Annotated in this window: 129 protein-coding genes, 6 tRNA genes, 1 pseudogene and 1 riboswitch (2 of these 137 cut by a window edge); of the genes and pseudogenes, 47 read left to right on the top strand and 89 right to left on the bottom strand. The window is 62.5% G+C overall.

Going from position 1 to position 108,894, the window contains the following annotated elements:
* From pstA to OGM61_10860, 3 genes are all read right to left on the bottom strand, one after another.
* Positions 1-238, bottom strand: the start of a protein-coding gene (gene pstA / locus OGM61_10850) for a phosphate ABC transporter permease PstA (protein ID UYI84330.1). Its footprint begins 626 nt before the window's first position; the window shows 238 of its 864 coding nt (coding positions 1-238); it begins with the start codon at positions 236-238; the stop codon falls past the left edge of the window.
* Entirely contained in the window at positions 235-1,110 is an 876-nt protein-coding gene (pstC, locus tag OGM61_10855) for a phosphate ABC transporter permease subunit PstC (GenBank protein ID UYI84331.1), read from the bottom strand. Before pstC ends, pstA begins: the two co-directional genes overlap by 4 nt.
* Positions 1,111-1,174: 64 nt before the next feature.
* Entirely contained in the window at positions 1,175-2,005 is an 831-nt protein-coding gene (locus tag OGM61_10860; GenBank protein UYI84332.1) for a phosphate ABC transporter substrate-binding protein, read from the bottom strand.
* A gap of 330 nt (positions 2,006-2,335) precedes the next feature.
* Here OGM61_10860 and OGM61_10865 point away from each other — a divergent pair, with 330 nt between their 5' ends.
* From OGM61_10865 to OGM61_10880, 4 genes are read left to right on the top strand one after another with little or no spacing between them, the layout of a single operon-like run.
* The gene (locus OGM61_10865) at positions 2,336-3,427 is read left to right on the top strand and encodes an iron ABC transporter substrate-binding protein (GenBank protein UYI84333.1); all 1,092 of its coding nucleotides are present in this window, start codon (positions 2,336-2,338) and stop codon (positions 3,425-3,427) included.
* Positions 3,396-4,451: an iron ABC transporter permease gene (locus tag OGM61_10870; GenBank protein ID UYI84334.1), complete on the top strand. Its 1,056-nt coding sequence runs from the start codon at positions 3,396-3,398 to the stop codon at positions 4,449-4,451. The genes OGM61_10865 and OGM61_10870 overlap by 32 nt, the downstream gene beginning before the upstream one ends.
* Positions 4,448-5,224: an ABC transporter ATP-binding protein gene (locus OGM61_10875; protein UYI84335.1), complete on the top strand. Its 777-nt coding sequence runs from the start codon at positions 4,448-4,450 to the stop codon at positions 5,222-5,224. The genes OGM61_10870 and OGM61_10875 overlap by 4 nt, the downstream gene beginning before the upstream one ends.
* Positions 5,221-5,742, top strand: coding sequence for an FmdE family protein (locus OGM61_10880; protein ID UYI84336.1), 522 nt, complete (start codon positions 5,221-5,223; stop codon positions 5,740-5,742). The genes OGM61_10875 and OGM61_10880 overlap by 4 nt, the downstream gene beginning before the upstream one ends.
* 236 nt (positions 5,743-5,978) lie before the next feature.
* On the opposite strand, the gene OGM61_10885 is transcribed toward OGM61_10880, so the two are convergent.
* Complete coding sequence (locus tag OGM61_10885) at positions 5,979-6,800, bottom strand: RNA methyltransferase (protein ID UYI84337.1); 822 nt, start codon at positions 6,798-6,800, stop codon at positions 5,979-5,981.
* Between the two features lie 128 nt (positions 6,801-6,928).
* On the opposite strand from OGM61_10885, the gene OGM61_10890 reads away from it, so the two are divergent.
* Positions 6,929-7,381 (top strand): ferritin-like domain-containing protein, encoded by a 453-nt coding sequence (locus OGM61_10890; GenBank protein UYI84338.1) that lies wholly within the window; start codon positions 6,929-6,931, stop codon positions 7,379-7,381.
* Positions 7,382-7,442: 61 nt separating this feature from the next.
* Here the strand turns inward: OGM61_10890 and OGM61_10895 are convergent, their stop codons facing one another.
* From OGM61_10895 to OGM61_10935, 9 genes are all read right to left on the bottom strand, one after another.
* Positions 7,443-8,636, bottom strand: a complete 1,194-nt coding sequence (locus OGM61_10895; protein UYI84339.1) for a pyridoxal phosphate-dependent aminotransferase — start codon at positions 8,634-8,636, stop codon at positions 7,443-7,445.
* Entirely contained in the window at positions 8,633-9,076 is a 444-nt protein-coding gene (gene aroQ, locus OGM61_10900) for a type II 3-dehydroquinate dehydratase (GenBank protein ID UYI84340.1), read from the bottom strand. The genes OGM61_10895 and aroQ overlap by 4 nt, the downstream gene beginning before the upstream one ends.
* Positions 9,073-10,290 carry a shikimate kinase gene (locus OGM61_10905; protein UYI84341.1) on the bottom strand — a complete coding sequence of 406 codons (1,218 nt, stop codon included), beginning with the start codon at positions 10,288-10,290 and terminating at the stop codon, positions 9,073-9,075. Before OGM61_10905 ends, aroQ begins: the two co-directional genes overlap by 4 nt.
* A gap of 2 nt (positions 10,291-10,292) precedes the next feature.
* A complete protein-coding gene (locus OGM61_10910; GenBank protein UYI84342.1) occupies positions 10,293-11,435 on the bottom strand; it encodes a bifunctional chorismate mutase/prephenate dehydratase in 1,143 nt (380 codons plus the stop codon).
* An 11-nt stretch (positions 11,436-11,446) separates the two neighbouring features.
* On the bottom strand, positions 11,447-12,727 hold the full coding sequence (aroA, locus tag OGM61_10915) for a 3-phosphoshikimate 1-carboxyvinyltransferase (protein UYI84343.1): 1,281 nt from the start codon (positions 12,725-12,727) through the stop codon (positions 11,447-11,449).
* The gene (aroB, locus tag OGM61_10920; protein UYI84344.1) at positions 12,724-13,785 is read right to left on the bottom strand and encodes a 3-dehydroquinate synthase; all 1,062 of its coding nucleotides are present in this window, start codon (positions 13,783-13,785) and stop codon (positions 12,724-12,726) included. Before aroB ends, aroA begins: the two co-directional genes overlap by 4 nt.
* Entirely contained in the window at positions 13,782-14,615 is an 834-nt protein-coding gene (locus OGM61_10925; GenBank protein UYI84345.1) for a prephenate dehydrogenase, read from the bottom strand. The genes aroB and OGM61_10925 overlap by 4 nt, the downstream gene beginning before the upstream one ends.
* Positions 14,612-15,616, bottom strand: coding sequence for a 3-deoxy-7-phosphoheptulonate synthase (gene aroF, locus OGM61_10930; GenBank protein UYI84346.1), 1,005 nt, complete (start codon positions 15,614-15,616; stop codon positions 14,612-14,614). The genes OGM61_10925 and aroF overlap by 4 nt, the downstream gene beginning before the upstream one ends.
* Positions 15,617-16,018: 402 nt before the next feature.
* Complete coding sequence (locus OGM61_10935; protein ID UYI84347.1) at positions 16,019-18,784, bottom strand: S-layer homology domain-containing protein; 2,766 nt, start codon at positions 18,782-18,784, stop codon at positions 16,019-16,021.
* Positions 18,785-19,181: 397 nt separating this feature from the next.
* Positions 19,182-19,282, top strand: a riboswitch (TPP riboswitch).
* 79 nt (positions 19,283-19,361) lie between these two features.
* Between OGM61_10935 and thiM the strand changes: the two genes are divergently transcribed.
* The 6 genes from thiM (at position 19,362) to OGM61_10965 (ending at position 25,019) form a co-directional block, all read left to right on the top strand.
* Positions 19,362-20,183, top strand: a complete 822-nt coding sequence (gene thiM, locus OGM61_10940; GenBank protein ID UYI85593.1) for a hydroxyethylthiazole kinase — start codon at positions 19,362-19,364, stop codon at positions 20,181-20,183.
* Positions 20,170-20,811: a thiamine phosphate synthase gene (thiE, locus tag OGM61_10945; GenBank protein ID UYI84348.1), complete on the top strand. Its 642-nt coding sequence runs from the start codon at positions 20,170-20,172 to the stop codon at positions 20,809-20,811. The genes thiM and thiE overlap by 14 nt, the downstream gene beginning before the upstream one ends.
* Before the next feature lie 99 nt (positions 20,812-20,910).
* Complete coding sequence (thiD, locus tag OGM61_10950) at positions 20,911-21,714, top strand: bifunctional hydroxymethylpyrimidine kinase/phosphomethylpyrimidine kinase (GenBank protein ID UYI84349.1); 804 nt, start codon at positions 20,911-20,913, stop codon at positions 21,712-21,714.
* Entirely contained in the window at positions 21,711-22,889 is a 1,179-nt protein-coding gene (gene cytX / locus OGM61_10955; protein UYI85594.1) for a putative hydroxymethylpyrimidine transporter CytX, read from the top strand. Before thiD ends, cytX begins: the two co-directional genes overlap by 4 nt.
* A gap of 398 nt (positions 22,890-23,287) precedes the next feature.
* Positions 23,288-24,211, top strand: coding sequence for a carbon-nitrogen hydrolase family protein (locus OGM61_10960; GenBank protein UYI84350.1), 924 nt, complete (start codon positions 23,288-23,290; stop codon positions 24,209-24,211).
* A 13-nt stretch (positions 24,212-24,224) separates the two neighbouring features.
* The gene (locus OGM61_10965) at positions 24,225-25,019 is read left to right on the top strand and encodes a carbon-nitrogen hydrolase family protein (GenBank protein ID UYI84351.1); all 795 of its coding nucleotides are present in this window, start codon (positions 24,225-24,227) and stop codon (positions 25,017-25,019) included.
* A 44-nt stretch (positions 25,020-25,063) separates the two neighbouring features.
* Here the strand turns inward: OGM61_10965 and OGM61_10970 are convergent, their stop codons facing one another.
* Positions 25,064-25,816 carry an EFR1 family ferrodoxin gene (locus tag OGM61_10970; GenBank protein ID UYI84352.1) on the bottom strand — a complete coding sequence of 251 codons (753 nt, stop codon included), beginning with the start codon at positions 25,814-25,816 and terminating at the stop codon, positions 25,064-25,066.
* Between the two features lie 131 nt (positions 25,817-25,947).
* Here OGM61_10970 and OGM61_10975 point away from each other — a divergent pair, with 131 nt between their 5' ends.
* Entirely contained in the window at positions 25,948-26,865 is a 918-nt protein-coding gene (locus tag OGM61_10975) for a cobalt transporter (GenBank protein ID UYI84353.1), read from the top strand.
* A gap of 38 nt (positions 26,866-26,903) precedes the next feature.
* On the opposite strand, the gene OGM61_10980 is transcribed toward OGM61_10975, so the two are convergent.
* The 3 genes from OGM61_10980 to OGM61_10990 form a co-directional block, all read right to left on the bottom strand.
* Positions 26,904-27,308, bottom strand: a complete 405-nt coding sequence (locus tag OGM61_10980; protein ID UYI84354.1) for a hypothetical protein — start codon at positions 27,306-27,308, stop codon at positions 26,904-26,906.
* A 284-nt stretch (positions 27,309-27,592) separates the two neighbouring features.
* Positions 27,593-28,135, bottom strand: coding sequence for a GNAT family N-acetyltransferase (locus OGM61_10985; GenBank protein ID UYI84355.1), 543 nt, complete (start codon positions 28,133-28,135; stop codon positions 27,593-27,595).
* Entirely contained in the window at positions 28,132-29,013 is an 882-nt protein-coding gene (locus OGM61_10990; protein UYI84356.1) for a tRNA 2-thiocytidine biosynthesis protein TtcA, read from the bottom strand. The genes OGM61_10985 and OGM61_10990 overlap by 4 nt, the downstream gene beginning before the upstream one ends.
* Positions 29,014-29,162: 149 nt before the next feature.
* On the opposite strand from OGM61_10990, the gene OGM61_10995 reads away from it, so the two are divergent.
* Positions 29,163-29,735 carry a cysteine hydrolase gene (locus OGM61_10995; GenBank protein ID UYI84357.1) on the top strand — a complete coding sequence of 191 codons (573 nt, stop codon included), beginning with the start codon at positions 29,163-29,165 and terminating at the stop codon, positions 29,733-29,735.
* A gap of 59 nt (positions 29,736-29,794) precedes the next feature.
* Here the strand turns inward: OGM61_10995 and OGM61_11000 are convergent, their stop codons facing one another.
* The gene (locus OGM61_11000; GenBank protein ID UYI84358.1) at positions 29,795-30,349 is read right to left on the bottom strand and encodes a hypothetical protein; all 555 of its coding nucleotides are present in this window, start codon (positions 30,347-30,349) and stop codon (positions 29,795-29,797) included.
* Between the two features lie 34 nt (positions 30,350-30,383).
* On the bottom strand, positions 30,384-30,824 hold the full coding sequence (locus OGM61_11005; GenBank protein UYI84359.1) for a MerR family transcriptional regulator: 441 nt from the start codon (positions 30,822-30,824) through the stop codon (positions 30,384-30,386).
* Between the two features lie 60 nt (positions 30,825-30,884).
* Between OGM61_11005 and OGM61_11010 the strand changes: the two genes are divergently transcribed.
* The 7 genes from OGM61_11010 (at position 30,885) to OGM61_11040 (ending at position 36,766) form a co-directional block, all read left to right on the top strand.
* On the top strand, positions 30,885-31,154 hold the full coding sequence (locus OGM61_11010) for a hypothetical protein (protein ID UYI84360.1): 270 nt from the start codon (positions 30,885-30,887) through the stop codon (positions 31,152-31,154).
* A 24-nt stretch (positions 31,155-31,178) separates the two neighbouring features.
* Positions 31,179-32,153, top strand: a complete 975-nt coding sequence (locus OGM61_11015) for an alpha/beta hydrolase (GenBank protein UYI84361.1) — start codon at positions 31,179-31,181, stop codon at positions 32,151-32,153.
* 9 nt (positions 32,154-32,162) lie between these two features.
* On the top strand, positions 32,163-32,924 hold the full coding sequence (locus OGM61_11020; GenBank protein UYI85595.1) for a carboxymuconolactone decarboxylase family protein: 762 nt from the start codon (positions 32,163-32,165) through the stop codon (positions 32,922-32,924).
* Between the two features lie 281 nt (positions 32,925-33,205).
* Positions 33,206-35,119 (top strand): NAD(+) synthase, encoded by a 1,914-nt coding sequence (locus OGM61_11025; GenBank protein ID UYI84362.1) that lies wholly within the window; start codon positions 33,206-33,208, stop codon positions 35,117-35,119.
* Positions 35,120-35,275: 156 nt separating this feature from the next.
* A complete protein-coding gene (locus tag OGM61_11030) occupies positions 35,276-35,752 on the top strand; it encodes an NAD(P)H-dependent oxidoreductase (protein ID UYI84363.1) in 477 nt (158 codons plus the stop codon).
* A 12-nt stretch (positions 35,753-35,764) separates the two neighbouring features.
* Positions 35,765-36,358 (top strand): flavodoxin, encoded by a 594-nt coding sequence (locus tag OGM61_11035; GenBank protein ID UYI84364.1) that lies wholly within the window; start codon positions 35,765-35,767, stop codon positions 36,356-36,358.
* A 234-nt stretch (positions 36,359-36,592) separates the two neighbouring features.
* The gene (locus tag OGM61_11040) at positions 36,593-36,766 is read left to right on the top strand and encodes a hypothetical protein (protein ID UYI84365.1); all 174 of its coding nucleotides are present in this window, start codon (positions 36,593-36,595) and stop codon (positions 36,764-36,766) included.
* 52 nt (positions 36,767-36,818) lie between these two features.
* Here the strand turns inward: OGM61_11040 and OGM61_11045 are convergent, their stop codons facing one another.
* From OGM61_11045 to OGM61_11090, 10 genes are all read right to left on the bottom strand, one after another.
* Positions 36,819-37,166, bottom strand: coding sequence for a hypothetical protein (locus OGM61_11045; protein UYI84366.1), 348 nt, complete (start codon positions 37,164-37,166; stop codon positions 36,819-36,821).
* A gap of 378 nt (positions 37,167-37,544) precedes the next feature.
* Positions 37,545-37,620: transfer RNA gene (locus tag OGM61_11050), tRNA-Ala, on the bottom strand.
* Between the two features lie 132 nt (positions 37,621-37,752).
* A complete protein-coding gene (locus tag OGM61_11055; protein ID UYI84367.1) occupies positions 37,753-38,376 on the bottom strand; it encodes a GDSL-type esterase/lipase family protein in 624 nt (207 codons plus the stop codon).
* Positions 38,377-38,386: 10 nt separating this feature from the next.
* On the bottom strand, positions 38,387-39,304 hold the full coding sequence (locus OGM61_11060; GenBank protein ID UYI84368.1) for a SufD family Fe-S cluster assembly protein: 918 nt from the start codon (positions 39,302-39,304) through the stop codon (positions 38,387-38,389).
* A 14-nt stretch (positions 39,305-39,318) separates the two neighbouring features.
* Positions 39,319-40,041, bottom strand: a complete 723-nt coding sequence (locus tag OGM61_11065; protein UYI84369.1) for an ATP-binding cassette domain-containing protein — start codon at positions 40,039-40,041, stop codon at positions 39,319-39,321.
* Positions 40,042-40,067: 26 nt separating this feature from the next.
* On the bottom strand, positions 40,068-40,709 hold the full coding sequence (locus OGM61_11070) for a glycerol-3-phosphate acyltransferase (GenBank protein ID UYI84370.1): 642 nt from the start codon (positions 40,707-40,709) through the stop codon (positions 40,068-40,070).
* Positions 40,706-42,031 (bottom strand): ribosome biogenesis GTPase Der, encoded by a 1,326-nt coding sequence (gene der / locus OGM61_11075; protein UYI84371.1) that lies wholly within the window; start codon positions 42,029-42,031, stop codon positions 40,706-40,708. Before der ends, OGM61_11070 begins: the two co-directional genes overlap by 4 nt.
* A gap of 2 nt (positions 42,032-42,033) precedes the next feature.
* The gene (locus tag OGM61_11080; protein UYI84372.1) at positions 42,034-43,419 is read right to left on the bottom strand and encodes a DUF512 domain-containing protein; all 1,386 of its coding nucleotides are present in this window, start codon (positions 43,417-43,419) and stop codon (positions 42,034-42,036) included.
* Between the two features lie 99 nt (positions 43,420-43,518).
* Positions 43,519-43,701 carry a 50S ribosomal protein L32 gene (gene rpmF, locus OGM61_11085; protein UYI84373.1) on the bottom strand — a complete coding sequence of 61 codons (183 nt, stop codon included), beginning with the start codon at positions 43,699-43,701 and terminating at the stop codon, positions 43,519-43,521.
* 15 nt (positions 43,702-43,716) lie between these two features.
* Positions 43,717-44,247: a DUF177 domain-containing protein gene (locus OGM61_11090; GenBank protein ID UYI84374.1), complete on the bottom strand. Its 531-nt coding sequence runs from the start codon at positions 44,245-44,247 to the stop codon at positions 43,717-43,719.
* Between the two features lie 121 nt (positions 44,248-44,368).
* Here OGM61_11090 and OGM61_11095 point away from each other — a divergent pair, with 121 nt between their 5' ends.
* Positions 44,369-45,340, top strand: a complete 972-nt coding sequence (locus tag OGM61_11095) for an RluA family pseudouridine synthase (protein ID UYI84375.1) — start codon at positions 44,369-44,371, stop codon at positions 45,338-45,340.
* 51 nt (positions 45,341-45,391) lie between these two features.
* Here OGM61_11095 and OGM61_11100 read toward each other — a convergent pair whose 3' ends face one another.
* The 5 genes from OGM61_11100 to OGM61_11120 form a co-directional block, all read right to left on the bottom strand.
* Positions 45,392-46,681, bottom strand: coding sequence for a polysaccharide deacetylase family protein (locus OGM61_11100; GenBank protein ID UYI84376.1), 1,290 nt, complete (start codon positions 46,679-46,681; stop codon positions 45,392-45,394).
* The gene (locus OGM61_11105; protein ID UYI84377.1) at positions 46,665-47,405 is read right to left on the bottom strand and encodes a CehA/McbA family metallohydrolase; all 741 of its coding nucleotides are present in this window, start codon (positions 47,403-47,405) and stop codon (positions 46,665-46,667) included. The genes OGM61_11100 and OGM61_11105 overlap by 17 nt, the downstream gene beginning before the upstream one ends.
* A 27-nt stretch (positions 47,406-47,432) precedes the next feature.
* Positions 47,433-48,545, bottom strand: a complete 1,113-nt coding sequence (locus OGM61_11110) for an ATP-grasp domain-containing protein (protein UYI84378.1) — start codon at positions 48,543-48,545, stop codon at positions 47,433-47,435.
* Positions 48,546-48,687: 142 nt separating this feature from the next.
* The gene (locus tag OGM61_11115; GenBank protein ID UYI84379.1) at positions 48,688-49,107 is read right to left on the bottom strand and encodes a GtrA family protein; all 420 of its coding nucleotides are present in this window, start codon (positions 49,105-49,107) and stop codon (positions 48,688-48,690) included.
* 66 nt (positions 49,108-49,173) lie between these two features.
* The gene (locus OGM61_11120) at positions 49,174-49,851 is read right to left on the bottom strand and encodes a DUF421 domain-containing protein (protein UYI84380.1); all 678 of its coding nucleotides are present in this window, start codon (positions 49,849-49,851) and stop codon (positions 49,174-49,176) included.
* A gap of 219 nt (positions 49,852-50,070) precedes the next feature.
* On the opposite strand from OGM61_11120, the gene OGM61_11125 reads away from it, so the two are divergent.
* The gene (locus OGM61_11125) at positions 50,071-50,592 is read left to right on the top strand and encodes a DUF2798 domain-containing protein (protein ID UYI84381.1); all 522 of its coding nucleotides are present in this window, start codon (positions 50,071-50,073) and stop codon (positions 50,590-50,592) included.
* A gap of 18 nt (positions 50,593-50,610) precedes the next feature.
* Positions 50,611-51,114 carry a GreA/GreB family elongation factor gene (locus OGM61_11130; protein ID UYI84382.1) on the top strand — a complete coding sequence of 168 codons (504 nt, stop codon included), beginning with the start codon at positions 50,611-50,613 and terminating at the stop codon, positions 51,112-51,114.
* Here the strand turns inward: OGM61_11130 and OGM61_11135 are convergent.
* Positions 51,101-52,711: a hypothetical protein gene (locus tag OGM61_11135; protein UYI84383.1), complete on the bottom strand. Its 1,611-nt coding sequence runs from the start codon at positions 52,709-52,711 to the stop codon at positions 51,101-51,103. The two genes, OGM61_11130 and OGM61_11135, sit on opposite strands and share 14 nt — an antisense overlap.
* 143 nt (positions 52,712-52,854) lie before the next feature.
* Positions 52,855-53,841, bottom strand: a complete 987-nt coding sequence (locus OGM61_11140; protein UYI84384.1) for a biotin--[acetyl-CoA-carboxylase] ligase — start codon at positions 53,839-53,841, stop codon at positions 52,855-52,857.
* Between the two features lie 158 nt (positions 53,842-53,999).
* Here OGM61_11140 and OGM61_11145 point away from each other — a divergent pair, with 158 nt between their 5' ends.
* The gene (locus tag OGM61_11145; protein ID UYI84385.1) at positions 54,000-54,533 is read left to right on the top strand and encodes a biotin transporter BioY; all 534 of its coding nucleotides are present in this window, start codon (positions 54,000-54,002) and stop codon (positions 54,531-54,533) included.
* Positions 54,534-54,607: 74 nt separating this feature from the next.
* Here OGM61_11145 and OGM61_11150 read toward each other — a convergent pair whose 3' ends face one another.
* Positions 54,608-56,020, bottom strand: coding sequence for an alanine:cation symporter family protein (locus tag OGM61_11150; GenBank protein ID UYI84386.1), 1,413 nt, complete (start codon positions 56,018-56,020; stop codon positions 54,608-54,610).
* 218 nt (positions 56,021-56,238) lie between these two features.
* Between OGM61_11150 and OGM61_11155 the strand changes: the two genes are divergently transcribed.
* Positions 56,239-56,907, top strand: coding sequence for a DUF2461 domain-containing protein (locus tag OGM61_11155; protein UYI84387.1), 669 nt, complete (start codon positions 56,239-56,241; stop codon positions 56,905-56,907).
* Positions 56,907-57,824, top strand: coding sequence for a membrane dipeptidase (locus OGM61_11160; protein ID UYI84388.1), 918 nt, complete (start codon positions 56,907-56,909; stop codon positions 57,822-57,824). Before OGM61_11155 ends, OGM61_11160 begins: the two co-directional genes overlap by 1 nt.
* 62 nt (positions 57,825-57,886) lie before the next feature.
* Here OGM61_11160 and OGM61_11165 read toward each other — a convergent pair whose 3' ends face one another.
* The 4 genes and pseudogenes from OGM61_11165 to OGM61_11180 form a co-directional block, all read right to left on the bottom strand.
* Positions 57,887-58,531: a flavin reductase gene (locus OGM61_11165; protein UYI85596.1), complete on the bottom strand. Its 645-nt coding sequence runs from the start codon at positions 58,529-58,531 to the stop codon at positions 57,887-57,889.
* Between the two features lie 135 nt (positions 58,532-58,666).
* Positions 58,667-59,866 (bottom strand): annotated as a pseudogene (locus OGM61_11170) (FprA family A-type flavoprotein).
* A 37-nt stretch (positions 59,867-59,903) separates the two neighbouring features.
* A complete protein-coding gene (trxA, locus tag OGM61_11175) occupies positions 59,904-60,212 on the bottom strand; it encodes a thioredoxin (GenBank protein ID UYI85597.1) in 309 nt (102 codons plus the stop codon).
* A gap of 76 nt (positions 60,213-60,288) precedes the next feature.
* Positions 60,289-60,960: a Crp/Fnr family transcriptional regulator gene (locus OGM61_11180; protein ID UYI84389.1), complete on the bottom strand. Its 672-nt coding sequence runs from the start codon at positions 60,958-60,960 to the stop codon at positions 60,289-60,291.
* A 197-nt stretch (positions 60,961-61,157) separates the two neighbouring features.
* Between OGM61_11180 and OGM61_11185 the strand changes: the two genes are divergently transcribed.
* Positions 61,158-62,342, top strand: a complete 1,185-nt coding sequence (locus tag OGM61_11185; protein ID UYI84390.1) for a serine/threonine-protein phosphatase — start codon at positions 61,158-61,160, stop codon at positions 62,340-62,342.
* Between the two features lie 76 nt (positions 62,343-62,418).
* Positions 62,419-62,676: a hypothetical protein gene (locus tag OGM61_11190; GenBank protein UYI84391.1), complete on the top strand. Its 258-nt coding sequence runs from the start codon at positions 62,419-62,421 to the stop codon at positions 62,674-62,676.
* Between the two features lie 69 nt (positions 62,677-62,745).
* Here the strand turns inward: OGM61_11190 and OGM61_11195 are convergent, their stop codons facing one another.
* The 41 genes from OGM61_11195 to secA form a co-directional block, all read right to left on the bottom strand.
* Positions 62,746-64,497 (bottom strand): peptide ABC transporter substrate-binding protein, encoded by a 1,752-nt coding sequence (locus OGM61_11195; GenBank protein ID UYI84392.1) that lies wholly within the window; start codon positions 64,495-64,497, stop codon positions 62,746-62,748.
* 185 nt (positions 64,498-64,682) lie between these two features.
* Positions 64,683-65,906, bottom strand: a complete 1,224-nt coding sequence (locus OGM61_11200; GenBank protein ID UYI84393.1) for an aminopeptidase — start codon at positions 65,904-65,906, stop codon at positions 64,683-64,685.
* 1 nt (position 65,907) lies between these two features.
* Positions 65,908-67,281, bottom strand: coding sequence for a HAMP domain-containing histidine kinase (locus OGM61_11205; protein UYI84394.1), 1,374 nt, complete (start codon positions 67,279-67,281; stop codon positions 65,908-65,910).
* Entirely contained in the window at positions 67,278-67,952 is a 675-nt protein-coding gene (locus OGM61_11210; GenBank protein UYI84395.1) for a response regulator transcription factor, read from the bottom strand. Before OGM61_11210 ends, OGM61_11205 begins: the two co-directional genes overlap by 4 nt.
* 168 nt (positions 67,953-68,120) lie before the next feature.
* Entirely contained in the window at positions 68,121-68,462 is a 342-nt protein-coding gene (gene rplQ, locus OGM61_11215) for a 50S ribosomal protein L17 (GenBank protein ID UYI84396.1), read from the bottom strand.
* Between the two features lie 34 nt (positions 68,463-68,496).
* Positions 68,497-69,447 (bottom strand): DNA-directed RNA polymerase subunit alpha, encoded by a 951-nt coding sequence (locus OGM61_11220; protein ID UYI84397.1) that lies wholly within the window; start codon positions 69,445-69,447, stop codon positions 68,497-68,499.
* 80 nt (positions 69,448-69,527) lie between these two features.
* Positions 69,528-70,154: a 30S ribosomal protein S4 gene (gene rpsD, locus OGM61_11225; GenBank protein ID UYI84398.1), complete on the bottom strand. Its 627-nt coding sequence runs from the start codon at positions 70,152-70,154 to the stop codon at positions 69,528-69,530.
* Positions 70,155-70,174: 20 nt separating this feature from the next.
* The gene (gene rpsK / locus OGM61_11230) at positions 70,175-70,576 is read right to left on the bottom strand and encodes a 30S ribosomal protein S11 (protein ID UYI84399.1); all 402 of its coding nucleotides are present in this window, start codon (positions 70,574-70,576) and stop codon (positions 70,175-70,177) included.
* Positions 70,577-70,590: 14 nt separating this feature from the next.
* Positions 70,591-70,959: a 30S ribosomal protein S13 gene (rpsM, locus tag OGM61_11235; GenBank protein ID UYI84400.1), complete on the bottom strand. Its 369-nt coding sequence runs from the start codon at positions 70,957-70,959 to the stop codon at positions 70,591-70,593.
* A 116-nt stretch (positions 70,960-71,075) separates the two neighbouring features.
* Entirely contained in the window at positions 71,076-71,189 is a 114-nt protein-coding gene (rpmJ, locus tag OGM61_11240; GenBank protein ID UYI84401.1) for a 50S ribosomal protein L36, read from the bottom strand.
* A 13-nt stretch (positions 71,190-71,202) separates the two neighbouring features.
* Positions 71,203-71,421 carry a translation initiation factor IF-1 gene (gene infA, locus OGM61_11245; GenBank protein ID UYI84402.1) on the bottom strand — a complete coding sequence of 73 codons (219 nt, stop codon included), beginning with the start codon at positions 71,419-71,421 and terminating at the stop codon, positions 71,203-71,205.
* 38 nt (positions 71,422-71,459) lie between these two features.
* Positions 71,460-72,215 carry a type I methionyl aminopeptidase gene (gene map, locus OGM61_11250; GenBank protein ID UYI84403.1) on the bottom strand — a complete coding sequence of 252 codons (756 nt, stop codon included), beginning with the start codon at positions 72,213-72,215 and terminating at the stop codon, positions 71,460-71,462.
* Positions 72,212-72,847, bottom strand: a complete 636-nt coding sequence (locus tag OGM61_11255; protein UYI84404.1) for an adenylate kinase — start codon at positions 72,845-72,847, stop codon at positions 72,212-72,214. The genes map and OGM61_11255 overlap by 4 nt, the downstream gene beginning before the upstream one ends.
* Before the next feature lie 16 nt (positions 72,848-72,863).
* Entirely contained in the window at positions 72,864-74,162 is a 1,299-nt protein-coding gene (secY, locus tag OGM61_11260; GenBank protein ID UYI84405.1) for a preprotein translocase subunit SecY, read from the bottom strand.
* A gap of 1 nt (position 74,163) precedes the next feature.
* Positions 74,164-74,604: a 50S ribosomal protein L15 gene (rplO, locus tag OGM61_11265; GenBank protein UYI84406.1), complete on the bottom strand. Its 441-nt coding sequence runs from the start codon at positions 74,602-74,604 to the stop codon at positions 74,164-74,166.
* Positions 74,605-74,618: 14 nt separating this feature from the next.
* Positions 74,619-74,801 (bottom strand): 50S ribosomal protein L30, encoded by a 183-nt coding sequence (gene rpmD, locus OGM61_11270; protein UYI84407.1) that lies wholly within the window; start codon positions 74,799-74,801, stop codon positions 74,619-74,621.
* A 14-nt stretch (positions 74,802-74,815) separates the two neighbouring features.
* Positions 74,816-75,346, bottom strand: a complete 531-nt coding sequence (gene rpsE, locus OGM61_11275; GenBank protein UYI84408.1) for a 30S ribosomal protein S5 — start codon at positions 75,344-75,346, stop codon at positions 74,816-74,818.
* A gap of 17 nt (positions 75,347-75,363) precedes the next feature.
* Entirely contained in the window at positions 75,364-75,723 is a 360-nt protein-coding gene (gene rplR, locus OGM61_11280; protein UYI84409.1) for a 50S ribosomal protein L18, read from the bottom strand.
* Positions 75,724-75,739: 16 nt separating this feature from the next.
* Positions 75,740-76,279 carry a 50S ribosomal protein L6 gene (gene rplF / locus OGM61_11285; GenBank protein UYI84410.1) on the bottom strand — a complete coding sequence of 180 codons (540 nt, stop codon included), beginning with the start codon at positions 76,277-76,279 and terminating at the stop codon, positions 75,740-75,742.
* Positions 76,280-76,294: 15 nt separating this feature from the next.
* Positions 76,295-76,693 carry a 30S ribosomal protein S8 gene (gene rpsH / locus OGM61_11290; protein UYI84411.1) on the bottom strand — a complete coding sequence of 133 codons (399 nt, stop codon included), beginning with the start codon at positions 76,691-76,693 and terminating at the stop codon, positions 76,295-76,297.
* Between the two features lie 520 nt (positions 76,694-77,213).
* Positions 77,214-77,399: a type Z 30S ribosomal protein S14 gene (locus OGM61_11295; protein ID UYI84412.1), complete on the bottom strand. Its 186-nt coding sequence runs from the start codon at positions 77,397-77,399 to the stop codon at positions 77,214-77,216.
* Positions 77,400-77,414: 15 nt separating this feature from the next.
* Entirely contained in the window at positions 77,415-77,960 is a 546-nt protein-coding gene (gene rplE / locus OGM61_11300; GenBank protein UYI85598.1) for a 50S ribosomal protein L5, read from the bottom strand.
* Between the two features lie 27 nt (positions 77,961-77,987).
* Positions 77,988-78,293, bottom strand: coding sequence for a 50S ribosomal protein L24 (gene rplX / locus OGM61_11305; GenBank protein ID UYI84413.1), 306 nt, complete (start codon positions 78,291-78,293; stop codon positions 77,988-77,990).
* Positions 78,294-78,307: 14 nt separating this feature from the next.
* Complete coding sequence (gene rplN / locus OGM61_11310) at positions 78,308-78,679, bottom strand: 50S ribosomal protein L14 (protein UYI84414.1); 372 nt, start codon at positions 78,677-78,679, stop codon at positions 78,308-78,310.
* A 12-nt stretch (positions 78,680-78,691) separates the two neighbouring features.
* A complete protein-coding gene (gene rpsQ / locus OGM61_11315) occupies positions 78,692-78,946 on the bottom strand; it encodes a 30S ribosomal protein S17 (GenBank protein ID UYI85599.1) in 255 nt (84 codons plus the stop codon).
* A 23-nt stretch (positions 78,947-78,969) separates the two neighbouring features.
* On the bottom strand, positions 78,970-79,164 hold the full coding sequence (gene rpmC, locus OGM61_11320) for a 50S ribosomal protein L29 (GenBank protein ID UYI84415.1): 195 nt from the start codon (positions 79,162-79,164) through the stop codon (positions 78,970-78,972).
* Position 79,165: 1 nt separating this feature from the next.
* Entirely contained in the window at positions 79,166-79,594 is a 429-nt protein-coding gene (gene rplP, locus OGM61_11325; GenBank protein UYI84416.1) for a 50S ribosomal protein L16, read from the bottom strand.
* Positions 79,594-80,472 (bottom strand): 30S ribosomal protein S3, encoded by an 879-nt coding sequence (rpsC, locus tag OGM61_11330; protein UYI84417.1) that lies wholly within the window; start codon positions 80,470-80,472, stop codon positions 79,594-79,596. Before rpsC ends, rplP begins: the two co-directional genes overlap by 1 nt.
* A gap of 17 nt (positions 80,473-80,489) precedes the next feature.
* Complete coding sequence (gene rplV, locus OGM61_11335) at positions 80,490-80,837, bottom strand: 50S ribosomal protein L22 (GenBank protein ID UYI84418.1); 348 nt, start codon at positions 80,835-80,837, stop codon at positions 80,490-80,492.
* Positions 80,838-80,849: 12 nt separating this feature from the next.
* Complete coding sequence (gene rpsS / locus OGM61_11340) at positions 80,850-81,125, bottom strand: 30S ribosomal protein S19 (GenBank protein ID UYI84419.1); 276 nt, start codon at positions 81,123-81,125, stop codon at positions 80,850-80,852.
* A gap of 14 nt (positions 81,126-81,139) precedes the next feature.
* Complete coding sequence (gene rplB / locus OGM61_11345) at positions 81,140-81,976, bottom strand: 50S ribosomal protein L2 (protein ID UYI84420.1); 837 nt, start codon at positions 81,974-81,976, stop codon at positions 81,140-81,142.
* Positions 81,977-81,991: 15 nt separating this feature from the next.
* Positions 81,992-82,288, bottom strand: coding sequence for a 50S ribosomal protein L23 (gene rplW / locus OGM61_11350; GenBank protein ID UYI84421.1), 297 nt, complete (start codon positions 82,286-82,288; stop codon positions 81,992-81,994).
* Complete coding sequence (gene rplD, locus OGM61_11355; GenBank protein ID UYI84422.1) at positions 82,288-82,911, bottom strand: 50S ribosomal protein L4; 624 nt, start codon at positions 82,909-82,911, stop codon at positions 82,288-82,290. Before rplD ends, rplW begins: the two co-directional genes overlap by 1 nt.
* 18 nt (positions 82,912-82,929) lie before the next feature.
* On the bottom strand, positions 82,930-83,649 hold the full coding sequence (gene rplC, locus OGM61_11360) for a 50S ribosomal protein L3 (GenBank protein UYI84423.1): 720 nt from the start codon (positions 83,647-83,649) through the stop codon (positions 82,930-82,932).
* Between the two features lie 137 nt (positions 83,650-83,786).
* Positions 83,787-84,107: a 30S ribosomal protein S10 gene (gene rpsJ / locus OGM61_11365; protein ID UYI84424.1), complete on the bottom strand. Its 321-nt coding sequence runs from the start codon at positions 84,105-84,107 to the stop codon at positions 83,787-83,789.
* Positions 84,108-84,486: 379 nt separating this feature from the next.
* Positions 84,487-84,783, bottom strand: coding sequence for a LysR family transcriptional regulator (locus OGM61_11370; protein ID UYI84425.1), 297 nt, complete (start codon positions 84,781-84,783; stop codon positions 84,487-84,489).
* Between the two features lie 10 nt (positions 84,784-84,793).
* Positions 84,794-85,174: a cytidine deaminase gene (locus OGM61_11375; GenBank protein ID UYI84426.1), complete on the bottom strand. Its 381-nt coding sequence runs from the start codon at positions 85,172-85,174 to the stop codon at positions 84,794-84,796.
* A complete protein-coding gene (locus tag OGM61_11380) occupies positions 85,152-85,592 on the bottom strand; it encodes a GtrA family protein (protein ID UYI84427.1) in 441 nt (146 codons plus the stop codon). The genes OGM61_11375 and OGM61_11380 overlap by 23 nt, the downstream gene beginning before the upstream one ends.
* Positions 85,589-87,163 carry an ABC transporter substrate-binding protein gene (locus OGM61_11385; protein ID UYI84428.1) on the bottom strand — a complete coding sequence of 525 codons (1,575 nt, stop codon included), beginning with the start codon at positions 87,161-87,163 and terminating at the stop codon, positions 85,589-85,591. Before OGM61_11385 ends, OGM61_11380 begins: the two co-directional genes overlap by 4 nt.
* A 16-nt stretch (positions 87,164-87,179) precedes the next feature.
* Entirely contained in the window at positions 87,180-87,983 is an 804-nt protein-coding gene (gene pgeF / locus OGM61_11390; protein UYI84429.1) for a peptidoglycan editing factor PgeF, read from the bottom strand.
* Positions 87,976-90,744: a preprotein translocase subunit SecA gene (gene secA / locus OGM61_11395; GenBank protein UYI84430.1), complete on the bottom strand. Its 2,769-nt coding sequence runs from the start codon at positions 90,742-90,744 to the stop codon at positions 87,976-87,978. The genes pgeF and secA overlap by 8 nt, the downstream gene beginning before the upstream one ends.
* A 181-nt stretch (positions 90,745-90,925) precedes the next feature.
* On the opposite strand from secA, the gene OGM61_11400 reads away from it, so the two are divergent.
* The 6 genes from OGM61_11400 to OGM61_11425 all read left to right on the top strand — a co-directional run bounded on the left by OGM61_11400 (position 90,926) and on the right by OGM61_11425 (position 93,073).
* Entirely contained in the window at positions 90,926-92,410 is a 1,485-nt protein-coding gene (locus OGM61_11400; protein ID UYI84431.1) for a DUF1846 domain-containing protein, read from the top strand.
* A 125-nt stretch (positions 92,411-92,535) separates the two neighbouring features.
* Positions 92,536-92,609, top strand: a tRNA-Gly gene (locus OGM61_11405).
* Positions 92,610-92,642: 33 nt separating this feature from the next.
* A tRNA-Arg gene (locus tag OGM61_11410) sits at positions 92,643-92,719 on the top strand.
* A 13-nt stretch (positions 92,720-92,732) separates the two neighbouring features.
* Positions 92,733-92,808 (top strand) — tRNA-His (locus OGM61_11415).
* Between the two features lie 52 nt (positions 92,809-92,860).
* Positions 92,861-92,934: transfer RNA gene (locus tag OGM61_11420), tRNA-Gln, on the top strand.
* 63 nt (positions 92,935-92,997) lie between these two features.
* Positions 92,998-93,073: transfer RNA gene (locus OGM61_11425), tRNA-Lys, on the top strand.
* Between the two features lie 193 nt (positions 93,074-93,266).
* Here OGM61_11425 and OGM61_11430 read toward each other — a convergent pair.
* The 7 genes from OGM61_11430 to OGM61_11460 all read right to left on the bottom strand — a co-directional run bounded on the left by OGM61_11430 (position 93,267) and on the right by OGM61_11460 (position 96,325).
* Positions 93,267-93,590, bottom strand: a complete 324-nt coding sequence (locus OGM61_11430) for a hypothetical protein (GenBank protein ID UYI84432.1) — start codon at positions 93,588-93,590, stop codon at positions 93,267-93,269.
* Positions 93,587-94,330 carry a hypothetical protein gene (locus OGM61_11435; GenBank protein UYI84433.1) on the bottom strand — a complete coding sequence of 248 codons (744 nt, stop codon included), beginning with the start codon at positions 94,328-94,330 and terminating at the stop codon, positions 93,587-93,589. The genes OGM61_11430 and OGM61_11435 overlap by 4 nt, the downstream gene beginning before the upstream one ends.
* Before the next feature lie 62 nt (positions 94,331-94,392).
* On the bottom strand, positions 94,393-94,578 hold the full coding sequence (locus tag OGM61_11440; protein UYI84434.1) for a hypothetical protein: 186 nt from the start codon (positions 94,576-94,578) through the stop codon (positions 94,393-94,395).
* Between the two features lie 160 nt (positions 94,579-94,738).
* The gene (locus OGM61_11445) at positions 94,739-95,203 is read right to left on the bottom strand and encodes a hypothetical protein (GenBank protein UYI84435.1); all 465 of its coding nucleotides are present in this window, start codon (positions 95,201-95,203) and stop codon (positions 94,739-94,741) included.
* Complete coding sequence (locus OGM61_11450; GenBank protein UYI84436.1) at positions 95,200-95,442, bottom strand: hypothetical protein; 243 nt, start codon at positions 95,440-95,442, stop codon at positions 95,200-95,202. Before OGM61_11450 ends, OGM61_11445 begins: the two co-directional genes overlap by 4 nt.
* 74 nt (positions 95,443-95,516) lie before the next feature.
* Entirely contained in the window at positions 95,517-96,017 is a 501-nt protein-coding gene (locus OGM61_11455) for a DnaJ domain-containing protein (protein UYI84437.1), read from the bottom strand.
* A gap of 59 nt (positions 96,018-96,076) precedes the next feature.
* Positions 96,077-96,325, bottom strand: a complete 249-nt coding sequence (locus OGM61_11460) for a hypothetical protein (GenBank protein UYI84438.1) — start codon at positions 96,323-96,325, stop codon at positions 96,077-96,079.
* A gap of 955 nt (positions 96,326-97,280) precedes the next feature.
* Between OGM61_11460 and OGM61_11465 the strand changes: the two genes are divergently transcribed.
* The 13 genes from OGM61_11465 to OGM61_11525 form a co-directional block, all read left to right on the top strand.
* Positions 97,281-97,670, top strand: coding sequence for a DNA-packaging protein (locus OGM61_11465; protein ID UYI84439.1), 390 nt, complete (start codon positions 97,281-97,283; stop codon positions 97,668-97,670).
* A 514-nt stretch (positions 97,671-98,184) separates the two neighbouring features.
* Entirely contained in the window at positions 98,185-98,967 is a 783-nt protein-coding gene (locus OGM61_11470; GenBank protein UYI84440.1) for a metallophosphoesterase, read from the top strand.
* 9 nt (positions 98,968-98,976) lie between these two features.
* On the top strand, positions 98,977-99,120 hold the full coding sequence (locus tag OGM61_11475) for a hypothetical protein (protein ID UYI84441.1): 144 nt from the start codon (positions 98,977-98,979) through the stop codon (positions 99,118-99,120).
* A 90-nt stretch (positions 99,121-99,210) separates the two neighbouring features.
* Positions 99,211-100,620, top strand: a complete 1,410-nt coding sequence (locus OGM61_11480) for a phage terminase large subunit (protein UYI84442.1) — start codon at positions 99,211-99,213, stop codon at positions 100,618-100,620.
* A 9-nt stretch (positions 100,621-100,629) separates the two neighbouring features.
* The gene (locus tag OGM61_11485; GenBank protein UYI84443.1) at positions 100,630-100,974 is read left to right on the top strand and encodes a hypothetical protein; all 345 of its coding nucleotides are present in this window, start codon (positions 100,630-100,632) and stop codon (positions 100,972-100,974) included.
* Positions 100,967-102,676, top strand: a complete 1,710-nt coding sequence (locus tag OGM61_11490; GenBank protein ID UYI84444.1) for a hypothetical protein — start codon at positions 100,967-100,969, stop codon at positions 102,674-102,676. Before OGM61_11485 ends, OGM61_11490 begins: the two co-directional genes overlap by 8 nt.
* Before the next feature lie 111 nt (positions 102,677-102,787).
* Positions 102,788-103,687, top strand: a complete 900-nt coding sequence (locus OGM61_11495) for a hypothetical protein (protein ID UYI84445.1) — start codon at positions 102,788-102,790, stop codon at positions 103,685-103,687.
* A gap of 63 nt (positions 103,688-103,750) precedes the next feature.
* A complete protein-coding gene (locus tag OGM61_11500; protein ID UYI84446.1) occupies positions 103,751-104,803 on the top strand; it encodes a chitobiase/beta-hexosaminidase C-terminal domain-containing protein in 1,053 nt (350 codons plus the stop codon).
* A gap of 59 nt (positions 104,804-104,862) precedes the next feature.
* Complete coding sequence (locus tag OGM61_11505; protein UYI84447.1) at positions 104,863-105,291, top strand: hypothetical protein; 429 nt, start codon at positions 104,863-104,865, stop codon at positions 105,289-105,291.
* A 5-nt stretch (positions 105,292-105,296) separates the two neighbouring features.
* Positions 105,297-107,069, top strand: a complete 1,773-nt coding sequence (locus OGM61_11510) for a hypothetical protein (protein UYI84448.1) — start codon at positions 105,297-105,299, stop codon at positions 107,067-107,069.
* An 11-nt stretch (positions 107,070-107,080) separates the two neighbouring features.
* A complete protein-coding gene (locus tag OGM61_11515; protein UYI84449.1) occupies positions 107,081-108,145 on the top strand; it encodes a hypothetical protein in 1,065 nt (354 codons plus the stop codon).
* A gap of 31 nt (positions 108,146-108,176) precedes the next feature.
* On the top strand, positions 108,177-108,506 hold the full coding sequence (locus OGM61_11520; protein UYI84450.1) for a hypothetical protein: 330 nt from the start codon (positions 108,177-108,179) through the stop codon (positions 108,504-108,506).
* Positions 108,503-108,894 carry the start of a hypothetical protein gene (locus OGM61_11525; GenBank protein ID UYI84451.1) on the top strand. Its footprint extends 430 nt past the window's final position, so the window shows 392 of its 822 coding nt (coding positions 1-392); it begins with the start codon at positions 108,503-108,505; the stop codon falls past the right edge of the window. The genes OGM61_11520 and OGM61_11525 overlap by 4 nt, the downstream gene beginning before the upstream one ends.

The raw sequence follows: 108,894 nt of genomic DNA on the forward strand, positions 1-108,894 counted from the left end.
GCGTCGCGATGACGATATAGAGCGTGTTGAGGATGTCCGGCAGGATGCCGATGCGGTCGGACAGGTAGCTCGGCGCGGTGGACAGCAGCGCCCACGACACGTTCGGCAGGCCTTTGATGAGCACGTAGGCGATCAGAAACAGCACGAGCGCCGCCGTGATAATGGCCGCCGCACCCATGAGGATGCGCATGGTGAGAATATAGGCCCTGCGGCCACCGGAAACGGCTTTCTTTTTCATTTGTCCCCCTCCTTATTGCGCTTGAGGAAGAAGTTGAGCGTGGCGTTGATGAGCATGATGAACAAAAACAGCACCAGCGCGATGGAAAACAGCGCCTGCCGCTGCAGGCCGCTGGAGTAGGACATTTCGCTGGCGACGGCGGTGGTCAGAAAGCGCACGCTCTGAAACAGGCTCGGCATATTCGGCACATTGCCCGACACCATCATGACGGCCATGGCCTCGCCGATGGCGCGGCCGACGCCGAGCACGACGGCGGCGGCAATGCCGCTCTTCGCCGCCGGGACGGAAACCTTGAAATACGTCTCGATGGGCGTCGCGCCGAGCGCGAGCGATGCGTCCTCATACTCGGGTGGCACGGCCTCGAGCGCCGTGACGGACACCTTGATGATCGACGGCAGGATCATGATCGCCAGCACGACGATGGCGGCGAGCAGGCTCGCGCCGTCGGCCAGGTGAAACACCTTGCGGATGCCCGGCACGAGCACGAGCATACCCACAAGGCCGTAGACGACCGACGGGATGCCGGCCAGCAGGCTCACGGCCGATTCCAGCACGGTCTTGAGCCGCGGCGGGGCGACCTTCGCCAGATACACGGCCGTCAGGAAGCCCAGCGGCACGCCGAGCACGATGGCCCCGGCCGTGCCGTATACACTCGTCAGAATGAACGGTAAAATGCCGTACGACGGCTCTGCCGCCGTGGAGGCCCACGTCTTGCCGAACAGAAACGGGACGAGCCCGATCTTCTGGATGGCGGGGATTCCGGAGACGATCAGGTACACGCTGATGAGCAGCACACACCCGACGGTGATAAGGCCAAGGAGCAGAAACACGCCATGCACGACCGTCTCCAGAACTTGAGATCTCTTTTTCATATCCAGCACCTCTGTATATGCGAAAGGCGGCTGGTCTCCAGCCGCCTGTACGCTTGTCTGTGGCTCAGGCCACCGGGACTGCGCCCGCCGCGGAGATGATGGACGCGGCATCTGCAGAGGTCGCAAAGTCGAAGAACTTCTGCGCGGTCTCGCTCAGGGCCACGCCTTCCTTCGTCACGAGGACGAACGGACGCTGCACGAGGTAGGTGCCGTCCTTGACGGTCGCTTCCGTCGGGGCAACACCGTTGACGGTCAGGGCCTTGACGCTGTCCTTGATGGCAGCCAGAGAGGCATAGCCGATGGCGTTCGGGTTCTGGGACACGGTAGTGATGACATCGCCCGTGGAGGTCAGCTCCTGACGGTACTGGCAGGCATCCTTCGTGTCAGTGATGGACTCGAAGCCGTCGCGCGTGCCGCTGCCGGCCTCGCGGCCGATGAGGACGATCTCGGCGTCGTTGCCGCCGACATCCTTCCAGTTGGTGATCTCACCGGTGTAGATCTTGGCGATCTGCTCCAGGGTCAGGTCCTTGACGGGGTTCTGGGGGTTGACGATGATGGCGATGCCGTCGAGGGCGAGGGTGGTCTCCTTCAGGCCGGATGCCTTCTCGTCGTCCTTGAGCGCGCGGCTCGACAGGCCGATGTCGCAGCGGCCCTCGGAGACGGCCTGGATGCCGGAGCCGGAGCCGGTCGGGTTATAGGTGAAGGTCGTGCCCGAGTTTGCTTCCATGAAGGACTCGCCGAGCGCGCCGATGACTTTTTCCATCGAGGTGGAACCGTCGGTCGAGACCGTGCCGCCGGCAGCGGCCGTGTTGTTGTCATCCGCCTTCTGGCCGCAGCCCGCGAACAGCGAGAGCGCCATGACGGCAATGCACAAAATGGTAATGATCTTTTTCAAGATGAAGTGCTCCTTTCGAACTTCGATTTTGATTTTGGTTTTTTGTTCCCTACGCTTCACAGGATAAGCAGGGGATGTAAAAACGAAAAGAGCGCTTATGTAAAATGCGTGTAAAATTGTAAAACGCCACAGTTTGCAGCGCGTTTTTCACCAAATTTCGTATCTCGCGTTGATAAACAGACGTTTTCCGTGCGACTGTCAGCAAATATTTCATGAAAAATCTGCGCATATTTTCATCCCCTACGGGGGCTTACAGTTTCGGCCGCCGTCCGTTATACTAATGACAATGCTCCGAAACGGAGAAATACAGGAAGAGAGGATACACGCACTATGCGAAATCGAAGATGGATCTGCCTGCTGCTGGCAGTCTTGACGCTGCTGGCCTGCACGGCCTGCGGCGTAAAAACGAACGACGGCGCCTCCGGCGACGTGCGCACGCTCACCGACAGCAAAAACCGCACCGTGGAAGTCCCCAAACAGGTGGACCGCGTCGTGTGCGTCGGCGTCGGCGCGCTGCGCTACAGCTGCTATGTCGGCGCGGCTGACCGCGTGGTCGGCGTGGAGGACTACGAGACCAAGGCCGGCATGAGCCGCCTGTATAACTACGTAAACTTCGATAAATTCAAGGACCTGCCCGTCACCGGCACGAACGGCGAGCCGTATGTGGAGCAGATCATCGACGTCGCACCGCAGGTCATCGTCATGAGCGCCTACGCCTCGTGCGATGCGGACGAGCTGAGCGCGAAGACCGGCATCCCGGTCTTTGTCGTGCCCGGCAGCGACACCACGCTCGATGACGCCGCCTACGAGACCATCCGTCTGCTCGGCGAGCTCTACGGGCTGGAAACGCGCGCGCAAGAGCTGACCAAGTACCTCAAGGGCATCCAGACCGACCTCGACACGCGCACGGCCAAGATTGCAGACGATCAGAAGCCGTCCGTCTATGTTGGCGGCGTGTCCTTCAAGGGGCAGCACGGCTTTGAGGGCACGGAGGCAGGCTACGGCCCGTTTGCGCTCATCCACGCCAAAAACCTCGCCGACACGACCGGGCAGACCGGCGCGTTCAACATCGACACCGAGCAGGTGCTCGCCTGGGACCCGGACATGATCTTCCTGGACTTTAATGGTATGCCCCTGATCAACGAAGATTATCAGGCGAATCCTGCATTTTATAACAGCCTCACCGCCGTACGCAGCGGAAAGGTCTACTCGCAGATCTCGTTCCGCTCCTCGGCCTCCAATCTGGAGACGGCGCTGGCCGATGCCTATTATGCCGCCTGCGTGCTGTATCCGGAGCAGTTTGCCGACATTGACCCCGAGGCCAAGGCCGGCGAGATCTTTACGGAGCTGCTCGGCTCCAACCCCTATCCCGATCTGAAGGAGGCCGGGTATGCATTCCGTGCCATCACACTCGGCGAGTAAGCCGCACGATTCCGACTACAGCCGCAACCGCGCCAGAAGCATCCGCTTTCTGATCCTGCTGGCGGCCATTCTGGCGCTCGCGTTCTTTTTGTCGCTGCGCGCCGGGTCTTACAACACGCCCGCCGCCGAGCTCATCCGGGGCATCTTCGGCCGGGCGTCGGACGCGAAGATCAATCTCGTCATCCGCAATAACCGCCTGCCGCGCATCTGCACCGCCATGGTCGCCGGCGCGGGACTGGGGCTGGCCGGGTGCATCCTGCAGGCCGTGCTGCGCAATCCGCTCGCCTCGGCCTCTACGCTCGGCGTGTCGCAGGGTGCGACGTTCGGCGCAGCCGTCGCCATCATCGGTCTCGGCCTGAGCCAGGCCGGCAGCTGGGCTATTCCGCTGTGCTCGTTTCTCGGCTCGCTGCTTGTCGCGGCCGTGATTCTGGGGCTGAGCCAGTTCAAGCAGATCTCCTCGGAAGGCATCGTGCTCGCGGGCGTCGCCATCAGCTCCATGCTGACCGGCGCGACCACGCTGCTGCAATACTTTGCCGACGAGGTCGCGCTCTCGTCGCTCGTATTCTGGACGTTCGGCGACCTCGGCAGCACGGACTGGCAGTCCCTGCGCGGCATGGCGCTGGCCGTACTGCTGCTGATCGGCTACTGCTACCTGCACCGCTGGGACTATAACGCCCTGCTCTCCGGCGAGGAGACGGCGCTGAGTCTCGGCATCCATGTGCGGCGGCTGACACTCACGAACGTTGTGCTCACGTGCTTTGTCTGCTCGGTGATCGTGTCGCACGTCGGCCTCATCAACTTCATCGGTCTCGTTGCGCCGCACATCGTGCGCATGGTCGTCGGCAACAACTATATCTATCTCATCCCCGGCTCCGTGCTCGCCGGCGCGGCGCTGCTGCTGCTGAGTGATCTGGCCGCGCGCGTGGTCATCATGCCGGTCATTCTGCCGATCGGCGCGCTGACGGCGTTTCTCGGCGGCCCGCTGTTTTTGTACCTGCTGTTCAAGGGGAGGGGCCGGACATGATCTGTGTGGACCATCTCTGCTATCACTATAAGGGCGGGCGGCCGATCCTCCGCGATGTGAGCTTTGAACTGGAGAGCGGGCGCTTTCTGGCCGTGCTCGGCAACAACGGCGTCGGCAAGAGCACACTGCTCAAGTGCATGAACCGTATCCTCACGGCTGACAGCGGGCACTGCCGTATCGACGGGGAGGATCTGCTCACGCTCTCCCACCGGGAGATCGCAAAACGCGTAGCCTTCGTGGCACAGCACGTGCCCGACACACAGATGACCGTGCACGACATGGTCATGCTCGGACGGCGGCCCTACATGACCTGGGGCGTGACGGAGCACGACCACCATGTCGTGCACGAGGCCATGCGCTATCTGAATCTGGAGGACATGCGCGGCCGGTTCCTCAACCGGCTCTCCGGCGGCGAGCGGCAGAAGGTCATGCTCGCCCGCGCGCTGGCGCAGGAGCCGACGCTCCTGCTGCTGGACGAACCGACCAGCAATCTCGACATCCGCAATCAATATCAGGTGCTGCAGATCACGCGCGACCTGTGCCGCGAGCAGAATCTCACGGCGATGATCGTCATCCACGACCTGAACCTCGCGCTGCGGTTCTGCGACCGCTTTCTGCTGCTGCGCGAGGGCGAGGTGTACCGTTACGGCGGCGCAGAGATCTTCGACACCGACGCCCTGCGGGACGTCTACGGCGTGACGGGCAGCATCGTGGACGTGCAGGGGCACAGGCTCGTGCTCATTGATGACGAAGAAAAGGAGACAAGATCATGACCAACTGGGAAACCTGCGTACAATTTCACGGCCACGCCTGCGGCGGGCTGACGATCGGATATAAGGCCGCGTGCTACGCCGCCGAGCTGCTGGAGCTGTCCTTCTCCGGCGACGAGCAGGTCGTGTGCATCGCGGAAAACGACGCCTGCGGCGTGGACGCCATTCAGGCGCTGCTCGGGTGCAGCATCGGCAAGGGCAACCTGCTGTTTCATATGCGCGGCAAACAGGCGTTCTCGTTTTATAACCGCGCCACGGGCAAGTCCGTGCGCCTGGTGCTCCGGCCGCGGCCGGAGGGGATGACGCGCGAGGAATCCTTCGCCTACTATCAGGCGCAGAAACCGGCCGACCTGTTCGACGTCAAACCGGCGACCATCCCGCTGCCAGAGCCGGCCAAACTATTTGACTCCTACCCGTGCGCGTGCTGCGGCGAGGTGACGGGCGCCAACTGGATCCGCCTCGTCGGCGGGCAGAAGCTGTGCCTCGACTGCGCCGGGAACTACGACCGGTTCGACGTCTGAGAATAACAAAAAACTCCGGCTTCCAGAACGGAAGCCGGAGTTCAGTTTATCCAAAACCTCGTAGAGTTTCGCCGCCGGAGCGGCGAAAGAAAGTGAGATCATTTTCTTCGGCGACATGTGCGTCGGAGAAAATACTTCTCAGGCTGCAAGTGTGGAATTTGTGCGCCGTGGACGCACAAATTATGCGCGCAGCAGACTGCAGCCTCTTTGTCAAAAAGTAACACTTTTTGACAGTCTCAGCCGCGCAGCAGCGCGAGCTGGTAAAACGCGACGGCGCTCGCCGCGGCCACATTGAGCGAATCGACCCCATGCGTCATGGGGATGCGCACCGTGTAATCGCACGCGGCGATCGTGCGGGCGGCCAGCCCGTCCCCCTCCGTGCCGAGCACGATGGCAAGGCGCGGCACGGCGCGCAGGCGCTTGTCGTCGATGCGCAGCGAATCGTCCCGCAGCGCCATGGCCGCCGTTTGAAAGCCGAGGGCGTGCAGCGTCTGCTGCCAGTCGCCGTCCTCAGGCAGGTACGTCCACGGCACCTGAAAGACCGTGCCCATGCTCACGCGCACGGCGCGGCGGTAGAGCGGGTCGCTGCCCGCCGACGTGAGCAGCACGGCGTCCACGCCGAGCGCCGCCGCCGAGCGGAATATCGCGCCGATGTTCGTCGGGTTCATCACGTTTTCCAGCACGGCCACACGCGCAGCGTTGGCGCACAGGACGGCGACCTCCGGCAGTGCCGGGCGGCGCATGGCGCAGAGCATGCCGCGCGTGAGATGAAAACCTGTCAGCTGCGTGAGCACGTCGAGCTCGGCGGCATAGACCGGGATGTCCGCGGGGCAGCGCGCCAGGATCTCGCGCGCCTTGCCGTCCACGTGGCGGCGCTCCATCAAAAACGACACCGGCACGCACCCCGCGTCGAGCGCGCGGCCGATCACGAGCGGGCTCTCGGCGATGAAGAGGGCATTTGCCGGGTCGGCGCGGTTGACGAGCTGGTTTTCCGTCAGGCGGGCGTACACGTCCAGCTCCGGCGCGGAAAAGTCCGAAATATCAAAAATCTTTGCCATAGCTGCATCTCTCTTTTCCATAGGGTCAGCCCGATTATAACCGATTTTGCGCGCGGACGCCACCGGTTTTTTTCCGCCGGTGTATGTCCCGCCGCGCCGGTGGGCATACTGGCACTGAGGTGATATTTATGCAGTTGACCCCAAAAGAGGCCAGTTTACTCAAAGATCTCAAAGGGCAGGAGCAGCTGTGCGTGGACAAATATAACCGCCACGCCGCCAGCGCCAACGACCCGCAGCTGAAAAACCTGTTCGAGCAGATCGCGCAGGTCGAGCAGCAGCATCTCGACGCGATCACGCAGATGGAGGGCGGCACCGTCGCCCCACCGGCAGACTCCGCGACCGTGCCGACGACGTTCACGGCGACCTACAACAACACCGAGACCCCGCAAAAGCAAAACGACTGCTACCTGTGCACGGACGTGCTCGCAATGGAAAAGCACGCCTCGCACCTGTACGACACGTGCGTGTTCGAGTTTGGCGATGCCAACGCCCGCAGCGTGCTCAACGACATTCAAAAGCAGGAGCAGCACCACGGCAAGGTCATCTATGACTATATGAACACCAACGCCATGTACGCCTGACACCATCCGCGCAAAAACGGCGTCCCCGAGGGCTCGGGGACGCCGTTTTTGTCTGCGAAATTTATTTGGTCAGGCCGTAGCTCTCGGCCAGCTTCCGGAACGCCGGGAGCGAGCGCTCGAGCTGGCTGCGCGCCACGCAGTAGGCCAGGCGCGCATAGCCGGGGCAGCCGAAATCATCGCCCGGCACGAGCAGGATGTCATAGTCCATCGCGCGGCGGCAAAACGCCCGGGCGTCCGGCTCCGGCGACTTGAGGAAGAGATAAAACGCGCCGTCCGGCCGCGCGCACGCATAGCCCATGTCCGTGAGCGCGCCGTAGATCAGCTCGCGGTTGGCGGCATAGGCCGCGATGTCCGCCGTCTGGCCGAGGCACTCGGCCACGGCGAGCTGGAACAGCGACGACACGCACACATACCCCAGCGCGCGCCCCGCGCCGAGCACGGCCGCGTGCACGGCGGCGTAATCGTCTATGGCCGGGTGCAGGGCGAGAAAGCCCACGCGCTCGCCGGGCAGGGACAGCGTCTTGCTGTAGGAATAGCAGTAGATCGCGTTCGGATAGATCGCGGGCAGGAACGGCACCTCCACCCCGCCGTAGACCAGCTCGCGGTACGGCTCGTCGGCAATGATGTAGATCGGGTGGCCGTACCGGGCCTGTTTTTCGCGCAGGAACGCTGCTAGCGCCTCGAGCTCCGGGCGCGAGACGACGACACCGGAGGGGTTGTTCGGCGAGTTCAGGATGAGCAGCGCGGTCTTTTCCGTCACCGCGGCCGCGAGCGCATCGAGATCGAGCGCGAACGTGTCCGCCCGGCACGGCACAACGCGCACGCTGCCGCCCGCCGCCTCGGCATAGACGGCGTACTCCGGGAAGTACGGCGCGAACACGATGGCCTCATCCCCCGGACCCATGAGCGCGCGCGTGAGGATGGCCAGCGCGCTCGACGCGCCGTCGGTCATGTAAATGTCCTGCGCGCGGTACACCTCGCCGAAGGTGTCCGTCAGGTAAGCCGCGACCTTTTCGCGCACGGACGCCATGCCCGGCGCGGGCGCGTAGGCGTGCAGCTGCGTGGGCGGCACGGTGTGCAGCAGCCGCTCGACCGCCTCCTGCACGCAGTCCGGCGGGTCGATGCTCGGGTTGCCGATGGCGAAGTTATAGACGTTTTCCGGGCCGATCTCGGCCGCGCGGCGCTCGCCGTAGGCCGCGATCTCGCGGATGGAGCAGCCGCTCTCGCCCCAGGCGACCATTTGTTTCGAGATCATGCGTTTGCCTCCTCCAGATACTGTTTCAGGTACAAAATGGCCTGACGGTAGCCCTCGAAGCCGAGACCCATGTATGTTTTCACGCACGCCATGCCGGCATAGGAGATCTGGCGGAAAGGCTCCCGGGCGCTGACGTCCGACAGGTGCACCTCCACCGCCGGGAGGGCCACGGCCTTGAGCGCGTCGAGAATGGCGACACTCGTGTGCGTATAGGCAGCGGGGTTGATGACGATGCCGTCGGCCGTGCCGTAGGCCGCCTGAATGGCATCGACGATCGCGCCCTCGTGGTTGGACTGGAACAGGTCGACCTCTACGCCCGCATCGGCGGCGGATGCGCGGATGAAATCCTGCAGCGCGGCAAAGCTCCGGCTGCCGTAAATGGCCGGCTCACGCAGGCCGAGCAGGTTCAGGTTCGGGCCGTTGATGACGAGAAACTTCATGCCAGCACCTCCAGAATTTTGCGCACCGTCTCCTCCGGCGTGCCGTTGTTGTCAATGACCGCGTCGGCGAAGCGGGCGTACAGCGGCGCACGCTGCGCGTAGAGCGCGGCGAGGTCGCTGCGCTGGGAGATGGGGCGGCCGTCCTTCGGCAGCAGCGCGAGGTCGCGCTGAAGCCAGAAAATCGTGCCGTTCTGGTGCAGGAGCGGATAATTTTCCTCGCGGCAGATGCTGCCGCCGCCGGTTGCAAGCACCGCGCCCGAGCGCTTGCCGAGCTCGGCGAGTGCGGCCGTCTCCCGCGCGCGGAAGGCGTTCTCTCCACCGGCGGCAAAAATGTCCGGGATGGACATGCCCGCCGTCTCGACGACCTGCGCGTCGCTGTCGAGCACCGGGCGGTGCAGCCGCTCGGCAAGCAGCGCCGCGATGGTGCTCTTGCCGCTGCCGGGCATGCCGATGAGGACGATGTTTTCCATCTCCTGCCGCAGCAGGCGGTGGATGCGCAGGATCTCCGCGTCGTCGATCACCGTATCGGTAAACACCTCGCAGCTGCGCTTGGCCTGCGCCACGAGCATGTACAGTCCGCCCGCGCACGGGATGCCGAGGCTTTCCGCCTGCAGCAGCAGCGCCGTGCGCGCGGGGTTATAGACGATATCGAGCACGCCCGCGCACTGCGGGAACTGCCGCAGATCGACGGCGGCCCTGCCCGTGTTCGGATACATACCGACCGGCGTGGTGTTGACGATCACGCGCGCGTCGGCGTGGCGGTCGAGATTGTCGTAGTTATCCGGCCCGTGGCGGGAGATGACCGTCACGTGCGCGCCGAGCTGCTCGAGCACGGCCTGAATGGTCGCGGACGCGCCGCCGTTGCCGAGCACGAGCGCCTTTTGCCCCGCGACGTCGATGCCGCTGTGACGCACGAGGTACTCGAAGCCGAAGGCATCGGCATTATCGCCATAGAGCGTGCCGTCTGCCCGGCGGACGAGCACGTTCACGCTGCCGAGCTTTTGCGCGATCGGCGAGAGCTCGGCGCAGTACGGGATGACCGTCTTTTTATACGGGATGGTCACGTTGAGCGCGTCAAAATCGCCGCCGGTCAAAAACGCCGGCAGGTCCTCCGGCGCGACCTCATAGAGCCCGTAGGCATAGTCCGCGAGCTGCGCGTGGATGGCCGGCGAGTAGCTGTGGCCGAGCTTTTCGCCCAGAAGTCCGCACCGCATCATCACACCACCTCTCGGTAGCTGCCGAGGTAGGAGAATTCCTCACACAGGCCCGGCAACTCGCCCATGAGCTGCTGGAACTGCGGCGAATAGACCGACGTCTCGAGATCGAAGTAGAACATGAACTCAAAGTCGCGCTCCGGCAGCGGACGGCTCTCGAGCTTGTTGAGGTTGATGCCGAGCGCATAAAAGCGCGAGAGCACCTTGTACAGAGAGCCCGGCTTGTGCGGCAGCACCATCATGAGGCTCGTGCGGTCGGCGCCGGGATAGATCTCGAGATCCTTGGCGATGCAGATAAAGCGCGTGTAGTTGTTGCCCTGATCCTGCACGGAGGAGGCCAGGCTCTCGAGCCCGTAGAGTCCAACGCACGCGCGCGACGAGAGCGCCGCGACGTCCGTGCGGTCCGACTCGGCCACGCGCTTGGCAGCCACGGCAGTGTTCTCGCAGCGCACGACCGTCACGCCCGGCAGGCTCTGCAGGAAGCGGCCGCACTGGCTGATGGCCTGCTCGTGCGAGTAGATCTCCTTGATGTCCGAGAGCTTCGTGCCGGGCTTGGCCAGCAGGCAGTGGTCGATCTTCAGGCGCACGCTGCGCACGATGCGGAAGTTGTGCTGCATCATCAGGTCGTACACGGCGTTGACGGAGCCGGCCGTGCTGTTTTCCAGCGGGATGACGCCGTAGCGGCACAGGCCCTTTTCGATGGCGGCAAACACCGCCTCGAACGTGGCGCAGTAAAACACGTTCGGCATCGTGAACAGGCGGTCGCACGCGAGCTGGGAATACGCGCCCTCCACGCCCTGGCACGCGACGGCCGGGTGCTCCGGGAACAGTTGCGGTGTGCGCGCGATGGCCTGTTCGATCTCGGCAGTCAGCGGACTCGTGACACCGAGCAGCCGGTTCTGGCAGCTGCGGCTGAGCTCAAAGATGAGCGAGTAGAGCGACACGGCGTATTCGCGCAGGTCCTCCGGCGCGGCGTCCGCGATCTGCTGCAGCTTCGCGCGCTCGCGCCCGGCATCGAGCGCCGGGAGATTGTGCGCCTTCTTGTAGCCCGCGATCTGTGCCGCGACCTCCATGCGCTGGTAAAACAGAGCGAGCAGCTGACTGTCGATGCCGTCGATCTGCTGGCGATAATCACTAAGTTCCATGGTCAAGCTCCTTATTCAAGTTCTGTATTTTCCGCCGCGGGAACGGTTTTCAGCGCGGAAAGATCCGTCCAGAAGCGGGGGTAGGATTTGTCGGTACAGGCGCAGTCGCGCACCGTGACGGGCGCGGTGCAGCCGCTGGCGGCGGCCGCCGCCGCCATGGCGATGCGGTGGTCGTGCTGCGGGTCGACCGTGCCGCCGGTGAGCACCTTTCGGCCGGTGACGGTCAGGCCGCTGTCGTGCACCTCCACCTGCGCGCCGAGCGCGCGCAGCATGGCGGCCGTGCTCTCGAGCCGGTCGGACTCCTTGAGCCGCAGGCGGGCGGCGTTGACGACCTGCGTCTGGCCGTCCGCGAGCGCGGCGACGACGCTCAGCACCGGGATCAGATCCGGGATGGGCGCGGCGTCGATCGTGACGCCGCGCAGCGCGCAGCGCCTTACGGTGACGGCATCCTGCGTCTCGCGCACATCCGCGCCGAAGCGGCGCAGCACATCCAGCACCGCGCGGTCGCCCTGCGACGAGTCGGACGCAAGGCCCGTGACCGTGACGCCGGCGGGCGAGAGCGCGCCCATGCACAGGAAAAACGCGGCGTTCGACCAGTCGCCCTCCACATGGCACTGCGCCGGGAGGCGCGCCGTCTGGCCGCCGGAGATGGTGTACGTCCGCTCCCGCTTTTGCAGGCGGATGCCGGACAGGCGCAGCGCGTCCTCCGTCATAGCGATGTAGCCCGCGGACTCGAGCCGGCCCGTCACGGCGAGCGTGCTCTCCCCCGGCAGGCGCGGCAGCGCCATGAGCAGGCCGGAGATGTACTGCGAGGACACGTCGCCCGGCAGTTCGTAAGCACCAGGCCGCAGCCGGCCGCCGGCGTGCAGCAGCGCGCCGTCGCGCCGGATGGTCATGCCGTGCGCCGTGAGCACCGCGTCGAGGGGGGACAGCGGCCGCTTCGGCAGGCGCCCTTCCATGTGGAAGGTCACGTCCGCGCCGAGCGCGCCCACGACCGGCAGCAGAAAGCGCAGCGTCGAGCCGCTCTCGCCGCAGAAAAGATCTGCGTGCGCGGGCATTTCCCCGGCAATGGGGACGATGCGCAGCGTGCCCGCGCCATCGTCCGTGATGTCCGTGCCGAGGGCGGACAGGCAGCGCGCCGTGGCGGCGATGTCGGCCGAGACGCCGTCGCACCGCAGCGCCACGGGCTGCGCGCCGAGGGCGGCGCAGATGAGCAGGCGATGCGCCTGCGATTTCGAAGCCGGGATGCGCACGCTGCCCGTGCGCGGCCCGGGGGAAACGGTCTGATTCATGCAATGCCTCCGTCCGCGAGCCAGGCGGGGATATCCGCCGCCGGGATCGTCTCGATGCGGCAGCGGCCGATGCGCTCCGGCACGATGAGGTGCAGCTTGCCGTCGGCGATCTTTTTATCCGAGCGCGCGGCGTCCGTGAGCGCGTCACGGGTAAACGCCGTCTCCGTCGGCAGGCCGTACTGCCGCAGGAGCGCGAGGATCTGCGCGCAGGTATCGTCCGTGCAGATGCCGCGTTTGGCGGCCGCGCGCGCGATGATGGCCATGCCGATGGCCACGCCGCAGCCGTGCGGCACGGCGTAGTCGCTGCATTTTTCGACCGCGTGGCCGAACGAGTGGCCGAGGTTCAGCAGCTGGCGGCTGCCGCGGTCAAACTCATCGGCCGCGACGAGGTCACGCTTCATGCCGACACACGTTGCAATGACGTGCTCCACCTGTGCGCTGACCGGCTCTGCGCGCAGCGCGTCAAAAAACGGCTCGCTGCGCAGCACGGCGTATTTGATGACCTCGGCGCAGCCGTTGCGGTATTCCTCCGGCGGGAGGGTGCGCAGCGTGTCCGGGTCGCAGAGCACGAGGCTCGGCTGATAGAAGCAGCCGACCTGATTTTTGCCGCTTGCGAGGTTCACGGCCGTCTTGCCGCCGACGGAGGAGTCCACGGCGGCCAGCAGCGTCGTCGGCACCTGCACGAACGGGATGCCGCGCTGGTACGTCGCGGCGGCAAAGCCCGCGAGATCGCCGGTCACGCCGCCGCCGAGCGCGACGATGAGGTCGCTGCGGCTCAGGCGGTGCGCGGCCAGAAAGTCCAGCAGCGCCGCATAGGTGGCGAGCGTCTTGCAGTGCTCGCCGCCGGGATAGGTGAACGTCACGGCGCGAAAGCCCGCGCGCGTGAGCGACGCCGCGAGCCGCCCGGCATACAGGCCCGCCACGGTCTCGCCCGCGACGATGGCCGCCGTGCGGCCCGTGCCGAGCACGCGCGCGATCTGCGCGCCGGCGTCGTCGAGCAGGCCCGGCTGCACCAGCACGTCATAATCGCGCGAGGCAGTCACGTGGATGGTCGTCATCGGCCGTCTACCTCCTCCTTGCGCCGGCGGCCCTCATCGAGCAGGCGCGTGAGCGCGGGCAGGTCGTCGCGCGCCATCGCGTCGCGGTACTCGCCCAGGTGCGTCATGAACATGTCCAGCTCATGGAGCAGATTGTCCTTGTTTTCCAGAAAGAGCTCGGCCCACATCTCGGGGCTCAGCCACGCGACACGGGTCATGTCCTTGTAGCTGCCGGCGGAAAAGCCCTTGTGCTGCGACGCCGTGGGGCTCTTGATATATGCGTTCGAGACCACATGCGCCATCTGCGAGGTGAAGGCGATCATCTCGTCGTGCGCCTCCGCCGTCGTGAAGGAAAAGCGCGCAAAGCCCGCGGGCTGGAGCAGCTGCTTGACGTGGTCGAAGAGCAGCACATCGTCAAAGTCCGGCGGCACGATGACCATCGGCGCGCCGTGGTACATGGTCGCCTTCGCGTTCTTGAAGCCGGAATACTGCGTGCCGGCCATCGGGTGGCCGCCGAGGAACGTGACGCCGTGTTCCTTTGCGATCGGGAAGCACGCGGCGCAGATGGTGCGCTTCGTGCCGCCGCAGTCGAGCACGACGGGGTGCGCTCCGATGTGCGGGGCCATGCGGCGAAACCACTCGATGGTCGCCTCCGGGTAGAGCGCGATGAGCACAAGATCGCACGCGGCGATGTTGTCCTCCGTGAGCTCGGCGTCCACTGCGCCGCTCATTATGGCGAAATCGAGCACGCTGCGGCTGCGGTTCCAGGCGAGCACGGTCGCGCCCGCTTCCTGATATGCCTTGGCAAAAGAACCGCCGATCAGGCCCAGGCCAACGATGCCGACCGTCATTTCGCGATCACCTCACGGACGCTGCGCACCTTTTTGGCGAGGTCGTCGTAGACCTCCGGGCGCAGGGACTGCGCGCCGTCGCACAGAGCGTGCATGGGGTCGTTGTGCACCTCGATGATGAGGCCGTCCGCGCCGCAGGCCGTCGCGGCGAGCGCCATCGGCTCGACCAGGCGGGCGATGCCGGTCGCATGGCTCGGGTCAACAATGATGGGCAGGTGCGTCAGCTCCTTGAGCATGGGCACGGCCGCGAGGTCGAGCGTGTTGCGGGTGTAATCGTCGAACGTGCGGATGCCGCGCTCGCAGAGGATGACCTGCTCGTTGCCGCCGGCCATGATGTACTCGGCGCTCATGAGCAGCTCCTTGAGGGTGCTGGCAAGGCCGCGCTTGAGCAGGATGGGCTTGCGCAGCTTGCCAAGCTCACGCAGGAGGTCGAAGTTCTGCATGTTGCGCGCGCCGACCTGAATGATGTCCACATCCTCGAACAGGGGCAGGTGCTCCACGCCCATGATCTCCGTCACGATGGGCAGGCCGGTCTCCTGCCGCGCGATCTTGAGCAGCTCGAGGCCGGTGGCCTTCAGGCCCTGGAAATCGTAGGGCGAGGTGCGGGGCTTGAACGCGCCGCCGCGCAGGATGTTCGCGCCGGAGGCCTTGACGGCCTTCGCGACCGCGACGATCTGCTCCTCGGACTCGACGGAGCAGGGGCCGGCGATCATGACGAAGTTGCCGCCGCCGATCTTCACGCCATTCACGTCGATGACAGTGTCGTCCGGGTGGAACTTGCGGTTGCAGCACTTGAAGGGCTCGGTCACGCGCTTGACGCTGTCAACGATACCGAGGCTCGCGATCAGGTCCATGTCCACGCGGGTCGTGTCGCCGACGAGGCCGAGCACGGTCTGGTATTCGCCCTCGGAAATGTGGATGGTCAGGCCCTGACCCTTGAGCCAGTCGATGAGCTGCTCACGCTTTGCTGCTTCCACGCCATGTTTGAGTACGACGATCATGATGATTACCTCCGATGTATTTACCTGAATTTTTGTTTTTGTTTTTCAAAAGAAAAATGCGGCACAGGCTCAACCTGTGCCGCATGAAACATTCTCGGGATCCGAGCTATTTTTCGCATCACAAATCAGCCTTACTATATTGTCATAGTAAAGTAATAAGCGTATGCAAAAAAGTAGGTACGGTTCATGATATTTGCTCCGATTCTGATGAAAAATCCTGATGGTTCGAGTATAAAAACTTCGCGCGCAAATGTCAACCGCAAATTTTCACAAATTCCGCATTTTTTTGCGCCCCGGCGTGCAGCAGATGCCCAAGCGGCAGGCGCAAAAAGTGCGCGGGGGCGGCATATGCCGCCCCCGCCGGGAAATTGCTGTGCTGTGAGAGAAATATCAAAAAGAGGATCAGGCGTTGACCACGTGCTCGGCGTAGCTTCTGAGGATCTTGGCGACCTGCGCGCGAGAAGCGCTGCCCTGCGGGTCGAGGATCGTCCGTCCGCCGTACACCGTGCCGTTGATAAGGCCGGCTGCATTGGCCCACGAGAGCGCATCCTGCGCCCAGCCGGACACGCTGCCGGCGTCCGGGAACGCCGAGAGATCGGCGCGCGCGCCCACGTCATAGCCGCGGCTGTGTGCGTAGTTGAAGAGGATCACGGCCGTCTGCTCGCGCGTGACGTTGCTGTTGGGAGCAAAGCAGCCGCCGCCGATGCCGGAGACCACGCCGTTTTCCGCCGCCCAGGTGACGGCGTCCGTGTACCATGTGCCGCCCGGCACATCGGAAAACGTGTTGACGCCCTTCGGCGCGGGCGCGCCCGCGAGCCGCCACAGCACGGTCACGAGCATGGCGCGGGACATGACCGCGTTCGGGGCAAACGTCGTGGGAGACGTGCCGTCGAAGAGGCCGTTGTTGTAGGCATAGGCCGCCGCGCCGTAGTACCAGCTGCCGGCGGGCACATCCGTGAACGGGAAGCGCGCGATGGCCGTCACGCCGGAGACAACATCAAAGGTATAGGTCTGCTGCTGCGCATCCCACGCACCGCCGACGGCCGAGATGGCGCCGTCCTCGGCAAGGCTCCACGCGGTGAGCGCATCCGCTGCACGCACCGGAATGCTGGCGCGCACGCTGCCGGCGGGGTAGCTTTCCGCCGCGCCGTCAACGATGACGGAGGCATTGGCAAGCGTCGCCGTAGCGGCCTGCGTGCCGAGGGCACGCTGCTGCGCAGCGTTGAGCGACGCTCCCGTGAGCGAGACGGCCACGTCCTTGTGCAGGTCAAGCGCCGCGAGCGCGTCGCTATCCAGCGTAACGGTGCCGGCTGCGAGCTGCACCTGCAGGGCCGCAACACCCGCGCTGCGCGCATTGGCGATCGAGCGGCCGGCCAGGATGACCGTGTCGGCCACGGGATCTGTGGCGTTGACCGTCACGGTCGCGCCGGACTGCGCATTGGTGGCCGCACGGAGCTGGCGGCTGGTGAGGAACACCGTCGCGGTGCTGCCCTGTACGTACGCCTGCGTAACGGCGGCGCTGCTGCCGGTGACCGGCAGGAGACGCACCTGCGCACTGCTGCCCTCGAGCAGGATGGTCTTGTCATTGTCGTCGGGGCAGTTGTTGTCCACGCTCATGGAGACGACGATCTTCACGAGCAGGTCGTTGAGCTGGCTCTTGAGATAGCGGGTGAACAGGCCCTGGAACTTCGTGAAGAGCACGCTGCCGCGGCCGAACGCATCTCTGGCAACGATGTTGAGCACCTGATCGAGCAGCGCGCCGCTCTTGAGCTGGTCGACGCCGGACTGCACCCAAGCGGGATAATTGCCGTCGTCCTCACCGGCGAGGTTGCACTGATAGATCCAGTTGGCAAAGTCGAGCAGGTCCTTGCCGTCCGCGATCGGGACGGCGGCCACGTCGTCAATGATTTGGTCGATGTTCGCCACGATCTTCGTGACCGGCCAGGTGTCATTCGGCAGATACTTGCCGAAGAAGGACTTGACGAAGTCGCCCGCGACCGTCTTGAGCATATCGGTCGAGAAGCCGAATTCCCGGGCATACTCGGTCAGGTCATCGATCACATGCGCAGTACCCGTGGCGGGATCTGTGTAATGGATGGGGCCGGTATGCGTCTTGGTGCTCACGCTCATGTAGGTGCTCGTCTCACCGCCGACGGTACTGCGGCGCAGATCGACAAAGCGGACCGGGCACGGATACGTCAGCGCAGAGCCGGTCTCGATGTCATAGAAGGTGTTGCCGGCCTTCGTGGTCATGGCAGCGATGTCGACCGCGTGCATATGACCGGTGAAGACGACGCTCATGCCGGCATCGGCATACTCCTGCGCGATGCGCTCATAGCCGTTGACGAGGTACATGGGCAGGATGGTGGGCTCGACATCGAAGTGCGGCACCAGACCGTGGTGCTCCAGACCGATGACAAGGTCGCCGCGTGCCTTGGCGGCGGCAGTCTGCTCGATGACCCATTTTTCCAGATCGGCGCTGATAGCGCCGCTCGTCTCATGCTCATCCGTGCCGTTGGAGGTGTTCTCCTTGCTGTAGCGGCAGGTGTCCATGGCGATAATGGTCAGCCCCTCGACCGGTCGCGCAACATAGGACAGGCCGCCGGCCTCATTGCCCGCGGCCGGGGTGAAGGTCGCGATGACGGTCGGATCGGAGTAGACAAAATCGTAGATACGCTTGAAGTCCTCCGGGTGCGTGCGCGTGGCAGGCACGGCCTTACCGTCGGGGGTGTTGAAGTTCTTGGCATTGTAATTGCGGATGTCATGGTTGCCGTTGATGACATAGATCTTCAGCCCCGGAATATCCTGCTGCAGCTGCTGCAGCTGCTTTGCCAGCGCCGCGTGGCACTCCTGCTCGCCGTCCTTGGTCAGGTCGCCGGACACGAGAAGGATGTCGGGCTTGTCCGCGCGGACTTGCTCAAACTTTTCGTACAGGATTGCGGAGCTCTCCTTGAGCAGCTTGCGGTCGCTGTTGAGTGCATGCTCAAAGTCCGCCGTGTCTGCAATCATATCCGGCGAGAGATAATGCAGGTCGGACATGACGGCGATCCTCAGGTTCATGTCCTGCGGCTTGTCCGCCGCAAGAGCCGGAACCGTCAGTGTGAAGACAAGGACTACCGCCAGCAGCAGCGACAGCAGTCTGCTTCCATTGTGCATTCTGGTTTTCATTTCTTCCTCCTGTTTTTTAGATTCCTACAACATTGCACGGCCCCCTGCCGCACAACTGTATTCCTTCCTCACCGTGTAAAATCTGCAGCCGCCCTTGTGTAAAAGCAGTTATAACACGGCATTTTAACTGTATCATGCCGGAGGCCCGATTGCAACCAAAATACAGCAGCAAATGCGAAAAAGCGCGGGCGGCAGCAGGCGGGACCCGATGCGTTTGGAATGGTTCATCTCTTCCTCCTGTAACATTCAAGATTTTGGCTCTTACAAGCTCACGTTTCTGTTTTACACAGCGCGTGTAAAGTCTAAAACCGCAGCCATGTAAAGTTCCCGTGCCGCAAAGCGGTGAAGATTTTACATTCCTGCCTTGACAAGCCGGCGGTTTCGTCCTATCATGAAGTGAACAAACACGGGGAGCCGCTCGGCTGAGAGTAAGCATCCGCTTAGACCCGCATACCTGATTTGGACAATGCCAACGTAGGGATTCATACTGCCGGACCGCAACAGCAGCACTCTTTACGGGCGCCGCTGTTTTTTTCGTGCAGATCACCCGGGAAAGGAGTCATGATTTATGCAACAAGTGCTCAAGACCATGCTGGAAAACGTGCGCGCGAAAACGCCGCTCGTGCACAACATCACCAATTACGTCACCGTCAACGACGTGGCAAACGTTCTGCTGGCGGCCGGCGGCTCGCCGATCATGTCCGACGATGCCGACGATGTCGAGGACATCACGAGCATCTGCGGCGGGCTGAACATCAACATCGGCACGCTCAACAAAAACACCATCCCGTCGATGTTCCTCGCCGGGAAGAAGGCAAACGAGCTGGGCCACATCGTCCTGCTCGACCCCGTGGGCGCGGGCGCGAGCCGTCTGCGCACCGACACGGCCAACCGTCTCATGCAGGAGGTGCGCTTTGACGCCGTGCGCGGCAACATCTCCGAGATCAAGACCCTCTGCACCGGCAGCGGCAGCACCAAGGGCGTGGACGCTGACGCGGTCGACGCCGTGACGGAGGCGAATCTCGACGACGGCGTGCAGCTCGTCAAGACCTTCGCGCAGCGGGCCGGCTGCATCGTCGCCGTGACCGGCGCGATCGACCTCGTGAGCGACGGCGAGCGCTGCTGGTGCATCCGCAATGGCCGCGCGGAGATGAGCCGCATCACCGGCACGGGCTGCCAGCTCTCGGCGCTGATGACGGCGTTTCTGGTCGCCAATCCCGACCACAAGCTCGACGCCGCGGCGGCCGCCGTGTGCATGATGGGGCTCGCAGGCGAGATCGGCTGGGCCAACATGCAGCCCGGCGACGGCAACAGCACCTACCGCAACCGCATCATCGACGCGATTTTCAACATGACCGGCGACGCGCTGGAGAAGGGAGCCAAATATGAACTGCGATAACGCATCTCTGCTGCTCTACGCCGTGACCGACCGCTCGTGGCTGCACGGCCAGACGCTCTATGAACAGGCTGAGCAGGCGCTGCAGGGCGGCGCAACGTTTTTGCAGCTGCGCGAGAAGGAACTCGACGAGGCGCATTTTCAAGAGGAGGCCATCGCGCTCAAGGCGCTGTGCAAACAGTACGGCGTGCCGTTCGTGCTCGATGACAACGTGGCGCTCGCCGTGGCCACGGACGCCGACGGCGTGCACGTCGGCCAGAGCGACATGGCGGCCGGCAAGGTGCGCGAGCTCATCGGCCCGGACAAGATCCTCGGCGTGTCGGCCCAGACGGTGGAAGAAGCGCTGCTGGCCGAGCGCGAGGGCGCGGACTATCTCGGCGTGGGTGCCGTGTTCCCGACCGGGACGAAGGCCGACGCCAACGCCGTGAGCTATGATACCCTGCGCGAGATCTGTGCGGCCGTGTCCATCCCGGTCATCGCCATCGGCGGCATCACGAAGGACAATGTCGCCCGGCTCTCCGGCAGCGGCATTGTCGGCGTCGCCGTCGTGAGTGCGATCTTCGCGCAGCCGGACATTCCCGCCGCCACGCGCGCGCTCAAAGCCGCCGTGCGCACGGCGCTGGACCTGTAACTCCCTGCGCGCGGGCGCAGACAAACATACAAACAGCGGCAGATTGGGGGCACCACTTTCCGTCGCTCAATAAAATTGATGCTGAAAAGGAGACAGAATATGAAAACAGCATTAACGATCGCCGGAAGCGATTCCAGCGGAGGCGCCGGTATTCAGGCCGATCTGAAAGCCATGACCATGAATGGCGTATTTGCCATGAGTGCGATCACGGCGCTGACCGCCCAGAACACAACCGGCGTACAGGGTATTTTTGAAGTAAGCCCGGCATTTCTCGGCCAGCAGATCGACAGCGTCTTTACCGACATCCGGCCTGACGCGGTGAAGATCGGCATGGTCGCGTCCTCCGGCCTCATCGAGGTCATCGCCGAGCGGCTGCAGCACTACGCGGCGCAAAACATCGTCGTCGACCCCGTGATGGTCGCCACGAGCGGCGCGCGGCTCATCTCCGAGGACGCCATCGCCACGCTCGAGGCGCGGCTGCTGCCGCTTGCCACCGTGCTCACGCCCAATATCCCGGAGGCGGAGGTGCTCTCTGGCCTGACCATCGCCTCCCCCGACGACATGATCGCCGCCGGAAAAGCCATCAGCGAGCGCTACGGCTGCGCCGTCCTGTGCAAGGGCGGACACCGGCTCAACGACGCCAACGACCTCCTGTACCGCGGCGGCGGCTACGAGTGGTTCAACGGCAAGCGCATCGACAACCCCAACACCCACGGCACCGGCTGCACGCTCTCGAGCGCCATCGCGGCCAACCTTGCCAAGGGCTTTGATCTCGACACGGCCGTCCGCCGCGCGAAGGACTATCTCTCCGGCGCGCTGGCCGCCATGCTCGACCTCGGCGCGGGCTCCGGCCCGATGGACCATGCGTTCGACCTGAAGCCGGAATACCGGCAGGAGGCCTGAGCGTGAAAAAGACTTCCAGCTTCCAGAACAGCCTCATCTGGTTTGGCGCGGCCGTGTCCATCGCGGAGATCCTCACGGGCACGTACTTTGCGCCCCTCGGCTTCACGAAGGGCCTGCTCGCCATCCTCGTCGGCCATGTCATCGGCTGCGCGATGTTCTTCTTCGCGGGCCTCATCGGCGGCCGCACCGGCCGCAGCGCCATGGGCACGGTCGAGCTGAGCTTCGGCCGCATCGGCTGCCTGTTTTTCGCCGCGCTCAACGTGCTGCAGCTCGTCGGCTGGACGGCCATCATGATCTATGACGGCGCACTGGCCACGAACACCGTGCTCGGCATCGGCAAGTGGGTGTGGTGTCTCGTCATCGGCGGGCTCATCGTGGTGTGGATCGCCGTCGGCATCAAGAACCTCAGCTGGATCAACAAGATCGCCATGGCGGCGCTGTTCATCCTCTCGATCGTGTTGTGCGTGGTGGTGTTCCGCGGCGGCACGCCCGTCACCGCGCCGGACGATAGCCTGAGCTTCGGCGCAGCGGTCGAGCTGGCCGTGGCCATGCCGCTGTCGTGGCTGCCGCTCATCTCCGACTACACGCGCGAGGCCGAAAAGCCCTTCGCCGCCACGCTCTCGAGCACGCTCACCTACGGCGTCGTGAGCTGCTGGATGTACGTCATCGGCATGGGCGCCGCCATCTTCACCGGCGAGGGCGACATTGCGCTCATCATGGTCAAGGCCGGCCTCGGCGTGGCCGCGCTGCTCATCCTCATCCTCTCGACCGTCACGACGACGTTCCTCGATGCATACAGCGCCGGCATCTCCGCCGAGTCCCTGTCGAAGAAGATCAACGGCAAGTACGCCGCGCTCATCGTGACCGTCATCGGCACGGTCTGCGCCATCTGCTTCCCGATGGACGACATCACGAACTTCCTGTACCTGATTGGCTCGGTGTTCGCGCCGATGATCGCCATCCAGATCACGGACTTCTTCCTGCTCCGACGCGGCGGCGTGAGCGGCAGGCTCGATGTGTGCAACGCCGTCGTCTGGGTGCTGGGCTTCGTGCTCTACCGCGTGCTCATGACCGTGGACATCCCGGTCGGCAACACCCTGCCCGACATGGCCGGCACGATGCTCCTGTGCCTGATCGCGCACAAGATCGTCCCGGATAAGACCAGGGCTGCCTGAAGCCTTTTGCGAAAATTGCCAAGCCGAAAACGCCCGCACACCGTGCGGGCGTTTTTGCGTGTCAAACAGAGTTTTGACACGCTCAAACGAGACCCACTGCGTTGGGCTCTCGTTTGAAAAGATCGCGGCTCGCTGCAGCGCACGCGCCGTGCGCGCACGTTTGCGAGCCGAGCGGTATTTTCTCCGCCGCGCATGTCGCCGGAGAAAATGATCAGACTTTCTTTCGCCGCTGCGGCGGCGAAACTCTACGAGGTCTTTGAAAAGCTGCCGAAAACGCCCGCACGATGTGCGGGCGTTTTTGCGTACAGGCGCAAACGCTGCGAGACTTTTTGCGTCTTGAATTCCCAGCAAAGCCGTGTTATTTTAAGGGCAGAAAACACTTTCAGGGAGGCAGGCATATGAAAGATCTCAAACCGACGTGCCGCATCGCCGTGGTGCAGGCGGCGCCGGTGCTGTTTGACAAGACCGCGTGCACGGACAAGGCCGTGCGCCTGATCGCGGAGTGCGCGCAGCATGGCGCAGAGCTCATCGTGTTCCCGGAGCTGTTCATCCCCGGCTACCCGTACGGCATGACGTTCGGCTTCACGGTCGGCGCGCGCAATGAAGACGGCCGCAAGGACTGGCAGCTGTACTGCGGCAACTCCATTGTCGTACCCGGGCCGGAGACGGAGCGCCTCGCCGCGGCGGCAAAGGCCGCGGGCGCGTATGTGAGCATCGGCGTGTCGGAGCGCGACGGCGTGACGGGCACGCTCTATAACTCCAATCTCATCTTCTGCCCGGACGGCACGCTCGCCCCCGTGCACCGCAAGCTCAAGCCCACCGGGGCAGAGCGCGTGGTCTGGGGCGACGCCGACCGCGGGTATTTCCCGGTCGTGGACACGCCGTGGGGCCCGATGGGCAGCCTCATCTGCTGGGAGAGCTATATGCCGCTGGCGCGCACGGCGCTGTATGAAAAGGGCGTGACGCTCTACATCTCGCCGAACACGAACGACAACCCCGAGTGGCAGGCCACCGTGCAGCACATCGCGCTCGAGGGCCGGTGCTATTTCATCAACTGCGACATGGTCTTTCACCGCGCGGACTACCCCACCGGGCTGCACTGCCCGGATGAGATCGCGCGCCTGAACGACATTCCCTGCCGCGGCGGCAGCTGCATCGTCGACCCCTACGGGCACTATGTCGTGCAGCCGGTGTGGGACAGCGAGGACATTCTCTACGCCGATCTCGATATGCAGCGCGTGCCCGCGAGCCGCATGGAGCTCGACGTGTGCGGCCACTACGCGCGGCCGGACGTGCTGCGCCTGACCGTGCAGGACGCATAAAAGGAGCGCGCGTATGAAGCTTGCCATGGCGCAGATGTCCATGACCGGGAGCATGGACGAAAACCTGAAAAGATCCCTCGCCTTCTGCGACGCCGCCGCGGGCAGCGACCTGCTGTTTTTCCCCGAGGTGCAGCTCACGCCATTCTTCCCGCAGTATGCGGGCCGGAACGTGGACGCCTATGTCGTCCCGGCGGGCAGCCCGACGGTGCGGGCCTTCGCGGACAAGGCGCGCGCGCATGGGTTCTACCTCTCGCCGAATATGTACCTCGAGCAGGACGGCCGGCGCTATGACGCCTCCCTCTGGCTGACGCCGGAGGGGAACTGCGCGGGCGTGGCCAAGATGGTGCACATCATGCAGGCGGCGCAGTTTTACGAGCGCGACTACTACACGCCGTCCGAGGAGGGCTTTCTCGTGTTCGGCACGCCGTGGGGCCGCGTCGGCATCGTGATCTGCTTTGACCGGCACCTGCCGGAGAGCATCCGCACGTGCGCGCTCAAGGGGGCGGATCTCGTCATCATCCCGACGGCGAACACGAAGACCGAGCCCATGGAGCTCTTCGAGTGGGAGATCCGCGTGCAGGCGATGCAGAACCAGATCTTCGTCGCCATGTGCAACCGCGTGGGGCGCGAGGACGGGATGGACTTCGCCGGCGAGTCGCTCATCGTGCACCCGAGCGGCGACGTGATCTATAAGGCCGACGACCGCGAGCAGCTCATCGTGCAGGAGCTCGACCTCGCCGAGGCGCGGCTCTGGCGCGAGCAAAAGCGCCCGTACCTCAGGCAGCGGCGGCCGGAGTGCTATCTGTAAAAAGAACGATCCCTGCGTCGGAAGTCCGGCGCAGGGATCGTTTCTTATTTATATTCCGGGCACTGGTAGCGGGGCTTGCCCTGACTCTTATGCCCGTACTCGATGGCGGACACCGGGCAGCCGCAGATGCAGGCCATGCAGTGCGTGCACGCGCCATTCCAGTGCGGGCGGCGCTCAACGATGTCGATGCCGTTGACCGGGCAGCTCAGCGCGCACTTGCCGCAGCCGATGCACGCATCCGAGACCGTGAACGGCCCGGACTTGACAAACCACCGATAAAAGATCGTGTTCACCGGCCCGGTCTTGAACCGGTCGAGCAGGCCGACCCTCGGCGCCGGGAACGGCTCGCCGCGCTGCACGCAGGCGATGCCCCCGTCGATGGACGGCTGCGCCGCCGCGATGATCTGCGCCGACTCCTCCGCGCCGGGCACGTAAAACATGGCGACGTAATTTTCCGGCATGACGACCTGCAGCACGCCCTGGTAATCGAGCCCGATATCCGCGCACAGCGCCGCGATGCGGCTGCCGGCGTTGCCGATCTCGCTGCCGCAGGTCATGACAAAATACGCCTTCCGGCTGCCGGTAAAACGGCCGCGGCGGAGAAAGTCCGCAAAAATGTGCGGGATCTGCCAGCCGTACGTCGGTGAGACGAACACCCACGGCCGGTCAGAATGCAGGTCGGCGGGCGTGTCGTTTTTGATGTATTCATTCGCGGTGATGAGATCATCGCCGAGGGCGGCGGCGAAGCGCTGGGCAACATAGCGGCTGTTGCCGGTGCCGGTGTAATAGACGATCATGGTGCTTCCCCCAAAGTATGATTTTTGCCCAGTATAGCACACCCGCGCCCCGATTTCCAGCCGGACGTTGTGTCCGCGCGCCCGGTGTGCTACAATGGGGAAAACACCGCGACTTATGGGAGGGACCGCATTTGTATTGGTATACCATCGGGCAGACGCTCACGCAGCAGGAGCACGCGCCCGCGCCGGAGCAGCCCGCCGTCGTGCTGCTGACATCCGAAGAGCTGTCGCACCAGCCGGCGCTGCCCGGTCTGGAGCGGACGCTGCACCACACACCGCCGGCGCGCGACGCACGCGTGTGCAAGGCCGAGGTGCGCTCGGACTGTCTGGCAGGCACGCTCGTGCTGCCGCGCCAGGGCAAGGACGGCAAGCCGCTCGCCTGCGGCTATCTCGTCACGGGCACGCGCGTCGTGCTCGTGGACGACGAGAGCGCGCTGCAGGGGCTGCTGCGCCGCATCGCCCGGGAAAAGCGCTGGACCGACGGCAGCGTCGGCCGGTTTCTCTACGACTTTTTTGAGCAGCTCATCGCCCGCGACCTGCACCAGCTCGAAAAGATCGAGGACCGCATCGAGGCGCTCGAGGATCAGGTGCTGGCGCACGAGCTGGACGATTTCTCCGCGCCGATGACCGCGCTGCGCAAGGAGACCATGGCGTGGTTTCGCTATTACTCCCAGCTCGACGACGTGGCGTGCGAGCTGCACGAGAACGAAAACGGCTTTTTCACCGACAGCGAGCAGCTGCTGTTTCGCATGTTCGAGGACCGGGTCATCCGCCTGCGCGAGGAGTCGCAGCTGCTGCGCGAATCGTGCGCACAGCTGCAGAGCCTGTTTCAGGCCGAGATCGACACGCGGCAAAACCGCATCATGCAGATCCTGACGATCGTGACGACGATCTTCCTGCCGCTGACGCTGCTCGTCGGGTGGTACGGCATGAACTTTGTCGGCATGCCGGAGCTGACGTGGAAGTACGGCTACCCCGTCGTCATCATCGTGAGCATCGTGACCGTGGGCATCAGCCTGTGGGTGTGCAAGAAGAAAAAGTTCTGGTGACGAAAACGCCGGCTGAGGAAACCCTCAGCCGGTGCTTTTTATTTCCCCGCGCGCTCGGCAAAGTGCTCCGGGTTCTCGATCGACGTCAGCCGCAGCGGGAACGCCTGCTGCCCGAGGTCTGCGTAGGTGATGATCCACTCGCCGGAGTCGATCATCATCGCCATCGACAGCAGGTCGGAACAGTCGGCCGTGCCCTGCGCGCCCACCGGGAGCGCGCCGACGTTCACACCGTCTGCGTCGCCGAAATCGAGCACTTTCACTTCCAGCGTTTTCGCGTCCTTGTCGCGCGAGAGCACCTCCACGCGCAGGTAGGCATAGCCCCCGTCGAGCGGGAGGTCGCTCATGTCCGGGGCGGGCGTGGCCTCCGCCGCGCCGCCGGCGGCGCAGCCCGTGCACAGCAGCACGAGCGCGAGCAAAAGGGGTAGGATACGGATAGACTTCATGCGTTTTCTCCTTTCAAACCGTCGCGGTAGAGCTCTCCGGGAGCGACGATGTGACCATTACGGACGGCACGCTCGACATTTCAAAATGCTACGAGGGCATCGAGGGTCAGACCATCGACATTTCCGGCGGCACGATCGACATCGTCTCCAGCGGCGACGGGCTCAACGCCGCAGGCGGCGCAGACCAGAGCGGCTTCGGCGGCAGAGGGCCGGACAGCAGCGGCGGCAACATGGGCACGCCCCTGCCCCTTCCGTGCAGGGGCGTGCTGACTTTCTGTTTTCTGTTATACCATCGCTGCGGGCGTTTGCCCATATACGCGCGTGTGCACGAGCGTCTCGATCGCGCGCAGCTCGGCGGGCGTGCGCGCGCCGCCGGTCGTGAGCAGGTGCAGCGGGATTGGGCTGCCGCCCGGCGTGAGCGCCGGCTGGAAGTAAGGGTAATCCGCGTTGACCGTAAAGCCGTGCCGCTCGTAAAACCCGATGCGCCGCGCGGCCAGCTCCGTCTCTGGCAGCTCCGCCTCCAGGCAGGCGGGCTTATCAAAGCGCGCGAGCAGCGCGTCGAGCATCTGCCCGCCGATGCCGCCATTGCGGCAGGCGGGATCTACGGCAAAGTGCTCGAAAAAGGCAAAGCCGCCAAAGTCCCACGACGCCATCAGCGCCTGCACGCCGCCGGACGGCGCGCGCAGAATGTCGATCTGATAGGCGCTGTCCGCAAGCAGCGCGCGCTGCCCCGCCTTATCCCGCCGCTCCCCGGCCGGGAAGCTCCGGGCCAGCAAACGGAAAACCGCGTCAAAGTCCTCCGGGCGCATACGCTCGATGGGCATCATTCCGCGTCCTCCTTTTCCATCTCGGCCATCTCGCCGCGCTCGCGGTAGCAGTCGGCAAACGTGTGCTCCACACCGCCGGATTTGTAGCCGACCATGGTGTCAAGGCAGACGGAGTGAATGCTGTGGAAAATGCTCTTTTCAATGTCGGGATTCGTGCGCCGCAGCTCGCGCAGCAGCAGCTTGACCTCCTGCCGCTTGGAGCTGCTGCCGTCGCTGCCGTGCGCAGCCGCGCGCTCGGTAAAGCGGCAGGCGCACTGGATGAACTCCAGACCGTTATAGCGCTGCCAGGCGATGATGTCGTCCTCGTGGATGCAGTACATGGGGCGGATGAGCTCCATGCCCGGGAAATTGCGGCTGCGCAGCTTCGGCGGCATGGCCTGCAGCTGCGAGCCGTAGAACATGCCCATGACGGTCGTCTCGACCACGTCGCTGAAGTGGTGGCCAAGGGCGATCTTGTTGCAGCCGAGCTCGCGCGCCTTGCTGTAGAGATAGCCGCGGCGCATGCGCGCGCAGAGGTAGCACGGCGACTGCTCGATGCCGCTCGTGACATCGAAAATGTTTGTCTCAAAGATCGTGACCGGGATGTGCAGCAGCGCCGCGTTGCTCTCGATCTTCTGCCGGTTGACGGCGTTGTAGCCGGGGTCCATGACGAGATCAATGACCTCGAACGGCACGTCGCTGTGCCGCTGCAGCAGCTGCAGAAGCTTGGCCATGAGCATGGAGTCTTTGCCGCCGGAGATGCACACCGCGATCCGGTCGCCGGGGGCGATGAGTTCGTACTGCTTGATGGCGGTGATGAACGGCGTCCAGAGCACCTTGTGGAATTTTTTCTGGATGCTGCGCTCGATCAGCTGATAGGGTTCGAGTTGTCTGCTCATGTTGATCGCTCCCGCTTGTAAAGAGTGCCCCTCCCTTTTGGGGCTACCCGGTAGGATACCACATCGGGGCGCGGATGGCAAGCCGCGCTTGCCAAATCCGGCACGCAGCGCTATCATAGAGGCATCTACTTTGTCAGGAGGCAAGCGCCATGCCCAAACAGGCACTCATCATGATCGACATGCAACGGGGCTTTCTCGACAGCGCGTCCCCGCTGTGCATCCCGGCGGCGGAGGAGACCGTGCCCGCGTGCGCGGCGCTCATCGGCCGCTGCCACGAAGCGGGCGTTCCCGTCATCTACGCCGTGCGCCACTACCGGGCCGACGGCACGGACGTGGAAAAGCCGCGCGCGGCCGCGTGGGCTTCCGGCGGCAAGCCGCTCTCGGAGGACTGCGCCGCGCACCTGTCGGATGCGTTTCCGGACGCATTCACCGTCCTGCCGCAGGACTATGTGCTCGTAAAGCCCCGGTTCTCAGCGTTTTTCCACACAGGGCTCGACCTCATCTTGCGCCGGCTCGGCGTGCAGACCGTCCTGCTCGCGGGCACAACCACGCCCAACTGCATCCGCACAACGTGCTATGACGCCATCTCGCTCGACTATGACGCCGTCGTGCTCTCGGACTGCACATCGTCCGTCACCGATGCCGTGCAGGCAGGCAACCTCGCCGATATGCAGCGCGTGGGCGCCGTCGTCTGTGCAAGCACGGAGCTGACGCTCGCATAACCTCAGATAAACCAGCGGCCCCGGGTGCAGATCGCACCCGGGGTCGTTTTCGCAATTCGTCAGGGCGCAGTCGAGATGCGTGTGATGTTCAGGCCGCACTCGCCGACCTCCACACTGCCGTCCTTGAGCGAGATATACGGCGAAAAGTCCACCGTCTCGCCGCCCGACGTGATCGAGACCGTCACGTCCGGGAAAATGTCGCTGACGTTGCAGCCGATGACGAAGGCATCGCCGTTCGTCTGCTCATAAAAGAGCGTTTTGGAGTCGGTGACCATATCGTTTTTGTACAGGCGCACGGTCGCGTTCGGGTCGCGCGGGATGATGAGATAAAAGTCCCCGTCCGAGATGTGGTGCACCGGCAGCTCCCGGCCGCCGAAATACGTCTGCTGGAAGAAATCCAGATCCGTCGGCGCCTGATAGCCGAGGTAGGCCGCGGCATAGAGCTGGCCGTCCGTATACGGCAGGGTGCTCAGCGGGTCTGGCGTCGGCGTCGGCGTGGCCGCCGCCTCCTGCGCGGGGGTGGGCGTCGCGTCCGGGGTCTGCGCCGCAGTGCCGCAGCCGGCCAGCAGCAGCGCGCAGAACAGAAGGGTCGAGAGGATCGTTCGCTGTTTCATAGGTCGCCATCCTTTCTGAATCAAAATGGTATGATTACGTTTCGTGCGCGTGGTCATAAATTGGCTGGATATCCGGCGGCAGATGATCCGGCAGCATGGCGTGCACGCGGTCCTCACTGCCGTCGCGCATGGCCTGCTCATAGTACCAGCATTTGAAGCGGATCATGTCGAGCGATTTTTGCAGGCGCGCGATCTCCGCCTCCACCCGCTCGGCCTGCTGCACAAAGAGCGCGTGCCGCTGCGGGTACGTCTCGCTCCCCTGCGCACACCATTCCATAAACTGCTTGATCTCCTTAATTTCCAGCCCCGAGCGCTTGAGGCACTCGATCACGCGCAGCGCCTCGAGCTCCTGCTCGCCGAAGCGGCGGATGCCCGACGTGCGCGTGAGCGCCGGGAACAGCCCCTCCTTATCATAATACCGCAGCGTGGAGACCGGCAGATCAAACTGCTCCGACACCTGTCCGATCGTATACATGGGATCACCTCGAAAAAAATTCGCGAAAAAATGCTTGACCTGAAGTCAGCTTCAGGTTGTATGCTTAGGATATCAGATCACAGCGGCCGTGTCAACGCCCTTTTCCCGTCGGACTACGCATTCCGCGACATTTACCTGCTCGCCTCGGCGACCGAGGACGAGCCGGATACGGACGAGCGCGCCATCCACGGGCTCGAAGGCTGGATCGCGTGCTACGAAAAGTGCCGCCTCGCCGGGACGGTGTTCGCCGGCGGCGTGACCGAGCCGGGCGCGATCGCCGGCCACCCCGCACTTGAGCCCGCCCGCGCCATGGGCGCAGCCATCGCATAAAACCGATACAGGAGGTATATAACCATGAACAGCACCCTGACCCTCACCCGGGAATGGGACAAGACGTTCCCGCAAAACGCCGCCGTTGACCACTGCAAGGTCACGTTTCACAACCGCTTCGGCATCGAGCTCGCGGCCGATCTTTACAAGCCGAAAAACGCCGCCGGAAAGCGCGCCGCCGTGGCCGTGAGCGGCCCGTTCGGCGCGGTGAAGGAGCAGAGCTCCGGCCTGTACGCGCAGGAGCTCGCCGCGCGCGGATTTCTGGCCGTCGCCTTTGACCCGTCGTACACCGGCGAGAGCGGCGGCACGCCGCGCTATGTCGCCTCGCCCGACATCAACACCGAGGACTTTTCCGCCGCGGTCGACTTCCTGTCCGTGCGCGATGATGTCGACCCGGAGCGCATCGGCATCCTCGGCATCTGCGGCTGGGGCGGCATGGCGCTCAACGCCGCCGCCATCGACACGCGCATCAAGGCCACCGTCACGTCCACGATGTACGACATGACCCGTGTGACCGCCAACGGCTACTTTGACGCCGACGACAATCCGGACGCCCGTTATGCCCTGCGTCAGGCACTCAATGCGCAGCGCACCGCCGACTACAAGGCCGGCACGTATCAGCGCGCGGGCGGCGTGGTCGACCCCGTGCCGGACGACGCGCCGTTTTTCGTCAAGGACTACCACGACTACTACAAGACCCCGCGCGGCTACCACCCGCGCTCGCTCAACTCCACCGACGGCTGGAACGTCACGTCCCCGCTGCCGCTGCTCAACGCGAAGCTGCTCGCCTACGCCGATGAGATCCGCAGCGCCGTGCTCGTCATCCACGGCGACAAGGCGCACTCGTGCTACTTCAGCCGCGACGCCTTTGCCCGGCTGCAGGGCGGCAACAAGGAGCTGCTGCTCATCCCCGGCGCTGTGCACACCGATCTCTACGACCGAATGGACATCATCCCGTTCGACCGCATCGAAGCATTTTACCGTCAGTATCTGAAATAAGGAGGTATCATCATGGTCAAACAGACTGCGGGCAGAGACGCCCTGCATGATTTTGCACCCAAATTTGCCGAGCTCAATGACGACGTGCTCTTCGGCGAGGTCTGGTCGCGCGAGGGACAGCTGCCGCTCAAGCTGCGCTCGATCGTCACGATCACGGCGCTCATCAGCAAGGGCATCACGGACAGCTCCCTCACCTACCACCTCACGACCGCGAAGCAAAACGGCGTGACGAAGGCCGAAATGGCCGAGCTCCTCACGCACCTCGCCTTCTACGCCGGCTGGCCGAACGCCTGGGCCGCCTTCCGGCAGGCGAAGGAGGTCTACGCCGACGGCAGCGCGGACGCAAACGGCGGTCTCTTCGGCCTCGGCGAGCCGAACACGGCCTACGCGCAGTACTTCACCGGCGAGAGCTTCCTTAACCCGCTGACCGACCCGACGAAGACCGTTTTCCTCGCAAACGTCACCTTCTCCCCCGCCTGCCGCAACAACTGGCACATCCACCACGCGAAGTCCGGCGGCGGCCAGCTGCTGCTGTGCACGGACGGTCTGGGCTGGTATCAGGAGGCGGGAAAGCCCGCACAGGCCCTGCACCCCGGCGACGTCGTGACCATCCCGGCCGGGGTCAAGCACTGGCACGGCGCGCAGAAGGACTGCTGGTTCAGCCACATCGCCGTCGAGTGCCCCGGCGAGGAGACGAGCAACGAATGGTGCGAGCCCGTCACGGACGCGGAATACGCCGCACTCGACGCCGACTGTGCACAAAACCCGTGATTTTGGGCTTCCCGGCACACATTTTCTGCATACCGCCACTTGTTCTTCCCCCTACAACCGTGGTATGATATAGCATCCGCAAAACCCGGAGCGCTTTGCGCTCCGGGTTTTGCCGGTTCAGATCACAAAAAGGCATTTCCCGCTGTGCAGATTCCGGAGCAGCGGGGGAGCTCGAGGGGGCAAGGCCCGCCTCGATTCCGATCTGCGGCGCGGGCAAATTTGCCGCGCCGTCCGGAGCGCTTTGCGCTCCGGGTTTTGCTTTTTGAAAGGGTGATAACATCATGATCCACGGTTTTCTCAAAGCCTGCACGGTCTCGCCTGCGCTGCGCGTGGCCGACTGCGCGTTCAACACACAGCAGACCATCGCCGCCATGCAGCGCGCGGCGTTGGATGGCGCGCAGCTGGCGGTGTTCCCCGAACTGGGGCTGACCGGCTACACGTGCGGCGACCTGTTTTTCCAGCAGCCGCTCCAGCGCGCCGCGGCCAAAGGGCTCGCCGCCGTGCTGGAGGCGAGCGCTGGGCTCGACCTTGTCGCACTCGTGGGCCTGCCCGTCGCGGTGGACGGCAAGCTCTATAACTGCGCCGCCGTCGTCTGCCACGGGAAGCTGCTGGGTCTGGTGCCGAAAACGCACCTGCCGAACTACGGCGAGTTTTACGAAAAGCGGCAGTTCAACCCCGCACCCGCCGGCGTGCGCACGCTGCGCTTTGCCGGGCAGGAGGTGCCGTTCGGCACGCAGCTGCTGTTTCGCTGCGCGGAGATGCCGGAGTTTTGCCTCGCGGCCGAGGTGTGCGAGGATCTGTGGGCCCCGCTGCCGCCGAGCACGCACCACGCACTCGCGGGCGCGACCGTGATCGCAAACCTCTCGGCCAGCGACGAGACGATCGGCAAGGCCGACTACCGCCGCGCGCTCGTGTGCCAGCAGTCGGCGCGGCTGCTGTGCACGTATCTCTACGCCGACGCCGGCCACGGAGAATCCACGACCGACATGGTCTTTGCCGCGCACGACCTCATCTGCGAAAACGGCGCGCTGCTGGCAGAAGCGAAGCCCTTCGGCCCGGGCTGCGCCTGCACGGAGCTCGACCTCGGCCGCATGGTCAGCGAGCGCTGCCGCAGCACGACGTTCCAGCCCGAGAGCGCGGGATACGAGACGGTCGTGTTCCACCTGCCGCTGCGGGAGGTGCAGCTCACGCGGCCCGTCTCGCCGACGCCGTTCGTCCCGGCCGGCGATGCCGCCCGCGCCGAGCGCTGCGAGCTCATCCTCGCCATGCAGGCCGACGGGCTGGCCAAGCGCATTGCCCACGCGCACGCCAAGACCGCCGTCATCGGCATCTCCGGCGGGCTGGACAGCAGCCTTGCGCTGCTCGTGGCCGTGCGCGCGATGCAGCGGCTCGGCCGCCCGGCACAGGACGTGCTGGCCGTGACGATGCCGTGCTTCGGCACGACGCACCGCACGCGCTCGAACGCCGAGATCCTCTGCGAGGAGCTGGGCGTGACATTTCAGGAGATCCCGATCGCACGTACCGTCCACAGCCACTTTGCCGACATTGGGCAGGACGAAGCCGCGCTCGACGTGACGTATGAAAACTGTCAGGCGCGCGTGCGCACGCTCGAGCTCATGGACCTCGCCAACCGCACGGGCGGGCTCGTCGTCGGCACGGGCGATCTGAGCGAGCTGGCCCTCGGCTGGGCGACCTACAACGGCGACCACATGAGCATGTACGGCGTGAACGCCGACGTGCCGAAAACGCTCGTGCGCCACATCGTGCGCTATGCCGCCGACGCGGCGGAAAACGAGGCCCTGCGCGCCGTGCTGCTCGACATTCTCGACACGCCGGTCAGTCCCGAGCTGCTGCCGGCGAACAAAAACGGCGAGATTGCCCAGCAGACGGAGTCGCTCGTCGGCCCGTATGAGCTGCACGATTTTTACCTCTACTACGTGCTGCGCTTCGGCTTCGGCCCGGCGAAGATCTACCGGCTGGCGCGCCATGCGCTCGGCGACCGGTACCCGGACGATGTGCTGCTGCACTGGCTGAAAAATTTCTACCGCCGCTTCTTCGCGCAGCAGTTCAAGCGCAGCTGCCTGCCCGACGGGCCGAAGATCGGATCGGTCACACTCAGCCCCCGCGGCGACTGGCGCATGCCCAGCGACGCCTGCGCCGCCGTGTGGCAGGCAGAGCTCGACCAGCTGGGATAAAAATCACACAGCCCTGCACCATACCGGTGCGGGGCTTTTTACACTCTTTCGCCTTATTCAAGAAAAATTTACATTTCACCATCTTGACCTAAAGTCAGCTTCATGCTGTATGATGACGGTAACCTGAAAACAATATGCAATACGGAGGTAAGCAATATGAAATCTCTCATTCTTTATTATTCTTACCGCGGCAACACGCAGCGCATCGCCGAGCGCATCCACAGCGCCATCGGCGGCGACATCGCCCGCATCGACACCGTCGTACCCTACACCGGCTCATATGACGATGTGGTCGCGCAGGGCGAGCAGGAGGTCAAGCGCGGCTTCCTGCCGGAGCTCAAGGCGATGGACATCGACCTTGACCGCTACGATACGATCGTGCTCGGCACGCCCGTCTGGTGGTACACCTGCGCCCCGGCCACGCGCGCGTTCCTGACCGCGCACGACCTCGGTGGCAAGACCGTCTACCCCTTCGCCACGAACGGCGGCTGGCTTGGCCGCACGCTCAAGGACGTGGCGGCGCTGTGCCCGGGCGCGGACGTGAAACCGGGCCTCGACGTGCACTTCGACGACACGACCCTGCGCACGCCGGACAAGACCATTGACCGCTGGATCGCGGCCATCCACGACTGAGGAGGCATCGCCATGAAAAAGCTCATCCCCGTGCTGACCGGCGCGATCATGCTGCTGAGCCTCGCCGCCTGCGGCAGCAGGACCGCAGCGCCCGAGGCCACCACGGCCCCCGCCGCTGCCGACGGCAAGACGCTCGTCGTCTATTTCTCCGCGACCGGCAGCACGAAGACCGCGGCCGAGGCCATCGCCGCCGCGACGGGCGGCGATCTGCTGGAGCTCGAACCGGCCGAGCCGTACACGAGCGCCGACCTGGACTACAACAACGCCGACAGCCGCGTCTCGCGCGAGCATGACGACGAGACCCTGCGCGACGTGGCGCTCAAGACCACGACCGTGGCGAACTGGGCCGGCTATGACACCGTCTACATCGGCTACCCGATCTGGTGGGGCATCGCCGCGTGGCCTGTGGACACGTTCGTCAAGGCCAATGACTTCACCGGCAAGACGGTCATCCCCTTCTGCACCTCCGGCAGCAGCGACATCGGCGAGAGCGGCGCGCAGCTCGCGGCGCTCGCCGGCACCGGCGACTGGCAGGAGGGCCAGCGCTTCCCCTCCGCCGTCACGCAGCAGGAAGTCACCGACTGGGTCAAGTCCCTCGGCAAATGACCGCGGCGGCACAAAATCGCATCCCCGGCCGACGGAAAAATCGTCGGCCGGGGATTTTTGCAAATCTTTATCTCATCTATACAAGATTTTTTGTTATTTCCTTGCATTTTCGCCTGAAATATGCTATCTTTTCTCCTAGCTGCAGTGCCGGACTTCGGGACATTTCCTGCCGGCGCTGTACCGCCGCGGATCATGCGGCCAGGAAACTTTCAGAATCAGAAAGGATGACCCGATATGCAGCCCGAAATACTCGACGTCCTGTACCGGCTCGTTGGCGAGCACGGCTGGAACTGGGGTATGGCGCGCAATCTCATCAATCGCCAATTTGGCACCAACTACACGATCAAAGAACTGCAGCGGTTCTATCTCCGCCGTCCGCGGCCAAAACCTGACACGGTTTTCAAATAAATGTATAGTAAGGAATCCCCGGCGTCGGTATTCACCGCACGCCGGGGATTCCTTATTTCATTGTTTCGCCGGGGCGAAGTCTGCCGAGGCGCTCCAAACGCCGAACGATTGCGCCATTTGTGCGCTGAAACCGCGCCTGCATCTCCTCCATGGAACAGCCTACGTCAAACATCTGCATCAGGGCGGCTTCATCCGCCTCCGTCCACGGCTTGCCCGCATTGGGCAGTGGTGCAGACCGCTTCGGCCGGTCCGACACATACCGCAGCACGCAATGCAGCGCGCGGATGATCTCCGGCCGGTTGCAGACGCTGTCGGCCGGCAGGCACTCGCCCGTCAGCGGGTCGACGCCGTCGGCCAGCTCCGTCAGCAGTGCTTCTGCTTGCCTCAATTCCATCGTCATGCTCTAACGCCCCCACCATTCGTAGTCTGCAGGCAGCCGCCCATTGCGCTTACGCTCCGCCATCCATCTGCATTGATCGCAATAGTACTGCGCAGCAACAAACTCCAGATAGCTCTCACGAACCAGCCCAACAATAATATATATGAGCGATATATGAGCGCAAAAAACCACATATCATTTCTTCTTTCCCAAAGCCGGTTTTCCTCTGTACTTTCATACTATCAGAGCGCCAGTCCCATAAACAGGACTGTGCAGAGAGTGTGCAACGGAGTATGAAATAGAACAAATTTTTCGATTTATTTCACACCCTGTTGCATAGCGCCCACGAAAAATTGAAAACGAAAAAATCCTGTAATCTCAAAGATTACAGGATTTTCGTGGTGGAGATAAGCGGGATCGAACCGCTGACCTCTTGAATGCCATTCAAGCGCTCTCCCAGCTGAGCTATACCCCCACAGGCAAGGTGTATCATATCAGAAAACGACACGAATGTCAAGAACGTTTTTGCATTTCCGCGAAAAAATCTGCGCGGCGATTCGGGCGCCGCGCAGAGGGTTTCTTTCGCATTGTCTGTGCGCCCGCGCGCTCACGCCTCGCAGTCGCGGCGGACGATATCCGCGATGGCGGCGGCCAGCTTCTTGTGCCCGTCGGGGTCGAGATGCTCGCCGTCGAGCGCGCTCATCTGCGTGACCGTGCCGGCGTCCAGAAACCGCAGGCCATACGCCTCGGCGATCATCTGATACTGCGCCGCCACGCCCTGCGAGACGGCGAGCGACTGCGCGTCATACTCCGGGTCGCGCTGCGGCGCGGCCGGGCCGAGCGGCGGCGGGGCCACGAGCAGGATCTTCGTCCACGCGGGCAGCATGCCGATGACGAGCCGCACGAGCTTGTCCATGCCGGCGCCCACGTCCTCGGCGGAGCGGGTCTTGTCGATCTTGCAGTCGTTCGTGCCGAGCATGAGCACGATGTACTGCACCGGGCCGTGGCTCTCGATGCTCAGCGGCAGCGTCTCGAGCGCGGAGCGCCCGTCGCGGTTGCTGTCCGGAAAGGCCGCTGTGCGGCCGACCAGGCCGTCCTCCGCGACGTAATACCCGTCGCCGAGCAGGGTCTGCAGCACGCCGGGATAGCGAATGTCGCGCCCGTAGCGGTGCTTCCAGTCGGGCGTGAAGCCATAGGTGTTGCTGTCGCCGAAACAGAGGATCTCGATCACGCCGCGCACCTCACTTCAGGAAGCCGCTGATGATCTGCTCCTCGGCTTCCTTTTCGGTCAGGCCGAGGGTCATGAGCTTGTCGAGCTGCTCGCCGGCGATCTTGCCGATGGCGGCCTCGTGGATGAGGCTGGCCTCGACGCAGTTTGCCGTGATCTCCGGACGCGCGCCGACGGTGCCGCTGTCCATGATGATGGCGTCGCACTCCGAGTGACCAGCGCACTTGTTGTTGCCGCGGATGTTGGAGTTGAACATCTGGCTGGAGTGATCCTTGGCGACGGAGCGGGAGATGACGTTCGTGCTGGAATCATAGCCGTCGAGGTCAACGGAGAAGTTCGTCTCCGCGTGCTGATGGCCGTGCGTCATGATCTTTTCCTTGATGATGAGCGTGGCGCCGTCCGACAGGTGGGCCTGCGTGTCGCGGTATGTGGAGTCGATGCCCTTGATCTGGGTCGTCTCCATCTCCATGTAGGCGTTCTCGCCGAGGTCGACGATCGTCGTCGGGTTCATGACGTTCTCGCCGTTGCCGTCGCCCTCGCCGTAGTGCTTTTCGATGTAGCGCACCTTGGCGTTCTTGCCGACGAAGAAGCTGTGGATGCCGTCGTGGCGGGACTCCTGCGTGCCGCAGTTGTGGATGCCGCAGCCGGCGACGATGGTCACATCGCAGTCCTCGCCGATGTAAAAGTCATTGTAGACCATGTCCTTGAGGCCGGTCTGGGAAATGATGACCGGGATGTGCACGCTCTCGTTTTTCGTGCCGGGGGCGATGTAAATGTCGATGCCGGGCTTGTCTTCCTTCGTGACGATGTTGATGTGCGCGGTCGTGTTGCGGCCGGCGAGCTTGCCGTCGGCGCGGATGTTATAGGCACCCTCGGGGATGCCGTGGAGGTCGGCGACCTCTTCGAGCAGTTTTTTCTCAATTGCATCCATGGTGATTCCCTCCCTCAGACCTTGTCAGCCAGACGGCTGCACACGCTCGACGCCTGCATGAGCACGGGCATGATCTCATCCTTGCTGCCGATGGCGCGGATCTCGCCGTCGACGAGCACGACGATCTTGTCGGCCGTCTCGAGAATGCGCTCCTGGTGCGAAATGATGAGGATGCTGCCGTGGATCGCCTCGTGCATCTTCTCGAACACGCTGATGAGGTTCTGGAAGCTCCAGAGGTCGATGCCGGCCTCGGGCTCGTCGAAGATGGACATCTTCGTGCCGCGGGCGAGCATGGTCGCGATCTCGATGCGCTTGAGCTCGCCGCCGGAAAGGCTGGCGTTCACTTCGCGGTTGACATAATCCCGTGCGCACAGGCCGACCTCGGACAGATAGGTGCAGGCCTCGTTCGTCGAGAGCTTCTTGCCGGAGGCGATGCTGATGAGGTCAAAGACCGTGATGCCCTTGAAGCGCACCGGCTGCTGGAAAGCGAAGCTGATGCCGCGGCGGGCGCGCTCGGTGATGGACATGTGGGTGATGTCCTCCCCGTCGAGCAGGATCTGGCCGGAGGTCGGCTGCTCGATGCCGGCGATGAGTTTGGCCATGGTGGACTTGCCGCTGCCGTTCGGGCCGGTGATGACGACCATGCGTTCATCGACCGTGAGGCTCACGTCCTTGAGGATCTGGCGGACACCGGCGTCCGTTTCGGCCTCAAAGCAAAGGTGTTTGAGTTCAAGCATAGGTTTCATTCCCTCTTCTCTTTGTTTCAAAAATCTTCGTCGTCAAATTTATCTGACAGGTCTTTCTTAAAAGACAGTTTGGACTCTTTGTGCCGGATGAGGCGGCCGATGTTGCTGCGGTGCTTGACCACGAGCAGAATGACGCAAAACAGGCTCAGCAGTGCCGGCAGCTTGCCGCAGGCGGCGAGCACGCCGATGGGCGCGATGAGCGCGCCGCAGATGCTGCCGAGCGACACATAGCGCGTGGCCCAGACGATGCCGACAAAAATCAGCAGCGAGACAAGGCCGGTCGGAAAGCTCACGATCAGCAGCATCGTCTCGGCGCAGAGCACGCCCTTGCCGCCGCGAAAGCCGTAAAACACCGGGTAGATGTGGCCGAGCATGACGCAAAAGCCCGCGAACACCTGCCCCGTGGACGCCGCGCCCTGCGTGCCCATGATGAGCCCGCCGGCCACGACGGCGATGACGGTCTTGAGCACATCCGTGCCGATGACGATGGCGAGGCCGGGCGCGCCGAACGTGCGGAAGAAATTCGTCAGGCCGGCGTTGCCGCTGCCGTAATCGCGCACGTCACGGTGAAAGACGTATTTCGATGCGATGATCGCCCCGTTGAGCCCGCCGAGCAGGTAGGAGAAAACGGCGATGGCCGCGAGCAGGCCGGGGATCATTCCTGCTCCCCCTTCTGACGGATGACCATGCGGATGGGCGTGCCCTCCAGCCCGAACACGGCGCGGATCTGGTTTTCCAGATAGCGCTGGTAGGAAAAATGGAACAGCTCCCGGCTGTTGCAGAACACGACGAAGCACGGCGGCTTGACGCCCGTCTGCGTCATGTAATAGATCTTCAGGCGGCGGCCCTTGTCCGTCGGCGGCTGGACGCGCGCCTGCGCGTCGGCGAGGACGTTGTTGAGCATGCCGGTGGTGATGCGCATGGCGCTCTGGTCGTTGACAAAGTTGATGAGCTCGAACAGCCGCTCGGTGCGCTGGCCGGTCAGGGCCGAGATGAACAGCACCGGCGCGTAGGACATGAAGCTCAGGTCGCGCAGGACGTCCTTGCGCATTTTTTCCATGGTGCCGGTCTCTTTGTCAACCAGGTCCCACTTGTTCACGACGATGATGGACGCCTTGCCCGCCTCGTGCGCGAGGCCGGCAATCTTCGTGTCCTGCTCCGTGACGCCGTCGCGCGCGTCGATCATGATCAGGCACACATCCGCGCGCTCGATGGCGAGCTTGGCGCGCATGACGGAGAATTTCTCAATGCGGTCGTCCACGCGGGACTTGCGCCGGATGCCGGCGGTATCGACAAAGATATACTTGCCGTATTTGTTCTCAAAGCGGGTGTCGACGCTGTCGCGCGTCGTGCCGGCGACGTTGCTGACGATGACGCGCTTTTCGCCGAGGATGAGGTTCACGAGCGAGGACTTGCCGACGTTCGGCTTGCCGATGACGGCGACGCGGGTGTAGTCCGCGTCCGCATCGTCCGCATCCGCGGGCGGGAAATGCTCCAGGCAGGCGTCGAGCAGGTCGCCCGTGCCGTGGCCGTGCACGGCGGACACGGCGATCGGGTCGCCGAGGCCGAGGGAGTAAAACTCATAGATGCCGGGGTCGACCGCGCCGGTGGAGTCCATCTTGTTGACGGCCAGCACGACGGGCTTTTTCGAGCGCAGGAGCATATTGGCCACTTCCTGATCGGCGGCGGTGACGCCGGTGCCGATCTCGGTGACGAGCACGACGACGTCGGCCGCGTCGATGGCGAGCTGCGCCTGCTCGCGCATGAAGAGCAGGATCTCATTGTCGGTGCTCGGCTCGATGCCGCCGGTATCGACGATATCGAACGTGCGGCCGCACCACTCGCACTCGGCATAGAGCCGGTCGCGCGTGACGCCGGGCGTGTCCTCCACGATGGACAGGCGGCGGCCACAGAGCTTATTGAAGAGCATGGACTTGCCGACGTTCGGCCGGCCCACGATCGCAACCAGGGGTCTGGACATGATTATCCCTCCTTATGGGGATTGTATTTGTAGTATTCCGCGCCGTCGGTGCTGCCATTGCCCCGGTCGGGCAGGTGCACCTCCGGCAGGATGCCGAACATGGCGTCGCAGAGAGCGAAGCCGTCGGCGTCCACGGGGTAGATGGGCACGCCGAGCGCGGCGCTGGCCTGCTCGAGGGTAATGTCGTCGAGAAAGTCCAGCTCGTCGTGGCGCACCATGTTGTTCGAGATCAGCAGCCGCTCGCCGAGATCCTTCCCGCGCAGCTGCGCGATGAGGTCCTGCCCGGTGATGAGACCGGAGACATTGATGCTGCGGCCGAAGAAGTCATTTTCGATCGCGTAGACGTGTCCTTTTATTGTAGCATACTTTTCCTGCGCCGTACACAAAAGTTTTTCCAGAAACGGCGCCGCCGAAACACCCGCCGCCATGGAAAACGGCACGCCGTCCGGCGGATCGGACAGGCTCAGCGCCGAGCGAAACTCCGTCTGCTGCAGCCGCAGCATGCCGACGCCGTTTTCCAGCTGGGTGAATTCCTCGTAAAATTCCTCCGGCGGCAGCTCGCGCCCCGCTTTCAGATACAGCTCGTCGGCGCAGAAGAAGATGCGCGCGCCGAATTTTTTGACGCATTCGTCGCCGAAGGCGTTGACAAGGTCGAGCGTCTCGGCCGCGTGCTCGGGCGTGAACGGCGTGAGCGGGTAGAGCCCCTCGCGGAACTTCGTCAGCCCGACCGGCACGATCGACACGCTGTGCACCTTTGGATAGAGCGCCGCGAGGTCGTGCATCGTGCGCTGCAGCTGCGCGCCGTCGTTCAGGCCGGGGCAGCAGACGATCTGGCAGTTCATGGTGATGCCGCCGTCAGAAAAGCGCCGCATGATCTCGAGCGTTTTGCCCGCGCGGGGATTGCCGAGCAGGAACGAGCGCAGCTCCGGGTCCGTCGCGTGCACGGAGACATTGATGGGGCTGATGTGCAGGTGGATGATGCGCTGCACCTCGCGCTCGGACAGGTTCGTGAGCGTCATATAATTGCCCATGAGGAAGCTCAGGCGCGCGTCGTCGTCCTTGAAATACAGCGTCGGGCGCATACCCGGCGGCATCTGGTCGATGAAGCAGAACACGCAGTGGTTGGCGCACGAGTGGGCGTTGTCCATGAGGTAGGTCTCAAAGTCCAGCCCCAGCTCGCCGCCGAGGGGCTTCGACACGTGCACGGTGTGCTCCGTCCCGTCCGGGCGGCGCAGGCACACCGCCAGCTCCGGGTCATAGGCGTAATATTTATAGTCCAGCACATCGGTGATCGGGTTGCCGTTGATGGACACCAGCCGGTCGCCGGGATGGGCCGCGTGGCGCAGCGGGCTGTCGGGGTCGATGTGGCTGATCGTGCAGCGATGCATACGCCGCGCCTCCTTTGCTCGGGATTCCTTTGCTATGCGCCGGGAAACTCCGGCACATAGCAAAAGAAGAGGGGCAAGTGCTCCTCTTCTCAGCTTCTTTTAGTCGTCAACCTTGATGACGTCGCGTCCGTTGTACTTGCCGCAGGTCTTGCAGGCGTGATGGGGCATGACGAATGCGCCGCAGTTCGGGCACTTCACAATCGCGGGAGCGGTGAGCTTCCAGTGGGACGAACGACGCTTGTCACGTCTCTGTCGAGACACTTTTCCTTTCGGGACTGCCATGATGACACCTCCTCGTCAGTCGCTGTTATGAGCAGCTTCCTCTTCTTCGTCAGTTTTATTATCCAAAAGCTGCTCTAATACAGCCATTCTTGGATCGCGGGGTTTTTGACACCGGCACGGCCCGAGGTTCAGGTTCGCGCCGCAGCGGTCGCACAGTCCGGCACAGTCGGGCTTGCACAGGCACTTGGTATCCATGCTGAGGATGAAGCTGGTGGAGAGCACCTCGTCCACATCGAGCCAGTCTCCGTCGAGCGTAAACACCTCAGGATCGTCGTCCTGCGCATCCGCCGTGATGTCGGCGTGCAGGTCGAGGTCGACCGTGCGCGGAAACTCCGCGCCGCAGCGGTCGCACACACACAGCATCTGCGCGTGCAGTTTGCCCTGCAGCGTGAGGATGCCGGCCGTATTGACCACCTTGCCCTCGGCCGTGATCGGCGCGGTGTAGGCCCGGACGGAGGGAAAGTCGAGCAGGGCCGTGTCCAGCTCCTGCGCAAACGGAACACTGCCGCCGGGAATTTCTATGATTTCTCTCAGATTCAGCTTCATAGCGCACCTCGCACAATCGCTTTAGTATTATAGATGATATCCACCCCAATTGTCAACAGGAATTTGTGTTGACAATACGCTGAAAATCCGCGATAATCGTTGCGTGGAGATGGTGTGTGACATGAAAGAGATCCAGATACGCAAAAATGACGCCGGCCAGCGGCTCGACCGCTTCGTCGGCAAGGCCGTTCCCCTGCTGCCGGAATCGCTGCTGCAGAAATATATCCGCCTCAAGCGCATCAAGCGCAACGGCAAGGCCGCCAAGCGCGACGTGCGTCTGGTCGAGGGGGACGTGCTGCAATTATACATCAACGACGAGTTTTTTGAAAAGCCCACGGAGCACAACGCCTGGCTGAAGATCGCAACGCCGCGGCTCGACATCGTCTACGAGGACGAAAACATCCTGCTGGCGGACAAAAAGCCCGGCGTGCTGTGCCACAGCGCGGGCGAGTGGAGCTGGGACACGCTCATCTCGAACATCCAGGCCTACCTGCGCCAGACCGGCGAGTGGGACCCGAAGGCGGAAAACGCCTTCACCCCAGCGCTGTGCAACCGCATCGACCGCAACACCGGCGGCATCGTCATCGCGGCGAAAAACGCCGAGGCGCTGCGCATTTTGAACGACAAGATCCGCGGCCGCGAGATCGAAAAATCCTACCTCTGCGTCGTCTGCGGCCGGCCGAAGCCCGCCGAGGGCCGGCTGGAGGGGTATCTGTTCAAGGACGCGGTGAAAAACCAGGTCTACGTGACGAAAAAGCCGCAGCCCGGTGCCAAGACCGCCGTGACGGAATACCGCACGCTGTGCTCGGCCAGGGGGCTCTCGCTCGTCGAGTGCCGGCTGCTGACCGGCCGCACGCACCAGATCCGCGCGCAGATGGCCGCCGCCGGCTGCCCCCTGCTCGGCGACGGAAAGTACGGCCGCGAGCGCATCAACCGCACCTATGGCGAGACGGGGCAGATGCTCTACTCCTACAAGCTCACGTTCACGCTGCCGACGGACGCGGGCAGGCTCGAATACCTGCGCGGGCGGACGTTTCAGGTGCAGCGCGTGCCCTTCGCAGAAAAGTATTTCCCGGATTTCAAACTTTCATAAACGCACAGCGCCGGACGGGCTTCCGTCCGGCGCTGTTTGTTTTTGTATCGCTCAGAGCCGATCCATGCGGAACGCCGCATAGACATCCCGGCGGGTGAAGCTGTCCGTGGGAACGAACCACGCCTCCGGCAGCGCGGTCACGTGATCCGCCGGGTGCGCCGCCTCGGAGACGAGGCCGTTTTCCCGGCACCAGGCCATCGCGCCGTCGTAAGCGCCGGCGCGGCCGGTCCGGCGCAGCTGCGCGACGCGGCGCGTGATGGCCTCCGCCTTCGGCGCAAGCAGCATCGCCAGCTCGCCCACCGTCATGGGATTGTCGAGCCGCAGGCGGTTATCGGAAAAGACGATCGCCCGCTGCTGTGCGAGCGCCGTCAGGCGGTCAAACAGCGGCTCGTCGCGGCCGACGTCCGCAAAGGGGCTCTCCGCCAGCAGCTCGCCCACCGGCACGACCTGATAGCCGTATTCCTGCAGCAGCGCCAGCTGCTCGCCGAGGGCGAAGGCCACCGGCGTGCGCTTGGCCATGTTGTAGCCGTCCTTCTGGAAAATGATCTGGCCGCAGAAAAAGTCCGGGTCTTTTTCCAGCGCCTTGCGCATCGGCTCGACCATGGCGCGGATCTCCGCCTGCAGCGCCGCCTCCGGGTCCGATTCCGTGGACGGGAGCCAGCCCGCGCCGTCAAACGACGCCGCCATGTACTGATAGCCCATGTGGTCATAGACATCGTAGCTCGTGAATCCGCCGGTCATCTTGTCCACATAGTGCGGCGGGCGCGCGAGCGTCATCGTATAGCCGTAGCGCGTCTGCATGAGCGTGTGCAGGCGGGTGAGATCCTCCACCGCGGCGTCAAAGCCGGGGAGATATTCGCGCGCGCCGTACACGAACGGCTTCTTGCCGAAAATGATGTGCCGGTAGCCGTGGTTCGTGATCTGGTGGCCCTCGGCGAGCATGCGGCGGATGAGGCGGTCGTTGTGCTCCGCGCCGCCCTGCTCGTCGCAGTGAATGTCCGGGTAATGGTCAAAGCGCACGCCGCCCCACGCGGCGCTGCCGAGCTTGCCGGCCTCGTCGGGGTAGTTGGCGCTCGTGTCGCCGATGACGTCGAAGCTGCCGCGCGCGCCGTACTGCGCCAGCGTGTCGAGCAGCACGTCCGTGAGCGTCCGGCCGTCGAACCGGTCCGGCGACGCGGGCAGGCCCATCGGCCCGTCGTCAAACGTCATGGCGCAGATGCGCCGCGTCGTGTGCACGCGCTCGATGCGCCGGGTATAGCCGACATAGTGTTTTTCTGCGGGCGTAATGAGCTTCTTGACGATCTTTTTGCCCTGCTTTCCTACTTTAACGATCCAGGACATGATAGGTCTCCCCTTTCCAAGTGATATCCTGCAGGCAGCACTTTGCGGCAAAGAGCGCCCACTTGACATAGGCTGCCGCGCCGGCATGGGTGCGCCGGCGCTTGGTCAGCTGGCTCTCGGCGACATAGCGCGCCTTTCCGCGCCGCCCGTCCACGGCCGTCGCCCCGCGCAGCAGCGCCGCACGGACGGCCGGCAGCGTCAGCGCGTCGGCCTCCAGCGTCACGACGCCGTTGCCGATCTCCTCCGGCAGGTGCGCGTCGCTGCCGGCCGTGACCGGCTTTGCCGTGCGCTGCGCAAGCGCGCACGCCATGGCGTTGGCCTGCGGGTTTTTGCGGTCGGCCCGGCCGTTCCAGACCTCGATGCCGTCGAGCCGGTCGAGGTAGGCGTCGAGCCGCTGTGCATCGCTGCTGCGCTCGAACGGGTGCGCCATCACGGCGAGGCCGCCGCAGGCGTGCACGGCGTCGATCGCGGCGTCCAGCTCCCGTGCCTCGATCTGCTCGGTGACGAACAGGCCCAGCAGATGCCCCCGATCCGTCGAGAGCTCAATGCCGGGGATGAGCAGAAAATCCGGCGCGTCCAACGTCTCGGTCAGGGCGCGGTCATGATCGCACACGGCGACGCCCTGCAAGCCCCGTGCACGCGCGCACGCGACGATCTCGTCAAGGGCCATGCGCCCGTCCGGCGAGTGCTCGGAATGAATGTGCAGGTCGAGTTTGACCTCCATGGGCAGAAGCTCCTCTCTGCGCGGAAATCACCCGCGCGCAAACAGGCTGTTTTTCAGATAGACCCAGAACACGCGGTTGTCGCCCCGGCAGCGCAGGGCCTCCTTCGCCGTGAACAGGTCGGCAATGCTGCGCAGGAACACGCCGATGCGCCCGGCGCGCAGATAGTGCAGCGCGGCGAGCGTGTCATTGAGCAGAAAGCGCATACGCACGCCGGTCCGGTAATCCTGCGCGGCATAGGCCACCCGCTCCCCCGCCGCGGCGCGGGCATAGTGCGCCACAAGCGGGCTCTGGGCCGCCTCCGTCATTGGGAAGCTGCCCCAGACGCGGGGGTTGACCTCCAGCAGGCAGTCGCCCTTGAACTCCACCATGGCCATGCCCGTGAAGCCGAACGAATGCAGCAGCCGGTACGCGCGGTCGATGAGCGCGGCGTCATAAAAGCTCTCGCAACAGGTCGACGGGCCGCCGGTGATCGGGTACTCCCGAATGCGGCGGTGGCACAGCGCGCTGATCATACGGCCGTCCCGGTCCAGCAGCAGGCTCACGCCGATGCCCGGGCCGGCGATCTTGTCCTGCACGATGGGCGACGGATCGTAGCGCTGCATGCGCGCGAGGATCTGCGCATACGCCTCCGGCGTGTCGGCGACGGCATAGCGGTCGGCGGCCTTGAGGCCGAATTTCTCGCCGCAGTGCGGCTTGATGACAACGGGGTAGCGCTCCGGCGGCACGCCATCATACTGCCGCGGCACGGGAATGCCGAGGCTCTGCGCGCGCGCGTGCACCGTCTCCTTATCATTGAGCGCGTCGAGCACGGGCCGGGGCGCGATGAGAAAATCCGCGATCCGGGCAAACCGCTCCCGCTGTGCGGCGACCGTGTTGAGCGTGACCGCGCCGACGCAAAACAGCACCGGGTGGTCATACGTCTCCAGCAGCGCCGCGAGCCGGTCCGCGTAGCCGTCGTCGGCCGCAGCGCCGTCGATCCACCGGAAGGCGGCGCAGCAGCGCGAGGATGCGGCCGCCGGCACGGCGTGCACGTCGGCGCGCGTCTGCGTCACGATCACCTGATAGCCCGCGCGGTGCAGCGCGCGCACCGCCGCGATGGACGACCGGTATTTTCCGTCGGTCACGATGGCTGTTTTCATGTCCGCTCCCTCCCGCTCCTGACGCGGAGCTGTCGATCTCATGCCCCTTATGATACCAAACCTGCGCAGAAAATACAAGACGGCGCAGCGGGCGCTCTGCCGAAAAAGCAGAGCGCCCGCTGCGCCCGGAAAATGGATTCGATCAGGAATGGGTGTGCGCAAGTTTGTTCGTGTCCAGCGACTTGCGGTAGACCACGAAGCGCTGGTAGAGAAACTCCGTCACGAAATTCAGCACCATGTTCAAAAATGTCACGAGGTAGCCGTTCCACCCCTGCACGTCCGCGAGCCGGTGCTCGAGCAGCGTGGACAGCGGCGTGAACGCACAGTAGTACAAAAACACGAGCGTCATGGCCCGCACCACCTTCTCCGTCGAGCGGAAGGTGTAGCGCCGGTTGCACGTGAAGTTCCACAGCACTGACAGCACGAGCGCCGTCAGGTACGCGCCCCAGTACGGCCAGTGAAACACCTCGTTGAAGAGCGCAAAGCTGCCGAGCTCGATCAGCCCGGCCGAGCACGAGAAGAGCAGGAATTTCCCCGTGCGCCGAAGCTCCGTATGCTGCATAATGATCGCCTCTCACTTAAAAAGTTCAATAATTTGAAGCAATCATAGCGCGGTTTTTGGAATCTGTCAAGTGCTGACGGGGTAGACGGCCACCTGCTTGTTGGCATCGGCCACGGCGAGGAACACCTCGCGCGCGCTGTGGTAACCCTGCTGGCGCAGCTGCCTGAGCAGCCACGTCTCGTCCACGCCCATGCGGTGCAGGTTCTCGCCGAGGACGCGGCCGTCCATGATGAGCTCGGTGAAGATCTGCTCCTTTTCCGGGGCAATGCCAATGTCCTCCGGCGTGGCCGGGCGGCGGGCCGCCACGGGCAGGATGGTCAGGCGGCCGTCGGGCTCATAGACCGCCGTCTGGATGGCGCCGAGGTCGAAAAAGCCCTGCTGGCGGCACTGGATGAGAAATTCGCTCAGGTCGAGGCGGGCCTTTTTCATGTTGCGGCGGTAGAGCTTGCCGTTGTCAAAGATGATCGACGGCGCGCCGCTGATATATTTGCGCAGGCGCGGACACTTGCTCGTCAGCGCCTCGAGCAGCCACACCAGCAGCGCCCAGACCACCATGGCCACGAGCGGACGCAGCGGTTTTTCCAGCTCCGTGGCCATCTCGGCGGCGATCGAGCCGATGGTGATGCCGTTGACGTAGTCAAAGACGCTCAGTTCCGAGATCTGGCGGTGGCCCATGAGCTTGGAGAGCAGAAACAGCGCCACAAACGCACCCACGGACGTGACCGCCACTTGCAGCAGGTCCATCCGAACCACTCCTTTCAATATGGGCTAGTGTGCCCGGGGAGCGGAAAATCATGTGCCGGCGCTTGACTTTTCGGCCGGGATCTGCTAAAAAAGAAGCTGGCTCGTGTAGCACTGACACAACAGGAACGCAAAGCGTGCAGCATCCGGACACCGGACGCTGTGCGCTTTTTTGTTTGCCCGGCGCAAAGCAGCCGCACATCAAAAAAGGAGGTCTGCAATATGCCGCAGACAAAAACACAGGGTGCGGTCTTCGGACTGCTGATGTCGTATTTCATGGCGCTGGGGATGGAGGTCGCCAACGTCGCGCACAAGCTCGGCGCGATGTCCAACGCGGTCTTCCTGCCCGCGCTGAAGGAGACCGCGTTCATGGGCGCGATCGTCTTTGTCGTCTCCATGCTCTATGGCAGCCGCGCGGGGCAGCACATCGCGCACAAATTCGTCCGGCAGGGGCGCGACAACCCGCTGCTCGTGACGCTGGCCGTGTCCGGCTGCACGGTCATGGTCATGTGCCCGTCGATGAGCCTGATCGCAACGGCGCTGTTCACGGGCATTGACGCGGAGTTTTTCGCGCGCTTTCTCGCCACGCTCTACCGCAACCTGCCGTGGGCGCTGCTGTGGCAGATCTTTGCCGCCGGGCCGGCCACGCGCGGGGTGTTCCGCGCGATCTTTCGCAGGCAGCTCGTGGAAAACGACGGCAAAGCCTTTTCTTCCGACACGGAATGTGATAAGATGGACGCCTGAGAAATCGAGGTGTTTTTCATGTATGACGAACTGACGGAAGTCGACATTCAGAAGATGAAAGACGAGATCGACTACCGCACGCGGGAGCTGCGGCCGAAGCTGATCGAGGAGGTCAAGGTGGCGCGCGGCTTCGGCGACCTGAGCGAGAACTTTGAATACAAGGCCGCCAAGCGCGAGAAAAACCGCAACGACAGCCGCATCCGCTACCTGCAGCGGATGGTGGACACGGCGAAGGTCATCTCCGACCACTCGTCCGGTGACGTGGTGGGTCTGTTCGACAAGGTCGTCATCTATATCCCGGACGACGACGAGGAGCAGACGATCCGCCTCGTGACGACGCTGCGGCAAAACGCGCTCGAGGGCCTCATCAGCAAGGAGTCCCCCGTCGGCAAGGCCGTCATGGGCCACCGCGCGGGCGAGACCGTGCACGTGCAGGTCAACGAGAACGTCGGCTACGACATCGTCATCCGCTCCGTGGAAAAGGGGCAGGACGACGACTCGCTGCCCATCAGCGCGTACTGAAACCCGCGCAGAAAAGCAGTGGCTGCATCCAAGCGATGCAGCCGCTGCTTTTGTATTCAGTCCAGATAGCCGAACAGCCCGCGCCGGTGACGGTCTCGCGCACGTTGGCAGCGTCTCCGTCCACAGCATCGGAGAGCACATCGCGGTCTGTCCGTGTGTCGTCACGCTCAGAAAATCGGATGTCCGGGTCGCCGGTAGGCTCGCGGTTATCTACATTCTTAATTTGTTCTGGATAAAACGCGACCGTCTCCGTGTCGAGAATGAGTCCATCATAATCCGTCCCATTTACTTTATTGAACAGCTCGACCGATGCCACCATGTCTCCGACAGCCGTCTGGTCAACATCATATAGCATTGCAAAATCGCTGCGCCCGCTGGTATAGACCGACCGAAGAACGCTGCTCGGCGTAGAGCCATAGCCATAGTTTTCGAAGCTAAAATCATCTTCGTTTGCAGCAACAGCTTCGAGGAACTTTCGCATTTGACCTCTGGCGATCGTGGTTTCCGTGGTAGACACAGGGCTCGTAATGTTCAAATAGTACGCACGCGCGCTACCATATTGGATGGCATGAGACACACTGTCCGTGAAATAGAATCCGCGGCCGTAAAGATTGCTCCCTTTGGAATGTTTGCGGTCAAACACTGTGAAATCGCCATTACCGCCGCGATACATCACTTTCAAATTTCCGTTGCCATCGACAACTTTGCTGTTTGTGAAAAACTCACGCTGCTGCTGCGAAAGCTCGTTTCCTGCACTGTCGCGTTCAGAGAATTTCACCCGCCCAGAATAATCTCCATTCGGGTTCCTCGATTCTCTGAAATGCTGCAAAACATCGTCCGACAATACGCTCTGATGTGTGCTGTTGACAATACTCAAAAAGTCAGCTATACTTATTTTAGCAGCCTTGATAGGGTAAACACCCTGGGACTTTGTGTCCGCCTGGCTGCTATTTTTTTGCCTCCCGCTGACCGCATGAGTGACATCGTAAGATTCCAAACCGGAAATATTTCCACTTCTCTGCTCAACTGTAACAATGGCCACAAACTCTCGGTTTCGGCTGTCGTTCGCATAAGCCGCCATAGCGTATGTGCCCATCACGTCTTTTGCCTTGTTGTACAGCGCGTTCACAGGAACTGCATTTTGAACCACATCACCAATCACAGCACCAAGTCTGGCATTCGTTATCAAACGGTTTACCCCGCCGTTCAAACCATGCCGAATGCTGGACGTGTCAATGCGGAGTTGTCTACCTGTATACGCATTTTGGACATAGATTTTCCCATCGCGCTCGCCGCCAACGCTGCGAGCATTTTTCATGCCTTCAGTGATAACAACAGCGGAATTCACCTTCCCGCCTGTGTCTCTGATCATCGGTACTTCCGGAAGTCTCGTAATGCGCATATCCGGCAGCGAAGTCAGAAAACCATAATTATAGACTTCGCTATCCTCAGCCAAGTTTTTATTTTCATACGCTTGACGCGCCTGCTCCTGCACACTGCCATCCCCGGCGGTGTTTTCTTTTGCAGCCTTCGTCTTCGCCGCGTCCACCAGCGCATCGTCCCAAAGCTTCTGTAGCTCCACCATCCTGCCGAGCATGGCTCTGGCCTCGTCGTGCGTCGCGCGGTCTCCCTTGAACGCAGCGCACAGCAGACTGCAGGCATTTTGGCGAAAACCCAGCAGACTTTCCGCCAGTCAAAAGCAGCGGCTGCATCCAAGCGATGCAGCCACTGCTTTCGTATTCAATCCAGATAGCCAAACAGGCCGCGCACGGACACGTCGCCGCCGGTGACGGTCTCGCGCGTGCCGTCCGGCCAGCGGACGACAAGCGCGAAGTCGTCGTCCACCGCCTCGGCAAAGCCGGTGCGGACATCCTCGCCGCGCACGACGCGCACCGGCCGCCCGACCGTGACACAGCGCGCGCGGTAATCGTCGAGATACGCGCGCGGGTCGCGCTGCCAGTCGAGGTACATTTGGTCGAGCGCGCGCACCATTTCCGCTGCCAGCCGCGCGCGGGAGATCTCCAGCCCCGTCTCGGACCGGACCGAGCCCGCTATGGTGCGCAGCTCCGGCGGGAAATCCTCCGGCCGCTGGTGGACGTTCACGCCGATGCCGGCCACGATGGAATCGACCGTGCCGGTCTCGGCCTCGACGGTCAGCTCCGTGAGGATGCCGCAAAGCTTTTTCGTGCCGAGGACAAGGTCGTTCGTCCACTTGATGCCCGGCTGCACGCCGCACGCCTCGAGCGCGCGGCAGACGGCCACCGCGACGTGCGCCGTCATGGTCATGGCCGCCGTGGGCGCGCAATTCGGCCGCAGGAGCATGGACAGGTAGACCCCCTGCCCCGCGTCCGAGCGAAACGGCCGCCCGGCCCGGCCGCGCCCGGCCGTCTGCCGGTCGGCAATGGCGCACAGACCGTCCGGCGCGCCGCGCATGGCCTCGGCCTTGAGATAACTGTTCGTGGAGTCGATCTGCGCAAAGCACTGCACCGTCGCCCGCCGCGCCTCCGGCAGGTAGGACAGCACGTCCCCGGCCGTGAGCGTGTCCGGCCGCGCGCGCAGGCAGTAGCCCCGGTTCGTGACCGCGTCGATATCATAGCCGTCTGCGCGCAGCGCGCGCACCGCCTGGCTGACCGCCGCGCGCGACACGCCCAGCTTTTCGCGCATTTCCTCGCCGGAGAGATACCCCTCCGCCTCCGTGAGCAGGAGCAAAACATCGTCCCGCAGCATGAGATCACACTCCTTTGGATCTTTCTCTGGTGTCAGTTTAGCCGATGGCAGCGAAATTGTAAAGCATTTTTCAAAACCGGTTGACAATTTGGCGCGCGTGTGCTATCGTCCGATTGTCAAGTAGTTCTTTGTTTTACTTTACAATCGGAGGAGATCCTATGAAATTTTCGACCAGAGACCTGTGCTTCTGCGCGATCGGCGCGGCGCTCATCGCCGTGTGCGCGTGGATCAGCATCCCGGCGGACGTGCCGTTCACGCTGCAGACGTTTGCAATCTTCACCGTGTGCGGCCTGCTCGGCGGCAAGCGCGGCACGGTGAGCGTGCTGGTGTATCTGCTGCTGGGCGCGGTAGGCGCGCCGGTGTTCGCGGGCTTTCGCGGCGGGTTCGCGTCCCTGCTCGGCACGACGGGCGGCTACCTCGTCGGCTTTGTGCTGCTGACGCTCATCATCACCTTCGCGCAGGCGCACTGGGGGCAGGGCCAGTGGGTGTTCGTGCTCTCGGCGGCCGTGGGGCTGCTCGTGTGCTATGCGTTCGGAACGGCGTGGTTTCTCATCGTCTACACCCGCACGGGCGCCATCACGCTCGGCGTGGTGCTGGCCAAGTGCGTGCTGCCGTTTCTGCTTCCGGACGCGGTCAAGCTCGCACTGGCGACGCTGCTGCGTGCGCGGCTGTACCGGCGCATCCCCGCGTGACAAAGCGCCTGTACGGCGAAAAACACCGGCCGAAACGGCCGGTGTTTTTCTGTTCTGTTCTGTTTTCGGAAGGCTCAGTTCCAGTAGTCCGTACCGGTGATGCCGATGTCGGCGGCGTGGAACTCGGGGTTCTTGCCCTCCTTGCGCTGGCGCATGTAGTCCTTGAGCACGGCCAGACCCTTGTTGCTGAGGATGAGGATGACCGGGATGTTGATGATGACCATCGTGCCCTGGAGCATGTCGGCCGTATCCCACGCGAGGCCGGCGCTGACGATGGCGCCGACGAACACGAGCGCCGTCGCAGCCAGACGGAACACCGTCATGCCCGCCTTGCTCGGGTCGCGCCGAAGGATATACTTCAGGCAGCCCTCGCAGTAATAGTAGTTGCCGATGAGCGTCGTGAACGCGAACAGGCTCATGGACACGGCGATGAAGATGGGGCCGAAGCTGCCGAGCGCCTGCTGCATGGACGCCTGCACATAGGCCGCGCCGGCCGCTTCCTTGGTCGGCTCAACGCCGGAGCACAGGCACATGAACGCCGTGGCCGAGCAGATGAGCAGCGTGTCGATGAACACGGACAGCATCTGCACGAGGCCCTGCTTGGCCGGGTGCGAGACGTCGGCCGTGGCGGCCGCGTTCGGCGCCGAGCCCATGCCGGCCTCATTGGAGTACAGGCCGCGCTTGATGCCCCACATGATGCACGAACCAGCAAAGCCGCTGAACGCCGCCTTGAAATTGAACGCATCGCGGAAGATGTTGGCGATGACGCTCGGGAAGATCTTGATGTTCATGAAAATGACGACGAGCGACACGAGGATGTACAGCACGCCCATGACCGGCACGAGCACGCCCGTGATATTGGTCAGGCGCTTGCCGCCGCCGAGCACGCACGCGGCGAACAGCACCGCCAGGATCGCGCCGATGATGTACGGCGTGCGGCCCTTGGCGTAGAAGCCAAAGCCAGCGAAGGCGTCCTGCAGATTGTAGGACGCGAGCATGTTGTAGCCGACCACATAGGTCAGGATGAGCACGACGGCAAAAATGACGCCGAGCCAGCGCTGGTGCAGCGCCTGCTCCATGTAATACGACGGGCCGCCGACGCAGCCGCCCTTGCCGTCCTTTTTCTTATAGACCTGCGCAAGCGCGGACTCGATGAAGGCGCTCGCCCCGCCGAGCAGCGCCACGACCCACATCCAGAACACGGCGCCGAAGCCGCCGAGGCAGATGGCCGTGGACACGCCGACGATATTGCCGGTGCCGACGCGCGACGCCGTGGACACCATGAGCGCGCCGAACGAGGAAATGCTGCCCTTCTCCTTCGGCTTTTCCGCGACGACGTGGATGGACTCGCCAAACAGGCGGAACTGGATCAGACCGGTGCGGATCGTGAAATACAGGCCCGCGACGATCAGAAACAGCGGCACGATGTACGGCTGATATAAAAAGCCGCCGATCGCATTGACCACACTGTCAATTTTGTCAATCATGATTTGTCTCCTCTGCAATTTTTCATTTTCCCCGCGGCAAAGCAGCCGCGCGATAGATAGTATACAAAAGATTTGTCAAAAATGCAACCATAATTCAGCAATGTGACAAAAACCCTGAAAAATACAGGGTTTTCTCCACGGTGCAGCCTCTTGCGCGGGCGGATATTTCGGCGTAAGATAGGGATACTTTCCACGCGGAGACAAGGAGCGAAACACACATGTTCACAGGCTTTTCCGACGCAACGATCGACTTTCTCTGGGAGCTGCGCTTTCACAACGAGCGCCCGTGGTTTCTGGAGCACAAGCAGGTATTTCTCGACACGCTCGACCGGCCCATGAAGGCGCTGGCTGCGGACGTGACGGCGGCGCTCGAGCAGGCGTACCCCGACCGGAAGTGGTATCTGCACGTGGCGCGCATCTACCGCGACGCGCGGCGGCTGCACGGCAATGGGCCGTATAAGGAGAACCTCTGGTTCACGCTGCGGTGCGACAGCAGCCGCGGGCCGGAGATCCCGGCGTTTTATTTCGAGATCACGCCGCACAACTACAGCTACGGCATGGGCTTTTACTGGGCGAAGGCGAACACGATGGCGTGCTTCCGCCGCGCGATCGACGCCGATCCCCTGCCGCTGACGGCACTGGCCGAGCGCCTGAACGCGCAGGATACCTTCGTGCTCACCGGGCAGGACTACGCCCGCGCGAAGGGCGACCCCGGCGCGCTGCTGCGCCCGTGGTACAATAAGCGCGTGCTCGACCTCTCGTGCGTGCGCGAACACGACGACCTGCTCTTCTCCCCCGCGCTGACAGACGCGCTCGTGCGCGGGTTCGGCTTCCTGCTGCCGTACTACGACTATCTCGAGGCCGTGACGCGGCGGGAGGATGCGTGATGCGCTGCTTTGACGGCCACTGCGACACGCTCGCGCGCTGCATGACCACCGGCGAGAGGCTGCGGCAAAACGGCGGCCACGTCGATCTTGCGCGCTGCGCGGCCCTCGGGCAGCACGCGCAGATCTTCGCCGTGTTTGCCGACAGCAGCAAAACAAGTGCCCCGCTCTACACCGTCGCGCAGCAGCAGCACGCGCTGCTGGAGCGGGAATGCGCACGCAATGCCGATCTCGTGCGCCGCTGCCGCACGGCGCGGGACGTGCGCGCCGCCTGGGCCGCCGGGAAAACGGCCGCGCTGCTCGGCATCGAGGGCGCGGAGCTGCTGGAGTGCGACCCGCGGCGGCTGGACGACGCGGCGGCGTGGGAGTGCGTATACGTGACGCTGACGTGGAACCACGCAAACGCCCTCGCAGGCTCGCACTGCGACGCGCAGGCGCAGGGGCTCACGGCGCAGGGGCGCGACTTTGTGCGCGCGCTGTATGCGCATCGGATGCTGCCGGACGTGTCGCACCTGTCGGAGGCGGCGGCGTGGGACGTGGTGCGCCTCGGGCTCGGCCCGGTGATCGCCTCGCACGCAAACAGCCGCGCCGTGTGCGCGCACACGCGCAACCTCTCGGACGACCTCTTTCGCGCCATCCGCGACAGCGGCGGCGTGGTCGGGCTGAACCTCTACACGGACTTTCTCGGCGGCGAGGGCATGGACGCCGTCGTGCGCCATGTCGAGCACCTGCTCGACCTCGGCGGCGACAGGACGCTCGCGCTCGGCGGCGACCTCGACGGGTGCGACACGCTCGGCGGCGGCATCACCGGCGTGCAGGACTACCCAAAGCTCTATGCGGCCATCAAAGCCTGCGGCTATGACGCCGCGCTGCTGCAGGATCTCTTCGCCGACAACTGGCTGCGCGTGCTGCCGAAATAACGGAAACATACAATGCCCCGCCGCAGAAACCTGCGGCGGGGCATTTTCTCTATCAGGATATCTTACGCGAGCGGTTTGAAATCGGACTTCGGGTGGTGGCACAGCGGGCAGACAAAGTCGTCCGGCATATCCGCACCCTCATACACGTAGCCGCAGACGGTGCAGACGAAGCCGACGCGCTTTTCCGCAGGCTTGGCCTCGTGCTTGACGAAGTCGGACGCCGGGTGCTTGCACAGCGGGCAGATGAAATCGGCCGGGAGCGTCTCGCCCTCGTACACGTAGCCGCACACGGAGCAGACCCAGGTCGCCTTCTCGGCAGGGGCGAGCTTCGGCGGCGCGGGCTTGATGTGGCTGCGGTAATAGTCATAGGTCACGGTCTCGTCGTTGCTGAAGAGCTTGGACTCCGTGATCTCGGCGATGAAGAGCCGGTGGCTGCCCTGGTCGTAGCTCTCGACGACGCGGCAGGAGAACATGGCGTTCGTATAGCGGTTGATGTAATACAGGCCGTTGTCACTGCGGGCGCAGTCGGTCCAGTCTGCGAACTTGTCCACATCCGCGCCGGACTGGAAGCCGAAGTGCTGGAAGAAGGCAAACGGCACTTCCTTCGTCAGCAGCGAGAGGTTGAACACACCGGTGCGCTCGATCATGCCGCAGGTGTAGTTGGCCTTGATGACCGAGATGGAGATGCGCTCGGGCTTGTTGGCCATCTGGATGGCGGTGTTGATGACGCAGGCGTTGTCCTTGTCCCCTTCGCGGGCGGAGAGCGCGAACAGGCCGTACTGGAACTTGAAGAGCGCGGCGGGGTTCTGCTTGCCCTCGTTGACGATCGGGCGCGGCTTCGGCATGGAGGCCACGAGCGCGTCCGCGATCTCGGCGAGCGCGGCGAGCTGGTCGTCCTTGAGCGAAGATTTGATGGTGAGCGTCTCGTTGAGGATGTTCACGTTCTTGAGCTTGGAGAGGATGCCGCGCATGAGCTTGCCGGCCGTCGGCGCCCAGGAGCCGTTTTCGATCAGGGCAATGGTGCGGTTCTGGAGGTTGTGCGCAGCGATGTCGAGCAGCGCCGTCTCCATGTTGCAGAAGATGCCGGCGTTGTACGTCGTGGACGCGAACACGAGGTGGCTGCAGCGGAAGGCCTCGGCCACGACATAGCTCGGGTGCGTGACGGAGACGTCGTACATGGCGATGTTGCGCACGCCGCGCTCAGCGAGCATGGTGGCGAGCACCTGCGCCGCGTTTTCCGTGTGGCCGTAGACGGAGGAGTAAGCGATGAGCACGCTGCCCTCCTGCTCGGGCGTGTAGGAGCTCCACTTGCTGTACTTATCGACGAACCAGCCGATGTTCTTGCGCCAGACCGGGCCGTGCAGGGGGCAGATCATGCGGATGTCGAGCGTGGCGGTCTTCTTGAGCAGGGCCTGCACCTGCGTGCCGTACTTGCCGACGATGTTCGTATAGTAGCGGCGGGCATCGGGCAGCCAGTCGTGCTCGAAGTCGTACTCATCGGCATAGAGATTGCCATTGAGCGCGCCGAACGTGCCGAAGGCATCGGCGGAGAAGAGCGTGCCGGTCGTGGTGTCGAAGCTGACCATGACCTCCGGCCAGTGGACCATCGGCGCCATGACATAGGCAAACGTGTGCTTGCCGAAGCAGTAGGTATCGCCCTCGGCCACGAGGATGGCGCGGGCGTCAATGTCAAAGGTGAAGTAGTTGCGGATCATGTCGCGGATCTTCGCGTTGCAGATGATCTTCGCCTCGGGGTAGCGGCGCACGGTCTCCTCGAGCGTCTTGGCGTGGTCGGGCTCCATGTGGTGCACGACGATGTAGTCCAGCGGGCGGCCGCCAAGGACATGGGCGAGGTTTTCAAAGAATTGACCGGCGACGGACTGGTCCACCGTGTCGAGCAGGACGGTCTTTTCGTCGAGCAAGACGTAGGCGTTGTACGACACGCCGCGCGGGATGGGGTACACGCTCTCAAACAGGGCCAGACGGCGGTCGGATGCGCCGACCCAATACAGATCCTCGGTCATTTTCACAGTGCAATGCATATTGGTCTCCTCCTTCTTATCCACAATTCCCCCGGTCTCAGCCGAGGAGTTTGAGCAGTTCTTCCTTCGGCGTCACGCCGACCTTCACAGCCGCGGCCTGGCCGCCGCGGAACACCATCAGCGTCGGGATGCTCATGATGCGGAACTGGCCCGCGAGCTCCGGCTGCTCGTCCACGTTGACCTTGCCGAACTTGTATTCCGGGTGCTCGGCATCGAGCTCCTCGACCACGGGGGCCATCATGCGGCACGGGCCGCACCATGTCGCCCAGAAATCCACGAGCACGGGCTTGTCGGACTGCAGGACCTCCTGCGCAAAGTTTTCTTTCGTCAGTGTAATCATGATGATCTTCCTTTCTGGAATTGTCGTCTGTATTCGTATGTGCTGATTTTAACAGATTTTCCACCCGCGTTCTGTGGCAAAGTCACATTCCGGCGAGGCGGCGCAGTTTTTCGGCGTCCGCGACCGTGACCGTGCCGCGGCCGAGCGAGACGATGCCGTCGTCGGCGAAGTGGCGCAGCATGCGCGTGACGGTCTCGCGCACGGCGCCGGTGTCGCGCGCGATCTGCTCGTGCGTGGCGCGCACGGGCGCGCGGGCGTGGTCGGACTCGTCCCAGAGATACTGTGCGAGGCGCTTGTCAAAGCTCGTGAACAGCAGCTGCTGCATCGCCCACATGACATCGGAAAAGCGCTCGGTCGCAAGGCGGTACATGCAGCACTCGACATGGATGTTCTCCGCCGCAAGCTGCTGGAACACGTGCGCGCCGAGGATGAGCAGCTCCGTCGGCGCATCGGCCACGAGCTGCACCTCGAACGTGATCTGCCGGATGACGCACGCCGCCGCCAGCACGCAGGCGTCCCCGTCCGTGAGGCGGTAGAGCGTGATCTCGCGCCCGTCGTCCGAGAGCATGCATGCGCGCAAGCGGCCGCTCTGCACCCGGATCATGCCGAGGCACTGCCCGTCGCACCCGTGCACGAGCGCGCCGCGGTCATACTGCGCCAGGCGCGCGCCGCGCCGCGCAAGCTCGCGCTGCGGCTCGGTCAGGTTCGGCCAGAAGGGCAGCTGCTCGAGCGCCGCGGCCAATCGTTCGTTCATATCCGTTCCCCCATCGCCGCCGGACACACGGCGGCGCTCTTTTTGACCAGCATAGCACAAAACCGCCGCCGATGGAATCCCCACGGCGGCAGTTTTTGGCGAGATTTTTTCCGCATCCCGCCCGACAGCACGTTGACAAACCGGCCGCCGAACGGTACGATAGCAGCAGAAAACACGCAGCAAGGGAGGGACGCGCGATGCGGGCGCTGTGTTACGCGCAGACAAACATCGGCTCCGGCCGGGACAACAATGAGGATAACTACTACTGCAACGGCACGTTCAAGCGCGACCCCGCCATCCCCGTAGCCGAGGTGGCCGCCGAGCAGGAGAGCCAGCGGCTGATCTACGGCGTGTTCGACGGCATGGGCGGCGAGGCCAACGGCGAGCAGGCGGCGCTGCTGTGCGCGCAGACGCTGCACCAGTGCAGCAGCGACGAGCCGTTTGACGCGCTCGATTTCTTCCGCCGGGCAAATGTCGCCGTGTGCGACATGATCGCGGCCAGCGGCCAGATCGGCGGCTCGACCGCCGCGACCGTACACCTGACCGGCAACCGCGCCTACTGCTGCAATGTCGGCGACAGCCGCATCTACCTGCAGCGCGGCGGCGCGCTGCAGCGCATCTCGCGCGACCACACCAAGTATCAGGAGCAGCTCGACGCCGGCGCTGCCGCCGCCGACGCGGCCGACAACCCGGACAGGCACGTGCTCACGCAGTATCTGGGCATGCTGGGCGTGCGCCAGCGGCTCATGCCGTATTTCGCGGCCAGCGTGCCGCTCGCCGTGGGCGACCGGCTGCTGCTGTGCACCGACGGGCTGACCGGCAAGCTCAGCGACAGCCAGCTGCAGACAGCGCTCGGCGCCGACCTGCCGCTGCCGGAGCTGGGGCAGGCGCTCATGGTGCAGGCGCTCGCGGCCGGGCCAGGCGACAACATCACGCTCGTGCTCATCGAGATCACGGCGCTCGACGCGGAGACGGCCGTGCCCCTGCCCCAGCCGCCGGCCGAGGAACTGTCGCAGACGCGGCGGTTTGAAGTGCCGGCCGCACGGATCGCCGAGCAGGAGACCCAGCGCAAAAAGCACGCGCACGCGCGCCGGCGCGAGATTATCCTGACCGTGGCCGTCGTGCTGGCCGTGCTCGCCGCCGTGATCGCGGCGCTGTGGCTCGCGGTCGGCAGCATCCCGCGCAAGCACCCTGCCCCGGCGTCCACGCCGGTGCAGACCGTGGCCCCCACGCCGACGCCCGCGAGCGTGAACCCGCCGCAGATCATTCTGCCCCCGCCGCCGACGCCGGAGCCGGAACCCACCCCAGAGATCACGCCGGAGCCGTCGCCCGACACGACGCACGTGCCCGAGACCGCCGCACCGGAAAACTTACCCGGTTGACGCGCAGCGCCCGGATGCGTATAATAGCATTGTGAAAGATTCGACACCTTTTGAGGTGCATGAGGAGGAACATCGGATGCGCACACACCACGCCCTGCAGCCCCGCTCGCCGGAGCAGGCATCCTACAGCATCGGCCGCCGCGACGGCAAGCAGTTTCTGAAGCTCTACCGCAGCTACCTGCACGGCACGCTCGCCGGAACGCGCGAGCCGGTGTATGAGGGCACGGTCGTGGAGAGCGCAGATGACTGGCGGCTGACCGCCGTGCTCGCGCTCGCGCCGATGACGCTCGCGTTCGCGTACCTGATCGTGATGCTGTTTTTCGTGTTCCTGTGATATTTCATATTGCAACAGCCCCACCGCCGGAAACGGCGATGGGGCTGCTTTTTGCATTCACATTTCTATTCACTTTTCCACCTGCGCGCCCATCAGGTACTGCGCGCCGAGCGGGCCGGACAGCAGGCCCTGCACGTGCGTGTTGCACAGGTAGGTGTCCGTGTACCAGTAGAGCGGGCAGACAGCGCCCGTCTGCATGAGCAGCGTCTCGGCCTGGTGCATGAGCGAATAGCGCTCGGCCGTGTCGCCGCTGCTCTGGATGCGGTAGAGCAGCGCGTCATACGACTCGGCCCAGGTGCAGTTGTCGCGCGTGCGGCCGTCGAGCGTGACGCTGTAGCCCGCATAGTCCGCGTGCGCGCCGCGGCCGAGGGCGACGCAGTTGCTGCCCGCGCCGCTCGCCCAGAGGGAGAGAAACGGCATGGGATCGTCCACATCGGCGCTGAAGCTGCAGCGCGTGATCGAATAGCCTCCGGCGGCGCGGCTGGCGAGGAAGGTGTCCATGTCCTGCGCCGTGACCGCGAGCGAAATACCGTAGCGGCCGTAGAGCTCCGTGAGATAGTCCGCGATGGCGACGTGGCCTGCCGCGTCGGACGTCAGGTACGTCAGCTCCGGGAAGCCGGCGCACACGCCCTGCGTGCTGACCGTGAACCGGCCGGACGACTCCGCCGCCTGCCGCAGGAGCGCGATGGCCTGCTTGCAGTTGGCCTCGTGATCGCTGCCGTAATAACCGCCGCCCTTGCCGTCCGCGCCGTTGTGCGCGATGAAGGCGCTGCCGTCGGCGTCCGAGACGCCGGACGGGATGGGCGCGTTCGCGCTCTGCTGTGCGCCGGGCGTGATCTCGCTGCACAGATAGCTGCGGTCGATGAGCAGGGCGAGCGCAGTGCGGATCTGCGCGCGCTCCGTCTGCGAGAAGGCGCTCAGCGCCGGGTCGCTCATGGAAAAGCAGAGGCTGTACGTGCCGAGCTGGCTGACGGTGCGCAGCTCGGGCGCGTGATTTGCACGCAGGTCGTCGAGCGCGTCATCCGGTACGGGCCAGCTGAGCGCGTATTCGCGCGCGAGGAAGGCGGACGCCGCAGCGTTGGCGTCGCTCTGAAAGACGAAGCGCACCGTCTCGGCCGCGACGTTGTCCGCGTCCCAATAGGCGGTATTTTTCGTGTAGGTGAGGCCCTCGGTCGTCCACGCGGTGACCGTGTACGGCCCGCTGGTGACAAAGGCCGCGCCGTCTGCCGTCCAGCTCGTGGTGTCCGCCGCGCCGGAGGGCACGGGTGCATACGCCGGCTGGGCGCACAGCTGCAAAAACGTGGGCATGGCCTCCGCGAGCACAACGGTGAGCGTGCGCCCGTCGGCCGACGCCGTGACGTTCAGCCGCCCGGTGCCGTAGCCGTCGATGCAGGCGAAGAGATACGGCGCCGCCGCGTCACTGAGCGTGCTCGCCCGGGTCCACGCATAGACGAAGTCCGCCGCCGTGAGCGGCGTGCCGTCCGACCACGTGAGCCCGTCGCGCAGGGTGAACACATACTGCACGCGCCCGTCGGGCAGGGACTCCGGCTCGGGCAGGGCCGCGCACAGCTCGGGCGTGAGCTCGGCCTTGCCGTCGCCGCCGGCGCGGTAGCCGGTCAGGCCGGCAAAGAGATTGACGACATACGTCGCGCCGACGCCGTTTTCCGTGCGCGCGGGGTCGAGCGCTGCCGGCCCGGCACCGAGGCACAGCGTCAGCGGTGCGCCGGCATCCGGCGCGCGCACGGTGCTCTCCGATGCGCGCGTGCAGGCGCTGAGCAGCAGCGCCGCCGCGATCAGGGTGCACAAAAGGGCTCGCTTCATGCCGGTCACCTCCTGTCGGGTGCAAGTAAGCGGTAAGATTTTCCGTGCAGGCGTATCTTACCACACGCGCCGCGAAAATGCAACGGTTTCCTTCTCAAATTCCCCACTTTCAAAGAAAAATGGTGCGCTCCAGAATCGGAGCGCACCACATTTCGCGGTATTTCGACGAAAAAATGGGGTTTCGGTCAAAAAGCCCATGTCCCGTCCCGGAACACGGGGACGGTGCGGCCGTCGCGGCAGTGCGCCGTAATGGCCAGATCCGGCGTGCCGATCATGAAATCCTCGTGGATCATGGAGTCGTTCACGCCGAGCGCGCGCATCTCCTCGAGCGTGCGGTTCGGGTAGTCGCGGATGGTGTCGATGAAGCCCATGCCGAGCGCGAGGTGGCAGCAGGCGTTTTCATCAAACAGCGTATTGTAAAACAGGATGCCCGTCTGGTTGATGGGGCTGTCATACGGCACGAGCGCGCACTCGCCAAGGTAGGCAGAGCCTTCGTCCATGGCGATGAGCTTTTGCAGCAGGGCCTCGTTCGTGCGCGCGTGCGCCTCGACGGCGCGGCCGTGCTCGAAGCGGATGGAGAAATCCTCGATGAGCTGGCCCTGGTACGACAGCGGCTTCGACGAATAGACGATGCCCTCTGCCTCGCCGCGCTTGGGCGAGATGAAGCACTCCTCCGTGGGCAGGTTGGGGTTAAAATAGCTGCCGCCGATCGTGTACTCCCCGCCGCCGCAAAACTGCGCCTCGGGGATCATGCCGACGGTGAGGTTCGTGCCGTTGGATGCATGGTACTCCAGCGACGCGATGCCGAGGCTGTTGAGGTGGTCGCAGCGCGCTTGCAGGTCGGCATTGTGCGCGTTCCACGCGGCGATAGGGTCGTCGTCCACGCGGCAGGTGTGCAAAATTGCCTCCCAGAGCTTTTCGACGGCGCGGGCCTTCGTCTCGTTGGGGAACACCTTTTTCGCCCACGCCACGCCGGGCACGGCCGCGATGCACCACTGGTAGCGGCCCTCCATCTGGTCGCGGTAGGGCTTGATGACACCATAGCGCCCCTGTCGGGCGCGGGCCATCTTCGCGGGGCTGACACCGCGCAGGCCGTCCGGATCTTCGCTGAGCAGGTAGATACGGCACGGGAGCGTATCGACATAGTGCTGGAGCTTCGCGCGCTCCCAAGCCTCGACGGTCTGGAGCGTTTTGACACTCTCGCGCCGGATGGCGAGCTTTTCGAGCGCCTGGTGCTTCCACATGACCGTGACCTTGCGCGCCCCGGCGTGATAGCACGCATCGGCGACCATGGTCACGAACTCCGGCTGGTCGAGCTCGGCCTCGATGACGACGTCCTGCCCTTTCTGCACACGCGCGCCGACCTCCGCGATCAGGCGGGCATAGGCACGCAAAACGGTTTTTTTCATATCAGCTTTCCTCTTTTCCGTGGTGTTCGGGCAGCGTGACCGTGAACGTCGTGCCGTGGCCCGGCGCGCTCGTGACGGCGACCGTGCCGCCGTGGAGCGTGACGATCTGCTGCACCATCGACAGGCCCAGGCCCAGACCGGCGTTTTCCTGCCGGCTGGGGTCGGCCTGATAGAACCTCTGCCATATTTTATCCAGATTTTCCTGTGAGATACCGATGCCGTTGTCCTGCACGGTCAGCTCGGCCCCGGCAGCCGTGCGCCGGAGCGCGACATGGATCCAGCCGCCGTCCACGCCGAACTTGAAGGCGTTATCAAGCAGGTTCTGCACGACGCGCGAGATGAGAAAGACGTCCATGTCGATGAAGATGCCCGGCTCGGCCGCGCAGCTGATGCGGATGCCGCGGCGCGCGACCATGGCCTGCTCGTCGCAGATGACGGTGACGAGATCGGAGAGGTCGGCATACTCCCAGTTGACCTTCTGCGTGCCCTGATCGAGCCGCGTGATCTCGAGCATGCTGCGGATGAGCGCCGACATCTTGTGCGCCTGCCGGTCGATGACATCGAGCGCCGCCTGATAATCCGCGGGCGTCTGCGCATTTTTGCGTGCGTCCTCGCAGGCGGCGAGGATGACGGTCGTCGGCGTGCGCAGCTCGTGCGAGGCATCGGACGTGAAGCGCTGCTCGGCCTCGAACGAGCGCTCAAGCCGGTCGAACATGTTGTCAAACGACGCCGAGAGCTGATAGATCTCGTCGCTGCCGCTCGTGTGCGGCAGACCGATGCGCGCCTTGAGGTCCTGCCCGTCGGAGATGGCGTTGGCCGTGGCCGTGAGCTGGCGCACGGGGCGCAGGGCGCGGCTGGCGATGAAATAGCCGCCGATGACCGACAGCACGAGCAGCACCGGCAGCAGCGACCACGCCAGCGGCAGAATGACGCGCATGACGCCGCCGTTGGCATCCGCGTCGATGACGCCGCGCAGCCAGACGCTGCCGACCATCATGTCCACGTGCACATCATAGACGTAATATGCATTGTCCCCGCAGTCGACCAGGCGCACGCTCTCCCCGTCGAGCGGCAGCGGCTGCGCGGGCGTGAACTCCGCCGGGAACGTGCCCTGCAGGACGTTGCCGTCCGCGTCATAGAGCACGGTGTAAACGCCGCTGCGGTTATAATGGATGCGGCTGAAGCGGAACTGGCGGTTATTGTACTTGACGCGGTTGGCGTTGTGCTCGACCATGCGCACGAGGCGCGCCTCGGGGTCGTTCGTGGCGACCGTGCCGTTGACGGCGAGCAGGAACGCGAGCACCAGCGCCTCGATGACAAACATCATGAGCGCGAACCAGCCGGTGATGCGCAGCTTTAGTGACGGACGTTTCATGTTTCCTCCCGCAGGACCCAGCCAACGCCCCAGACGGTGTGGATGAGCTTGGTGGAATAGTCCGCGTCGATCTTCCGGCGCAGGTAGCTCATGTACACGTCCACAACGTTCGAGCCGCCGCTGTAGTCATAGTTCCAGAGATGGTTTTCGATCCGTTCGCGCGAGAGCACGACGCCGCGGTTGCGGATCATATATTCGAGCAGGGCAAACTCCTTGGCCGAGAGCGCGATCGTGCGGCCGCCGCGCGTGACATGGTGCGAGGCGGTGTCGACCGTGAGGTCGGCGACGGTAAAGACATTCGTGGCGCTGCCGCCGCGCTTGCGCATGACGACGCGCAGCCGGGCCAGCAGCTCATCGAACGAAAACGGCTTGACAAGATAGTCATCCGCCCCGGCGTCGAGCCCGCGCACGCGGTCGGGCACGCTGTCTTTCGCCGTGAGGAAAATGACCGGCGTCTCGTTGCCGCTCTCGCGCATCTGCGCCAGGAGCGAAAAGCCGTCCATGCGCGGCATCATCACATCGAGCACGATGGCATCGTACTCCGCGCCCTCCAGATAGTCCAGCGCCTCCACGCCGTCAAAGCAGGCGTCGACGCTGTAGCCCTCGGCAGTGAGTGTTTTGGCGAGAATGCGGTTGAGGTCCTGTTCATCTTCCACGACCAGAATGCGCATACACGTCCCTCCTTGTTGTCTGTCTGAAAGATGATTATACCACAGACAGTACCGGCCTGTAAAATACGAAAACGCACCGGCTGCAAACTCTGCGAGGCTTTTTGCAGCCTAAAAAAATGCACCGGCCGCAAAACGGTCGGTGCATGATAATTGGTGTTCGGATGCTCCTTACACGAGCTCGATGACAGCCATCTCGGCCGCATCGCCGCGGCGGGTGCCGATGCGGGTGATGCGGGTGTAGCCGCCGTTGCGGTCGGCATACTTCGGGGCAACTTCATCGAACACCTTCTTGGCAACATCCTCGCGGGTGATGAAGGCCAGCGCCTGACGGTAGGCGGTCATGTCCTTCTTCTTGCCAAGGGTGATCATTTTCTCGGCGAGCGGCGCGATCTCTTTTGCGCGGAAGACGGTCGTCTCCATGCGGCCCATGTCGAGCAGATCCGTGACCTGCTGACGGAGCATCGCCTTGCGCTGATCGGTGGTCTTACCGAGTTTCCTTGTTCCGGGCATATCGGTTTTCCTCCTTGATAAGAGTAACTGGTTATTACTGGTTGTCGTCGCTCGCCAGGCTCAGGCCCATCATAGCGAGCTTGTGCTCGACCTCTTCCAGGGATTTGCGGCCAAGGTTGCGCACCTTGATCATCTCTTCCTCAGTCTTGTTCGTGAGGTCTTCGACGGTGTTGATATTCGCGCGCTTCAGGCAGTTGAAGCTGCGCACGGAGAGATCCAGCTCCTCGATCGTCATCTTCATGACGGTGTCGGGGCGCTCCGGCTCTTTCTCCACCACCGTGCAGCTGTTGCCGATCGTGTCAGACAGATCGGTGAAGAGCGTGAAGTGATCGCACAGGATCTTGGCGCCGAGGCTCAGCGCGTCGCGCGCCGAGATGGTCTTGTCGGTCCAGACCTCGATGGTCAGCTTGTCGAAGTCCGTCTGGTTGCCCACACGGGTGTTCTCGACAGCGTAGTTGACCTTCAGGACCGGCGCATAGATGCTGTCCACCGGGATGGTGCCGATGACCTGCTGCGCACTCTTGTTCTTGTCCGCCGGGACGTAGCCTCTGCCGTGGGCGAGCGTGATCTCCATGGAGAGCGCGCCGTCCGGGCCGAGGCTGGCAATGTGCAGCTCGGGGTTGAGGATCTCGACCTCACCGTCTGCCTTGATGTCGCCGGCCGTGACTTCACACTCGCCTGCCGCTTCGATATAGACGGTCTTCGGGCCGTCGCAGTGCAGGCGCGCGATGATCCCCTTCACATTCAGCACGATCTCCGTGACGTCTTCCTTGACGCCGGGGATCGTCGAAAACTCGTGCTGCACGCCGGCGATCCGGATGGACGTCGGGGCAGTGCCGGGCAGTGAAGAGAGCAGCACTCTGCGCAGAGAGTTACCCAGGGTCGTGCCGTAGCCACGCTCCAAAGGCTCAACGACGAACTTGCCATACGAGATATCGTCCGGGGATTCCTGGCATTCGATGCGCGGCTTTTCAATTTCAATCATTTAGACTTAACCCTCCTTACTGTATTGTTGCGCCGCTGGGGCGCTGCGGATGTCAGCTTACCAATTTGAGGGTCTCTTTATTACTTGGAATACAGCTCGACGATGAGGTGTTCCTCGACAGGCAGGTCAATGTCGTCACGCGCGGGCATGGCCACGACCTTGCCGACCATGTTGTTGGCGTCGTAGTCCAGCCATTTCGGCGCGGGACGGGAAGCGTTCGCTTCGACGTTGGCCTTGATCTTGTCGAGACTCTTGCTGGAGTCCTTGAGTGTAATAACCATGCCCGGCTTGACCAGGAAGCTGGGGATGTTGACTTTGCGGCCATCCACAGTGAAGTGGCCGTGGGTCACGAGCTGGCGCGCCTCCGCACGGCTCATAGCAAAGCCGAGACGGTAGACGACGTTGTCCAGACGGGTTTCCAGGATGGCGAGCAGGTTCTCGCCCGTGATGCCCTGGCGCTTCTCCGCCATGGCGAAGTAGCTGCGGAACTGCTTTTCGAGCACGCCGTAGTAGCGGCGGACTTTCTGCTTCTCGCGCAGCTGGGAACCGTACTCAGAGGTCTTGCTGCGGCCCTGGCCGTGCTGGCCGGGGGCATAGCCTCTGCAGTCGATCGCGCACTTCTGGGTGTAGCATCTGTCGCCCTTGAGGAAGAGCTTCTGGCCCTCTCTGCGGCACTGGCGGCAGACAGCTTCGGTATATCTAGCCATAATTCATTTCCCTCCTTCAATCAGACGCGGCGGCGTTTCGGAGGACGGCAGCCATTGTGCGGAATGGGGGTGACGTCCTTGATCATAGTGACCTCGAGTCCTGCCGTCTGCAGGGCGCGGATCGCAGCCTCACGTCCGGAGCCGGGGCCCTTGACGAAGACTTCGACGGTCTTCAGGCCGTGCTCCATAGCCGCCTTGGCAGCCGTCTCAGCGGCGGTCTGTGCGGCGAAGGGGGTGGATTTCTTGCTTCCGCGGAAGCCCATGCCGCCTGCGGAGGCCCAGGAGAGCGCATTGCCCTGGGTGTCCGTGATGGTGACCATGGTGTTGTTGAACGAAGAGCTGATATGCACGGCTCCCTTTTCAATGTTCTTACGCTCTTTGCGGCGCGTGCGAACTTTCTTGCCTTTTGCTGCGTTTGCCATTACATATCCCTCCCTTACTTCTTCTTATTGGCGATCGTGCGTTTCGGGCCCTTGCGGGTACGCGCGTTGGTCTTGCTGCGCTGGCCGCGCACGGGCAGGCCGCGTCTGTGACGCTGGCCGCGGTAGCAGCCGATCTCGGTCAGGCGCTTGATGTCGAGCGCCACGCTGCGGCGCAGGTCGCCTTCCACGATGAAGTGGTGGTCGATGCACTCACGGATCTTTGCTTCTTCCTCATCGGTGAGGTCTTTCACGCGGGTGTCCGGATTGATGCCGGTCATGTCAAGAATCTTTTTTGCGCTGGTTCTGCCGATACCATAAACGTAGGTCAGGCCAATTTCAATTCGCTTGTCCTTGGGCAGGTCAACGCCGGCGATACGTGCCATCTTATTCGATCATTCCTTTCGAAATTTTTGTTCCGCGCGCAAAAAGGGAGGCGACTTACTCCCGCCGGAGGGAGCCGACCTTCTGGCGCGGATGTGTTAGGACTTACAGGGTCAGATCAGCCCTGTCTCTGTTTGTGCTTCGGGTTTTCGCAGATAACCATGACTTTGCCCTTGCGCTTGATGACCTTGCACTTTTCGCACATGGGCTTGACACTCGGTCTGACTTTCATTGTAGTTAACCTCCTACTTGCTTCTCCAGGTGATGCGGCCGCGCGTCAGATCATACGGAGACATCTGAACCGTGACCTTGTCACCGGGGAGGATTCTGATAAAGTTCATCCGGAGCTTTCCGGAGATGTGCGCCAGGATGATGTGGCCGTTGCCGATATCAACCCGGAACGTCGTGTTGGGCAGGGATTCGACGACCGTGCCCTCCAGTTCGATTACATCGTCTTTTGCCAAGGTATTTGAACCTCCTAAGGTTTTTCGGGACGCACCCGTCAAATGTCGTCTGCGAACGTCAGGATCTCCGGCTCGCCGTCGGTGACGAGCAGAGAGTTTTCGTAGTGCGCCGACAGGCTGCCGTCCGCCGTGACCACGGTCCAGCCGTTGTCCAGAACACGGACCTCGTACCCGCCGACGTTGACCATCGGCTCCACGGCGATCGTCATGTTCTTCTGCAGACGCGGGCCGTGGCCGGGCTTGCCGTAGTTCGGGATCTCGGGCGCCTCGTGCAGGCTGGCGCCGACACCATGGCCGACATACTCGCGCACGAGCGAATAGCCATAGCTCTCGGCGTACTCCTGAACGGCGTGGCCGATGTCGGAGATGCGGTAGCCGACGCGGGCAAATTGGATGCCCTCGAAAAAGCTCTGGCGCGTGATGCGGATCAGGCGCAGGGCCTCATCCGAGCACTTGCCGCACGGGAACGTGCCCGCGCAGTCGCCGTTGAAGCCGCGGTAGCGGGCGCCGACGTCGACGCTGACGATATCGCCCTCATGCAGGACGCGGTCGCCGGGGATGCCGTGGATGATCTCGTCATTGACGGAGATGCATGCCGCCGTCGGGAAGCCGCCGTCGGTCATGAAGCACGGCGACGCGCCGGACTTTGTGATGAACTTGTGCACTTCGCGGTTGATCTGGCGGGTGGTCACACCCGGCTCCACCATCTGACGCGCGACGGTACGCGCGCCAGCGGTGATCCGGCCGGCCTGCCGCATGAGATCCACTTCAGGATCGGATTTGATGATAATCATTCCAGACCCAGAGCTTTCTCGATCGCAGCGGTCGTGGCCTCGATGGTCGGCTGGTTATCGACCTTGACGAGCTTGCCGCGCTGGGCATAGAAGTCCTTGAGTGGCTCGGTCTCGGCATGGTAGACGTCCAGGCGCGCCTTCACGGTCTCGGGAGCGTCGTCCTTGCGGATGGTCAGCTCACCGCCGCAGAAGTCGCACTTGCCTTCCACCTTGGGAGGATTGGAGACGATGTGGAACGTGGCGCTGCAGTCCTTGCAGGTCCGGCGGCCGGACATACGCTCGATGATGGTCTCGTCCGCGATCTCGATCGAGAGGGCGGTGTCGACGTCGATGCCGTGCTGCTCCAGCGCTTCCGCCTGGGGGATCGTGCGCGGCATACCGTCGAGGATATAACCATTGGCGCAGTCGGGCTCAGCCAGACGCTCGCAGACGATGCCGATGATGACGTCGTCCGGAACGAGCTTGCCGCTTTCCACGTAGGATTTTGCTTTCAGACCCACGGGCGTGCCGTTTTTCATGGCCGCGCGCAGGATGTTGCCGGTGGAAATGGTGGGGATATTCAGCTTGCGGCTGAGGATCTCAGCCTGCGTACCCTTGCCCGCACCGGGGGCACCTAACAAAACAAGTTTCATTGTGTGCATCCTCCTATCAGTTCAGGAAGCCCTTGTAGTTGCGCATGAGCATCTGCGCCTCGAGTGCGCGGACGGTCTCAAGTGCAACACCGACAACGATGATGATGGACGTGCCGCCCAGGGAAATACCGGTGAGCTGCTCCGCCTTCGAGCACGCGCTGACGATCAGCGGCGTGATCGCGATGACGCTCAGGTAGATCGCGCCGAAGAGCGTGATCTTGTTGAGCACCTTCTGGATGAATTCGCTCGTCGGCTTGCCTGCACGGAAGCCCGGGATGAACCCACCGTTCTTCTTCAGGTTGTTGGCGACCTCGATCGGGTTGAACTGGATCGTGGAGTAGAAGTAGCTGAAGAAGATGATGAGCAGGAAGTAGATGACGATATACGGCCAGGTGGTCGTATCAAAGATGTGCTTCATGACCCAACCGTTCTGCCACTTCGGAACGAAGGCGCAGATGGTGGCCGGCAGCGACGCGATCGACTGGGCGAAGATGATCGGCAGGACGCCGCTCATGTTCACCTTCATCGGCAGGTGCGTGCTCTGGCCGCCGTACATCTTGCGGCCGACCACGCGCTTGGAATACTGCACCGGCAGACGGCGCTCGGCGTCGTTGACGAGCACGATGAGCACGATGAGCAGCAGGGCGCCGAGGTACATCAGCACCAGGACCCACCAGGCGAGGTCGCCATTGGCGACGTTGTTGATCTGGCGGATGATGGAGTTCGGGAAGCGGGCGACGATGCTCACGAACAGGATGATCGAGATACCGTTGCCGATGCCGAACTCGGTGATCTGCTCACCAAGCCACATGATGAGGGCGGAGCCGGACGTAAAGGTCAGGATGATGACGATGGCTGCCCAGACATTGCTGGCAAAGTCCGCGTTGATGAGGCTGTAGTTGCGCATCATCATATAATACGCAAAGCCCTGCAGCAGGCCGATGGCGACCGTGCTGTAGCGGGTGATGCTGGCGATCTTCTTCTTGCCTTCCTCGCCGCCTTCCTTCTGCAGACGCTCCAGAGCGGGGATCGCAATGCACAGGAGCTGAATGATGATGGAAGCGTTGATGTACGGCTGGATGGACAGTGCGAAGATCGTCGCCTGAGAGAACGCGCCGCCGGACATGACGTTGAACAGGCCCAGGATCGTGTTCTGCAGGCCACTAGCCTGGAAGTAGTCGGCCAGTGCTTTGGTGTCGACGAAAGGTACGGGTACGGCATTGCCGAGACGGTAAAGCAGGACAATCAGAAGCGTAAAGAGAATTTTCTTGCGCAGTTCCTCAATGCGCCATGCGTTACGAAATGTCTGGAGCACCTTACACCACCTCAGCCTTTCCTCCTGCTGCCTCGATCTTCGCTTTCGCGGATTCGGAGAACGCAGAAGCCTTCACAGTCAGCTTCTTGGTGATTTCGCCGTTGCCAAGGATCTTCACACCGTAGGTGCACTTGCTAAGGATGCCGGCATCGAGCAGGGCCTTTGCGTCGACGACAGCGCCGTCTTCAAACTTCTCCAGAGCGGAGACGTTCACGCTCTCGAGCGGTTTGGCAAAGATGTTGTGGAAGCCGCGCTTCGGGATGCGGCGGGCCAGAGGCATCTGGCCGCCTTCGAAGCCGATGCGGACGCCGCCGCCGCTGCGGGCCTTCTGGCCCTTATGACCGCGGCCTGCGGTCTTGCCGTTGCCGGTCGCGTGGCCGCGGCCCTTGCGCTTGCCGACATGGGTGGAGCCCACAACGGGAGAAAGTTCGTTGATATTCATTTTGGGGGCCCTCCTTATTCTTCTTCAGTGACGGCGACGAGATAGCCGATCTTGGCGATCTTGCCGCGGGTCTGCGGGTTATCGGGCTGCACGGTCTCGTTGCCGATCTTGTGCAGGCCGAGGGAGTTGGCGGTGGCAATGTGCTTGGCATTGCGGCCGCTGAGGCTCTTGACGAGCTTAATCTTCAGATTTGCCATGTCTCAGCCCCTCCTTAACCCAGAATCTCTTCGGCGGTCTTGCCTCTGTAAACAGCGACCTGCTGGGCGTTGCGCAGAGACTTCAGACCTTCCATCGTCGCGGCGACAACGTTCGCCGGGTTGTTCGAGCGCAGGCACTTGGTACGGATGTCCTTGATGCCGGCAGCCTCGACCACAGCACGCACGGCGCCGCCGGCGATCACGCCGGTGCCGGGTGCGGCGGGCTTGAGCAGCACGCGGCCGGCGCCGAACTCGCCGATGACCTCGTGCGGGATCGTCGTGCCCTGCAGGGTCACGGTGGTCAGGTTCTTCTTCGCGTCCTCCAGGCCCTTGCGGATCGCTTCGGAAACTTCGGCAGCTTTGCCGAGGCCGAAGCCCACGCGGCCCTTGCCGTCGCCGACGACGACCAGTGCGGAGAACTTTGCGACGCGGCCGCCCTTAACGGTCTTGGAAACGCGGTTGAGGGCAACGACTTTTTCGCTGAATTCCTGGGGCTCATCGCTGCGGTTGCGGCGGTTGTCCCGTCTGTCATTGTTATATGCCATTTCGTTTCCTCCTCCCGTTAGAACTTCAGGCCGCCCTCGCGGGCGCCTTCTGCCAGAGCCTTGACGCGGCCATGGTACACGTTGCCGCCGCGGTCGAACACGACCTCGGTGATGCCGGCCGCCACGGCGCGCTCGCCGATGAGCTTGCCGATCTTGGCTGCCGCTTCGCAGTTGCCACCATTGCCTTCAAAGCCCTTTTCCACGGTGGAGGCGCTGCAGAGCGTCTTACCGGCGACATCGTCGATGATCTGGGCATAAATGTTGTTTTCGCTGCGGAACACGCTCAGACGCGGTCTCTCGGCCGTGCCGGAGATCTTGCCGCGCACTCTCTGGTGACGGCGAACGCGCTGCGCTTTCGTATTCGGTCTCTTAATCATTCAGGCACACCTCCAATTACTTCGCGCCGGTCTTGCCTTCTTTGCGGCGGATATGCTCGTAATCGTACTTGATGCCCTTGCCCTTGTACGGCTCGGGCGGACGCTTCGCGCGCACTTCTGCTGCAAACTGGCCGACCTTTTCCTTGTCGATACCCTTGATAATGACCTGGTTCGGGTTCGGGACATCGATCTGGATGTCCGCGTTCTCGGACACGGTGACCGTGTGCGAGAAGCCCAGGTGCATAACCAGGTTCTGACCTTCCTTCACGGCTCTGTAGCCGACGCCGTTGATCTCGAGCGTCTTGCTGAAGCCCTCGGTCACGCCGATGACCATGTTGTGGATCAGCGTGCGGGTCAGGCCGTGCAGGGAGCGGTGCAATTTGTCATCGCTCGGGCGGGTGACATGGATGGTGTTGCCTTCGACCGTGACGGTCATGTCCGGGTGCACGTTGTGCGACAGGGTGCCCTTCGGGCCCTTGACGGTGACAACGTTGCCATTGCAGGTGACTTCAACGCCTGCGGGGATCTCAATGGGAGCTCTACCAATTCTAGACATTGTTCTGTACCTCCCTTACCACACGAACGCGAGGACTTCGCCGCCGACGTGCTGCGCACGCGCTTTCTTGTCGGTCATGATGCCCTTCGAGGTGGAGATGATCGCGATGCCGAGGCCGCGCAGGACCTGCGGCAGCTCGTCAGCGCCGGCGTAGACACGCAGGCCGGGCTTGGAGACTCTGCGGAGGCCCTGGATGGCCTTCTCTTTGCCGGGGAGATACTTCAGGGTGATGCGGATGACGCCCTGGGTGCCGTCATCAATGAGCTGGAAGCTCTTGATGTAGCCTTCCTCGAGAAGAATTTCGGCGATGGCCTTCTTCATCTTGGAATTCGGGACGTCCACGGTTTCGTGCCGAGCGCTGCCAGCGTTGCGGATGCGGGTCAGCATATCGGCGATGGGATCGGTGATCTGCATTTGTGTTTCCTCCTTAGTTAGAAGTTACCGATGATACGGTTTGGGCGGCGAGGTTCCGCATGAATGCTTGATTCCCTGCGGCCTTTCGTCATCCCTGCCCTTTCTGCGAAGGGGCAAAAGCTTGCTTTCGTGACGCGCGGTCCATTTTCATGTCGCCGCCGGAGGCGGCGGCACGGCCGCGGTGCCGGGCGGCACAAAAGCGGTGAGCCATGCATGCGCGCCGGGTCAAACGCACAGGCATGGGCGGGGCGCGGCACCGGAACTCAGATCATAAGGACCGGCACCGTATTTCAGTGCGCACCGGCAGCCGCAGATCCAGCTGCGGCTGCGCGGGGCGAACTTACAGAAGTTGGGGCTGAACGCGAGGGTTCAGCGCTGGGCGGAAATTTTTCGTCAGGCGGTGTGCACCGCGCAGCCGTTATCCCGCCCCGGGCGAAATTCTGTTGGTTGGCGAAGGGCGCTGTGCGCAGCTGTATCTGGTATACAGCAAGCACAGCTCACAATGCCAAACGGCAGAATTTTACCAGCTGGCTTTGCGGACGCCGGGGATCTGACCCTTGTACGCCAGCTCACGGAAGCAGATACGGCAGATGCCGTAGTTGCGCAGGTAAGCGTGGGGACGGCCGCAGATCTTGCAGCGGTTGTACTGACGGGTGGAGTACTTCGCGGGCGCCTGCTGCTTGAGGATCATAGATTTCTTAGCCATTGTGTCGCTCCTCCCTTATGCTTTGGTGACGAACGGGGCGCCCATGAGCTTGAGCAGCTCGCGTGCTTCCTCATCGGTCTTGGCGGTGGTGATGATGGCGATGTTCATGCCGCGGAGCTTCTCGATCTTATCGTACTCGATCTCGGGGAAGATGATCTGCTCCTTGAGGCCGAGGCTGTAGTTGCCGCGGCCGTCGAACGCATCGGCCGAGATGCCGCGGAAGTCGCGGACACGAGGCAGCGCGATGTTGAACAGGCGATCCAGGAACTCCCACATACGGTCCTGACGCAGCGTGACCTTCACGCCGACGTGCATACCCTCACGCAGCTTGAAGTTTGCGACGCTCTTCTTGGCGACGGTCGCAACCGCATGCTGGCCGGTGATCGCAGTGATGTCCTTGATGACGGCGTCGAGCGCCTTGGCGTTATCCTTGCAGTCGCCGCAGCCGACGCTGACGACGATCTTCTCGATCTTCGGGATCTGCATAACGCTCTCGTACTGGAACTTCGTCATCAGAGCGGGAGCGACTTCCTCCACATACTTCTTCTTCATAGAAGGCATATTTGCCATAGTTCGTTGCTCCCTCCTTTACAGTTCGGCGCCGCACTTCTTGCAGACGCGGACTTTCTTGCCGTCGGTGATCTTGTGCGCAATGCGGGTCGGCTTGCCGCACTTCGGGCAGACGACCATGACCTTGCAGGCATAGATCGGGGTTTCGGTCTTGATGATGCCGCCCTGATCCTGCTGATTTTTCGGCTTCTGGTGCTTCGTGGCGACGTTCACGCCCTCCACGATGAGCTTGCCGCCCTTCGGGTCAGCAGACAGGACTTTGCCTTCCTTGCCCTTGTCCTTGCCGGACAGGACAACGACTTTATCGTCTTTTTTGATGTTCATGTTCTGCGCCCTCCTCAAATAACTTCGGGAGCCAGAGACAGGATCTTCGTGAAGTCACTGTCGCGGAGCTCACGGGCGACGGGCCCAAAGATACGGGTGCCGCGGGGGTTCTTATCCTCGCCGTTGATCAGGACGGCGGCGTTCTCATCGAAACGCACATAGGTGCCGTCCGCGCGGCGGACCGGCTTCACGGTGCGGACAACAACAGCCTTGACGACGTCGCCCTTCTTGACCGAGCCGCCGGGGGCCGCCTTGCGCACGGAAGCAACGATCACGTCGCCGATGCTGGCGTATTTACGCTTGGATCCGCCGAGAACGCGGATGCACTTGATTTCCTTGGCGCCGGTATTGTCGGCAACCTTCAGATAACTTTCCTGCTGAATCATGTTGTTGCCTCCTTACTTCGCCTTTTCCACGATCTCGACCACGCGCCATCTCTTGTCCTTGGACAGGGGGCGGGTCTCCATCACGCGGACGATATCGCCAACATGGCACTCGTTGTTCTCGTCGTGTGCCTTCAGGCGGTAGGTCTTGCCGATGATCTTTTTATAGACTTTGTGCGCCACGTGGTCTTCCACGATGACAACGATCGTCTTGTCCATCTTGTCGGACACCACTTTGCCGACGCGGGTCTTGCGGGAAGTCGTTCTCATTTCGTTCATTCTCACTTACCTCCTCACTGCTCGAGCTGCTTTTCGCGGAGCACGGTTTTGACTCGGGCAATGTCGCGACGCACAGCGGAAATCTTAACGGGGTTGTCAAGATGATTGGTAGCGTGCTGCATACGGAGCATGAACAGGTCCTTCTTCAGTTCGACCAGCTTGCTTTCCAGCTCAGCGGCGGACATGGAGCGAATTTCACTAGCTTTCATCTTATTCACCACCAATCTCAGTGTCTTCCTTCTTGACGATCTTCGTCTTGCAGGGAAGCTTGTGGCTGGCCAGACGCAGCGCCTCACGGGCAGCCTCTTCCGGCACGCCAGCGATCTCAAACAGAACTCTGCCGGGCTTCACGACGGCGACCCAGTACTCAGGAGAACCTTTACCGGAACCCATGCGGGTCTCGGCCGGCTTCTGCGTGACCGGCTTGTCGGGGAAGATCTTGATCCAGACCTGACCGCCACGCTTGGTGTAACGGGTCATGGCGACACGGGCCGCCTCGATCTGGTTGGAGGTGATCCAGGCCGGCTCCTGCGCCTGCAGGCCGAACTCACCATAGGTCACCTTATTGCCGCGCAGGGCCTTGCCGGTCATACGACCGCGCTGCACTCTGCGGTACTTCACTCTTTTCGGCATCAGCATTAGTTGTTGCCTCCTTCCTTCGGAGCAGCGGGAGCTGCCGGACGCGGGCCGCGGTTGTAGCCGCCCTGCGGACGGTTGCCGCCCTGCGGACGTCCGCCGCCCTGGTAGCCCGGACGGCCGCCCTGGCGGTTGCCGTCACGACGGTCGCGGTTGTAGCCGCCGCGGCCTCTGCGATCGCCGTCACGGCGGTCACGGCGACGGTCGTCGCGCTTGTTCAGATCCATGGTGCGCGGGGTGGTGCGCAGGCTCTGGGAGAGGATCTCGCCTTTGTAGATCCAGACCTTGACGCCGACACGGCCGTAGGTCGTGGCAGCCTCAGCGAAGCCGTACTCGATGTCCGCGCGGATGGTCTGCAGCGGAATGGTGCCCTCGTGGTAGCACTCGGTGCGGGCGATCTCGGCGCCGCCCAGACGGCCGGAGCACATGATCTTGATGCCGCGGGCGCCCATTCTCATGGCGCGGCCCATGGCGTTTTTCATCGCGCGGCGGAAGCCGATGCGCTTCTCGAGCTGCGCGGCGATGTTCTCGGCGACGAGCTGTGCGTTCGTATCCGGCGTGCGGACCTCGACGATGGAGAGGGCGACCGGCTTGCCGATCATCTTCTCGACGGAGAGGCGGATGCGCTCGATCTCCGCGCCGCCCTTGCCGATGACAACGCCCGGACGAGAGCAGTGGATATAGATGCGGACCTTCGCGCTGTCGCGCTCGATCTCGATGTTCGGGATGCCTGCGGAATACAGGGTCTTCTTCAGGTACTGGCGGATCTTGTAGTCCTCAACGATCAGGTCGCCGACCTTCTCGTCACGGGCATACCAGCGGGAATCCCAATCTTTGATGACGCCGACACGCATGCCGTGCGGATTAACTTTCTGTCCCATATCTTCTGCCTCCTCCCTTATGCCTTCTCAGCCACGACGATGGTGATGTGGCTGGTGCGCTTGTTGATGCGGTACATACGGCCCTGAGCTCTCGGGCGGCCGCGCTTGAGGATCGGGCCGGCCGTGGCATAGGCCTCGGCAACGTAGAGGTTGTCCGGATCCATCTCGAAGTTGTTCTCCGCGTTGGCGCAGGCGCTCTTGAGGAGCTTGAGCATGAGCTCACAGCCGGCCTTCGGCGTGTTGGCCATATAGGCCTCGGCGACCTTGGTGTCCTTGCCGCGGATCATGTCGCAGACGATCTGGACCTTACGGGGAGCGATACGGGCGTGCACCAGCTGGGCACGTGCAGTTTTCAGTTCTTCCATGTTCTCTCCCCCTTACTTTCCAACAGTCTTGCTGCCGGCGTGGCCGCGGAACGTGCGCGTGGGCGCGAACTCGCCCAGCTTATGTCCGACCATGTCCTCGGTCACATAGACCGGAACGTGACGGCGGCCGTCATGGACAGCGATGGTGTGGCCGACAAAGGACGGGAAGATCGTGGAGGAACGGCTCCAGGTCTTGATGACCTTCTTCTCGCCGGCCTTGTTCATTTCATCGACCCGCTTCAGCAGCTCGGGAGCGGCAAACGGGCCTTTCTTAACACTTCTGCTCATTACCTATTCCCTCCTTACTTCGCGTTGCGGCGCTTGACAATGAACTTGTCGGTCGCATTCTTCTTCTTGCGGGTCTTGTAACCCATCGCCGGCTTGCCCCACGGGGTGACCGGGCCGGGACGGCCGACAGGCGCTTTGCCTTCGCCGCCGCCGTGCGGGTGGTCGCACGGGTTCATGACAGAACCGCGGACAGTCGGGCGGATGCCCATGTGGCGTTTGCGGCCGGCCTTGCCGACGGCGATGTTGGCATGGTCAACATTGCCGACCTGGCCGATGCAGGCGATGCAGTTGAGGCGGACCTTGCGGTACTCGCCGGAGGGGAGACGGACGGTAGCCATGCCGTTTTCCTTCGCCATGAGCTGCGCGGCGACGCCCGCGGAGCGGACCAGCTGCGCGCCCTTGCCGGGGTAGAGCTCGATGTTGTGGATAACGGTGCCGACCGGGATGTTGGCCAGCGGCAGGGCGTTGCCCGGCTTGATGTCCGCCGCGGCGGAGGACAGGACGGTGTCGCCCACGTTCAGGCCGACAGGGGCCAGAATGTAGCGGCGCTCGCCGTCGGTGTACTCGACCAGGGCGATATAAGCGCTGCGGTTCGGATCGTACTCCAGGCGCAGGACGGTAGCAGGCACGTCCATCTTGTCGCGCTTGAAGTCGATGACGCGGTACTTTTTGCGGTTGCCGCCGCCCTGATGGCGGACGGTGATGCGGCCGTAGCTGTTGCGGCCGGAGTGCTTCTTGAGGACCTCCACGAGCTCCTTCTGCGGCTTGGCGTGCTTATCGACACCGTCGAAGCCGGAAACGGACATATGTCTGCGGGAAGGCGTGGTGGGTTTATAGGTTTTAATCGACATTGTTCAATTCCTCCCTTACACCATGCCCTCGAAGATCTCGATGTTCTTCGAATCAGCGGACAGTTTCACAACGGCCTTCTTGCCGGTGGCGGTCATGCCGGAGGGATTGGCGCCGACGCGCTTCTCCTTGGCACGGATCGTCGCGGTGGTGACCTTGATGACCTTCACGTCAAAGATCTCCTCGATGGCCTTTTTGATCTCGATCTTGCCGGCGTCCTTGGCGACTTCGAACGTGTACTTTTTGATGTCGAGGTCTTCCATGGACTGCTCGGTGATGATGGGACGGATAATGACATCGTAAGCGGTTCTCATTATGCGTACACCTCCTCGATTTTCTGGAGCGCAGCCTTGTCAACGACCAGGACGCGGTGCGTCAGGATCATATAGGGGCTGAGGATGGTGGCGATGGTGCTGCTCACGCCGGGGATGTTGCGGGAGCTCTTGACGAGCTTCTCGTCGACCTGCTCGGTCACGAGCAGAGCCTTGCCGTCGGCGCCGATCTTGGTCAGGAACGCCTTGACGGGGGCGGTCTTGATCTCCTCGACGGCCATGCCGTCCACGACGAGGATCTCGCCGGCAGCGGCCTTGGCGCTCAGCGCGCTCTTGAGGGCCAGTCTCTTGACCTTCTTGTTGAGCGTGTAGCTGTAGTCGCGCGGCTTCGGCGCAAACGCGACGCCGCCGTGGGTCCACACCGGGCTGCCCTTGTAGCCGGCGCGTGCGCGGCCGGTGCCCTTCTGGCGCCAGGGCTTGGCGGTGGAGTAGGAAACCTCGCCCTTGGTCAGCGCGCTCTGCGTGCCCTGACGGCAGTTGGCCAGGTGGTTCTTCACGGAGTCGTGCAGGACGGACTCGTTGGGCTCAACACCGAAAACGGCTTCGGAGAGCGCCACTTCGCCGACCTGATCGCCGGCCATATTAAACAACTTAGCAGTAGGCATATTCGCTCTCTCCTTTCCTTACTTTCTTGCAGAAGCCTTCTGCGGGTTACGACCGGAGGCCTTCTGCGGGTTGGTGCTGATGCCGGCGTCGCCCTTCTTGACGACGGTCTTCTTGACGGTGCTCTTGATATAGACAATGCCGCCCTTCGGGCCGGGGATCGCGCCGCGCACAACGATCATGTTGAGCTCGGGATCGACCTTGACCACGTCGAGGTTCTGGACGGTGACCTGATCCACGCCCATGTGGCCGGCCTGCTTCTTACCCGGGAAGATACGGGAAGGATCGGTGCTCGAGCCCATGGAGCCGGCGTGACGGTGCACAGGGCCGCCGCCGTGGCTGGTCGGGGTACGGCCCTGGCCGAAGCGCTTGATGACGCCGGCGTAGCCGTGGCCCTTGCTGATGCCGGTGATGTCGACCTTGTCGCCTTCCTTGAAGGTGTCGGCCTTGACGACATCGCCCACATTGACAGAAGCGCAGTCCTCGAGACGGAACTCTTTGAGATGCTTCTTGTAGCCGACGCCCGCCTTATCCAGGTGGCCCTTCTCGGGCTTGGTCAGCTTCTTCTCGGCGACGTCCTCGTAGCCGAGCTGGACGGCTTCATAGCCTTCCTTTTCCTTGGTCATCTTGCCGGTGACCGTGCAGGGGCCTGCCTCGATCACGGTGACGGGGACGACCTTGCCTGCTTCATCGAAGATCTGCGTCATGCCGACCTTTTTACCGATGATGGCTGTTTTCATACATGTTCCTCCTTCAGGTTATTGGTCAGCTCGCTTAGCTCATGGCCAGAGGCTGCTGACTTGACCCGTCCGCACACGCAAGCTGCGGACTGCGGGTTTGTAAATATGCGCTCGCGCGCAGGGTTAACGGGGTGTGCTTACAGCTTGATGTCGATCTCGACACCGGCCGGCAGCTCCAGATTCATCAGAGCCTCGACCGTCTTCTGGGTCGGGTTCATGATGTCGATCAGGCGCTTGTGGGTGCGGCGCTCAAACTGCTCGCGGCTGTCCTTATACTTATGAACAGCGCGCAGGATGGTGACGATCTCGGTCTTCGTCGGCAGCGGAATGGGGCCGGAGACCTTCGCGTCGGTACGCTTTGCGGTTTCGACGATCTTCTCCGCCGCCTTGTCGATCAGCTGGTGATCGTAGGCCTTGAGGCGGATACGGATCATTTTCTTGTTGCTCGTGGTTGCCATGTTGTTTCCTCCGTTACGAATTTTTTTGGCGGCATTGGCTCCGCCTGGTTCGCACGGATGAGATCGCCATACACCGTTCCGTGCGTATCAAACCCTGCCCGAAAAACAAACCGGCTCTCGCCGGTATACAGCCGCGCAGGTGATATACGCAAGTGCTGGCTGACTCAACCGCCCGATCATCTGCCGTGCAAGGGCGCGGCAGCGGACATACTCCACGGAAGTTACCGGAGACGGGCTCCGCAATCTCCCGCTTCATCGCAGAATGCACCTGTTTCCGCACAGGCGCTTCATAAGAATAGCAAAAACCCTCCCGAATGTCAAGAGGGTTTTTCGCTCAAACGTAGAAATTTTGCAAAAAAGTTTGTGCAGTCCGCCAAAATTACGCCTCCGGCGGTTCGGGCGGCTCCGGGGCCGCCTCCGCCGCGGTGTGCACGGCGGCCGCAAGCGCATCGGCCTGCCGGAGCAGGTCCTCCGCCCCGGTCAGGAGCGTCTGCCCGGCGGGCGTGAGCGCGACGGTGTGCCGGTCGCGCACGAGCAGCGGCACGCCGAGCTCCCGCTCGAGGGCGGACACGGCGCGGCTGGTCGTCGAGTGGCTGACGAAGAGCTGACCGGCCGCGCGGGTAAAACTGCGGCAGGCGGCAACGGTGCAGAAAATGCGCAGCTGTTCCAGTTCCATAGCGGATCCCTTAATAATTAAAGGTATAGGGCATGAGCTCGCTCAGGCGGTTGCTGACATAGCGGCCGCCGCCCATGGCGGACAGCACCTCCATATCGGGCGCGAACTCGGCCAGAAACTGCCGGCACGCGCCGCAGGGGTAGCAATAGTGCTCGCCGTCGCCGTAGACGGCGATGCGCACAAAGTCGCGGCGGCCCTCGCTGACGGCCTTGCAGGCGGCGGTGCGCTCGGCGCAGATGGTGCTGCCGAGGGCGGCGTTTTCAATGTTGCAGCCGGTAAAGACCGTGCCGTCGCGGCACTCGAGCGCCGCGCCGACGGCGAAATGGGAATACGGCACATAGGCATTGCGGGAGGCCTGCTCGGCCAGATTAATCAGTTGACGATCTGTCATGATCCTGCTCTCCTTCCGTTTGTTTGGGGACTGCGAACACAATATATTTATAGCCGAAGTAGTTGAACAGCGCGACCTCGAGCGTGACGCCGACCTTGGCGATGTACGGGTTGAGGCCGAAGTGCGTCAGCAGGCCGATCATCACCTCGCTCACGCCGAGGGACACCACGTTCCACATCACAAAGCGCAGGCACTGCCGCCAGCGGGCGATGTGCCCGTCGCGGAAGGTGATGCGGCCGTTGAGAAAATAGCTGCAGACCGTGCCGACAAAGTAGCCGATGGCCTGGCAGATCACGGGCGTGAAGTGCAGCAGCTCATGTGCAGTTGTGAACGCCACCCAGTCCATGCCCGTGTCAAAGCAGCCGACGAGCGCATAGGTGGCAAAGCGCTTGGCGCGCGCAATCCACTCTTGTTTCATGCGTTATTGATCTTCCAATCCGTGATGTTGTGGAAAATGTTGTACTTCGTGGGAGAAAAGCCGCCGACGGCGCCGCGGTGCACGTACAGGCAGTGCTTTTCAAAGCAGACGGGCACGATGGGCGCAGTGTCCGAGATGGTCTGGAGCATGGTGCCGCAGGCCGCTGCGCGGTCGGAATCTGCGGCGGCGAGGTAGGCGTTGATGACATCGGCATACGTGCCGGTCGTGATGCCGCCGTAATTGAGCGAGCCACCGGCCTTGAGCAGCGCCGAGAGATCGAAGTCCGCCGGGAGGGCGACCTCGCCGTAGTACATATCAAACTTGCCGCCCTTGAGCGCATCCTGATAATTGTCCCAGCTGAGCTCCCGCACCTTCACAGGGATGCCGATGCTCGTGAGGTCGGCCGCAATCTTGTTGGCCATGCTGACCTTGGTCGTGCTGTCGGCATAGACGATCAGCGAGAGACTGATGTCGAGCGGGGACTGCCCGTCGGGCATGTACTCGCGCTCACCGTCGCCGTCATAATCGACGATCTTCAGGTCGTCAAACAGCTTCTTTGCCTTATCCAGGTCATAGGACAGCGACTCGTTGAGGGCATTGTCATAGAGCGTGCTCGCCGGATGGACGGGCAGCGCGGTGGCGACGGCGCAGTCGTGCAGCAGCGCGACGGCAAACGCGCGGTCGATGACGTAATTGAACGGCTGGCGGTAGCGCGCCGTCATGAAAAAGCTGCTGTTGGTGTTGAAGCCGACATACTGCAGGTTCGTCGTGGCGTACTGGCGCTGGTCGTTCAGGCTCGAAAAGCTCAGGTCCGTGCCGGAGCTGGGGTCACTGAGCGCGAGATCGAGCTGGCCGTTGTCAAACGCGGAGACGATCTCCTCGACCGACTTGCACTCCATGAGATAGACCGTGTCGACGGGCGCTTTGTCCGCGTCCGGGTGGCCGGAATAGACCGTGAGGCTCTGGTGATCGGACGCAAACTGATACAGCCCCGTGCCGCTGGGGTAGGTGCTGTCGGCCGCGTTGTTTTCGATGACCGGGATGTTCAGCAGCGCGGGAAACTGCGTGTTCGCGCGCGCGAGCGTGACCGTGACGGTGCCGTCGTCGCTGTCCTTGACGTCCTTGACGGCGTTCAGGCGGCCGGAATACAGATCCGACGCCATGGCGGTCTGAATGGAATAGGCCGCGTCCTGCGCCGTGAGCGCGTGGCCGTCGTGGAAGGTGCGGCCGGCCGCGACGGTGAAGGTCCAGGTCTCCCCGTCGTCGCTGCTCCACTCGGTGAACAGGCCGGGCTCGGCCTCGAAGGCATCGGTGAGCTCCGTGAGCGTCTCGTACACGAGGCCGCAGACGGCGAGGTTATCGGAATTTTGCGTCTTGTAGGGGTTCATGCCGGCGGACGCGCTGTAGTTGAGCGTGAACTTGCCGTCGAGCTCGACGGTGGTCTGCGTGTCCTTCTGGCCGACGGTGTCGCCGGTGTCGTCCGTGGTCTTCTTGCCGCAGGCCGTGCAGCCGAGCAGCAGCACAAGTGCGAGCGCGAACGCGAGCACGCGGGTCAGGTGCAAATGTTTCATGGTGTTCCCCCTTGGGTCACAGGGTGATGACGGCGGCCTGCACGCCGCGGCGGCCGTCCGTCGCGCGGTGCGACCAGAACACGTCCGGCCGGCACATGGTGCAGGCGTCCGACACGGCGATCTGCCCCGCCGGGACGCCGAGCTGCACAAGTCTCCGGGCGTTGACGCCCTTGAGATCGAGCAGGACCTTGCCGTCCGCGCGCGGGCGCGCGAGCGCGCCGAGCGGCGCATGCAGCAGCGCCTCGGCCGCAGAGACGACCTCTGGCCCGACCTCGAAGCAGCACGCGCCGATGCCGGGGCCGATGGCGGCGCGGATGTCCGCCGGGTGCGCGCCGAGGGCGCACATCTGCGCGACGGCAGCGCCGAGGATATCGGCCACCGAGCCGCGCCAGCCGCAGTGCACCGCGCCGATGACCCCGGCGATGGGGTCGTGCAGCAGCACAGGCAGGCAGTCGGCCATAAAGACCGCGAGCGGGACGCCCGGTTCGTTCGTGACAAAGCCGTCGCAGGTAAAGCGGGGCTCCAGCTCCGGCGGCTGCGCGTCGGCGGCGTGCGCGATGCGCACGTCCGCGCTGTGGATCTGCCGCGCATACACCGCGCGTGTGAGATCCAGCCCGGCGGCCGCGCCGAGCCGCCGCCAGTTTTCGCGCACGTTTTCCGGCGTGTCGCCGCGGCGGACACTGAGGTTCAGGCTCTCGAGCACGCCGGTGCTCACGCCGCCGAGGCGGGTGGAAAAGGCGTGGCACGCCGCGATGTTCGGCGCGGTCAGGTAAGCTGCGCCGCGCTCAGCGTGCAGCGGGAAAGCGACTTCGTTATGCATTCTTGCCGCAGCAGTCCTTATACTTCATGGGCAGGCCGTTCGGGCGCAGCTTGCCGCACGGGCACGGGTCGTTGCGGCCGGGCTTCTTGACGCGGCGGACGGGGCGCTTCTTCTCGCTGTCGTCCCCGCCGGCATTCGTCGCGGCGCTGCGGGCGACGGTCTTGCGCTCGAGCTTCTGCTCGCGGCGCACGCGCACCGTGAACAGGCGGCGCACCGTCTCGCTCTGGATGCCGTTGACCATTTCGTCGAACATGTCAAAGCCGGCGCGCTTGTATTCATCGACGGGCTTGACGTTGCCGTAGGCGCGCAGACCGATGCCCTGACGCAGGTCATCCATGGCCTCGAGGTGATCCATCCAGTATTCGTCGACCACGCGCAGCATGACCACGCGCTCGAGCTCGCGCATGAGCGGCGTGCCGTCCGGCTGCAGGCCGAAGGCTTCCTCGCGCGCGGCATAGGCCTTCATGGCGCAGTCATACACCGCGTCGGAGAGCGTGTCGGGCGTGAGCTTGTGCAGTTCCTCGGCCGTATAGCTCAGGTCGCACGGAAAGAGCTTTTCGAGCGGGGTGAGGATCTCGTGCAGATCCTTGTCGTTTTCGGGGTGGTGCTCGGCCATGCCGGCAGCAATGTCGCCGGTGATGACGGTGCGGATCATGTGCTGGACGTGCTCCTGCAGGTCCTCGCCGTCGAGCACCTTGCGGCGCTCTTCATAGATAACGTTGCGCTGCACGTTCATGACATCGTCGTATTCGAGCACGTTCTTACGGGCCTGGAAGTTGCGGCTCTCGACCGTGCGCTGGGCCTGCTCGATGGCGTTGGAGAGCATCTTGTGGTCGAGCGGCGTGTCCTCGTCGACGCGCAGCGTCTCCATCATGCTCTGCATACGCTCGGAGCCAAACAGGCGCATGACGTCGTCCGTGAGCGCGATGTAAAAGCGGCTCTCGCCGGGGTCGCCCTGACGGCCGGAGCGGCCGCGCAGCTGGTTGTCGATGCGGCGGGACTCGTGCCGCTCGGTGCCGATGATATACAGGCCGCCGGCCGCGCGCACGCGGTCCGCTTCCTCATCGATGCTCTTTTTGTGCTCGGCCATGCGCTCGGCAAACAGGACGCGGGCCTTGAGGATCTCTTCGTCCTCGGTCTCGGCATAGCCGGTGGCCTCGGCGATGACCTCCTCCGAGAAGCCGGCCTTGCGCAGGTCGGCCTTGGCCAGATACTCCGCGTTGCCGCCGAGCATGATGTCCGTGCCGCGGCCGGCCATGTTCGTTGCGATCGTGACAGCGCCGAACTTACCGGCCTGCGCGACGATCTCGGCCTCTTTCTCGTGGTGCTTGGCGTTGAGGACGTTGTGCGGGATGCCCGCCTTGCGCAGGAGCTTGGACAGGTGCTCGCTCTTTTCGATCGACACCGTGCCGACCAGCACCGGCTGGCCCTTTTCATGGCAGACGCGGATCTGCTCGATGATGGCGCGCAGCTTGCCGGCCTCGTTTTTATACACAACGTCGGGGTTGTCGATGCGGATGACGGGCTTGTTCGTCGGGATCTCGATGATGTCGAGGTTATAGATGGCCGCGAACTCCTCTTCCTCGGTCATGGCCGTGCCGGTCATGCCGGAGAGCTTGCCGTAGAGACGGAAGTAGTTCTGGAACGTGATGGTCGCCAGCGTCTTGTTCTCGCTCTGCACGCGCACGTGCTCCTTGGCCTCGATGGCCTGGTGCAGGCCGTCGCTGTAGCGGCGGCCGAGCATGAGACGGCCGGTGAACTCGTCGACGATGATGACCTCGCCGTCCTTGACGACGTAGTCAATGTCGCGCTTCATGATGCCGTGCGCGCGGATGGCCTGGTCGATGTGGTGCACGAGCGTGGCGTTTTCGATGTCCGCGAGATTTTCCAGGCCGAAGGCCGTCTCGGCCTTGGCGATGCCGCGGGCGGTGAGCGTCGCGGTGCGGGCCTTTTCGTCGACGACGTAGTCGGCGTCGAGGTCCTCGTCCTCCTCTTCCTTGTCGTCGATGGAGGCGTAGGACTTGCACGTCAGGCGGGCGGCAAAGTCCTCCGCCTGGCGGTAGAGGTCGGTGCTCTCGTCGCCCTGGCCGGAGATGATGAGCGGGGTGCGCGCCTCATCAATGAGGATGGAGTCCACCTCGTCGACGATGGCGAAAGCGTGGCCGCGCTGCACCATCTGGGATTTGTAGATGGCCATGTTGTCGCGCAGGTAGTCAAAGCCCATCTCGTTGTTCGTGCCGTAGGTGACGTCGGCCGCATAGGCCTGCTGGCGCTCGGCGCTCGACATGTCGTGCACAATCAGGCCGACGCTCAGGCCAAGGAAGCGGTAGACCTTGCCCATCCACTCGCTGTCACGGCGGGCGAGATAATCGTTGACGGTGACGATGTGCACGCCCTCGCCGGTGAGCGCGTTGAGGTACGCCGGCAGGACGGCGACGAGGGTCTTGCCTTCGCCGGTCTTCATCTCGGCGATGCGGCCCTGATGCAGCACGATGCCGCCGATGAGCTGCACGCGGAACGGCTTCATGCCCAGCACGCGCCATGCGGCCTCGCGCGCCGTGGCAAACGCCTCCGGCAGCAGGTCGTCGAGCGACTCGCCGTCGGCGTAGCGCTGCTTGAACTCGTCGGTCTTGGCGCGCAGCTGCTCGTCCGTGAGCGCGGCGTACTCGTCCGACATGGCTTCGATTTTATCAGCGATCGGGTAGAGCCGCTTGAGCTCATGGTCGCTGTGAGTACCAAATATTTTTTTGAGAAAGCCCATTTGTTGACACTCCTTGTCCAGTGTAATTTAGGATTATACCATACATTTATGAATAAAAAAAGAGTGAATCGGCCCTGCGATAAATTTTTACCGGATCGGGCATTTTCCCATTGCCGGAATGCGTCGAATGCTGTAGAATATATGTTTGTTTGATAGCTTGAAACAGAGGAGAGAAACATCTATGCAGGCGATCGGCTTTGACAACGACAAATACCTTCGGATGCAGTCGGAAAAGATCCGCGAGCGCATCGGCCAGTTCGGCGGCAAGCTGTATCTGGAGTTCGGCGGCAAACTCTTTGACGACTACCACGCATCGCGCGTGCTGCCGGGCTTTGCCCCCGACAGCAAGGTGCGCATGCTCATGGAGATGCGCGACGAGGCGGAGATCATCATCGCCATCTCGGCGGATGATATCGAGCGCAACAAGCGCCGCGGCGACCTCGGCATCACCTACGACGACGACACCCTGCGCCTGATCGACGCATTCCAGGGCTGCGGGCTGTACGTCGGCAGCGTCGTCATCACGCACCACCGCGGCCAGCCCGCGGCGGAAAAGTTCCAGCGCCGGCTCGAGACGCTCGGCATCCGCGTGTACCGGCACTACATCATCCCGGACTACCCGTCCGACGTCGCGCGCATCGTCAGCGACGACGGCTTCGGCCGCAACGACTACATCGAGACGACGCGCAGCCTCATCGTCGTGACCGCGCCCGGCCCCGGCAGCGGCAAGATGGCCACGTGCCTGAGCCAGCTCTATCATGAGCACAAGCGCGGCGTGTGCGCGGGCTACGCCAAGTTTGAGACGTTCCCGATCTGGAACCTGCCGCTGCGCCACCCCGTGAACCTCGCCTACGAGGCCGCGACCGTCGACCTCGACGACGTGAACATGATCGACCCCTTCCACCTCGAGGCCTACGGCGTGACGACCGTCAACTACAACCGCGACGTGGAGATCTTCCCCGTGCTCAACGCCATGTTCCAGCGCATCTACGGCAGCTCGCCGTACAAGAGCCCCACGGATATGGGCGTGAACATGGCGGGCTACTGCATCAGCGACGACGCCGTGTGCTGCGCCGCCGCCAGGCAGGAGATCCTCCGCCGCTACTACGCCACCGCCTGCGCGCAGCTGCGCGGCCTGTGCGCCCCGGTCGAGACGCAGCGGCAGGAGCTGCTGCTCAACCAGCTCGGCCTAACAGCGGCCGACCGCCCGGTCGTGGGCGCGGCGCTCCGGCGCGCCGAGGAGACCGGCGCCCCCGCCGTCGCCATCGAGATGCCCGACGGCACGATCATCACCGGCAAGACCTCTTCCCTGCTCGGCGCGAGCTCGGCCTGCCTGCTCAACGCGCTCAAATACCTCGGCGGCATCCCGAAGGACGTCACGCTCATCTCGCCCGAGATCATCGAGCCGATCCAGCACCTGAAGGTTGAGCATCTGGGCAACCACAACCCGCGCCTGCACACCGACGAGGTGCTCGTGGCGCTGAGCATCTGCGCCGTGAATGACCCGACCGCCGAGATCGCCATGCAGCAGCTCGAAAAGCTCGCGCACTGCGAGGCGCACTCGTCCGTCATCCTCTCGCACGTGGACGAAAACGTGTTCAAAAAGCTCGAGGTGAACATCACGTTCGAGCCGCGCTTCCAGACCAAGAAGCTCTTTCACCGCTGAAATATCCGCGGGGACGGCCTGCGCCGTCCCCCGGTTTGCGATTTTTTCGCATTTTGAACAGGTTTTGCTTGACAAACACCGCGCAGGGATGGTATATTCGTAAAGCTGAATGTGGGACGACCTCTGCGGGTGTAGTTCAATGGTAGAACACCAGCCTTCCAAGCTGGATACGTGGGTTCGATTCCCATCACCCGCTCCATACCTTCTGGGCGGGCAGCAAAATATTGTATGCGCGCCAATAGCTCAGTTGGATAGAGCAACTGCCTTCTAAGCAGTAGGCCGGGGGTTCGAATCCCTCTTGGCGTACCATTTCAGATCTATGGTGGGTATAGCTCAGCTGGGAGAGCACCGGATTGTGGTTCCGGGTGTCGAGGGTTCGAACCCCTTTACCCACCCCACGAAATCGGGGATTGGGAGTGATCCCGATCCCCGTTGTTTTTGCCCCGATATTGGGATGTAGTGTAATGGTAACACACCAGACTTTGACTCTGATATCGTGGGTTCGAATCCCGCCATCCCAGCCACAAATCGCTGCGCTGGATTCGCGTCTGATATTTTGGATAGCAGATAACTTTTCACACCGATATGCCCCAGTAGCTCAGTAGGCAGAGCACCTGCCTTTTAAGCAGGGTGTCCGGGGTTCGAATCCCCGCTGGAGCACCAAAATAGAGAAAACCAGCAATCCATTGTGATTGCTGGTTTTTCTTTGTTTATCAATGCTTTGTGATGCTTTCGGAAATCTTTGCAGTGCGAAAAACGTCGCGGATTTACGATTATTTTCCGCATAACGCAGACGCATTTCGTTAGCAAAATGCTAACAAAAATGCTAACCGCGCATTGGCTGTCTTGCCATCGTTTACAGGCCGCACAGCTTTGCCAGCATCAGGCGGGTGTACGGCGGGCACGTATTCGTGCCGCCGAGCCAGCTTTCCAGCGTGCGCAGCGGGATCACAAAGCGCTGCGCAAAGTTTGCCTGCGTCAGGCCAGTGTGCTGCACAATCTCACGCACGGTGATGTGCGCATAGCGCCAGACATGGCGTAGATCGTCCGCCAGCGCCGGGAGATCATCGCCCTCGACGGTCGGAAAGATGTCGGACAGCGCGACGTTGGACGCAAAAGCATCCGGATCGCTGTATTGCTGCGCAGCGCGAAAAGCGTGATAAAACTGCTTGTCAGTCATGGCGATGTCTCCTTTGCTGCTGTTGCTTCGCGCCAGGCCGCAAGAGCCTTGGCGTATCTTTTGAGTGCGTCGGCGTCATCGCCGCTGATCTGCACCTCAGCGTTGCCGACGTAGATACGGTAGCCATAAGCCGCCGCGCCGTAGACCTTGCCGTTCCAGCGGCCGGCCGGGTAGCATACCGGTTTGACCGGCTCCGTGATTCCGGATGCCTCAGCGGCCGCGACGCGCTCGCGCTTGGCGGCGGCTTGTTTTGCAAGATACTCCGTGTCTACAATGCTATCGTCGATCACAGCGCCGAGCGCCTTCACGCGCTCGATCTCGTCGTAGGCGTCCTCCTGCGGGACGACCTTGATCCATTTCCGCTCTCCGCGCTGGACGCTGTAGCCGTAGGTGATGTAGTCATCCGCAAAGACCCAGCGGTATCCGAGCGACTTGATATCATCCTTGTGCGATACGGTGTCTCCGCCAAAAAACAGGACGACCGGGGTGTTATGCCTGTCCGGGTATCCGGTCATGTGCAACGTCAGCGGCAGCTCAGCCTCCGCTACGGCGGCGGCCTCGCGCTCGGATGCCTTGCGCTCGGATGCCTTGCGCGCAGTGTAGCAAGCATCGCACTCATCAAAGTTTGCGGCTGCCCACGCCTCCCAGCCATCCGCCTCGCGGCGATTGCGGCAGATTTTGGTGCGGGTAAACGTTGTGCCGCAGGTGGCGCAAGTACAGGTTGCAGTTGCTTTTGCCACAATATTTCCCTTTCTCCGGCTGCACCGGTGCCGATGTTGATGTGATCCGCTGGCGCGGGAGGTCAGATGACCTCCACGCCCAGCTTCTCGGCGGCCGCGTAGATGACGCCCTCGAAGGTGTCGCCGTCGGCGGCGTCAAACGCCTCGGCCATGCCGGCCAGCGCGCACAGTTCACGGGCGAGGTCCATGTCCCAGGTGTCGGCGCTGCGCAGCGCCTCGGCGATCTTGTTGGCTTCAATGTTTTTCATGATGTGATCCTTTCCGGCCTTGCGGCCTATCGCGTTTTCCTTTTGATGGATCGAGTATACCGCGGAATCTGCGGTATGTCAACAGGTAAACCGCGGAATCTGCGGTTTTGTGTAGATGCACAAAAATTGGTTTGGAAGTTGTGCAGGATGCCGGGCACTATCATCGTTCCCAGCTCCTGCGGGCTACATCCTTAACGGATGCAATGCCGGGGTACTGCTTTTGCAGGGCGGCGAAGCGAGCAAACGCTTTCGCGCGATCCTGACCGTGGAACTGCTCGCACAGTTCGTCGGTCTCCGTGCCGTCAGACATCCGGCGCGTGATCGTCACCCAGTAGGTAATGCGGCCCTTATAGCTCGGGTCGCGCTTGAGCGTCAAAACGCGCGTGTAAGGCATCGTTTCCAGCTCGGCGTACCGCTGCGCCAGTGCTACGCGATAGTCGCGCAAATCGTCAATCAAGCGTTGCATGCGCTCGATCTGGCGCGCAATGTCGGCATCCTTGCGGGCGATGTCTTCCGGCGTCTTATACCGCTTCGGTTGCTGCACGTAGATATATACGCGCTGCTCGGCTTCGAGCTGCTCGCCGCCGTACATGGTAAGCAAATCGTGATAACTCGTTGTAATCACCCCCCATAGATAGCGCAGAGCTTCCCGCGCTTGTACTCGGTGCATCCGGGCGCATAGCGCACCATCATCGGCGCGCCCTTGAGCACATCGACGCGCTTGGTGCGCGTGCTGATAACCGCGACATACTCCCAATCTGGGCAGACGCAAGCACGGGCATACCGCACCGCGTCGGCCTTGCGCCCAAACTCACGGCCGGAATAAGCGCCGCAATCGCGGCAATACTTGATAATCTGATACATGATGCAACCTCCGTTTCGCTCTTGCTCATCAGCGCCGGACTTTTACCGGCGGACGGAGCGCGGCCGGGGACGGCTTACGCCGTCGCCCCAAGCCGGTTGTATGCGGTGCGCTCGCGGCCGTCTGCGTCAAAGACCTGGCTGCCGTACTTGCTGCGGATCTCGTTCATGCTGCGCTTGCCGCGGTAGTGTCCGCGCGCATCCTCCGGGTGCCGCCAGTACCACATCGTCTTGCTGCTGCTCCAGCGGCAACCGGCGGCTTTTAGCGCGTCCTTGTGTTGGCGCGTCTCGCCGCTGATCCAGAGCCACGAGCCGCAAAGCTCGACCGTAAGCCCGGGAAGCCCGAGCAACACGTCGAGGATCTCGCGGAATTCTTCGGCGGTCTCGGTGGTCTGGTGGTACTCGTCGGCGCTTGCGTTGTGCTGGCGCTTGAGCTGCTCAAACAGCGCGTCATGCTCGGCGTTGATCTCCTGCATGATCTCCGTGCTGCCGCCCATGTCGGGGTGATATTTCAGGGCCAAACGGCGATAGGCCGCTTTCAGCTCGTCGAGGGTGTGGATGTTGGTAAAGTATTTCATGGTTGCTCTCCTTTCATGTGTGGCATACTAGCGTTAGTATGTGTATTTTTAAGGGACGTTTAGCCCCTTAAAAAGTTTTCGATTGCTTCTAGTAAAACGCTCGCTTGTGATACGCCGCTATTATTGCATTTTGCTTTGAACGCTTCAACCGTTTCTTTGGGCAACTGCAAGTAGATACGGCCGTAAACCTTTTCGTTATACCGGCGTTTCACTTCCGTGCTGGTGGTGGTCTTTCTTGCCGCGAGGATCATCTCCTTTCGCTGCCGTTCCCCGGCTGCATTTACAAGATAGCATACTTGCGTTACCATGTCAAGCCCTTTTTGCAAAAATTTTTTTGTGCGGGCGCTCTCTCCCTCTATACTCTCCTTTTCTTTCCTTTGGTCGTTGAATGTCTCGCGGGTATGGAATAGATATTTAAATAGCTATGGCATAGCTGTGTAATAGCTATGACATAGCTGTGTAATAGCTATTACTTAGCTATGTAAATACCCCCCCTATAGTCCCCCCCTCTTTGCGCGGGGCGTTGTCCTGGCTGTGTGCCGGTGATGCTGCGCAATGATGCGATGATATGATGATGGTATGATGATGGTATGATGATGGTATGATCCCATTATCCCGTACAAAATTCGCGTTGTGGCATCGGATAAAAAAATTGTGGGGCTTGCTGTGGCTGGTTTTGTGGCGGCGATCTGGTGCATACTGATGCACTTTTCGTGACCGTTTTCGGTGCTGCATACTATGCATATTCATGCAGTTTCGCAAAAAGCTAGTATTTTCAATGGCTTCATCAATTTGTAAATTCGGCATAACCTACATTTTGCCGAATAACTCATAGATTTTACGGTGCTTCTGCATTGCTCGGCTGGTAGTTTATGCAGTTCATGCGCAGTGTATGCAGTGTCATGCAGCAATGCCAATCGGCGCCCTGGCGCGCGGCCAATCATCCACGGCGCGCGCTGGTGTGTGGGCGCTGTTTTGCTCAGCGTTTCCGGGTGTGCCCCCTCCCCCCCCTCCCCCCCCGGGGTGCCGGAAAAGCGGGACGGCTCTCAGGCGACAGCCCATGCGTTACGACACACAGCCTTTTGAGACTTCCCGCCAAACATTGCCCCATTCAACATTCAACCCGCTACGTTTCCCGCGTCTTTACAATCGTGCGCGCCAATCGAAGAAGAACCCCGTCAAGGTATTTCATACATTATCTGGTTGACGTGCATTTAGTTTTTTCGACGTTTGATGCTATACTATAAGCGATGGGGTGATTCTATGGCAAGACCGCGCAAAATCAAAACCGCCGAAGAGCTTGGCGTTCTGATCGACGAGTTTATCATGCAGTGCGAGGACGGGAAACAGTACATGGACGACTATGCACTGATGAAGTATCTCGGCATTGCGCCGCGTACACTCGCGCGATGGCGGGCAAACGAGGGCGGGGAATATGACGGATATGGAGAGCAGCTCGAGAAGCTGGTCGCATACCGGGAAGCGGTCTATGCGCGCATGGTGGCTGAAAACCCGAAGGGCAGCGGCGGGATCATCTTCCTGCTCAAGCAGCCGAAAAACGGCGGGTACATCGACAAGCCTGTAATCGACGTTCACGCGCAGGAGCTGACGATCAAGACAGACGGGATCGGCGGCGACAGTGCTTTCAAGTAACGCTTGCAAATGCACAACAAACACGCTTAATCCAACAAGCCGAATGCGGGCGCAGGATACGCGCTGCGGCTAAGTGCTTGCTGTTCGCGTTTGCGAACGATGCCCATCCGTGCCGGAAAAAGGGCGGCCTCCTGTGGCCGTTATTACCTTCCCAAAACCTATTACGGTACGGAGCAACTGTGAACCCGGCACTATCCGGGAATCAAGCGTCGGAAGCGACGGTAAACACTGCTGCGGCGGCGAGTGGCCTAAGCGTTTCATCTCCTTTCCGCTGAAATCCTGTGCAAGTCAGGATGCCGCAGCTTCCCTTTCTACGGCAGCTTTCCAAAAGGGACGCGCCCGGTGCAAGTCCGGGGGCTGCCGCCAAGACCAGACGACCGGATTGACCGGAGCGTGAAAAACCGGCAGAAAGCCGCTTTCCTGCTGCAGCGGGATGCGGGCGCGCTGAGCTGCTGCTCGGAATTGGTTTATAAGCGAGGCGCGCGACAACCGTGTAACGAATGAGGTGAAGCGTTTGCACGTTATCCGTGTGGAGCTGCCGAAGCAGCAAAACGAAATCGAAGTGCACGTCATTGCGGACGTACATCTTTCTGACCCGAACTGCGATATTCGCGGCGTGCAAAAGCGCGTGGCGGACATTGCGGCAAAGGATAACGCCTATGCAATTCTTGCGGGCGACCTGATCGACAATGCGACGCGAAGCAGCATCGGCGACATCTACAGCACGCAGTTGTCCCCAATGGAGCAGATCAAGCTTGCAAACAAGACGTTTGCTCCGCTCAAGGGGCGCATCCTGTGCGCTGTTCCCGGCAACCACGAAGAGCGGACATATCGTGCAGACGGCATCGACATTACATGGCTGATTGCAAACGAGCTGGGCGCTGGCGACAGATATGCACCGGACGCCGCGCTTGTGTTTGTTTCGCTGGGCGAAAACTCGCGGAGAAAGAGCGAGGGACGGCAGACAACGTACTCCATCTACGTCAACCACGGAAACGGCGGTGGGCGCAAGATCGGCGGCAAGATCAACCGGCTTGCGGACTATGCGCAGATCGTCGATGCAGACGTTTATGTTTGCGGGCACACGCACTCCCCCGCCGTGTTTAAGGATTGTTTCTTCCGGGCAAATGCTTCTACGAGGAGCGCGGAGCCGGTTGAACGATTGTTTGTTAACACTGCGGCTGCGCTGGACTACGGCGGCGGCTACGGTGTGCGGATGGGCTATCAACCGGCGAGCAAGGCCGCGCCTGTCATTTACCTTGATGGGTGGCGGAAAAATGCCGGGGCTGCAATGTGAAGGTACCCTATGCAGAAAAATGAAACTCTCCTCCTGGCGATTCTGGACATTATCGGCCGCGGGAATACCGCCGAGGTAAAGCAAACGAAAGACGGCGTGCTTGTGCTGGAAGTAAAGCGCAAGGTCGCCTTTCGGGAAACAGAAACAGAATAACGACGTGCCCGGAAACGGCCGGGCATAAGAGCTGAACGGAGCTGACTGCGGAATGCAGTTGGCTCCGTTTCTGCATTTACGGAGGATGCCATGCCGAAGCAGAAGCGAAGCACGCAGACAAATTTCACATGGGATCCGGGGCACGCAAACGAGAAGCAGCTTCTGTTTTATCAGAGCCGAACGATGTACACGGCCTACGGCGGCGCGCGAGGCGGCGGCAAGACGCACGCTGTGCGCATCAAGGCAGTAGGCGGCGCGTTTACATGGCCGGGCATCCGCATCCTCATCGTGCGAAAGACATACCCGGAGCTGCAGTCGAACCACATCGAACCGATTCTGAAGATGGTGCCGCAGGAGCTGACAAGCTACAACGGCACACTGCACACGCTGTACTTTCAAAACGGCTCGACCATCCATTTCGGCCATTGGAGCGGCATTACGTCCGAAAGCGAATACCAGGGTCAGGAATACGACTGGATCTTCATGGACGAGGCTACGCAGTTTACAGAGCGCGAATTTCGCTTTCTCGGCGGCTGCCTGCGTGGCGTCAACGAGATCCCGAAGCGCTTTTACCTGACGTGCAACCCCGGCGGCGTCGGGCACAGATGGGTCAAGCGCCTGTTTATCGACCGAAATTTCAAGACAGATTCCGACAACCCAGAGGAGAACGAGAACCCGGACGATTACAGCTTCATTTTCGCAACGGTCGAGGACAACAAAGACCTGCTGGAATCCTCTCCGGGCTATCTGCAGGCGCTCTCTCAGCTGCCTGAGAACATCCGCAAAGCGCACCGATACGGCGACTGGGACGCACTGTGCGGCACGTATTTCCCGGAATTCAGCAAGGCGACGCACACCTGCAAGCCGTTCCAGATCCCAAAACACTGGAAGCGATACAGGGCGCTCGACTACGGTCTGGATATGCTTGCCGTCGGCTGGTACGCGGTGGACGAAAACGGGCACTCGTACATGTACCGCGAGCTTGTGCAGCCGGGGCTGATCGTGCAGGATGCGGCAAAGCAGATCCTCGACATGACGATGCCGGACGAGCACATCGAGATCACCTTTGCCCCGCCGGACATCTGGTCGCGCCAGAAGGACACCGGCAAGACGATGGCAGAGGTGTTTATGCAATGCGGCGTGCCCATCGTGCGGGCAAGCAACAACCGCGTGCAGGGTTTCCTGCAAGTGAAGGAAGCACTCGCAAATATGCCGGACGGAAAACCGGGGCTTGTACTTTTCCAGACCTGCGAACGGACGATCGGAGACCTCGAGGACATTCAGGCGGACGAGCGCAACCCGAACGACTGCGCCAAAGAGCCGCACGAGATCACGCACACGGTCGATTCCGTGCGCTATTACTGCGTATCGAGAACAATGCGCGCGGACGCAAAAGACGCGAACCCGTCGGAGATCATCTACGAGGACGAGGACGCGCAGGAGGGCTACGAGGAATTCATGACCGGAGACGCACCGTCTGCCGGATATATCAGCTATTAGGAGGAAGACATGAACACTATCAGTTTGATCGGCCTACTGGTGATCGCGGCGTGCTTTGTGCTGACGATGGCAAGCTTGCGGCGCTGGGACGACGAGCTGCGGGCATTTCAGGACGCGACGATGGACATGCTGGCAGATACGTCGCTCGACGTATCGCAGCTACAAAAGCGCGTAGAGGCACTGGAAGAGACTGCGGCCGCACTGTGCGAGCGTGCGGACAAGCTCGACGAAGACCACGCTGAACAGGTGGAACAGGCGCTGCAGATGGCGCAGGACTTCTCCAACGGGGTGTCCAACCTCATGAACTACAGCTACCTGATGGCCGGAAAAAAGGACGTGAGTGACGATGCCTGACGAGTTTGGCAAGAAGATCACGCCGGAGCAGGTACAGGCAGAGTACCAGAAAATGCTCGGCTACAACACTGCTGTCAACCTCGACGAGACGGTGCGCGCCAACGAGAACTTCTTCATTGGCAAGCAATGGGAGGGCGTGGACGCGAAGGGTCTGCCGACGCCGGTATACAACTTCCTGAAACAGGTCGTTTTGTTTTCCGTTGCGAACATCACGACCGACAATATCAAGATGCAGGCTACTCCGCTTGCGTGCGAGCGCACGCCGGAGGACGTGGAACGTGTCGCGGAGATCGTCAACAAGGAGTTTGACCGGCTGTTTGAATTCAACCGCGTGCCGAACCTTGTGCGCGAGTATATGCGAAACGCCGCCGTGGACGGTGATAGCTGCCTGTTCACGTTCTGGGACGACACGGTAGATGCCGGATTCGGCCTGCGCGGCGGCATCCGTACGGAGATCGTGGACAATATGCGCGTCGGCTTCGGTAACACAGCGTGCCGTGACCCGCAGAAGCAGCCATACATCCTCATCGAACGGCGAGAAATGACGAAGGAGCTGTGCAGAGCAGCGCAGGAGGCCGGAAATCCGCACTGGAACGACATTCAGCCGGATACCGAGAGCCACAACACTGACAGCTACAAAAACAGCTCAGAGCGCAGTACGGTGCTGCTGCGGATGTGGAAGGAACGCAAGACCGGCACGGTGTGGGCATGCGAAGTCTCCGGGCGCGTCATGCTGCGCGAGCCGTGGGACATGGGGCTGCGGCTCTACCCGGTGACGTGGATCAACTGGGACTACATTCCCGACAGCTATCATGGTCAGGCGCTCGTGACCGGCCTGATCCCAAACCAGATCTTTGTCAACAAGCTGTTTGCCATGTCCATGATCTCGCTGATGACGAGCGCGTTTCCGCGAACGGTCTACGACAAGACGCGCATCCCGAAGTGGAATAACGCTGTCGGCGCTGCGATCGGCGTCAACGGCGGCGACGTGTCCGGCGTGGCAAAGATCATCGACCCGGCACAGATCAGCCCGCAGATCGCGCAGTTTATCCAGACGAGCGTGGACTATACGCGGCAGTTTCTCGGCGCGACGAGTGCGGCGCTTGGCGAGACGCGGCCGGACAACACGTCGGCCATTATCGCCCTGCAGCGCGCTGCCAGTATCCCGTCGGAGATCACGAAGCAGAACCTCTACAAATCCATTGAAGATCTGGGGCGCATCTATCTGGACTTCATGGCGGCGTACTACGGGGAACGCAAAGTGCAGGTGTCTATGCCGGACGTAGGCTCGGACATTCTTGCATTTGCTGGGAAAGACCCGGAGGAGCTGGAAACCGTGCTGTTCGACTACGGCATTCTGAACGATATGCCGATGGCGCTGAAACTTGACGTTGGCGCAAGCTCGTACTGGTCGGAGATGGCGTCGGTGCAGACGCTGGATAACCTGCTGATGCAGGACAAGATCACGATTGAGGAATACCTTGAGCGCATCCCGGACGGCTACATCCCGAAGCGGCAGGAACTGATCGCCTCGCGCAAGCAGGCGGCACAGCAGCAGATGATGCAGCCGGAGGGCCCGAGCACAGGCGGCACGCCGGAGACCGGCGCTCTGGTCGATATCGGCCAGAAGACGCCCATTCGCGGCGGCGGCGGCTTCGGTGACTTGCAGCGCAAGGTCATGCAGACCGGAACGGCCGAATAACGAACGCTCGGCGGAAAACCGCCTTGCAAATACATTACCGGATAAATTTCAACACGTGGCGCCGACCATAGCGCCGCACCCGCCGACCATAGCGGGAGAAGGGATTTTGACATGGCAGACGACATGAACACCGCCTTTACGGCGGACGCAGACGATTGGAGCGACATCACGGCGGATAGCTTTGCCGACGTTGAGGACGACGCGCAGGGCGCGCCGGACACGGAGCCGCAGGGCAACGACGCCGCGCCGGAGATCGAACAGAACGACGGTGGGCAGGATGCAGATGCCGCACAGCCGGGCGAGAACGAGGAGCAGCAGGCGCAGACAGACGGCCAACTGTTTGAGCTAAAGCACCTCGGCGAGACGAAAAATGTCAACCGGGACGAGGTCGTAACGCTTGCTCAGAAGGGCATGGACTACGACCGCGTGACCGAGAAAAACACGCAACTGGAAACCCAGGTGTCCGAACAGAAACAGCAACTGGCGACGCTCACGGAACACGAGAACGCGCTGCAGGAGCTGGCAAATCAGAGCGGCACAACCGTCGAGGAGCTTGTGGAAAACATGCTCATTGCCGTTACCAAGAGTAAATACGGCATCGACGACGACGGCATGGCGCTCGAGCGCGTAAAGCTCGACAGAGAGCGCCGCGCGCTCGATCAGGAACGGGCAGCACTGGCACCCCAGAAGCAGGAGCAGGAGCAGCAGGCAGCGAACGAGAAATGGCGCGGCGAGTGCTTTGACGCATTTGCAAAAGCCTATCCCGACGTTGACCCGGCCTCCATTCCGAACGGCGTGTGGGAAGCCTTTAACCGCGGTGAAACGCTGGTTTCGGCCTACGCAAGAGAACGCAACAAGGCGCTGGAGGCAGAGATCGCGCGCATGAAATCCGAGCAGGCGACGCGCGACCGGAACGCGGCGAACGCCGCGAGAAGCACCGGTAGCCAGAGCAGTGCCGGGAAGACCGGCAGCGACGAAGCGTTTGACGCGCTGTGGTACGACGGCAACTGACCACGTGAACATAGGGCTTGCCTCCGCCTGAAATTCTGAATTTTTAAGTGAGGTAATCACATAATGGCAATCAATGTTTTTGACAAATACAGCACCAAGCTCGACGAACGTTTCCACCAGAAGAGCGTTACCGACGCGTTTGCCGGTAAGGATTACGACTTTGTCGGCGTGAACGCGATCAACGTGTACAGCTCCGATGAGGGCGACTTCGGCGACTACACCCGCAGCGGTTCCAGCCGATTCGGCACGATCAAAGAGCTGGGCGACACCGTTCAGACCATGCGCATGACGCAGGACAAGGGCGGCACGTTCTCGATCGACGCGGGCAACGCTGCCGAACAGTTTAACGTCAAGCAGTGCAACGCGCGCATGAAGGCGACGTGGGACGGCAAGGTCACTCCGAGCATCGACAAGTACCGTCTGCAGCAGTGGGTCGGCGGTGCCGGTGTTGTGACCGTCAACGCGACCGCGCTGACCGGCAAGACCGCGATTGACGCCATTGTCAACATGGGCGCGGAGATGTCCAACCATCTTGTGCCGACCGACAACCGCGCGATCTTCATCGGCCACACGCTGTTTGCTAAGTGCAAGCTGTCGGACTACATCGTCGGCATTGACGTGCTGGGCAAGGACGCCGTCGCAAACGGTTCTCTGGGCAAGCTCGACGGCAACGACGTGTACGCCATCCCGGACAGCTATCTGCCCGCAGGCGTCAACTTCGTGATCTTCCGCAAGGGCGCGAGCGTCGACCCGGTGAAAAACCAGACTATGCGCATCCAGAAGAACCCGCTGGGTATCGACGGCGATGTGGCGGAGTACCGCGTGATGTTCGACAGCTTCGTGCTTGACAAGAAGGCATACGCCATCGGCGTGCACGCGACCGCGGGCAGCACGACCCCGACGATGTCTGTCTCCGGCGGCACGCTGACGCTGACTGCCGGTGACGGTGAGACCATCAAGTACACCACCGACGGCAGCAACCCGAAGACTTCCTCCACGGCGAAGACCTACAGCGCCAGCGCGAAGCCGACCGGCATTGCCGCAGGCACGGAGGTCAAGGCTTACGCCAGCAAGACCGGCGCGCTCGATTCCGGCATTATGACGGCTACCGCCTGAGGCAACGGATAAGGCGGCGGGATTTCCCGCCGCCTATTTTCAGATAACGAGGTGATTTCATGGCAGAAGTCAGCGATGTGTTTGACGCTGCAATGTCCATCATGGACGAGCTGAGCGATAGCGGGAAACCGCAAACGACGGACACGGACGAATATAAATACCGCGCCGTGTCGATCATCAACACAATGATTGCGGAGCTGTACCCGTTTTCAGAGACAAAGAAGGCCGGAAAAACCGCTTCCGGCTGGCGGCCTGTTGAGGAATTCGACGACACGCTCTCGGAGATCGACAACACGCTCGCGCTCGGTGCGATGCCATACGGCCTTGCTTCCGCTCTCCTGACGGACGAGAACCCGGAGGCATCCGACCGGTTCAAGCGGCGCTACAACGAGATCGTGGCGATGCACAAGGCAAACGCGCAGTGCAGCATGGGCACGGTCGAGGATGTGTACGGCGGCATCGAGTATAGCGAGTTCGGGAGCTGGTGACGCGCATGAATGAAAAGATCGTCGGAATCCAGAAATGGCTCGGTATCAATCAGGCTGGCAGCGACGACACAAGTCTGAAACTTGGTGAGGCATCCGAAATGCGCAACTGGCGCGTGACGCAGGACGGCGCGCTGCGAAAGCGCCCCGGTATGAAAGCTGTGCATACGTTCCCCGGAGAAATTCAGGGGACATGGTGCGGCTACGTCGGCGGAGAATATGTGCAGGTAGCGGCCGCGGCCGGGAAGCTGTGGAAAATCGGATTTCCAGCCACTACGGCGGTCTCGGCGCTTGGCACGCTCGCCGACGCACACACGGAGTTTTTCGGTTTCCGGGAAAAGCTCTATATCCTCAACGGTACGCAGTACAAGGTGTTTGACGGCTACAAGCTCTCCGATGTGACCGGGTACGTCCCGACTGTGCTTGTGGGCGTCGGTGCGGACGGCAGCGGCACGGAGCTGGAGCAAATCAACAAGCTGTCCAGCAAACGAAAATACCGCGTTGCTACGGACGGAAAGTCCACGGTGTATGTGTGCCCGGAAAGCGGAACGCTGTCTGTGAGCGTGAAAAACAGGGCAACAGGCGCAGCGCTGGCAGCCGGTACGGACTATACGTTTGCAGAAGGTAAGATCACATTCACGAGCGCGCCCCCTGCCGGTGCGGATGTGTACGAAGTAGAATACACCGTGGCATCTGACGATTCCGGCGCGGTCAGGGCAATGAAGTTTGCAGAGCTTTACAACGGCGCGACGGACAACCGCGTGTTTCTCTACGGTGACGGAAGCAACAAGGCGCTGTACTCCGGGCTGGACATCGACGGCAACCCGACCGCAGAATACTTCCCGGACATGAACGTGCTGGACATCGGCGACGAGAACACGCCGATCACGGCGATGATCCGCCACTACTCCCGACTGCTGGCGTTCAAAGAAGATAGCGCATACTCCGTGCAGTACGGCACGGTGACGAATGCAGAGGGCAAAATCCTCCCCGCGTTTTACTGGACACAAGTAAACAAGGCCATCGGCAACATTGTTCCCGGGCAGGTGCGGCTTGTGGACAACAGCCCCTATACCCTGTTCGGGGAGAGCGTCTACACATGGAAAAACAACAGCAGCTACTCCAGCAACCTGACGATTGACGAGCGGCAGGCGAAACGCATTTCCGACCGCGTATGGAAAACGCTGCAGAGTTTCGATCTCCGGCAGGCGTACTGCTGGGACGACAACGACCGCAAGGAATGGTACTGCGTATATGGGGACATGGCCGTTGTGCACAACTACGGGCTCAATGTGTGGTATCTGTACACGAACTTCCCTGTCAAGCACTTTTACCGCTCATACGGGAGACTGCTCGGCGCACGTGAAAATGTGCTCGTCGAGATTTCGGATGCGTTCCGCAGCGACTGCGGCGAAGCGATCGACGCGCGATGGGAGAGCGGCAACATGCACTTCGGCGCGGATTTCATGCGCAAATACTCCGCCATGCTGTGGATCGGTCTCGTGCCGACGCACGCCGGGTCGATGACCGTGACGGTCATGACAGACCGGAAAGCGGACTTCTCGAAAAAGCTGGTTTTCCGCAACAGTGCCGCATTTGACCACGCAAATTTTGCGCACTGGTCGTTCAACACGAACAAGCGCCCGTATATGACGCGGCTGAAACTGAAAGCAAAGAAATTTACATACTACAAGCTCATCCTGACAAACGACGATGCGGACACGACGGCGACGGTCACAAGCGCCGACATCCGCGTGCGGTTCACGGGATATGTGCGATAGGAGGGTTACATATGGCACTTCCGACGTGCAACGAGGACATGAACATCATCTCCAAACTGGACGACGAGCCGAACGACGTGGGCGGTCTGTCCGCCGCGGCTCTGAAAGCAAAGTTTGACCTTGCCGGAAACCTGCTGAAAAAGGCGCTCAACGATCTGGTCGCTGCGCTCGGCGGTGAAAGCGCAGCAAAATGCATCGGTTTTGTCGCGACAGAGGCTGTGAACAAAACCAACGTGCAGGAAGCGATCGAGAACGTGCAGGCGCAGATCGCCGGTGTGACGCAGGGCGGCATTGCGGACGGGGCTGTGACTACGGAAAAGATCGCGAATGGTGCGGTGACTACGGAAAAGATCGCGAATGGCGCGGTGACTTATCACCAGATTGCCAACGAAACGATTGGTAGTCCGGAATTGGCGAATAATGCGGTCGCGGCGAGCAAAATCGCCTCGAGCGCCGTGCAGGAGCGGCATATTTTCAACGGCGCTGTTACGGAGAGCAAACTCGCGGGGGAGAGTGTAACTCAGGCGAAAATCGCGACTGCCGCAGTCACCAGCAACAAGATCGCGATGCGCGCTGTGACGAAGGACAAGATCGCTGACGGAGCCGTGACGGAGGAGAAACTCGCGGCCGGGGCCGTAACGGCGGAGAAACTCGCAAGTGACGCTCTGGACAGTGTGCTGAATGCCTATTTCCTGAAAGTGTACCCGGTTGGCGCGTTTTACTTTTCTGCGTCCAGCGACAACCCGGCAACGCTGTTCGGTGGCACATGGACGCAGATCAAAGACACGTTCATCTTGGCGGCAGGTACGAAATACAAAGCGGGCACGACCGGGGGCGAAGCGACACACACGCTGGCAGCGCAAGAGATGCCAAACCACTACCATGACGAGTATGTCGGCAACGACGGCGGCGACAGCAGCGCACCGAGCGGCTATACCGGCTGGCCGAGCATTGGCTACACCAGCGACAAAACGTGGTTTGCAAAGTTGGCGAAAACAAGCGGCGCGGGCGGCGGTGCGGCTCACAACAATATGCCGCCATATCTGGCGGCATATGTCTGGCAGCGCACGGCGTAACCGGGGCTTGGGAAGTATGAGGTGAAAAGCAATGGCATACATCAAACGCGGCGAGGCAAAGACCGTTCCCGTGCGCGTGAAGTTCAACGACATGGACGTATTCCCGATTGGCAACGTGGATGAGATCGCGTTCAAACTTGGCGACAGTGTGCGCAAGACGTGGCCGGACGCGGTACGGTATGACAACGCAAATGACCGGTTCATGCTGACGCTGACGCAGGAAGACACGCTGTCCCTCGATGTGGGTCAGGCGGAGCTGGAGATCACATGCAACTTCAAGGGCGCGGGCAATATCCTGAAGCCGAAGAAAAACCCGAAAATCAAAGTGCTGGACTGCACGGACGAGGAGCTGATGGAATGAGCGACAGAATCGAAGCCGAGATCCTCGATGCGCTTGGAGAAGAGGTAGACGCAGCGATTGACACGCCGCTTGTTGTGATTGAAGGTACAAAGGGTGAACCCGGTGCGGACGGCATAACGCCGACGATCGGGTCAAACGGAAATTGGTTTCTCGGCGCGACCGATACCGGCAAGCCATCGCGCGGAGCAACCGGAGCACCGGGCAAAGACGGCGCGGATGGCAAACCGGGGGCTACCGGTGCGGACGGCGTTACGCCGCACATCGGCGGCAATGGCAACTGGTACATCGGCAGCACAGACACCGGCAAGCCGTCTCGTGGAGCCACTGGCGCGAAGGGTGATGCAGGTGCAACCGGCCCTGCTGGCCCTGCTGGTCCTGCTGGGCCTGC

The organism is Clostridiales bacterium (assembly GCA_025757645.1).
Classification (GTDB): domain Bacteria; phylum Bacillota; class Clostridia; order Oscillospirales; family Oscillospiraceae; genus CAG-103.

Excerpts from the sequence above, each read along its gene's own strand:
- OGM61_11155 (UYI84387.1), top strand. The coding sequence starts at position 56,239 with ATGTTCACAGGCTTTTCCGACGCAACGATCGACTTTCTCTGGGAGCTG.
- OGM61_10935 (UYI84347.1), bottom strand. The coding sequence starts at position 18,784 with ATGAAAACCAGAATGCACAATGGAAGCAGACTGCTGTCGCTGCTGCTG.
- OGM61_11375 (UYI84426.1), bottom strand. The coding sequence starts at position 85,174 with ATGACAGATCGTCAACTGATTAATCTGGCCGAGCAGGCCTCCCGCAAT.
- OGM61_10990 (UYI84356.1), bottom strand. The coding sequence starts at position 29,013 with ATGAGCAGACAACTCGAACCCTATCAGCTGATCGAGCGCAGCATCCAG.
- OGM61_10875 (UYI84335.1), top strand. The coding sequence starts at position 4,448 with ATGATCTGTGTGGACCATCTCTGCTATCACTATAAGGGCGGGCGGCCG.
- OGM61_11450 (UYI84436.1), bottom strand. The coding sequence starts at position 95,442 with ATGTATCAGATTATCAAGTATTGCCGCGATTGCGGCGCTTATTCCGGC.
- OGM61_11115 (UYI84379.1), bottom strand. The coding sequence starts at position 49,107 with ATGCAGCATACGGAGCTTCGGCGCACGGGGAAATTCCTGCTCTTCTCG.
- OGM61_11070 (UYI84370.1), bottom strand. The coding sequence starts at position 40,709 with ATGATCCCCGGCCTGCTCGCGGCCATCGCCGTTTTCTCCTACCTGCTC.
- OGM61_10980 (UYI84354.1), bottom strand. The coding sequence starts at position 27,308 with ATGAAGTCTATCCGTATCCTACCCCTTTTGCTCGCGCTCGTGCTGCTG.
- rpsK (UYI84399.1), bottom strand. The coding sequence starts at position 70,576 with ATGGCAAACGCAGCAAAAGGCAAGAAAGTTCGCACGCGCCGCAAAGAG.
- OGM61_11195 (UYI84392.1), bottom strand. The coding sequence starts at position 64,497 with ATGAAGCGAGCCCTTTTGTGCACCCTGATCGCGGCGGCGCTGCTGCTC.
- OGM61_11190 (UYI84391.1), top strand. The coding sequence starts at position 62,419 with ATGCGCACACACCACGCCCTGCAGCCCCGCTCGCCGGAGCAGGCATCC.
- aroB (UYI84344.1), bottom strand. The coding sequence starts at position 13,785 with ATGACGACCATCCACGTGACTGCCTCGCGCGATTATGACGTGCTGGTG.
- OGM61_11095 (UYI84375.1), top strand. The coding sequence starts at position 44,369 with ATGAAAGAGATCCAGATACGCAAAAATGACGCCGGCCAGCGGCTCGAC.
- OGM61_11295 (UYI84412.1), bottom strand. The coding sequence starts at position 77,399 with ATGGCTAAGAAATCTATGATCCTCAAGCAGCAGGCGCCCGCGAAGTAC.
- OGM61_11060 (UYI84368.1), bottom strand. The coding sequence starts at position 39,304 with ATGGATGCAATTGAGAAAAAACTGCTCGAAGAGGTCGCCGACCTCCAC.
- OGM61_10995 (UYI84357.1), top strand. The coding sequence starts at position 29,163 with ATGCCCAAACAGGCACTCATCATGATCGACATGCAACGGGGCTTTCTC.
- OGM61_11220 (UYI84397.1), bottom strand. The coding sequence starts at position 69,447 with ATGATTGAAATTGAAAAGCCGCGCATCGAATGCCAGGAATCCCCGGAC.
- OGM61_11035 (UYI84364.1), top strand. The coding sequence starts at position 35,765 with ATGAAAAAGCTCATCCCCGTGCTGACCGGCGCGATCATGCTGCTGAGC.
- thiE (UYI84348.1), top strand. The coding sequence starts at position 20,170 with ATGAACTGCGATAACGCATCTCTGCTGCTCTACGCCGTGACCGACCGC.
- rplX (UYI84413.1), bottom strand. The coding sequence starts at position 78,293 with ATGAACATCAAAAAAGACGATAAAGTCGTTGTCCTGTCCGGCAAGGAC.
- OGM61_10905 (UYI84341.1), bottom strand. The coding sequence starts at position 10,290 with ATGCGGTGCGGACTTCTGGGCGAAAAGCTCGGCCACAGCTACTCGCCG.
- OGM61_10985 (UYI84355.1), bottom strand. The coding sequence starts at position 28,135 with ATGATGCCCATCGAGCGTATGCGCCCGGAGGACTTTGACGCGGTTTTC.
- OGM61_10895 (UYI84339.1), bottom strand. The coding sequence starts at position 8,636 with ATGATCTCGAAACAAATGGTCGCCTGGGGCGAGAGCGGCTGCTCCATC.
- rpsH (UYI84411.1), bottom strand. The coding sequence starts at position 76,693 with ATGCAGATCACCGATCCCATCGCCGATATGCTGACCCGCATCCGCAAC.
- OGM61_11505 (UYI84447.1), top strand. The coding sequence starts at position 104,863 with ATGGCAGAAGTCAGCGATGTGTTTGACGCTGCAATGTCCATCATGGAC.
- secA (UYI84430.1), bottom strand. The coding sequence starts at position 90,744 with ATGGGCTTTCTCAAAAAAATATTTGGTACTCACAGCGACCATGAGCTC.
- pstC (UYI84331.1), bottom strand. The coding sequence starts at position 1,110 with ATGAAAAAGAGATCTCAAGTTCTGGAGACGGTCGTGCATGGCGTGTTT.
- OGM61_10865 (UYI84333.1), top strand. The coding sequence starts at position 2,336 with ATGCGAAATCGAAGATGGATCTGCCTGCTGCTGGCAGTCTTGACGCTG.
- OGM61_11045 (UYI84366.1), bottom strand. The coding sequence starts at position 37,166 with ATGACGATGGAATTGAGGCAAGCAGAAGCACTGCTGACGGAGCTGGCC.
- rpmD (UYI84407.1), bottom strand. The coding sequence starts at position 74,801 with ATGGCAAATCTGAAGATTAAGCTCGTCAAGAGCCTCAGCGGCCGCAAT.
- aroQ (UYI84340.1), bottom strand. The coding sequence starts at position 9,076 with ATGAAGTTTCTCGTCATCAACGGCCCGAACCTGAACCTGCTCGGCCTG.
- OGM61_10965 (UYI84351.1), top strand. The coding sequence starts at position 24,225 with ATGAAGCTTGCCATGGCGCAGATGTCCATGACCGGGAGCATGGACGAA.
- OGM61_11100 (UYI84376.1), bottom strand. The coding sequence starts at position 46,681 with ATGTCCTGGATCGTTAAAGTAGGAAAGCAGGGCAAAAAGATCGTCAAG.
- OGM61_10870 (UYI84334.1), top strand. The coding sequence starts at position 3,396 with ATGCATTCCGTGCCATCACACTCGGCGAGTAAGCCGCACGATTCCGAC.
- rpsC (UYI84417.1), bottom strand. The coding sequence starts at position 80,472 with ATGGGACAGAAAGTTAATCCGCACGGCATGCGTGTCGGCGTCATCAAA.
- OGM61_11065 (UYI84369.1), bottom strand. The coding sequence starts at position 40,041 with ATGCTTGAACTCAAACACCTTTGCTTTGAGGCCGAAACGGACGCCGGT.
- OGM61_11040 (UYI84365.1), top strand. The coding sequence starts at position 36,593 with ATGCAGCCCGAAATACTCGACGTCCTGTACCGGCTCGTTGGCGAGCAC.
- OGM61_11495 (UYI84445.1), top strand. The coding sequence starts at position 102,788 with ATGGCAGACGACATGAACACCGCCTTTACGGCGGACGCAGACGATTGG.
- aroA (UYI84343.1), bottom strand. The coding sequence starts at position 12,727 with ATGAATCAGACCGTTTCCCCCGGGCCGCGCACGGGCAGCGTGCGCATC.
- OGM61_11475 (UYI84441.1), top strand. The coding sequence starts at position 98,977 with ATGCAGAAAAATGAAACTCTCCTCCTGGCGATTCTGGACATTATCGGC.
- rpsJ (UYI84424.1), bottom strand. The coding sequence starts at position 84,107 with ATGGCAACCACGAGCAACAAGAAAATGATCCGTATCCGCCTCAAGGCC.
- rplC (UYI84423.1), bottom strand. The coding sequence starts at position 83,649 with ATGAAAACAGCCATCATCGGTAAAAAGGTCGGCATGACGCAGATCTTC.
- OGM61_10910 (UYI84342.1), bottom strand. The coding sequence starts at position 11,435 with ATGGAACTTAGTGATTATCGCCAGCAGATCGACGGCATCGACAGTCAG.
- rplQ (UYI84396.1), bottom strand. The coding sequence starts at position 68,462 with ATGCCCGGAACAAGGAAACTCGGTAAGACCACCGATCAGCGCAAGGCG.
- OGM61_11515 (UYI84449.1), top strand. The coding sequence starts at position 107,081 with ATGGCACTTCCGACGTGCAACGAGGACATGAACATCATCTCCAAACTG.
- OGM61_11025 (UYI84362.1), top strand. The coding sequence starts at position 33,206 with ATGATCCACGGTTTTCTCAAAGCCTGCACGGTCTCGCCTGCGCTGCGC.
- rplP (UYI84416.1), bottom strand. The coding sequence starts at position 79,594 with ATGCTGATGCCGAAAAGAGTGAAGTACCGCAGAGTGCAGCGCGGTCGT.
- OGM61_11400 (UYI84431.1), top strand. The coding sequence starts at position 90,926 with ATGCAGGCGATCGGCTTTGACAACGACAAATACCTTCGGATGCAGTCG.
- OGM61_10885 (UYI84337.1), bottom strand. The coding sequence starts at position 6,800 with ATGGCAAAGATTTTTGATATTTCGGACTTTTCCGCGCCGGAGCTGGAC.
- OGM61_11185 (UYI84390.1), top strand. The coding sequence starts at position 61,158 with ATGCGGGCGCTGTGTTACGCGCAGACAAACATCGGCTCCGGCCGGGAC.
- rplR (UYI84409.1), bottom strand. The coding sequence starts at position 75,723 with ATGATTAAGAGACCGAATACGAAAGCGCAGCGCGTTCGCCGTCACCAG.
- OGM61_11145 (UYI84385.1), top strand. The coding sequence starts at position 54,000 with ATGAAATTTTCGACCAGAGACCTGTGCTTCTGCGCGATCGGCGCGGCG.
- OGM61_11465 (UYI84439.1), top strand. The coding sequence starts at position 97,281 with ATGGCAAGACCGCGCAAAATCAAAACCGCCGAAGAGCTTGGCGTTCTG.
- OGM61_11125 (UYI84381.1), top strand. The coding sequence starts at position 50,071 with ATGCCGCAGACAAAAACACAGGGTGCGGTCTTCGGACTGCTGATGTCG.
- OGM61_11080 (UYI84372.1), bottom strand. The coding sequence starts at position 43,419 with ATGCATCGCTGCACGATCAGCCACATCGACCCCGACAGCCCGCTGCGC.
- OGM61_10890 (UYI84338.1), top strand. The coding sequence starts at position 6,929 with ATGCAGTTGACCCCAAAAGAGGCCAGTTTACTCAAAGATCTCAAAGGG.
- map (UYI84403.1), bottom strand. The coding sequence starts at position 72,215 with ATGATTATCATCAAATCCGATCCTGAAGTGGATCTCATGCGGCAGGCC.
- rpsS (UYI84419.1), bottom strand. The coding sequence starts at position 81,125 with ATGAGCAGAAGTGTTAAGAAAGGCCCGTTTGCCGCTCCCGAGCTGCTG.
- OGM61_11165 (UYI85596.1), bottom strand. The coding sequence starts at position 58,531 with ATGGCCAACAAGCCCGAGCGCATCTCCATCTCGGTCATCAAGGCCAAC.
- OGM61_11000 (UYI84358.1), bottom strand. The coding sequence starts at position 30,349 with ATGAAACAGCGAACGATCCTCTCGACCCTTCTGTTCTGCGCGCTGCTG.
- OGM61_11370 (UYI84425.1), bottom strand. The coding sequence starts at position 84,783 with ATGGAACTGGAACAGCTGCGCATTTTCTGCACCGTTGCCGCCTGCCGC.
- rplN (UYI84414.1), bottom strand. The coding sequence starts at position 78,679 with ATGATTCAGCAGGAAAGTTATCTGAAGGTTGCCGACAATACCGGCGCC.
- OGM61_11500 (UYI84446.1), top strand. The coding sequence starts at position 103,751 with ATGGCAATCAATGTTTTTGACAAATACAGCACCAAGCTCGACGAACGT.
- rpmF (UYI84373.1), bottom strand. The coding sequence starts at position 43,701 with ATGGCAGTCCCGAAAGGAAAAGTGTCTCGACAGAGACGTGACAAGCGT.
- rplW (UYI84421.1), bottom strand. The coding sequence starts at position 82,288 with ATGAGAACCGCTTACGATGTCATTATCCGTCCCATCATCACCGAGCAG.
- OGM61_11210 (UYI84395.1), bottom strand. The coding sequence starts at position 67,952 with ATGCGCATTCTGGTCGTGGAAGATGAACAGGACCTCAACCGCATTCTC.
- OGM61_10960 (UYI84350.1), top strand. The coding sequence starts at position 23,288 with ATGAAAGATCTCAAACCGACGTGCCGCATCGCCGTGGTGCAGGCGGCG.
- rplO (UYI84406.1), bottom strand. The coding sequence starts at position 74,604 with ATGAATATCAACGAACTTTCTCCCGTTGTGGGCTCCACCCATGTCGGC.
- rplE (UYI85598.1), bottom strand. The coding sequence starts at position 77,960 with ATGCCTTCTATGAAGAAGAAGTATGTGGAGGAAGTCGCTCCCGCTCTG.
- OGM61_11150 (UYI84386.1), bottom strand. The coding sequence starts at position 56,020 with ATGATTGACAAAATTGACAGTGTGGTCAATGCGATCGGCGGCTTTTTA.
- OGM61_11455 (UYI84437.1), bottom strand. The coding sequence starts at position 96,017 with ATGAAATACTTTACCAACATCCACACCCTCGACGAGCTGAAAGCGGCC.
- rplF (UYI84410.1), bottom strand. The coding sequence starts at position 76,279 with ATGTCTAGAATTGGTAGAGCTCCCATTGAGATCCCCGCAGGCGTTGAA.
- OGM61_11205 (UYI84394.1), bottom strand. The coding sequence starts at position 67,281 with ATGAAACGTCCGTCACTAAAGCTGCGCATCACCGGCTGGTTCGCGCTC.
- aroF (UYI84346.1), bottom strand. The coding sequence starts at position 15,616 with ATGATCGTCGTACTCAAACATGGCGTGGAAGCAGCAAAGCGTGAGCAG.
- thiD (UYI84349.1), top strand. The coding sequence starts at position 20,911 with ATGAAAACAGCATTAACGATCGCCGGAAGCGATTCCAGCGGAGGCGCC.
- OGM61_11090 (UYI84374.1), bottom strand. The coding sequence starts at position 44,247 with ATGAAGCTGAATCTGAGAGAAATCATAGAAATTCCCGGCGGCAGTGTT.
- OGM61_11200 (UYI84393.1), bottom strand. The coding sequence starts at position 65,906 with ATGAAAAAAACCGTTTTGCGTGCCTATGCCCGCCTGATCGCGGAGGTC.
- OGM61_11110 (UYI84378.1), bottom strand. The coding sequence starts at position 48,545 with ATGAAAACAGCCATCGTGACCGACGGAAAATACCGGTCGTCCATCGCG.
- OGM61_11520 (UYI84450.1), top strand. The coding sequence starts at position 108,177 with ATGGCATACATCAAACGCGGCGAGGCAAAGACCGTTCCCGTGCGCGTG.
- OGM61_11105 (UYI84377.1), bottom strand. The coding sequence starts at position 47,405 with ATGGAGGTCAAACTCGACCTGCACATTCATTCCGAGCACTCGCCGGAC.
- OGM61_11135 (UYI84383.1), bottom strand. The coding sequence starts at position 52,711 with ATGCTCGGCAGGATGGTGGAGCTACAGAAGCTTTGGGACGATGCGCTG.
- OGM61_11180 (UYI84389.1), bottom strand. The coding sequence starts at position 60,960 with ATGAACGAACGATTGGCCGCGGCGCTCGAGCAGCTGCCCTTCTGGCCG.
- OGM61_10970 (UYI84352.1), bottom strand. The coding sequence starts at position 25,816 with ATGATCGTCTATTACACCGGCACCGGCAACAGCCGCTATGTTGCCCAG.
- OGM61_11460 (UYI84438.1), bottom strand. The coding sequence starts at position 96,325 with ATGGTAACGCAAGTATGCTATCTTGTAAATGCAGCCGGGGAACGGCAG.
- rplV (UYI84418.1), bottom strand. The coding sequence starts at position 80,837 with ATGGAAGAACTGAAAACTGCACGTGCCCAGCTGGTGCACGCCCGTATC.
- rpsE (UYI84408.1), bottom strand. The coding sequence starts at position 75,346 with ATGGCATATAACAATGACAGACGGGACAACCGCCGCAACCGCAGCGAT.
- rplB (UYI84420.1), bottom strand. The coding sequence starts at position 81,976 with ATGTCGATTAAAACCTATAAACCCACCACGCCTTCCCGCAGACATATG.
- OGM61_10925 (UYI84345.1), bottom strand. The coding sequence starts at position 14,615 with ATGACGGTCGGCATCGTTGGCCTGGGCCTGATCGGCGGTTCTTTTGCC.
- pgeF (UYI84429.1), bottom strand. The coding sequence starts at position 87,983 with ATGCATAACGAAGTCGCTTTCCCGCTGCACGCTGAGCGCGGCGCAGCT.
- OGM61_11140 (UYI84384.1), bottom strand. The coding sequence starts at position 53,841 with ATGCTGCGGGACGATGTTTTGCTCCTGCTCACGGAGGCGGAGGGGTAT.
- OGM61_11010 (UYI84360.1), top strand. The coding sequence starts at position 30,885 with ATGCTTAGGATATCAGATCACAGCGGCCGTGTCAACGCCCTTTTCCCG.
- rpsM (UYI84400.1), bottom strand. The coding sequence starts at position 70,959 with ATGGCACGTATCGCCGGCGTTGACCTGCCCAAGGACAAGCGAATTGAA.
- OGM61_11120 (UYI84380.1), bottom strand. The coding sequence starts at position 49,851 with ATGGACCTGCTGCAAGTGGCGGTCACGTCCGTGGGTGCGTTTGTGGCG.
- rpsQ (UYI85599.1), bottom strand. The coding sequence starts at position 78,946 with ATGAGAACGACTTCCCGCAAGACCCGCGTCGGCAAAGTGGTGTCCGAC.
- rplD (UYI84422.1), bottom strand. The coding sequence starts at position 82,911 with ATGCCTACTGCTAAGTTGTTTAATATGGCCGGCGATCAGGTCGGCGAA.
- OGM61_11440 (UYI84434.1), bottom strand. The coding sequence starts at position 94,578 with ATGAAAAACATTGAAGCCAACAAGATCGCCGAGGCGCTGCGCAGCGCC.
- rpmC (UYI84415.1), bottom strand. The coding sequence starts at position 79,164 with ATGAAAGCTAGTGAAATTCGCTCCATGTCCGCCGCTGAGCTGGAAAGC.
- der (UYI84371.1), bottom strand. The coding sequence starts at position 42,031 with ATGTCCAGACCCCTGGTTGCGATCGTGGGCCGGCCGAACGTCGGCAAG.
- OGM61_11380 (UYI84427.1), bottom strand. The coding sequence starts at position 85,592 with ATGAAACAAGAGTGGATTGCGCGCGCCAAGCGCTTTGCCACCTATGCG.
- rpmJ (UYI84401.1), bottom strand. The coding sequence starts at position 71,189 with ATGAAAGTCAGACCGAGTGTCAAGCCCATGTGCGAAAAGTGCAAGGTC.
- OGM61_11130 (UYI84382.1), top strand. The coding sequence starts at position 50,611 with ATGTATGACGAACTGACGGAAGTCGACATTCAGAAGATGAAAGACGAG.
- rpsD (UYI84398.1), bottom strand. The coding sequence starts at position 70,154 with ATGGCTAGATATACCGAAGCTGTCTGCCGCCAGTGCCGCAGAGAGGGC.
- OGM61_11005 (UYI84359.1), bottom strand. The coding sequence starts at position 30,824 with ATGTATACGATCGGACAGGTGTCGGAGCAGTTTGATCTGCCGGTCTCC.
- OGM61_11030 (UYI84363.1), top strand. The coding sequence starts at position 35,276 with ATGAAATCTCTCATTCTTTATTATTCTTACCGCGGCAACACGCAGCGC.
- OGM61_11485 (UYI84443.1), top strand. The coding sequence starts at position 100,630 with ATGAACACTATCAGTTTGATCGGCCTACTGGTGATCGCGGCGTGCTTT.
- OGM61_11480 (UYI84442.1), top strand. The coding sequence starts at position 99,211 with ATGCCGAAGCAGAAGCGAAGCACGCAGACAAATTTCACATGGGATCCG.
- OGM61_11385 (UYI84428.1), bottom strand. The coding sequence starts at position 87,163 with ATGAAACATTTGCACCTGACCCGCGTGCTCGCGTTCGCGCTCGCACTT.
- OGM61_11015 (UYI84361.1), top strand. The coding sequence starts at position 31,179 with ATGAACAGCACCCTGACCCTCACCCGGGAATGGGACAAGACGTTCCCG.
- OGM61_11490 (UYI84444.1), top strand. The coding sequence starts at position 100,967 with ATGCCTGACGAGTTTGGCAAGAAGATCACGCCGGAGCAGGTACAGGCA.
- OGM61_10880 (UYI84336.1), top strand. The coding sequence starts at position 5,221 with ATGACCAACTGGGAAACCTGCGTACAATTTCACGGCCACGCCTGCGGC.
- OGM61_11160 (UYI84388.1), top strand. The coding sequence starts at position 56,907 with ATGCGCTGCTTTGACGGCCACTGCGACACGCTCGCGCGCTGCATGACC.
- OGM61_11510 (UYI84448.1), top strand. The coding sequence starts at position 105,297 with ATGAATGAAAAGATCGTCGGAATCCAGAAATGGCTCGGTATCAATCAG.
- OGM61_11430 (UYI84432.1), bottom strand. The coding sequence starts at position 93,590 with ATGACTGACAAGCAGTTTTATCACGCTTTTCGCGCTGCGCAGCAATAC.
- OGM61_11255 (UYI84404.1), bottom strand. The coding sequence starts at position 72,847 with ATGAAACTTGTTTTGTTAGGTGCCCCCGGTGCGGGCAAGGGTACGCAG.